The sequence below is a fragment of the Enterobacter cloacae complex sp. I3 genome, assembly GCF_014896175.1.
GTDB classification, from domain to species: Bacteria; Pseudomonadota; Gammaproteobacteria; order Enterobacterales; family Enterobacteriaceae; genus Enterobacter; species Enterobacter bugandensis.
In genome coordinates, this window is the sequence record NZ_JADBQZ010000014.1 from 57,672 (window position 1) to 142,327 (window position 84,656).

Below are 84,656 nucleotides of genomic sequence, written 5' to 3' on the forward strand. Positions count from 1 at the left end.
TCAACTATCGCGATAAAATGGTTATCGAAGGCACGATGCCGATTCCGCTTTCCTTCCCGTTCACCCCGGCGTCTGACATGGCGGGCGTGGTGGAAAGCGTAGGTGAAGGTGTCACGCGTTTCAAACCCGGCGCTCGCGTCATTTCAACCTTCTTCCCGGAGTGGATCGACGGCAAGCCGCAGGCAGACGCGCGTGATTTGCCCTACAAAACGTCCGGCGGCTATTTCCAGGGCATGCTGGCCGAATATGTGGTTGTAAATGAAAACGCGCTGGTAGCCTCTCCGGAAACTCTGAATGACGCAGAGGCCAGCACGTTACCCTGCGCAGGGCTTACCGCCTGGTTCGCGCTGGTGGAGCGGGGTCAGCTCCGCGCCGGGCAATCGGTGCTGGTACAGGGGACGGGCGGCGTGGCGATTTTCGCCCTGCAAATTGCAAAAGCGCACGGCGCAGAGGTTATTGTCACGTCCGGGAGCGATGAAAAGCTGGCGCTCGCCAAAAAACTGGGCGCCAGTCAGGGCGTCAACCGCCTGAAAAATGACTGGGCTGAAGAAGCATTGGCGCTGACTCAGGATCGCGGCATCGACCATATTATCGAAACCGTAGGAGGGGAAAACCTGAAGCATTCCCTGCGTGCCGTTGCCGTTCACGGGCGTATCTCCGTCATTGGCGTACTGGCCGGGACTGACATTTCGCTGCCTGCTGGCGAGCTGCTGCTGAAATCCCCCGTCATTCAGGGGATTGGCGTGGGACACCGCCGGGCGCTGGAGGATTTCGTCCGTGCTGTTGACGTCACGGGACTGAAGCCGGTGATTGAGCATCGCTACCGTTTTAACGAGCTTGAACAGGCCCTTGAACATCTGGATCGCGGCGCATTCGGTAAAATTGTTCTCACCCGCGAGTAAGTCGTCGTTCCCCGGGATAAGCGTAAAAGGGGTGTTTCTGTTGCGCAATGTAGCTCTATTTTTGTGTGCTTAATCGCGTTAGCATGAGGTAGCACTCATTTATCCCGGGGAACTCATGGCTATCAAACTCATTGCAATCGATATGGACGGCACGCTGCTGCTGCCAGACCACACTATCTCTCCTGCCGTTAAAAACGCGATCGCCGCCGCACGAGCGAAGGGGGTGAATGTGGTTCTGACCACGGGGCGTCCGTATGCGGGCGTACACAGCTACCTGAAAGAGCTGCACATGAATCAGCCGGGCGATTACTGCATCACCTATAACGGCGCGCTGGTGCAGAATGCCGCAGACGGCAGCACGGTTGCGCAAACTGCGCTGAGCTATGATGACTACCTGTTCCTCGAAAAACTGTCCCGTGAAGTGGGCTCCCACTTCCACGCGCTCGATCGCAATACGCTCTACACCGCCAACCGCGATATCAGCTACTACACGGTGCATGAATCCTACGTTGCGACCATTCCGCTGGTGTTCTGTGAAGCCGAGAAAATGGATCCGGCGACGCAGTTCCTGAAGGTGATGATGATCGACGAGCCGGAGATCCTGGATAAAGCCATCGCGCGCATTCCGGCAGAGGTAAAAGAGAAGTACACCGTGCTGAAAAGTGCGCCGTACTTCCTCGAAATCCTCGATAAACGCGTCAATAAGGGCACCGGCGTGAAATCACTTGCTGATGCGTTAGGGATTAAGCAGGAAGAAATCATGGCGCTCGGCGACCAGGAGAACGACATCGCGATGATTGAATTCGCGGGCGTTGGCGTGGCAATGGATAACGCCATTCCTTCGGTGAAAGAGGTGGCTGATTTCGTCACCAAATCCAACCTGGAAGACGGCGTTGCCTACGCGATCGAGAAGTTTGTGCTGCAGTAACGCTTATTTTCAATCATCAGCCCCGGTTATTAACCGGGGCTTTTTTTTGCCCTGTATTTATCGAATTGTTCTTTTTGTGATCTTGATTGTAGTACAACATTAATTGATTGTACTACATTGTCACCACGGCAAAGACGAATGGCCTCACGTTTGTACTGCAAAAGTGAGGCGAAATTCAGCGGTCGCGGTAAAGTAGTGATGGACATACAGAGCACAAGGACTCTCCATGACTCTCAATAAAACCGATCGCATCGTTATTACGCTGGGCACCCAGATTGTGGGCGGTAAATACGTTCCCGGTTCGCCGCTCCCCGCAGAGGCTGAACTGTGCGAGGAGTTTGAAACCTCGCGCAACATCATCCGGGAAGTGTTCCGCTCGCTGATGGCGAAGCGGCTGATTGAAATGAAGCGCTATCGCGGCGCGTTTGTTGCTCCGCGCAACCAGTGGAACTACCTCGATACCGACGTGCTGCAGTGGGTGCTGGAAAACGACTACGACCCGCGGCTTATCGGCGCGATGAGTGAAGTTCGAAACCTGGTGGAGCCGGCAATTGCACGCTGGGCGGCGGAACGCGCGACCTCCGGTGATTTGGCCCAGATTGAATCGGCTTTAAACGACATGATCGCCAATAACCAGAACCGGGAGGCGTTCAACGAGGCGGACATTCGCTACCACGAAGCGGTGCTGCAGTCGGTGCATAACCCGGTATTACAGCAGCTTAGCGTGGCGATCAGCTCGCTACAGCGAGCGGTATTTGAACGTACCTGGATGGGTGATGAGGCCAACATGCCAAAAACGCTCCAGGAACATAAAGCGCTGTTCGATGCGATACGGCATCAGGACGGCGATGCGGCAGAGCAGGCGGCGCTTACCATGATTGCCAGCTCGACACGAAGGTTGAAGGAAATCACATGACATCTCGCTACATCGCAATTGACTGGGGATCGACCAATCTGCGCGCCTGGCTTTATCAGGGCGAGCAGTGCCTGGAGAGCAGGCAATCAGAAGCAGGCGTGACGCGCCTGAACGGTAAATCCCCCGAGGCGGTGTTAGCAGAGGTCACACAAAACTGGCGCGACAGCGCCACGCCGGTGGTAATGGCGGGAATGGTGGGCAGTAACGTAGGCTGGAAAATTGCACCTTATCTGCCGGTTCCCACCCATTTCTCCGCTATTGGCGAGCAGTTAACGTCCGTTGGCGACAATATCTGGATTATTCCCGGTTTGAGCGTCTCTCGCGACGATAACCACAACGTGATGCGCGGCGAAGAGACGCAGCTGCTTGGCGCGCGCGCTCTCTCACCTTCTTCTGTCTACGTCATGCCCGGCACGCACTGTAAATGGGTCCAGGCTGACGCTGAGCAAATCCACGATTTTCGCACCGTAATGACCGGCGAGCTGCACCATTTGCTGCTCAACCATTCGCTGGTCGGGGCCGGTTTACCTGAGCAGGAATCCTCGTCAGAGGCGTTTGCCGCCGGGCTTGAACGTGGGATCGCCTCCCCTGATGTGTTGCCGCAGCTTTTTGAGGTTCGCGCCTCGCACGTGCTGGGACTTCTCCCGCGCGAGCAGGTCAGCGAGTTTCTCTCCGGCCTGCTGATTGGCGCAGAGGTCGCCAGCATGCGTGAGTTCATCGCGCACGAGCAGGCCATTACGATTGTCGCAGGCGCATCGCTAACGTCGCGCTACGAACAGGCATTTCGCGCCGTTGGGCGTGATGTTTCGACGGTATCCGGCGACACGGCATTTCAGGCAGGAATAAGGAGCATCGCTCATGCAGTGGCAAACTGATCTTCCCCTTATCGCGATTTTGCGCGGCATCACGCCCGATGAGGCGTTAGACCACGTCGGCGCGGTTATCGACGCCGGATTCGACGCGGTAGAAATCCCGCTCAACTCGCCCGACTGGGAAAAAAGCATTCCGGCCGTGGTGGAGGTTTTCGGCGATAAGGCGCTGATTGGCGCAGGCACCGTGTTACAGCCTGAGCAGGTCGATCGGCTGGCAACGATGGGCTGCAGGCTTATCGTCACGCCCAATATTCAGCCTGAGGTGATCCGCCGCGCGGTGGGTTACGGCATGACGGTCTGCCCGGGCTGCGCCACCGCCACGGAAGCCTTTACTGCCCTTGATGCGGGCGCGCAGTCGCTCAAAATTTTCCCGTCATCGGCTTTTGGACCGGACTACATCAAGGCGTTGAAAGCGGTATTGCCCGCCAGCGTACCGGTCTTTGCCGTGGGCGGCGTAACGCCAGAAAACCTGGGCCAGTGGATGAGCGCTGGCTGTGTGGGCGCAGGGTTGGGTAGCGATCTTTATCGTGCCGGCCAGTCCGTGGAACGTACCGCACAGCAGGCGGCAGCATTTGTGAAAGCGTATCGAGAGGCAGTGAAATGAAAATAACCAAACTCACCACGTACCGTTTACCCCCGCGCTGGATGTTCCTGAAAATCGAAACCGATGAAGGGGTTGTAGGCTGGGGCGAACCGGTGATTGAAGGGCGCGCGCGCACCGTTGAAGCGGCAGTACACGAGCTGGGCGAATACCTTATTGGTCAGGATCCGGCGCGCATTAACGACCTGTGGCAGGTGATGTACCGCGCGGGCTTCTACCGCGGTGGTCCGATCCTGATGAGCGCCATCGCCGGTATCGACCAGGCGCTGTGGGATATCAAAGGTAAAGTGCTTAACGCACCGGTCTGGCAGCTTATGGGTGGCCTGGTGCGCGACAAAATTAAAGCCTACAGCTGGGTAGGCGGCGACCGTCCTGCGGAAGTGATCGACGGCATCACGCAGTTGCGCAATATCGGCTTTGACACCTTCAAGCTCAACGGCTGCGAAGAGATGGGCGTTATCGACAATTCGCGTGCGGTAGACCGAGCGGTCAATACCGTGGCGCAAATTCGTGAAGCCTTCGGCAACGAGATTGAGTTTGGCCTGGATTTCCACGGCCGCGTCAGCGCGCCGATGGCCAAAGTGCTGATTAAAGAGCTGGAGCCGTATCGCCCGCTATTTATCGAAGAGCCGGTGCTGGCCGAGCAGGCGGAGTACTATCCGAAGCTGGCTGAACAGACCCACATTCCTATCGCGGCGGGTGAACGTATGTTCTCGCGCTTCGAGTTTAAACGCGTACTTGAAGCGGGCGGCATAGCGATCCTGCAGCCGGACCTTTCTCATGCGGGCGGCATCACCGAATGCTACAAAATTGCCGGGATGGCAGAAGCTTACGATGTGGCGCTGGCGCCGCACTGCCCGCTCGGCCCAATCGCGCTGGCGGCCTGCCTGCACGTCGACTTCGTCTCCCGCAATGCGGTGTTCCAGGAACAGAGCATGGGGATTCACTATAACAAGGGCGCGGAACTGCTCGATTTTGTGAAAAATAAAGAAGACTTCTGCATGGAAGGCGGTTTCTTTAAACCGCTTACGAAGCCGGGCCTTGGCGTGGAAATTGACGAAGCTAAAGTCATTGAGCTGAGTAAGAATGCGCCGGACTGGCGAAACCCGCTGTGGCGTCATGAGGACGGCAGCGTAGCGGAATGGTAATCGCCATCCCGTAGACCCGGTAAGCCTCCGGGCAAAAATCATACATACAAAAATATAACCCTCTGTAAATTACAGGGCATGGTGAGCGGCTTCGCTATGCCCAAAATCTGGAGACAGATTGCGATGGATATTCCAGTTACCGCTACAAAAATCGGGCGTCGCCGCTACCTGACGCTGATGATGATCTTTATTACCGTGGTCATTTGCTATGTCGACCGCGCCAACCTTGCCGTGGCATCGGCCCATATTCAGGAAGAGTTTGGCATCACCAAAGCGGAAATGGGCTACGTCTTCTCGGCGTTTGCCTGGTTGTATACCTTATGCCAGATCCCCGGCGGCTGGTTTCTTGACCGCGTGGGTTCACGTCTGACCTACTTTATCGCCATATTAGGCTGGTCCGTGGCGACCCTATTCCAGGGCTTCGCCACCGGGCTGATATCGCTGATTGGCCTGCGTGCCATCACCGGGGTTTTCGAAGCGCCCGCGTTTCCGACCAACAACCGTATGGTGACCAGCTGGTTCCCGGAACACGAGCGCGCGTCCGCCGTTGGTTTTTACACCTCTGGCCAGTTTGTCGGCCTGGCGTTTCTGACGCCGCTGCTGATCTGGATCCAGGAGCTGCTGAGCTGGCACTGGGTGTTCATCGTCACCGGCGGGATTGGCATTATCTGGTCGCTAATCTGGTTCAAGGTCTACCAGCCGCCGCGTCTGACGAAAAGTATCACCAGGGCCGAGCTGGACTACATCCGCGACGGTGGCGGTCTGGTGGACGGTGATGCCCCGGTGAAAAAAGAGGCGCGCCAGCCGCTGACCAAAGCGGACTGGAAGCTGGTCTTCCACCGTAAGCTGGTGGGCGTTTATCTGGGTCAGTTCGCGGTTACTTCTACGCTGTGGTTCTTCCTCACCTGGTTCCCGAACTACCTGACCCAGGAAAAGGGGATCGCGGCGCTAAAGGCGGGCTTTATGACCACCGTGCCGTTCCTCGCCGCATTTTTCGGCGTGCTGCTCTCCGGCTGGCTGGCCGATAAGCTGGTGAAAAAAGGGTACTCGCTGGGCGTGGCGCGTAAAACGCCGATTATCTGCGGCTTGCTGATCTCAACCTGCATCATGGGTGCCAACTACACCAACGATCCGGTGTGGATTATGGCCCTGATGGCGGTGGCGTTCTTTGGTAACGGTTTCGCCTCTATCACCTGGTCGCTGGTGTCGTCCCTTGCGCCGATGCGGCTGATTGGCCTGACCGGCGGTGTGTTCAACTTTGTCGGTGGACTGGGCGGGATCACCGTACCGCTGGTTATCGGCTACCTGGCGCAGGACTACGGCTTCGGCCCGGCGCTGGTCTACATCTCTGCCGTGGCGCTGATCGGAGCACTCTCCTACATCCTGCTGGTGGGCGATGTGAAACGAGTAGGCTAATCCCTGCGGATGTTTTACCCTGATGCACTCACCGTGCATCAGGGTATCCTCATGAAACAAATCACCTTCGCTTCCCGCAACCACCAGCTGACCAACATCAATACCTGGACGCCGGACAGCCAGTGGCTGGTCTACGACGTGCGCCCGTCCGGGGCGTCGTTCACCGGCGAAACCATTGAGCAGGTCAATGTCGCTACGGGTGAGGTGGAGGTGGTTTATCGCGCCACTGACGGGGCGCATGTCGGCGTGGTGACCGTTCATCCGGCACAGGACAAATACGTCTTTATCCACGGTCCGAAAAACCCGGATGCTGGCTGGCACTACGATTTTCATCATCGTCAGGGTGTGATTGCGCATCACGGTCAGGTGAGCAACCTGGACGCGATGGATATCACCGCGCCTTATACCGCAGGCGCGCTGCGCGGCGGCAGCCACGTGCACGTCTTCAGCCCGAATGGGCAGTTCGTCAGCTTCACCTATAACGACCATGTTTTACATGAGCGCGATCCGAAGCTCGATTTACGCAACGTCGGCGTGGCGGCACCGTTTGGCCCGGTGAACCCGCAGGGGAATCATCCACGTGAATATTCAGGCACGTTCTGGAGCGTGCTGGTCAGCCGCACAACACCCAACCCGCAGCCGGGCAGCGATGAAATCAACCGCGCCTACGAAGAGGGCTGGGTGGGCAACAACAGGCTGGCGTTTATCGGCGATACCCTCTCCGCGCAGGGCGAAAAAGTGCCTGAACTGTTTATTGTTAACCTGCCAGAAGACGAGCAGGGCTGGAAACAAGCGGGCGATGCGCCACTTCAGGGTACCCCAGACACCCTGCCAGCGCCGCCTGCCGGGGTGAAGCAGCGTCGTCTGACCTTTACCCACCAGAGGGCCTACCCGGGTCTGGTGAACGTGCCGCGTCACTGGGTGCGCAGTAACCCGCAGGGGACGCAAATCGCGTTTCTGATGCGGGATGATAACGGCATTGTGCAGCTGTGGCTGATCTCTCCTGAGGGCGGCGAGCCGCGCCAGTTGACGCGCACCGGGAGCGGTATTCAGTCTGCGTTTAACTGGCACCCTTCCGGGAACATGCTGGGATTTGTGCTTGAAAACCGAATCGCCTGCTGTGACGCGAAGACTGGAGAAGTGACGTTTTTGACGTCCGATCACGGCAATCCGCCGTCTGCTGATGCGGTCGTGTTTTCCCCGGACGGGCGCTTTATTGCGTGGATGCAAGAGACGGGCGGTTTCCGTCAGCTTTGGGTAACGGAAACCGCGAAGGACTAGCGCGGCGGCATCTCGGCGGGCGGGATAACGGCGTTTGTCGCCAGATTTTCCTGCTCGCTTTTCTCTACCCGTGAGCGCACGGAATCGTCCTTACGGAATACATCCCACGGCAGCAGAAGCGTATCCGCCACTGCTGTAAAGGGCATATCCAGGATAACCAGGGATTTGGTGCCCCAGTTCGTATCGTCATCGGAGATCATCGCCGCGCTGGCGCGCGTCCCCGGATATGTTCCTTCTTTACCGCCGGTGTGAGACATCACGCTCGAACACCCGCAAAGTAAAACCACCCCGCTGAACGTCGTCAGCTTTATCAGAACATTTTTCATCATCACTCAGTCATCGTTAATGGCACTGCATAGACCTGCAACTCAGGGTTATAGCGAGCCTTATCCGAAATGAATAGCCCGATAACCCCGCACTGTGGCAGCCATCGCAATTTAACCCTTTGTGCTGTTGTCCCAGAGTCTATGCGACAACCAGCAAAGTGCAAAAAAATCTCGCCTAAATAGTCTTGAAAAGCTCGGTTCCAGACCCATTTTAAGAATGTGACCCGATAACGAACACGCCTGATGGGTGCTCGGGGGCGCAAAGGCCTGTCCATGGTGGAAGGCTACAATTTCTCGCTGATTTCAGGAGTATTATCTATGCGTAACTTCGATCTTTCTCCGCTATACCGTTCTGCAATTGGTTTTGACCGCCTGTTTAACCATTTAGAAAATAACCAAAGCCAGAGCAACGGCTACCCTCCATACAATGTTGAGCTGGTTGACGAAAACCACTACCGCATCGCCATTGCCGTCGCCGGTTTTGCAGAAAACGAGCTGGAAATCACCGCGCAGGACAACCTGCTGGTGGTGAAAGGTTCCCATACGGCCGAGCAGAAAGAACGTACCTACCTTTACCAGGGCATCGCCGAGCGCAACTTTGAACGCAAGTTCCAGTTAGCCGAGAACATTCACGTTAAAGGCGCGAACCTGGTTAACGGCCTGCTGTTTATCGAACTGGAACGCGTGATTCCGGAAGAGAAAAAACCGCGCCGTATCGAAATTAACTAATTACGCGGGTCGCGCGAGCGGCCCACCCAGACTTGCTTGCCGTAACGGGAGCATATGCGAATCCATCAGGATTTGCAGGAACAACTTTGCACAAAATTAAACTGTGCCGAACTCGCTTCTCAGAAGGAGATTTAGTATGCGTAACTACGATTTATCCCCCCTGCTGCGTCAGTGGATTGGTTTTGACAAACTGGCTAATGCCCTGCAAAGCACCACCGAGCAACAGACATTTCCGCCGTACAACATCGAAAAAAGCGACGATAACCACTATCGCATCACCCTTGCGCTGGCCGGGTTCCGCCAGGAAGATCTGGATATCCAGCTCGAAGGCGCGCGCCTGACCGTGAAGGGTACGCCGGAAAAACAAGAGACCGAAACCCGGTGGCTGCATCAGGGTCTGGTTAATCAGCCGTTTAGCCTGAGCTTTACCCTGGCAGACCATATGGAAGTGTCCGGTGCGACGTTTACCAACGGGCTGCTGCATATCGATCTTATCCGTAACGTGCCGGAAGCCATCGCGCCGCAGCGTATCGCCATTAGCGAGCGGCCGGCGTTGAACAGCTAATCCGCTTTACTCACAGACTGCACAAAGCCCTGCCCCGGCAGGGCTTTTTTGTGCGCCATCGCCCATACAACCGCATCCGGCTCTGAGAAAATCCTTGTTATAACTAAGGTTATGCCAAGGATGTGGATCATGAGTGATATCGCGTTAACCGTAAGCGTGTTGGCCATGGCCGCGGTTGTAGGGTTATGGATTGGCAATATCAAAATCCGTGGCGTCGGGTTTGGGATTGGCGGGGTGCTGTTTGGCGGCATTTTTGTCGGGCATTTTGCTGACAAGCTCGGGCTGGTTCTCAGCGCCGATATGCTCCACTTTATTCAGGAGTTCGGCCTGATCCTCTTCGTCTACACCATCGGGATTCAGGTAGGGCCGGGCTTTTTCGCTTCCCTGCGCGTCTCCGGGCTACGGCTCAATCTGTTTGCCCTCGGCATTGTGGTGATGGGCGGGCTGGTCACCGCGATCCTGCACAAAATCTTTGCTATCCCGCTGCCCGTGGTGCTGGGCATTTTCTCCGGGGCGGTTACCAACACGCCAGCGCTCGGAGCCGGGCAGCAAATCCTGCGCGATTTGGGCATTGAACCCGGCATTGTCGACCAGATGGGGATGAGCTACGCCATGGCCTATCCGTTTGGGATTTGCGGCATTCTGCTCTCCATGTGGCTGGTCCGCGTCCTGTTTCGCGTTAACGTCGACAAAGAGGCGAAGGATCACGAAACCACGCTCACCAACGGCCACATGCCGATCAAAACCATCAACATTCGCGTCGATAACCCCAACCTGAACAATATGGCGATTCAGGACGTACCGATCCTGAACAGCGCCAATATTATCTGTTCCCGCCTTAAGCGCGACGACGTGCTGATGGTGCCTGCGCCCGGCACGATGATCCAGCAGGGTGACCTGCTGCACCTGGTCGGCCAGCCGGGGGATTTAAACAACGCGCGGCTGGTGATTGGTCAGGAAGTAGATACCTCGCTTTCGACCCGCGGCACCGATATGCGCGTGGAGCGTGTTGTGGTGACCAACGAGCACGTTCTGGGCAAGAAAATACGCGATCTGCAGGTAAAAGAGCGCTACGACGTGGTCATCTCCCGCCTCAACCGTGCGGGCGTCGAACTGGTTGCCAGCCCGGAGGCCAGCCTGCAGTTCGGGGATATCCTCAACCTGGTCGGACGCCCGTCGTCCATCGACGCCGTGGCGGACATGGTGGGCAACGCCCAGCAAAAACTGCAGCAGGTGCAGATGCTGCCGGTGTTTATCGGCATCGGGCTTGGCGTGCTGCTCGGCTCTATTCCGCTGTACGTGCCGGGCTTCCCGGTGGCGCTCAAGCTCGGCCTGGCGGGCGGGCCGCTGATTATGGCGCTGATCCTCGGGCGTATCGGCTGTATCGGGAAGCTCTACTGGTTTATGCCGCCGAGCGCTAACCTGGCGCTGCGCGAGCTGGGCATCGTGCTGTTCCTGGCGGTTGTCGGGCTGAAGTCCGGCGGGGATTTTGTCGATACCCTGGTCAAGGGCGAAGGGATGAGCTGGGTCGGCTACGGCATCTTTATCACGGCGATCCCGCTGCTGACGGTGGCAATCCTGGCGCGGATGTTCGCCAAAATGAACTACCTGACGCTGTGCGGCATGCTGGCGGGCTCCATGACCGACCCGCCAGCGCTCGCTTTTGCCAACAACCTGCACGCCACCAGCGGCGCGGCCGCGCTCTCCTATGCCACCGTCTACCCGCTGGTGATGTTCCTGCGCATCATCACCCCGCAGCTACTGGCGGTGCTGTTCTGGGGGATGGGCTAACAGCTCTTCCGGGTGGATGCGCCGCAGATGGTAGTCCACCTGGTAATCGCTGGTATTTCGGAACATCACGGAATAATTGAGGAACTCGCCGCTGTCGCTGTAGGAGAGAGAGGTAATTCGCAGCAGCGGCGTCTGTTCCGGCAGATTCAGATAACCAGCCAGCTGTTTATCTGCCAGCACCGGCGTCAGGCTCTCGTAGTTGCCGCTGATGGTGATCCCGCACTCCTTCTCAATGTAATCAAACTTAGACCCCTCAAGATGCGCCAGTGACAGGTTGCGGAACAGCTTCACCGGCATAAAGCTGTCCTCCAGCATCAGCGGCTTTCCGTCCACGTAGCGCACCCGCCGTGAAAAGTAGATCCGCTCATCCACCTGGATCCGCAGCTGGCTGGCGATGGCGGGCGGGGCGGGCATCACTTCGAACTGCAGCACCTTGCTCTGCACCTCTTTTCCCTGCTGACGCAGTACCTCCACCAGCCCGGTCAGGTTAGTGGTTTCGTGGTGAACGTCTTTGCGCGAGACAAACGTTCCGCTGCCGTGCCGGCGCTCAACCAGCCCCCAGCTCACCAGCAGATCCAGCGCCTTGCGGATGGTCATGCGCGCCACGCCAAACTCCTGCGCCAGCGCTTTTTCACCAGGCAGCGGGCTGCCGATGTTGTAGTCCGATGAATTCAGCCGCAGCCGCAACCTGTCAGCAATTGATTTGTAGATCACCAGTATACCTCTCTGCCCTTATCAGGGCGTGGAATGCGTCCTGACATGTCCATATTTAACTCAAAAAGTAGACCTGACTGGTCAAAATAAAACCATGAATGCGATCACGAATCGCAGCGGCACGCCATGTTCGCGCATCAGTAAGTTCTTATGCTCACCTCAGGCCAGCACAAAACCATAAAGGCCTCTACCCCTACAGGTTGTTACGTGAGGATTTAAAAATGCTCAGTCAAATACAACGTTTTGGCGGTGCCATGTTTACCCCGGTGTTGCTGTTTCCGTTTGCCGGGATCGTGGTGGGAATCGCCATCATGCTTCGCAACCCGCTGTTTGTCGGCGAAGCCTTAACCGCCCCCGATCATCTTTTCGCGCAGATCGTTCACATCATTGAAGAGGGTGGCTGGGCGGTGTTTCGCAATATGCCGCTGATTTTTGCCGTCGGCCTGCCGATTGGGCTGGCGAAGCAGGCGCAGGGCCGCGCCTGTCTGGCCGTGCTGATTAGCTTCCTGACCTGGAACTACTTCATTAACGCGATGGGCATGACCTGGGGCCACTTCTTTGGCGTCGACTTCTCCGCCGAACCGACGGCGGGAAGCGGGCTGGCGATGATTGCCGGGATCAAAACGCTCGATACCAGCATCATCGGCGCCATCGTGATCTCAGGCATCGTCACCGCCATTCACAACCGCTATTTCGACAAGCCGCTGCCGGTCTTTCTGGGAATTTTCCAGGGCAGCTCGTTTGTCGTTATCCTCGCGTTCTTCGTGATGATCCCCTGCGCCTGGCTGACGTTGCTGGGCTGGCCGAAAGTGCAGATGGGCATCGAATCCCTGCAGGCGTTCCTGCGCTCTGCCGGTGCGCTGGGCGTGTGGGTGTATACCTTCCTGGAACGCATTCTGATCCCAACGGGGTTGCACCACTTTGTCTACGGTCCGTTCATCTTCGGCCCGGCGGCGGTGGAGGGCGGTATTCAGGTCTACTGGGCGCAGCATCTGCAGGAATTCAGCCAGAGCACCCTGCCGCTGAAGACCCTCTTCCCGGAAGGTGGCTTCGCGCTGCACGGCAACTCAAAAGTGTTTGGCTCGGTCGGGATTGCCTTCGCTATCTGGTACACCGCGTCGCCAGAAAACCGCGTCAAGGTGGCGGGCCTGCTGGTTCCGGCCACGCTAACTGCCGTGCTGGTGGGCATTACCGAACCGCTTGAGTTCACCTTCCTGTTTATCTCGCCGCTGCTGTTCGCCGTGCACGCCGTGCTGGCGGCCACCATGGCGACGGTGATGTACGCCTTCGGCGTCGTGGGGAACATGGGCGGCGGCCTGCTGGACCAGTTCCTGCCGCAAAACTGGATCCCGATGTTCCATAACCACGCCTCGACGGTGTTCACCCAGATCGGTATTGGCGTCTGCTTCACCGGCATCTACTTCGTGATCTTCAAAACGCTGATTGAGCGTCTGAACCTGAAAACGCCGGGCCGGGAAGAGAGCGAAATCAAACTCTACAGCAAGGCCGACTATAAGGCGGCTCGCGGGCAAACCACCGCCCCGGCGGCGGCCAGCCAGCAGGTTGGGCAAGCCGCCGGATTCCTGCAGGCGCTCGGCGGTGCAGCAAATATCGAAAGCATCAATAACTGCGCCACCCGCCTGCGTATCGCGCTGGTGGATATGGCGAAAACCCAAAGCGACGACGTCTTCAAAGCCCTGGGCGCACACGGCGTAGTGCGACGCGGCAACGGCATTCAGGTGATTGTCGGCCTGCACGTTCCTCAGGTGCGTGACCAGCTGGAATCGCTGATGAAAACCCCTTTAACAAATGAACAAACCACCCTGACAGAGGCTATATCATGAAAAAATTCTCAGTTGTCATTGCAGGCGGCGGCAGCACCTTTACGCCTGGTATCGTCCTGATGCTGTTAGCCAACCGTGACCGTTTCCCGCTGCGCGCCCTGAAGTTCTATGACAACGACGGCGCGCGTCAGGAGACCATCGCCGAAGCGTGCAGAATCATCCTTAAGGAGCAGGCCCCGGAGATTGAATTCAGCTACACCACCGATCCAAAAGCGGCGTTTACCGATGTCGATTTCGTGATGGCGCACATCCGCGTGGGCAAATACCCGATGCGCGAAAAAGATGAAAAAATCCCGCTGCGCCACGGCGTGCTGGGCCAGGAAACCTGCGGACCGGGCGGTATCTCTTACGGCATGCGCTCTATCGGCGGCGTGCTGGAGCTGGTGGATTATATGGAGCAGTACTCCCCGAACGCGTGGATGCTGAACTACTCCAACCCGGCGGCGATTGTCGCAGAAGCCACGCGCCGCCTGCGTCCGAACGCTAAAATCCTCAACATCTGCGATATGCCGATTGGCATTGAAGGGCGCATGGCGCAGATTGTCGGCCTGAAGGACCGCAAAGAGATGCGCGTGCGCTACTACGGCCTGAACCACTTCGGCTGGTGGACGTCGATTGAAGACCTGAACGGCAACGATCTGATGCCGAAGCTGCGCGAATACGTGGCGAAAAACGGCTATGTTCCGCCTTCGGAAGATGTGCATACCGAAGCGAGCTGGAACGATACCTTTGCCAAAGCTAAAGACGTGCAGGCGCTGGATCCGGACACCATGCCTAACACCTACCTGAAGTATTACCTGTTCCCGGACTACGTGGTCGCGCATTCCAACCCGGAACGGACCCGCGCCAATGAAGTTATGGATCACCGTGAGAAGCATGTGTTCAGTTCCTGTCGGGCGATTATCGAAGCCGGCAACTCCGCCGCCGGTGAGCTGGAAATCGACGAACATGCGTCGTACATCGTCGATCTGGCGACTGCGATTGCCTTTAATACCCAGGAGCGGATGCTGCTGATAGTGCCAAACAACGGTGCCATCCATAACTTTGACGCCGACGCGATGGTGGAGATCCCGTGCCTGGTGGGCCATAACGGACCGGAGCCGCTTACGGTGGGCGATATTCCGCACTTCCAGAAAGGGCTGATGAGCCAGCAGGTGGCGGTGGAAAAACTGGTGGTGGATGCCTGGGAGCAGCGCTCGTACCAGAAGCTCTGGCAGGCCATTACCCTGTCGAAAACCGTGCCGAGCGCCTCCGTCGCGAAAGCGATTCTGGATGACCTGATCGAGGCCAACAAAGAGTACTGGCCAGAGCTGCATTAATCGTCCTGACCGGCATCGCCCGATGCCGGTCTCCTTGTCCTTGTCGATTTACGCTATGCTGAAGCCTGCCCGTAGCACGACAAGGAATCTCCATGAAAATTTCCCGCCTCGGCGAAGCGCCGGACTACCGCTTCTCTCTGGCTAATGAGCGCACTTTTTTAGCGTGGATCCGCACCGCACTGGGCTTTCTGGCCGCAGGTGTCGGCCTTGACCAGCTCGCCCCCGATTTTGCCACGCCGCTGATTCGTGAAGTGCTGGCGCTGCTGCTGTGCCTGTTCGCGGGTGTGCTGTCGATTTACGGCTACCTGCGATGGCTGCGCAATGAGAAGGCGATGCGACTGAAGCAGGATCTGCCCTATACGCGTGGGTTACTCATCATCAGCGTGATTCTGCTGGCGGTGGCGGGCGTGGTGATGGGGCTGGTGTTCTATGGCGGATAGCCGCAAAGCGCGACGCGAAGCGGACCCCGGCCTGCAGCCGGAGCGGACGTCGTTGGCCTGGCTGCGCACGTTGCTGGGGTATGGCGCGCTGATTGCCCTGGCGATTAAGCACAACTGGCACCGAACCGGGGTGCCATTCTGGATCTCTATTATTGTGCTGGCGCTGGTGGCCATCATTTTATGGCGCTATACCCGCAGCCGTAACCTGATGGACGTGGCGCAGAACGATTTTGTACAGCCGAAAGCGGTGCGGGATAAGTTCCTGATTGCGCTGGCTGTTCTCTCGCTGTCGCTGCTGTTTGCGGTAACCCATATTCAGCAAATTTTGAGCCTGTAAGCCCGGTGGCGGCTTAATTACTTCCCTTTAGCCAGATACTTCGCCATCTCGTCTTCCGGCACCATGCCGCCGCCGGTTGCCCACACCAGGTGGGTAACGCTGGCGTCTGAAGGCACGCGCAGCGGCCCGGCCATCCCCGCCAGTGCTGAAGGCTCAAGGCGGATCCCTTCCTCCTGCGCCATCCAGCCAAGCATGTCGTACATGCTCCGATCGGAAAGGGTATAGAACCCGTCGAGCAGGCGCTCCATCGCGCGGCCCACGAAGCCGGACGCGCGCCCAACCGCCAGACCGTCCGCCGCCGTCACGTTATCAATGCCCAGATCCTGCACTGCAATCGCATCATGCAGGCCGGTGTAAACGCCCAGCAGCATGCACGGCGAGTGCGTTGGCTCCGCGAAGAAGCAGTGCACGTTATCACCAAAGGCCAGCTTCAGGCCAAACGCCACGCCGCCAGGCCCGCCGCCTACGCCGCACGGCAGATAGACGTACAGGGGATGATCCGCATCCACCACGCGGCCCTGTTCGGTGAACTGCGCTTTCAGGCGCTCGCCCGCCACCGCATAGCCCAGGAACAGGGTGCGGGAATTCTCATCGTCAATGAAGAAGCAGTTCGGATCGCTTTCCGCCGCTTTGCGCCCTTGCTCCACCGCCACGCCGTAATCCTGCTCATATTCCACGACGATGACACCGTGGCTGCGCAGCCTGGCTTTCTTCCACTCGCGGGCGTCGGCGGACATATGGACCGTCACCTTAAAGCCGATGCGGGCGCTCATTATGCCAATGGATAACCCCAGGTTGCCGGTGGAGCCCACGGCAATGCTGTACTGGCTGAAGAAGGCCTTAAAGCGTGGCTCCAGCAGAATGCTGTAGTCGTCTTCGGTGGTCAGCAACCCGGCTTCCAGCGCCAGTTTTTCCGCGTGGGTCAGCACTTCATAGATGCCGCCGCGCGCTTTAATCGAGCCGGAAATCGGCAGGTGGCTGTCTTTTTTCAGCAGCAGCGTGCCGGGAATGGATTTGCCAGATTCTCTCTCCAGCCGCGCCTGCATTGCCGGAATGGCGACCAGTTCAGATTCAATAATCCCACCCGTTGCCGCCGTCTCCGGGAAGGCTTTCGCCAGATACGGCGCGAAGCGGTTGAGGCGCGCATGGGCATCGTCCACGTCGGCTTTGGTCAGCCCGACATAGGGCAGCCCTTCTTCAAGCGTGGTGGTGTTCGGGTTAAGCCAGGTGGTTTCTTTCAGGGCAATCAGATCCTCAACCAGAGGAAACTGTGCGGTTAAAGTGGTGATAGTTGCGTTTTCCATAATATGTCTCTTCGCGCTCAGATAATGAAAGAAAGCAGGAATGTGCCGCCAAGTGCAAGCACCGAGGCGATAAACGTCGCCGTCGTATAGTATTTGAAGGTCTCATTCAGGGTCGCGCCGCAGTATTGCTTCACCAGCCAGAAGAGAGAATCGGTCACGATCGTGCAGCCAATGGCGCCGGAACCGATGGCAATGGTGATGATCTCCGGGCTGACGTTCGGGTAGAGCGGCAGCATCGGCGCGACGATGGCCGTGGCGCCCATCATCGCGACCGTGGCGGAGCCTACGGCGGCATGCAGCACCAGCGCCACCAGCCAGGCGAGCAGGATAGGGTGCATGTGCAGGTTCGAGAGAATTTGCGCCAGCGAGTCCGCCAGTCCGCTGGTTTTCAGGATGGCGTTGAACGCGCCGCCCGCGCCGATAATCAGCAAAATGTTGGCGATAGAGCCAAAGCCGTGCTCGGTGTGCGTCAGCATCGCGCCCATGCCCATGTGCTGGCGGATGCCCAGCAGGTAGTAGGCGACAAACACGGCGATAAACATGGCGGTGATCGGGTTGCCGATAAACTCCAGCAGCGTATACAGCGTGCCGTCTTTTGCCATATTCAGTTCAGCGATGGTCTTCACCAGCATCAGGGCAATCGGCAGCAGCACCGTAAACAGCGTGGCGCCCAGCGACGGCAGGGTATGCTCCTCCCGCACCTTCAGGTCTGAAAATTCCGCCGGAACCGGTTTAAACGGCAGACGATTGCCGAGCAGCTTCAGGAACAGCGGGCCGCCGACCAGAGAGGCCATCAGGCCGACCATCAAACCGTAGACAATGACCGTTCCAACGTCCGCCCCTAATTTATTGGTCACAAACAGCGCGGCCGGATGCGGCGGCACCACGCAGTGCACCGCCATCAGCGCGGTACAGAGCGGAATGGCCAGCTTGAGCAGCGACGTGTGGGTCTTTTTGGCGATGGAAAACGCCAGCGGTATCAGCAGGACCACGCCCACTTCCACGAACAGCGTAATGCCGCAGATCAGGCCCACCAGCACCATAATCACGTCTGCTGACAGCCAGCGGCAGCGCTGCAACGTAATCCCGATGCGCTCTGCCGCGCCGGAAACCTCCATCATCTTGCCGAGAATGGTCCCAAGACCAATCACGGCCGCCAGGAAGCCCAGCGTGCCGCCAATCCCACTCTCAATGGCGTGTACCATATCCAGCGGGCTCATTCCCATCATTGCGCCGACGAAAAAGCTCGCCAGCAGCAGCGCGAGGAACGGGTGAAACTTTAGCTTAACGATGGTTAAAACAATCAACACAATGCTGACCAGCAGCGTTGCCACAACCCAGACCTGAGATCCCATATCTCACCTCACCCTTATGTCATCTGGGGGTATTGGACGAAAAAGCGGCGTGGGCTGACAAACGATATAAATTGGCGTTCAGGTGAGCCAGATTGAATCAACTGAGTGACTGCGCTCTAAAAAACGCACTTAAACCGCATTAGGTTCACATATATTCACCCTTAAACAGTATGCTGAGCGCAGAAACCACGCGTGAGAATTGTGATGACCGATGCAAATGAAGCCAGAAACCGGCTGCTCAACGGCTGGCAGCTGTCGAAAATGTACACCTTTGAAGTGGCGGCTCGACATGAATCCTTCGCGCTGGCGGCGGAGGAGCTGTCGCTCAGCCCCAGCGCGGTGAGCCACCGCATCAACCTGCTCGAAGAAGAGCTCGGTATTCAGCTGTTTGTCCGTTCGCACCGTAAAGTCGAGCTGACGCAGGAGGGAAAGCGCGTTTACTGGACGCTAAAATCGTCCCTCGACACCCTGAATCAGGAGATCCTGGACATCAAAAACCAGGCGCTGTCCGGCACGCTGACGGTCTACTCCCGGCCGTCGATCGCTCAGTGCTGGCTGGTACCCATGCTGGGCGACTTTACCCGCCGCTATCCGTCGATTTCGCTCACCGTCCTGACCGGCAATGATTACATCAATATGCAGCGAACGGGGGTCGATCTGGCGCTCTATTTCGACGATACGCCGCCAAACCATCTGTCTCATCACTTCCTGATGGACGAAGAGATTTTGCCCGTCTGCTCGCCGCAGTATGCCCGCGAGCATGAGCTGTTGAAAAACCCCGATAACCTTAGCCACTGCACGCTGCTGCACGACCGTCAGGCCTGGAGCAATGATTCCGGTACGGATGAGTGGCTGAGCTGGGCGCAGCACTTTGCGGTGAATATGCCGCCATCGTCGGGTATTGGTTTCGATCGTTCCGACTTAGCGATTATTGCGGCCATCAACCACGTCGGCGTCGCGATGGGGAGAAAGCGGCTGGTGCAAAAACGGCTTGAACGGGGCGAACTGATCGCCCCGTTTGGTGACAAGACCCTGAAATGCCATCAGCACTACTATGTTTCGACGCTTTCGGGCCGACAGTGGCCGAAAATAGACGCCTTTATCGGCTGGCTGAGAGAACTGGCAGGTTGAAGAATTATTACGCTTTCGCGCTACACCAAATGTGAAAAAGCGTGCTAAATACAGGTAATGCTTTCGATTTATCCAGGGTAAACCGTGCTAAAGCCTCTCATTGCTACCGCGTTACTGATCTCTTCCGGCTGGGCCATTGCCGCCGAGCCGCCGCTGACGGCTGCCCGTTATGCGCAGCAGCTTGGCGTCGGGATGGATGTGGACTGGGCGCGCACCGAGCGCGGCATACGCGAGTTCGACCCGCTGGTGGTTCGCGATTTTCGCGCAAAAGGCATTACCCACGTGCGCATTCGCGTCGCCGATGAGCCGACGGAAGCGCGGCTGATCCACCTGCGCAAGCTGGTGGAAGCCTGCGAGCAATATGGCGTGATCCCGATTATCGCTTATCAGGCCGATGAATATAAAAACGACCCCAAAGCCGATAACGAGAAAGAGACGATCAACTGGTGGATTGCCGTGGCGCACTATTTCGGCCAGAGCTATCCGCTGCTGGGTTTTGATCTCATTTATGAGCCAGCCGACAAGCTTAACCACAACCTCGCGTCGTTAAACCGCGTGTATGAAAAAACCATTAAAGCGATCCACGACATCGACCCGCAGCGCATGATTTTCATTGCGCCGCGCCTGCGCGCTGCGCCGGAGGATTTATCCGGCCTGAAGCTGCCTGCGCACAGTCAAAACTACCTGCTGGCGGAGTGGCATATTTTCCCGTGGGGGCCGCTGAAAAATAGCGGTAAATACCCGTGGACGTCCGGCACGGTGGCGGAGAAGGCGGCTATCCGTAACCGCATCAGCACCGCGCTGCGCTGGCAGCAAAAAACCGGGCACGTCAGCTGGGTTGGGGGCTGGGGCGTGGGGGAGTCAAACCACCTCACGCCAACCGCTTCGCAAATGGCCTTCGCCACCTTTATGGCCTGCGAGCTGCAAAAGGCGAAAATCCCATATGCGCTTAACGCGGATTTCCAGTTTTACGACGGGGAAGAGGGGGCCTGGCGGCCTGCGCCGGAGCCGTTATTGCAGGCGATGATTGCGCCCGTCTGTGAAAAGCCCGGCGAGAAGCCGGGCCATCATGCGGTTAAACCGGCTGCTCGTGATGCGGAACGCGCGACGACAGCGGCAGCCAGCACAGTAAAATCAGCAGCCCCATTAGCGTCATCAGCAGGCCCAAACTAGCCTGCCCGGTCTGCGGCATCATGGCGGAGAGCCAGGCCAGCGCGCCGGAACCGATGTTCTGCAAACCGCCCACCAGCGCGCCCGCCGTGCCGGCGAGGAACGGGAACGGCTCCATCGCGCCGCTAGTGGCGAGCGGGAACAGCATTCCCGCGCCGAAGAAGAACAGCGCCGCCGGAATCAGCAGCGTCCAGACGGTCATCACGCCAAACAGCCCCGGGATCCACATCATCAGACCCGCCAGAAGGCAGCTGATCACGGCCTGCCACATCAGGGTTGAAAAGCGCTTGTTCTGACGCCCGGCAAACCAGGCGCCAAAGAACGCCGCCGGGATTGGCAGAATAAACAGAATGCTCACCACCATGCTGCTCAGGCCAAGACCCGCGCCCAGCAGCACGCCGGAGCAGGCTTCGAACACTGCAATACCCGCCAGGCCGCCGATCAGCATCAGCAGGTAGCAGGTAAACGCGCCGTTGCCGAACAGCGTCTTATAGCTTGTGAGAAGCTTCGTGCGCGGCGCGTCTTTTGGACGGGTTTCCGGCATCCAGCGCGCCATGCTGAAGGTGACAATTATGCAGAGCACCAGCAGAAAGGCGTAACAGGCGCGCCAGGACCACATTGTGTCCAGCAGGCCGCCAATCAGCGGAGCGAGAAGCGGGCTGACCAGAATGCCCATATTTAACAGGCTGTTGGCGTGGCGGAGCTGGGTGCCCTGATACATATCGCGCGGTAAGGTCCGCGCCATCACCCCGCCGACACCCGTCCCAACGCCCTGCAGGGCGCTGGCGGCAATCAGTACGGTCAGGCTGTGGGTGGTAATGGCAATCACCGTCGCTACCATGAAAATGCTCATGCCCACCAGGATCACCGGGCGACGCCCGACGCGGTCGGAGAGCGGGCCGTAGAAGAGCTGTGAAACGCCATAGGTCAGCAGGTAGGCTGCCATCACGCTCTGCACCGCGCCTTCGCGGACGTTCAGTTCCTTTGCCATGTCGGCAATCGCCGGAATGTAGATGGTTTGCGCCATCTGACCGACGGCCACCAGTAACACCAGCATCAACAATAAGTTAACGTTCCTTTGCTTTTTCATGTCGCTGAATACTTTTGCAAAAAGAGAGAAATGAAGAATAAGTGACTACGAATTACCATAAATGCGCGAGGAATCTACCACAGACAGATGACAATTTAAGCATTGTTGCGGTGAATGAAAAAACCGGGAAAGGCAGGATTTGTAAACAAGAACGGCAACTAATGTTGCCAGCGATTTACGCCAGACGCAGCAGAATTGCGCCGACAGCAATACCCAGCGCTGCCGCGATGCGCAGGCCCGCAACCTTCTCTTTTAAAAGGACAAAGGCGATCAGCGCCCCGAAAAGAATCGAGGTTTCACGCAGCGCGGCGACCACCGCCAGCGGCGCCTGCGTCATCGCCCAGAGGGCCAGACCGTAAGAGCCCATGGTCCCCACGCCGCCGAGCAGCCCTTTTTTCCAGTGCAGGCGCAGGTAGCTGGACGCCTCGCGCCGACGCGCCACCATCGCCCAGCCCAGCAGGCAGAAGCCGTTCATAAAGAAGGTCCAGAGCGTGTAGCCCAGCGCGGTGTTCGACAGCCGCACGCCGGTGCCGTCCACCAGCGTATACCCGGCGATAAAACAGGCATTCAGCAGCGCCAGCCAGATCCCCCTGCGTGACTGCATGCGGCCATTCATCGCCATCGCCAGAATCGACAGGCAAATGACTCCGATACCGGACCAGGCGAGCCAGGAGAGATGGTCGCCGAGCGCCAGCACGCTGATCAGCGCCACCAGCAGCGGGGCGGTGCCGCGCATCAGCGGATAGGTCTGGCTCATGTCCGAGACCTGATAGGTCTTCGCCACCAGCACGGTGTAGACCACCTGTAAGGCGCAGGAGACGATCAAAAACGGCCAGCTTGCCGCAGAAGGCTGTGGTGAGAAGGGCAGTAAAATCAGGGCAATAATCGCGGCTGAGCCGCTAACGCCGATCGCAGAGTAGAGTTTATCCGTTCCGGCTTTAACGATAGCGTTCCAGCTGGCATGCAGCAGTGCGGCGAAAAGCAAAATGCAGAAAACGGTGATGGTCATGGCGTATTGGGTGATGAATTGTCACTCAACTGTAACATTCACATCCTGATGCCGCCAGCCGGTTACACCGCACAAAAAAGGCGGTGCGTCACCCGTGGTTCGTCTGAGACCAGCGTAAAACCGGCTCGATTGTAAAATCCGTACGCGCTGTCCGGCGCGTGAGTATTCAGAAAATCAAACCAGATGCTGGCATCCGCCATCACTACGGTTAAAAGCTGTTTTCCAATGCCCAGCCCGCGGCACTTCTCGCTGACGTAGAGATGGCGAATGCGTCCGGCACGCGGCTGCTGGCTGAACGGATCGCGGTTGAGGCCACACACGCCCACCAGCTTGCCGTTAAGAAACGCACCCAGCAGCTTTTCACCCGGCGCGTTAAAGCGGTTCTCACCCCGCAGCCAGTTCTCTTCCAGCCTGCGCAGCATGTTGAAATTCAGCGCGATACTTTCCGCCTTCAGGGCGATATACCCCGGCTCATCCGGTGTGACAGGCTCAATTAACAGACGCGACATAGCATTCCCTCGTTATTAAAGAGGGGCGGTTGCCCGCCCCTCTCAGGTGCGACTTGAACCTGAATTACCGAACGTATTTCAGGACAGCATCAAGCAGTTGCAGTACTGCAACAATGAGTTTGAGGATAAGTATCACCATATCCACTACGCTCATACGCGTCTCCTTTTGGTTAAAAGGAGCACGATGCTGGCGTACCTTTCCGCCGCCTGTTGCCAGCACCTGGATTGACGTAACACAGTGTGCTCACTTCAGGGGTTAAGGCACTGACGGCACCACCCGTTTCAGCCAGGACTTCGTTGCGCCGGTAAACTGCGGCCCCCTCGCTCACTGCGAACACCCTCAGTATAGATAAATACTGTATGCATGAACAGTATTTTTGGACAAAATTCGGAAGGTGATCCATACTCAAAAACGTCAAAATCCGTGCCGGAATTGCGCGTTCGAGTTCGATCGCGTATACTTTTTCCGTTGACGTAACACAGTGTGTTCTGCGGCGACCAACCGCAAAACCCTGATAAAAACCTCGCTCCGGCGGGGTTTTTTGTTTTCTGGTCTGCCCACAAAAAAATACCGGGATAAGCGGTGGCCTGGTCAGGCTTCTTAAGAAATCAATTTTATGCAGGGGAACCAGGATAGTTTTACGAGATGCAGCACCAAATAAGTCATTTAATATAAAAAACAGACTCGCCAGGATATTAAAACCGCATCGTATATAGCCGTAAAAAATAATATTCAATCGAATTATTTTTCTCGTGAATGTATTTTTGAGGAAATTCACCAGTTTGAATTACCCTGCTTTTCATTGTATATTTTTATAGCCACAATCATGATATGGATATCTTATGCAAGCATCGGATTATTTGAAGATGAAGTTCCAGGGCGACAGACAGTTGGCTATTTATGGACAGCAAGGCGTTGCCGGGACATGGAAAGCATTAAAGGGAATCGGCTCTGATATCTATTCAGGAATGGAGCGTGTAAGCTGGTACTCATCATGCTTAATCCCCAGCTATCACGATGTATGTGATGAGCTTCTCTCAGAAGAAAAGAGAATGTACCTCTCAATTGTGTCTCTTTACCGTTATCGCGATGTAATAGCACAGATGCTCTATCTTTATTTTAAAAGTGTTCTAAATGACTCTGAAAATGGAAATGAACAAAATCGCGCCCGCAAGACGGGTTCACAAGTAACCGGATTTGTTAAAAATATCCCGACAAGCAAAGCAGCGCGTTTAGCAATAGCATGGGGGTTGGCAATATATCTTTCCAAATCTGGCCTGCTCTCAGAAATCGTCGTCGAACGGCTTGCACGTCGCGTTCCGAACGTTGTCATGGCATTTCAATTGATTGGCACGGACCAGAAGTGCGCGCTTGCTGCTCGTCGCCTGAAAACGTTGGACCCAAAGTATTACGCCACCCTCTATGCCGCACAACTGGAAATGCTCTATTACTTTATTGAACCATTCCTGTCTGAACTGATTAAGAAGGTTCAAATGGGTTTCTACAGGGATTTTGAAGCGATTTATGACGACTTAAGGGACAAGTAGCGTGTTTAAGAGTCTGTTATCAATTCTCTTTACGGATATTTTATTTCCCGTTTATGTTTTTGTATGCGCCTCTTTTTTTCTATGGTTGGTACCTGACCACTGGGTATTACTCACATTTATTGCTATCGGTGTATTTATCATTGTTCATCCAATAATTTTTGGTCGTTTTGATAAGTACAATTGATTTTTTAAAAAAAGTATTCTTTATGTCAAGTCCGGCTTATTTATTTCTTTCAGATGAAAATGGTTCCCCCATGGTTGGCCCCTGCCTTGTGACAGGGCGTGAAGGTGCAATTGAACTCAAATCATTCACTCATAATGTCAACATTCCAGTCGACGGGAATACCGGGAAATTGACGGGCACGCGCATACACATGCCCATCATGTTCCAGAAAGAATTTGATCGTGTAACCCCGCTTCTCTTTCGCGCGCTGAGTACGGGAAGAACACTTCAGTCAGCCACCATTAAGATGTATCAGATTAATGAAATGAGGCGGGTTTAGAACAGGAATATTTTAATATCCTCCTGGAGAATGTGAAAATAACCTCAATCACCCCTGACCTGTATTCCGGCGCAAACACGGGAACACACCTTGAAACGGTTCTCATACGCTATGAGAAAATCACCTGGAAGCATTGCGACGGCAATGTCATCTTTAGTGACTCCTGGAATGAGCGAGCAACGTACTGAAACGTGATCCCTGGCGCATTTTTGCGCAGATGAAAATATTTCCATTGTCACGCCCGAAAACCTGTGTTTGTATAAATTCAATCAATGATTCCAAACACAGGTCCCCAATGACTTCATCCATCTTCACTTCGACCCTACTAAAAACTGCGCAACCTGCCGCAGTGGTCGTCGTGCGTGTGGTGGTGGTCGTCGGCAATGCGCCGTAGGGACTGGATCAACACACGAATCCAAAACCCCGCCGGCGCAAACCGGGCGGGGTTTTTCGTTTAGGACCCTCCCCGGAAAGTCGGCCCAGAAGAAAAGGACTGGAGCATGGCAAGTTCGGGCACAACATCCACAAAGACGCGTTTTACAGGCGCGCAGCTGATTGTTCATTTACTGGAACGACAGGGCATCACCACGGTTGCGGGTATCCCGGGTGGAACCGTGCTGCCGCTGTACGATGCGTTAAGCCAAAGCACGCAGATCCGCCACGTGCTGGCGCGCCACGAGCAGGGGGCGGGGTTCATCGCTCAGGGCATGGCGCGTACGCAGGGCAAACCGGCGGTCTGTATGGCCTGCAGCGGCCCCGGCGCAACCAACCTGGTGACAGCCATCGCCGACGCGCGCCTCGACTCCATTCCGCTGATCTGCATTACCGGCCAGGTGCCGTCCTCGATGATCGGCACCGATGCGTTCCAGGAAGTGGACACCTACGGCATCTCTATCCCCATCACCAAACATAACTATTTAGTTCGCGATATCAGCGAGCTGCCTCAGGTTATCAGCGATGCGTTCCGCATTGCGCAGTCTGGCCGCCCGGGCCCGGTGTGGATAGACATTCCTAAGGATGTCCAGACCGCAGAGATCGAGATCGACGTGTTGCCGGAGCCGGGCGAGCGCGCCCCCGCGCCGGAATTCAGCGCTGAAAGCGTGCGCGACGCCGCCGTCATGATTAACGCCGCCAAACGCCCGGTGCTCTATCTGGGCGGCGGGGCGATTAACGCTGCGGATGAAATCCGCCAGTTTGCGGAAAAGGCCAACCTGCCGACCACCATGACCCTGATGGCGCTGGGTATGCTGCCTAAAGCGCATCCGTTGTCATTAGGCATGCTGGGCATGCACGGTGCGCGCAGCACCAACTACATCCTGCAAGAGGCGGATTTGCTGATCGTTATGGGCGCACGTTTTGATGACCGGGCGATTGGCAAAACCGAGGAGTTCTGCCCGAACGCCAAAATCATTCACGTGGATATCGACCGCGCCGAGCTGGGTAAAATCAAACAGCCGCACGTGGCGATTCAGGGCGACGTGGCCGAAGTGCTGGCGCAGCTGATCCCGCAGACGGACGCAACTGACCGGGCCGACTGGCGTCAGCTGGTGGCGGATCTGCAGCGCGAGTTCCCGGGCGCCATCCCAACTGAGGGCGACCCGCTGAGCCACTACGGGCTGATCAACGCCGTGGCCGCCTGCGTGGACGACAGCGCGATTATCACCACCGACGTGGGCCAGCATCAGATGTGGACCGCGCAGGCGTATCCGCTGAACCGTCCGCGCCAGTGGCTGACCTCCGGCGGCCTCGGCACCATGGGCTTCGGCCTGCCGGCGGCAGTAGGCGCGGCGCTCGCCAACCCGGACCGCAAGGTTATCTGCTTCTCCGGCGACGGCAGCCTGATGATGAACATTCAGGAGATGGCGACTGCGGCCGAAAACCAGTTAGACGTGAAAATCATCCTGATGAACAACGAGGCGCTGGGTCTGGTGCACCAGCAGCAGAGCCTGTTCTACAAGCAGGGCGTGTTTGCGGCGACCTATCCGGGGATGATTAACTTTATGCAGATTGCCGCCGGCTTTGGCCTGCACACCTGCGATCTGAACGCGGAAGAAGACGCCCACGCGGCGCTGCAGGCGGCGATTTCTCGCCCCGGCCCGGCGCTGATCCACGTCCGTATCGACCCTGAACAAAAAGTGTATCCGATGGTGCCGCCGGGTGCGGCAAATACTGAGATGGTGGGGGAATAAACCATGCAGAAACAACATGATAACGTCATTCTGGAACTCACCGTCCGCAACCACCCTGGCGTTATGACCCACGTCTGCGGGCTGTTTGCCCGCCGGGCGTTTAACGTGGAAGGCATTCTCTGCCTGCCGATTCAGGGCAGCGAGCACAGCCGTATCTGGCTACTGGTCAACGACGATCAGCGTCTGGAGCAGATGATGGCGCAGATCGACAAGCTGGAAGACGTCACCAAAGTGGCGCGCAACCAGTCCGATCCCACCATGTTTAATAAAATTGCGGTGTTTTTCGAGTAAATCGCTTAAGGTAATCGTCTTTCGCTCTTGTAGGCCGGATAAGCGCAGCGTCATCCGGCTTTTTCAGATCGCAGGAACACACATGACCACCATCGCTCTCATCGACGACCACCTTATCGTCCGCTCCGGTTTTGCCCAGCTTCTTAACCTCGAACCGGATTTCCAGGTCGTGGCCGAGTTTGGCTCCGGTCACGAGGCGCTGGCGGGCCTGCCGGGGCGCGGGGTGCAGGTCTGTATCTGCGACATCTCGATGCCGGATCTCTCTGGGCTGGAGCTGTTGAGCCAGCTGCCGAAAGGGATGGCGACGATCATGCTCTCGGTCCACGACAGCCCGGCGCTGGTCGAGCAGGCGCTCAACGCGGGCGCACGCGGCTTCCTCTCCAAACGCTGTAGCCCGGACGAGCTGATCGCCGCCGTGCGCACCGTCTCCACCGGCGGCTGCTACCTGACGCCGGATATCGCCATCAAGCTGGCGGCCGGACGTCAGGATCCGCTCACCAGACGCGAGCGCCAGGTGGCGGAGAAGCTTGCCCAGGGCATGTCGGTGAAAGAGATTGCCGCCGAGCTGGATCTGTCGCCGAAAACCGTGCACGTCCACCGCGCCAACCTGATGGAAAAACTCAACGTCAGCAATGACGTCGAGCTGGCGCGCCGCATGTTCGACAGCTGGCAATGAGTCCCGTGTTTTCGCGGCTGATCGCCGTCGTTGCCAGCTTTTTTATCTTCTCCGCCGCATGGTTTTGCCTGTGGAGCATCAGCCTGCACCTGGTGGAGCGTCCGGAGCTGGCGGTGCTGCTGTTTCCCTTCGGCCTGCGTCTGGGGCTAATGCTCCAGTGCCCGCGCGGCTACTGGCCCGTTTTGCTCGGCGCGGAGTGGCTGATGCTGGTCTGGCTGGCGCAGGAGGTGGCCCTCGCGCATCTTCCCTTATTGATGACCGGAAGCCTGCTTACGCTTCTCCCCGTTGCCCTGATTTCCCGCTACCGCTACCAGCGCGACTGGCGCACGCTGCTGCGTCAGGGGGCGGCGCTGATTGCCGCCGCGCTGTTACAGTCACTGCCGTGGTTAGGCGAGAAGGAGATGCTTAACGCCCTGCTTCTGACCCTGACCGGTGGTCTGACCCTCGCGCCGACCTGTCTGGTTTTCTGGCACTACCTCACAAGCACCGTCTGGCAGCCGCTCGGTCCCGCGCTGGTCTCCCAACCGGTGAACTGGCGCGCCCGACACCTCATCTGGTATTTGCTGCTGTTTATGGTGAGCCTGTGGCTGCAGCTTGGTCTGCCCGCCGAGCTTTCGCGCTTCACGCCGTTTTGCCTGGCGCTGCCGATCATCGCTCTGGCCTGGCACTACGGCTGGCAGGGGGCGCTGATCGCCACGCTGATGAACGCCATCGCGCTGATCGCCAGCCAGACCTGGCACGATCATCCGGTGGATCTGCTGCTCTCGCTGCTGGCCCAGAGCCTGACCGGGCTGCTGCTCGGGGCGGGCATTCAGCGTCTGCGCGAGCTGAACCAGTCCCTGCAAGCCGAGCTGGCGCGCAACCGTCGTCTGGCGGAGCGTCTGCTGGAGACCGAGGAGAGCGTGCGGCAGGAGGTGGCCCGCGAACTGCACGATGATATCGGCCAGACCATAACCGCCATCCGCACGCAGGCGGGCATCGTCCAGCGTCTGGCGGCGGATAACGCGGGCGTGAAGCAGGGCGGGGCGCATATCGAACAGCTTTCGCTGGGTGTCTATGACGCCGTTCGCCGTTTGCTGGGACGGCTGCGTCCGCGCCAGCTTGATGATCTGTCGCTGGAGCAGGCGATACGCTCCCTGATGCGCGAGATGGAGCTGGAAAGCCGCGGCATTGTCAGCCATCTCGACTGGCGCATTGATGAATCATTGCTCAGCGAAGGCCAGCGCGTGACGCTGTTCCGCGTCTGTCAGGAGGGGCTGAACAATATCGTTAAACATGCCAATGCAAGCGCGGTGACGATCCAGGGCTGGCAGCAGGACGAGCGCCTGATGCTGGTGATTGAAGACGACGGCTGCGGCCTGCCGCCGGGCTCCGGCCAGCAGGGCTTTGGCCTGGCGGGCATGCGCGAGCGCGTCAAGGCGCTGGGCGGCACGCTGACCCTCTCCTGCACCCACGGGACGCGCGTCAGCGTCAGTTTGCCGTTAAGGACGTACCATGTTTAAAACCCCAACCAGCGCGGCTCCATTGCGCGACAAGGCGGAAATCGACGCCCGCTACCGCTACTGGCGTCGCCATATCCTGATCACCATCTGGCTCGGCTACGCGCTGTTCTACTTCACCCGTAAAAGCTTCAACGCCGCCGCGCCGGAAATCCTCGCCAGCGGCGTGATGACGCGCACCGATATCGGCCTGCTGGCGACGCTGTTTTACATCAGCTACGGGCTGTCGAAGTTCTTCTCCGGCATCGTCAGCGACCGCTCCAACGCGCGCTATTTTATGGGCGTTGGGCTGATCGCCACCGGCGTGGTGAACATCCTGTTTGGCTTCTCCACCTCGCTGTGGGCCTTTGCCCTGCTGTGGGCGCTGAACGCCTTTTTCCAGGGCTGGGGTGCGCCGGTCTGCGCCCGCCTGCTCACCGCCTGGTACTCGCGCAACGAGCGCGGCGGATGGTGGGCAATCTGGAACACCGCGCATAACGTTGGCGGGGCATTGATCCCGATGGTGGTGGGGGCTGCCGCGCTGCACTACGGCTGGCGCACGGGGATGATGATTGCCGGTGGCCTCGCGATTATCGCCGGGCTGTTCCTCTGCTGGCGCCTGCGCGACAGGCCGCAAACCGTCGGCTTGCCGGCGGTGGGCGACTGGCGGCACGACGAGATGGAGATCGCCCAGCAGCAGGAGGGCGCCGGGTTGTCCCGCCAGGAAATCCTCACCAAATACGTGCTGAAAAATCCGTACATCTGGCTGCTGTCCCTCTGCTACGTGCTGGTCTACGTGGTGCGCGCGGCGATCAACGACTGGGGCAACCTGTACATGTCCGAGACGCTCGGCGTGGACCTGGTGACCGCTAACTCTGCGGTCACAATGTTTGAGCTGGGTGGGTTTATCGGCGCGCTGGTGGCGGGCTGGGGCTCGGACAAGCTGTTCAACGGCAACCGCGGCCCGATGAACCTGATTTTTGCCGCCGGGATTTTGCTCTCCGTCGGCTCGCTGTGGCTGATGCCGTTCGCCAGCTACGTGATGCAGGCGGCGTGCTTCTTCACCATCGGCTTTTTTGTCTTTGGCCCGCAGATGCTGATCGGCATGGCGGCGGCGGAGTGCTCGCACAAGGAGGCGGCCGGTGCGGCGACGGGCTTTGTCGGGCTGTTTGCCTACCTCGGCGCGTCGCTCTCCGGCTGGCCGCTGGCACGGGTCATCGACGTCTGGCACTGGAGCGGGTTCTTCGCGGCGATCGCCATCGCGGCGGGCATTTCCGCCTTGTTGCTGCTGCCGTTTTTGCACGCCCAGGCGCCGCGCGAAGCGTGACGTGCCTCACCTTTTGTTGCCGAGTGGCGCAAAACTAAGAAATTTTCCCGGTTTCACCTGGACGCTGTCTCAGGCATCTCTCCCGGCTGATTTTTACAATGCTGCAAAAATCAGCTCAGGAGTAAACCAACCATGCTGGCCTTCTTAAACCAGGTGCGCAAGCCGACCCTGGATCTGCCGCTCGACGTGCGGCGCAAGATGTGGTTCAAACCGTTCATGCAGTCTTATCTGGTGGTCTTCATCGGCTACCTGACCATGTACCTGATCCGCAAAAACTTTAACATCGCGCAGAACGACATGATCTCCACCTACGGGCTGAGCATGACGCAGCTGGGGATGATTGGCCTGGGCTTCTCCATCACCTACGGGGTGGGGAAAACGGTTGTGTCCTACTACGCGGACGGTAAAAACACCAAGCAGTTCCTGCCGTTTATGCTGATCCTCTCCGCCATCTGTATGCTCGGCTTCAGCGCCAGCATGGGCGCGGGCTCCGTCAGCCTGTTCCTGATGATCGCCTTCTACGCCCTGAGCGGTTTCTTCCAGAGCACCGGCGGGTCGTGCAGCTACTCCACCATCACCAAATGGACGCCGCGCCGCAAGCGGGGTTCGTACCTCGGCATGTGGAACATCTCCCACAACCTCGGCGGGGCGGGTGCGGCAGGCGTAGCGCTGTTTGGCGCGAACTATCTGTTCGACGGCCACGTGATCGGCATGTTTATCTTCCCGTCGATTATCGCCCTGATCGTCGGCTTTATCGGCCTGCGTTTCGGCAGCGACTCCCCGGAATCCTACGGCCTCGGCAAAGCCGAAGAGCTGTTCGGGGAGGAGATCAGCGAAGAGGACAAAGAGACCGAAGAGAACGAGATGTCCAAATGGCAGATCTTTGTTGAGTACGTGCTGAAAAACAAAGTGATCTGGCTGCTGTGCTTCTCAAACATCTTCCTGTACGTGGTGCGCATCGGCATCGACCAGTGGTCAACGGTGTACGCCTTCCAGGAGTTGAAGCTCTCGAAAGAGGTGGCTATTCAGGGCTTCACCCTGTTCGAAGTGGGCGCGCTGGTTGGCACGCTGCTGTGGGGCTGGCTCTCCGACCTCGCCAACGGCCGTCGCGCGCTGGTGGCCTGCGTCGCGCTGGCGCTGATTATCGCCACGCTCGGCATCTACCAGCACGCCAGCAACCAGTACGTTTACCTGGCGTCCCTGTTCGCGCTCGGCTTCCTGGTGTTTGGCCCTCAGCTGCTGATTGGCGTGGCGGCCGTAGGGTTCGTGCCGAAAAAAGCGATCGGCGCCGCCGATGGGATTAAAGGCACCTTCGCCTACCTGATCGGCGACAGCTTCGCCAAGCTTGGCCTGGGGATGATCGCCGACGGTACGCCGATTTTCGGCCTTACCGGCTGGGCGGGCACCTTCGCGGCGCTGGATGCGGCAGCGATTGGCTGTATCGTCCTGATGGCGATGGTCGCGGTGCTGGAAGAACGTAAAATTCGCCGCGAGAACCGCGCGCAGAAATTAAAAGCGGCCTGAGTGTGCAGGTAACTTCTTTGCCCGGCTGACCGCCGGGCTTTTTTTATTTGCTCGTCCTACCTTTACCCCGCTTTACACACCCACTCCTCTCCATGCTCTACAGTGTTTTTTGCTGCCGCCTTTCGTGCAGCCTTAGCCCCTTTTGCTAACGGAGAGCTTGCATGTTAACCCGACGATTGTCCTGCCTGGCGCTGCTGATGGCGCTGGCATCCCCCGCAATGGCCGCGGATGCCCCCACCTACGGCGAGAAGCTGGAAGGTTTCGACTACGGCTGGCCGGTAAAACACTTTACCTTTACCTCGCAAAACCAGTCTCTGGATATGGCTTACCTGGACGTGAAGCCGGAAAAACCCAACGGACGTACCGTGGTGCTGATGCACGGCAAAAACTTTTGTGCGGGCACCTGGGACGGCACGATCCGCGCGCTGTCGGCCAGCGGCTATCGCGTGATCGCACCTGACCAGATTGGTTTCTGTAAATCCACCAAGCCGGCGCATTATCAGTACACCTTCCAGCAGCTGGCGGACAACACCCACGCGCTGCTCACATCGCTTGGCGTCGATCGCGCGACGGTTATCGGCCACTCGACCGGCGGCATGCTGGCAACCCGCTACGCGCTAATGTGGCCGCAGCAGGTAGAGCAACTGGTGATGGTGAACCCGATAGGGCTTGAAGACTGGAAAGCGCGCGGCGTGCCGCACATTACGGTTGACCAGTGGTACCAGCGCGAGCTGAAGGTCAGCGCCGACGGCATTCGCCAGTACGAGAAAAACACCTACTACGCCGGGGAGTGGAAGCCGGAATACGAACGCTGGGTGACCATGCTTGCCGGGCTGAACAACGGGCCGGGTAAAGCGCGCGTGGCGTGGAACTCGGCGCTGCTCTACGACATGATCTACACCCAGCCGGTCATCTATGAATTTAGCGACCTGAAGATGCCGGTATTATTGATGATCGGCACGAAGGACAACACCGCCATCGGGAAAGACCTCGCCCCGCCGGAGGTCCGCAAGACGCTCGGCAACTATGCGGTGCTGGGCAAAGAGACGGCGAAGCGCATCCCGCACGCGACGCTGGTGGAGTTTAACGACATGGGCCACGCGCCGCAGATGCAGGATCCCGCACGCTTTCACGAGGCGCTGTTGAAGAGGCTTCAGGCGCGCTGACGGGTCTCCAGCAACAGCCCGCGCAGCCACGCCTGCGCGGGATTGCTTACATCGCATTTATCCAGCTTTTTTCGGTTCACTATTCTGGCCGTAGCCGCTGTCGACACGCTGCGTTTCCCGCTATGATGAGCGGCTAGTCTAAGGAGAACGCATGGTCTGGATAATGCTGGCAACGCTTGCCGTGGTGTTTGTGGTGGGATTTCGTGTCCTGACCTCAGATTCCCGCCGCGCCATCAAACGTTTAAGCGAACGGCTGGGGATTACCCCGATGCCGATCGAGTCGATGATTGACCAGTTCGGTAAAACACCGGGCAATGAATTTATCCGCTACCTTGAGCGGCCTGACGAGGCGCATCTGCAAAACGCCGCGCAGGTGCTGCTCATCTGGCAGGTCTGTATTGTCGACGGTAGCGAAGAGAATCTGCATGCCTGGCACCGTATGCTGCGTAAAGCCCGCCTTGCCGCACCCATTACCGATGCGCAAATTCGTCTGGCACTTGGCTTTATGCGCGAAATGGAGCCCGATCCGCAGGAGCTGAACGTCTTCCAGCTGCGCTATAACCAGCTATTTCTGCCGAAAGAAGGTGTGTTTTATCTGCATTAAGCCTTTTTGCCGCACAAGATATTCTGAGCGTTCAGGATCTCCTCTCTGTTTTCATTGAGGCGGGTTGCGGCATAGATATCAATATTTAATCTCTTTGCCTCATCGTCCGTTAGCTCGCGGTAGCATAGCCCCTCCTGATTGAAGGTGCATTTTGACTGAGGCAGCAGCGCAAACCCTTTCCCTCTTGCGATACGGCTTAGCATCACGAGGGAATCATCCGGCTCTTTAATACGCTTCAGCGGCGTTTTCAGCGTGTCAAAGTAGCTTTCGCATTTATCATAGAATGACGGATTAGCGCTTCTCGAAAACCAAAAAAGTGGAAGATCGCTAATGTCTTCCAGCGAGACTTTCTCTTTCAGACTGGCAGGATGTAAAGAAGGCATTGCGATGAGCAACGGTTCCTGGCAGACCCAGCGGTATTGAACAATGTCTTCATGACCCGTTCCTTTTTCCCCGGTCAGCACCAGATCCAGCATATTTTTAGACAAGCTTTGCAGCAGCTGTGCTGACGTCAGGTCGGGCGTTTCAACGTCATCTCCGGCGTTCATTTTTTGAAGCTGGGTATTTACAGGTTCAATATATTCAAAATTAAGCGTGCGCGTGAGACCGATGCGCAGACTCGTTTCTGAAGAGTGAGGATCTTCTTTTAAGCTGCTGATGTCTTTGAGTATTTTTTCTGCCTGAACGACCAGCGCTCGGCCTGCTTCAGTGAGGCTAACGTCATGCGTACTGCGACTGAACAACTGACGTTTCAACACCGCTTCAAGGCATTTTATCTGACGCGTCAGAGGCGGTTGAGTCATGCGCAGACGTTCGGCAGCCTTACGAAAGTTCAGTTCATGTGCAACAGCGAGAAAGCATTGTAATTGTTTGATACTGGGCAGGTTATTGCTGATTAAATGTTCTGCTGTAGCCATACGTGGGTCCTAAATGCGAAAAGGTATTTCGTCTTTTTTCCATTTCGATATTACACGCTAAATGCTGGCAGCAAAACCCGTTTTAACAGTAATACAAAAAATATATTACAAATTTAACAATTCCAATAGTTTCCTGTATTGATAAATTTCTATCCGAATCCTCACTTAATCAATACTCGGAGTAATTATGTCGTCTAAATATGTACTGGTATCACGCTTCCCATTAAAAAACACTTTTTCTGAAAAAGAATTTACTTCCTTAAAAAGCAATGAAAACGTTCGCTACTATACCTGTGAAGAAAACGGCGTTAATGAATTGCTGGAATTACGCGCATTCAACGATATTAAAGAAATTGCATGGGTTGAAAGTGAAATGGAATCCATGTTCCATCGTTTCTCTGAAGTTCTTTCTGCCGATATCCGTCGCGAACTGCTTAAGTTTGTTGAATCCCCAATTGATAATAAAAATAGCTTGCCACAATCAAATTATATTCAACTCCGACACGTCGAAGTGCCTGCGCATAACTATCAGCAGTACCGTCAGTGGCGCGATGAAACCATTTTTAATGTTGTAAGAGATAACAAAGATAAGATTGAAAGTTTCGAAGCATTTCATTCACTGATCAGCGGCGTTCCGGGTGTAATGTTTATCTCCTCATTCAACGGCGATAAAGCAGCATATAAAGAAGCATTTACCAATGCGCGTTATCAGGAAATCATTCAACAGGCCGGCGATAACTTTATTACTGGCGGTAATGACGGCCTTTATACACGTATCTATCGTGCTTGCTGTTGTTGAGGGACAATGAATGAACTGTAAAAAGTTGGTAGTTGTTGGCGATAAATTTAATGAATTTGCCAATGGTAAAGATGTACTGACTATATCTCAGCTAGAATTATTGACTCAAATACCTGCGAATATCATTGATAAAGAACATGAAATTATTGTTGGGCAGGGCGTGCGCAAGGATTTTGCCGGAAAGGTAATTTCAAACCAGGCAAGAAATGCGATTCATGGTAATAAGTTAAAAATGTGCTCTCTGGAAAAACTGGTTAGCGACAAAAAAAATGCTTATTGCCATAAAAGACTGGAACAGAATGTACTTATAGGACCTGCGGAACAAGCTGAGCATAACCACGATCTTTATGCGATGCCGCTGTTAATCGATGAGCGTTGCGAATTGATGGCGGATCATCAGACGGGGCAGCATATTCAGGGAATGCTCCTGGTTGAAGCCAGCCGACAGGCCTTTATCGGCGTCACCGAAGAATTTATTTACCAGCAGGAAAGTGGACGCTATTACGTCATTAATAGCATGGCAATCAATTTCGCCAGTTTCCTGTTCCCTTTACCGGCGCTGGTCCACTTTGAATTTCTTGAAAAAGATATTAACGACCGCCGGGGGCGTTTCAAGGCTCAGGTTCGCGTCACTCAGCACCAAACGCTTTGCGCGACAATGGATGTCTCGTTCACCGTCTATCCTTCCGCCCTGATTACAGAGAAAGAGAAATCTCTGGCTGAGGTTGCCATGCAGGCGACCATTGTTGAGCAGCAAGGGGTGACTCAGGGGGTAACGCATGCCTGAATTACGTAGCCAGAAATACCGTCTGGCTGCGACCACGCAGGGGCCGCTTTACCCCCCTGCGGAGGTCATGGACGGGAAGGGTAATTTTGTCGTGGTTGGCATGGTGCCAGGGGATAACGGACTGCAGTGGCGAAGCGTCATTGTCTGTCCGGACAGCCCGCTTCCGGCATTTGGGGAAGTCGCACCCTATAACATTCTGTGCGATCTGGAAAAGATGCCTCAGGACGCGTTGAAGGACATCATTCTTCATACTCTTCCTTTACCCATTCCGATGAACAACTATCGGATGATTTTCGCACCAGAACAGCGGCCACAGGCCAATAATGAAATAAGGCCAGGCCTGCCACTTCATGAAGGTTATATCGCGGATTATCGCAGCAGCGATGGAAAGCGAGAGATCGAGCCAGTGACCCTCGCTGCCTGGCTCGAGGCAGAGGGCAACTTAGAGGTCACATTGTCCGAAGATAAGAAACGAGCCCGGTTCACGTTTTCGTTCCGGAGCCTTGTTCCGGATAGCGTTTACACCGTGATGAGTCTCAGGGAAAACGATCTAGCCTCGGAGGATCCGAGCAGGCCAGGTCCGCTGGGAATACCCAACGTATTTATAACCGATAGCGAAGGTAATGCCGAATATTGGGCAGAGTTAACCGATCCTTTCCCGGCTCCGGCGAGGAAAGGAAACAGAATTATTAACGTAGTCGTACTTTATATGAGCTCGCGTCAGAGCTACGGCGGTGCAATTGGCTTGTATGGTCTTGGAGGCGATATCCATGCCCATTTAAAACTCAAAGGCCGTTCCTTCGATGAATTTACAACTATAGAGTGAGAAAAATATGCCATTTGTTCATGTTATGACCTGGCCTGCGAAAGATGAAAATCAAATCATCAGACTCCAGGAAGATATTACATTTGCCGTTCACAAAAACACGGGTGCGCCGCTGGATAAAATTTCCGTGGTGGTTTCTGAAATTGCGCCTTCTCGCTGGGCGGATGCAGGCGTGTCTGGTACGGATAGAGATTTTCCGGTTAAGAGTCGAAGAAAAAACTACGAGGAATAAAGTTTGCGTAAACATGCCGCTTTTTTTGATGTTGATGAAACGCTTATAAATATTAAAAGCATGTTTGATTTCTATGATTTCTGGTGCAGGGAAAATAATCAAAACGATCGTCTTCAACGCTATATGTCTCGTTTTCGCACCGACGTGAAAAACGGCGTGCCAAGGGAAGCCCTGAACAGAGATTATTATCGTCAGTTTAAAGGTGTGTCTTGTCGTTATCTGGAAGAAATGGGTGAGAAGTGGTTCAGGCGTAAGCTGGAAAGCGATTTTTTTATTGAGAGTGCTGTTTCAGCCCTTAAAAAGCATCAGAACCAGAACATGTATACCGTATTTATATCGGGCTCTATGCTTCCGATTCTTTCACCCATTGCAAAATATCTTGGAGTAACGGAAGTACTCTGTGCGCCGGTGATAATAAATGACGAAGGTGAGTTGACGGGTGAAATCGGCCTGCCTCAAACAATTGGAACAGGTAAAAAAGACGCGCTTATCGCCTTTTGCGATGATAAAGAGATTAACCCCGTGGATTGTTATGCCTACGGCGACGATCTTTCGGATATTCCAATGCTGGAAGCCACTGGCCATCCCGTCTGTGTGGGAGAGCATTCCGCGCTTACCAGATATGCAACTGAAAAAAATTGGCACATTATTTAAATCCTTATTGAGGTAAGTAGTATGACTTCAGAACTCACTCCGCAGAATATGACGTTAAGGTCATGGCTAGCTTTATTCATTCTGGCTATTTCAACCTTTACTATTGTCACCACCGAACTGGCGCCAGTCGGATTATTAACGCCAATCGCAGAAGGGCTACAGTCTTCGGAATCTGCGGTGGGCATGACCGTGTCGCTTTATGCCTGGGTGGGGGCGTTGAGTGCGCTGTTTGCCTCCGTCTTTTTAGGGAATGTGGCCAAGAAGCGGCTTTTACTTGTGCTCACCGTGGTACTTCTGATCTCTAACGTTATGGCTGCGACGGTAAACGTCTATAGCATGCTGCTTAGCGCCCGCGTACTGGGAGCGCTCGCTCACGGCGCATTCTGGGCGATGATCGGCGCAACGGCGGTGGCTATGGTCCCTGCCAGATATATAGGGGCGGCGACGTCAATCGTATTTGGTGGTGTTTCCGCAGCAAGCGTTTTTGGCGTACCGGTATCCAACTATATTGGTATTCACTTCGGCTGGCGGCAGGCATTTTGGCTGATGGCCGCGCTGAGCGTAATTGCCTTTGTGGGTATTAGCGTTCTTGTTCCCAGGATTACCAGCAAAAGTGCGCTCGGGCTGGATGCGCTTAAAGGCGTGCTGAAATCGTCAACATTATGGAAAATTTACTCAGCAACCTTGCTGGCTGTGACGGCTCACTTTGCTGCCTTTACGTACATTGAACCCTGGCTACACACGCAGAGTTTACTGTCCACCACCATTATTCCTGCTGTGCTTTTTGTTTACGGCATCGCGGGTCTGGCAGGTAATTTCCTGACCGGCGTGTTGATTGATAAGTATCTCAAGCTGACGGTCTCTTTGTCTGTACTGCTGATCTGTGCAGTGCTGCTGTTCCTGGGCCTGTCTGGTTCCTCGCTCTCTGCTGCGTTGATATTTACCAGTATGGTTGTCTGGGGTGTCGCCGTATCAGGAATATTTGTCGGTTTCCAGACGTGGGTTTTACGTATGGCAGAGGATAAAGCCTTCCCGGCCTCCGCAATCTACGTTTCATTTTTCAATACCGCCATTGGTATCGGTGCGTCAGTCGGTGCCTGGATGGTTTCATCATTTTCAATGCCGCTCCTGTATATCGTCGCCGGTACGGCCATCGGTCTGTCCGTTCTGCTTGTCGCGGTTATTCCGGCAACGTTGACCGCAAAACAATCCCGTATGGAGAAATCTTATGAGTCAAATTAATGACCGCACGCGCTATGGCAGAGAGATTATGGACCGTCTTGAAGCGGGGCTCGCGGATAAAGTCACCCGCCGCCTGAGCGAGCTGGACCCGGGGCTGCCCGCCCTGATTACCGACTATGCGTTCGGGGATGTGGTGGGTCGTCCGGGACTGGATCTCAAAACGCGCGAAATGTTGACCGTCGCCTCGCTTGTGACGCTGGGTAATGCCATGCCGCAGCTAGAACTGCATATGCGAGGCGCGCTGAATACCGGCGTGACGCCGGAAGAGCTGCTTGAAATTGTGATACAGATGGCGGTATATGCTGGCGTTCCCGCCTGCATGAATGGTCTTACTGCATACCGCGCGGCAATGGCCGCGACGGGCCATACTTTGCCAGGACTGAAGGGAAGTGACGCATGAGCGAGATTGTTATTATTGCAGCCCGCCGCACGGCGACGGGCGCATTTCAGGGCGCGCTTGCGGAGCATTCAGCCTCTGATCTGGGAAGCCGCGTCATTCAGGCGCTCCTGAAAGAATCTGGCGTAGAAGCCAGTGATATCTCTCAGGTCATTATGGGACAGGTTCTTACTGCGGGGTGCGGCCAGAACCCGGCCCGACAGTCGGCACTGAATGCTGGATTGCCCGTAGATACGCAATGTCTGACGGTAAACAAAGTGTGCGGGTCCGGGCTTAAGGCGGTCCATCTTGGCATGCAGGCGCTGCAGACGGGGGAGGCTGAGTTTGTTATCGCCGGTGGTCAGGAGAGTATGTCCAACGCGCCGCATATCGCCACGACGTCGCGTAGCGGAACGCGGCTGGGTAATATTACTCTCAAAGATAGCCTGGTTTCTGACGGGCTCTGGGATGCCTTCAACGATTATCACATGGGTATCACTGCAGAGAATGTTGCGACGGAGTTTGGTGTCAGCCGCGAAATGCAGGATGAATATGCCCTTGTCTCTCACCACAAAGCGCTTGAAGCGCAGGCGCGTGGCATTTTTGAGCGTGAAATTGTCCCGGTTGAATGGCAGACGCGAAAAGGTGAAACGATAAGCGTGGAGAGGGATGAAGGACCCCGTGCAACCAGTATCGAAAAATTGACGAAACTGAAGCCTGTCTTCCGAAAAGAGGGTACGGTGACGGCGGGAAATGCTTCATCGTTGAATGACGGTGCCGCGGCGGTCCTGCTTTGTACGCGTGAGACTGCCGAAGCACGTGGTTTGCCAGTTCTGGCATCGCTGGGCGTATTTTCCAATTCCGGTATCCAGCCGGCATTAATGGGTGCAGCCCCGATTCAGGCCATTGCCGACTGTCTTTCCCGCTCGGGATGGAAGCCTGAGGATGTGGATCATCTCGAATCCAACGAAGCGTTTGCCGCCCAGGCGCTGGCCGTGATTCAGCGGGCCGGGATTTCCCCGGATCGTATCAATCCATACGGCGGGGCAATCGCGCTTGGGCATGCGGTAGGTGCATCCGGCTGCCGAATTTTGGTGACGCTGGTTCATTCCCTGATCCGTAATGATGCCAGGCGTGGCGTTGCCGCACTGTGCGTTGGCGGCGGGGAAGGCGTCGCGTTGAGCGTTTATCGCTAACGGCGTTTCCGTAGAAATAAAAAAACCGGGGAAACCCGGTTTTTTTATTTCCAAGATGCCGTATCAGGCATTCACGCCCTTCATACCCTCGGCAGAATAACGATCGCCTTTAATCGCTACCCGGCGATGAAGGTTGTTCAACGATTCGATATCGCTCTTCTCAAGCACAATATCGGCAGCGCGCGCGTTCTCGGCCAGATAGCTGACGTGCTTAGTACCCGGAATGGGAACCAGCCGATCGTATTGTGCTAACAGCCAGGCAAGCGCAATCTGACCTGCGGTACAGCCGTATTTTGTCGCCAGCGGGGTAATGATATCGAGCAACTGGCGATTATGATCGAGGCTGGACTGAACAAATCGTTCGTTATTCTTGCGGAAATCACCTTCTGCAAAAACGTTGTTGTTCAGGTATTTTCCCGTCAGGAAGCCTCTGCCAAGAGGTGAGTAGGGCACCAGGCCGATACCTAGCGCTTTCACGACCGGCAAAATGTTTTCCTCAATGTCTCGTGTCCACAGAGAATATTCTGTTTGCAATGCGGTGACCGGATGCACCGCATGCGCCCGTTGCAGCGTTGAAGCCGACACTTCGCAAAGGCCGATGTGGTTGATCTTGCCCTCTTTAACAAGGGTGCGCAGACAATCCATACTCTCTTCGATCGGGGTTGCGTTACTCACTCTGTGAAGATAAAAGAGGTCGATTCGCTCCACGCCAAGCCGCTTAAGGGATTCGTTACAGCAGCGGATGATATAGTCCGGCGTATTGTTGATGGTGCGGGCGTAGGACTCGTCAGGAGAGCGATCGATGCCGCACTTCGTGGCGATTTTGAACTGGTCGCGAGTGTTTTTATCCAGCCCGGCAAGAAAGTGACCGATTAGCCTTTCATTATGGCCACGGCCATATAAATTTGCGGTATCAATAAACGTCACGTTCAGATCGATGAGGTTATGCAATACCTGCAGTGAGCCTTTGTCATTAGTCTGGCCATAAAATTCACTCAGACCCATGGCACCGTAGCCGACGGCACTGACGGTAAGATTTTGAGATAAAGTACGTGTTTTCATAGTTTCTCCTTTTCAGACGCTATGATTGTTTCACCTCAATTGTGGTTACTGAATTTTCATTTTCGTTATGCTGAAAAGGTATCAGTCACCGCCGATCTGTCTTCCGAATCATTAAAAACGACAAAAGTTGTCTAAACGTTAAATTCGTCACACTTTTGATGATAAACTGCGCGACTTTTCTGCACGTTTTTATCTTCAGGTGACGCCATGACAGAACATATCCAGCCCTCGACCAGACCGCAGACCAGCGAGGTTTCACGCCCCAACTGGTCGGCGGTTTTCTCCGTGGCGTTCTGCGTCGCCTGCCTGATTACCGTTGAGTTTCTACCGGTGAGCCTGCTGACGCCGATGGCGCAGGATCTGGGCATTTCCGAAGGCGTGGCGGGGCAGTCCGTTACCGTCACCGCCTTTGTGGCGATGTTCGCCAGCCTGTTTATCACGCAGGTGATTGGCGCGATTGATCGCCGCAAAGTGGTCATTCTGTTCAGCGTGCTGCTGACGCTCTCCTGCCTGCTGGTCTCTTTCGCGGAAAGCTTCACCCTGCTGCTGCTCGGTCGCGCCTGTTTGGGGCTGGGATTAGGCGGCTTCTGGGCGATGTCGGCCTCGCTGACCATGCGCCTGGTGCCCGCGCGCACCGTGCCAAAAGCGCTGTCCGTTATCTTCGGCGCGGTCTCTATTGCGCTGGTGATTGCCGCGCCGCTGGGCAGCTTCCTTGGTGGGATTATCGGCTGGCGTAACGTCTTTAACGCGGCGGCAGTGATGGGTGTGCTCTGCATTATCTGGGTGTGGAAGGCGCTGCCGTCCCTGCCGGGCGAAGCGGCGCACCACAAACAGAACATGTTCGCGCTGCTCAAGCGTCCGGGCGTGCTGGCGGGGATGACCGCCATCTTTATGGCCTTTGCCGGGCAGTTTGCCTTTTTCACCTACATCCGTCCGGTGTTTATGACCATGGCGGGCTTTGACGTGGACGGCCTGACGCTGGTGCTGCTGAGCTTCGGTATCGCCAGCTTTATCGGCACGTCGCTGTCGTCCCAGTTCCTGAAGCGCTCCCTGAAGGTGGCGCTGGCGGGTGCGCCGTTGCTGCTGGCGGTGAGTGCCACGGTGCTGATTCTGTGGGGTAGCGACAAATGGGTTGCCTCGGCGATTGCGATTATCTGGGGCTTTGCCTTTGCGCTGGTACCGGTGGGCTGGTCGACGTGGATCACCCGAACGCTTGCCGATCAGGCGGAAAAAGCCGGGTCGATTCAGGTGGCGGTGATCCAGCTGGCGAACACCTGCGGTGCGGCCATTGGCGGCGTGGCGCTCGACCATCTGGGGCTGACGTCGCCGCTGGTGATTTCCGGCACGCTGATGCTGCTGACCGCGCTGCTGGTGGCGGGAAAGGTTAAGGCGAAGTAGTGTTTTTCTCCCTCTCCCGTGGGAGAGGGTTGGGGTGAGGGCATCAGGCTACGCCGATGCCTTAACCCTTCTACGCGAATCCATCGAAATCAGCACCACCGACGACACAATCAGCAGCGTCCCCAGCCAGTCCGGCAGCGTAAACGCCACGCCAAGCAACACCACCGACAGCAACGCGCTGCTCAGCGGCTCGGCGCAGCTCAGAATGCTCGCCTTCGGCCCGCCGATCATCTGCGCGCCCTTCAGGTACAGGCTGAACGTCAGCGCCGTGCCGATCACCACCAGGTAGAAAAACGCCAGCAGCAGGCCGCCGTCAATCACGAAAGTGGTGCCGCGCCCGGCGTAGAACGGCGTCAGCATTAACCCGGCAATCAACATGCTCCAGCCGACAATCGGCAGCGTGCCGTAGCGGGCAATCAGCGCTGACGGATAGGTTGTGTAAAACGCGGCGGCAAACGCCGAGGCGATGCCGAAGAACAGCGCGGCAGGGGAGATGGAGAGCGAGGTTGGGTCGCCGTGTGTCACCAGCAGGAAGGTGCCGATCAACGACGTAAAAATCGCTGACAGGACAAACACGCCGGGACGCGTTTTCCGCGCCAGGGCGAACCACGCCACAATGATGGTCGGCGACAGAAACTGGAGCACGGTCGCCGTAGCGGCGTTGGATTTTTCAATCGTCAGCAGGAAGGTGAGCTGCACGGTGAGCGCGCCGACCAGCGAGAAAAACAGCAGACTGAGCGCGTCTTTACGATGCTTGATGATCGAGAAAATCTTGTCGCCGTGAACGAAGGAGAGCGTCAGCAGGATCACGCCGGTAAACAGCAGGCGAACCATGGTCAGGTAAGGCGAAGAAATGTGGCTTTTCTCCATGATGTACTGCGCGCAAACTCCGGAACTGCCCCATAAAACGGCGGCGATCAGGACGTTCAGCATCCCTTTGCGTGTGGAACCCATTTTCTCCCCTGCTATGTTGTCGTTAATTGGCCAACAGCATAGCATGGTTGTGTGCGGCCTGATGCCCTCACCTCGGCCCTCTCCCACGGGGAGAGGGGGAAAACCGTAGGCCGGGTAAGCGTAGCGCCACCCGGCATGTTGTTGACCTTAGAACCACGCCTCCCACATCGCGCCGACGTTGAAGTCGTCGAGCGTCTCGTCTTTGGTATTGTTCACGCGCGCGGTGCGTTCATTATCCACCTTGCCGCCGGTGACGTAGAAGCGCAGCATCGGACGGAACTCCGGCCCCATGGAGATAGACATGTTCTGCGACAGGGTCAGCTTCCAGCCCTTGTTGTCGCCGCCGTTATCGTAGTCAACGTGCTGCCAGCCTGCTTCCAGCCAGGTGGAGTGAACGTCGTTCCACCAGTGCATCGGGCGCACGATGGCGTTGTAGTTCTTGCGGTTGTCGGTCTTATCGCGGCTGTTGTCGTAGTCGTGGAAGGCGAGGATGTACTCCACCTGCGTGGCCTGAGTGAATTTATACAGCCCTTCGAAGCTGGCGTAGACCGTGGTCAGATCTTCGGTTTTGTTGAATACGCTGTTATCCGCGTTATCGGAGTAGCGGGCGATCACCTTGTTCACGCCGCTGTCGTTGGTGTGGCTCAGCACCACGCCGCCCTGCCAGGCGTTCAGGCGTTCGTCGCTTTCAACCGCTTTCGAATCAAAGCCATAGTTGGCGTACAGCTCCATGTCGATCGGGCCGAGCTTCATGCCGTGGATTTTGGAGGTCGCGGCGTAGTTGCCCTTGTCGCCCGTGCCGGAACCGCCGGTACAGGTGATGCGCGACGGGTTCGCTTCATCTTCCATCACTTCCGGGCTACAGGATTCGACTGCCGCCACGGCAGCCACGTCAAACTGCACGCCGCCGATGTCGAAGTTCTTCACCCCGGCGCCCTGGCCGTCGTGGTTCATCCAGAAGTAATCGTTGATGCCCTGCTGCGGACGCTGGTGGAAGTCACGACCGGCCCAGAAGTAGGCATTTGGGTTGGAGGCCATAATGTTGGTCACCCCCGCGTAGGCTTTTTTCAGGTTAACCTCGTCGCCCCAGTGGTCGATCATCACGTTGATGTCCCAGATGGCGCCGTTGTCCCCTTTGAAGGCCTTGGAGAGCTGGAATTCCCCACCGTTACCTTCGTTACCCAGACGACCAATCGCGGACGCGCCGTTGTAGGAGCCGTCCACCGCCACGTATTTCTGATCGGCGGCCTGGAAGTGCGCGCCGTAGCGGGCGTAGCCGGTAAATTTAATCCCGAATGGGATCGCCATATCCGGGGATTGCGCCGCGCTTTGCGGCTCGGTTACCACGTCCGCTTTTTTCGCAACCGCCGCATCCATTTTGGCCTGACGCTCGGCCAGAGCTTTATCTACCGCTTTCGCCACAATGGCGTCGATTTGCTCTTGGGTAAATTCTTGTGCGAGTACGGAAATTGGGCAAAGCGCGGCGATAACCGCCATGGTTAATGGAAGTTTTTTAATCGTATTCATGGTTATCTCAATATAGTTTAATTTTATTCAGACAATAACCATCCCGCTCCGATCTGACAGAGTATGTCGCTATCATCAGAACAAGTGGATCTCTATTTAGGGTACAGAGGTATTACATTAACTTTATTTCGCCATAGACTATCTCTGATATAAATGAATAATTTCTTCAGACAGTTCACGCGCTAATAAGGAATTCATTAAATGATCCTGCGCGTGCACCATGATTAACGTCATCGGCTGGCGGCCTTCGCCCGCATCCTGCTCGATCAGTTTGGTCTGCATCTTGTGCGCCAGGCGCGCGTAGCCGTCGGCTTCGCGCAGCAGGCTTTTGGCTTCGTCGATGTTGCCCTGACGCGCCGCGTGCAGCGCTTCAAAGCACAGGCTGCGGGACTGTCCGGCGTTGACGATAATTTCCATTACGGCTTCTTCTAGTGCGATCATCATTATTACTCTTTTTCAAAACTATTATTTAAGGCGGTGGCGGCAAACCACTCTCCGCTTTTCTTAATGGTGCGCTGCTGCGTTTTTAAATCGAGCTGGATAAATCCGTAGCGGTTTTTATAGGCATTACACCACGACCAGTTATCAATAAACGTCCACATGTGGTAGCCAAGACAATTGCACCCTTCGCTAATCCCTTTATGCAGCCACGATAAATGCTCAGAAATAAAATCGATGCGGTATTGATCGTTAATCTGGCTGTTTTCAATAAAGCGCTGCTCGTTTTCGACGCCCATGCCGTTTTCAGAAATAAAGCAGCGAGGGTTGCCGTAATTGTCGCGCAGGTTGACCAGAATATCGTAAATTCCCGGCTCGTAAATTTCCCAGCCGCGGTACGGGTTCATCTTACGGCCCGGCATCTCGTAGCTATCAAAGAACCACTCCGGCATAAACGGCGCCTGCGGGTTCACCGCGCTGTCGCGACACTTCACGCGACGCGGCTGATAGTAGTTCACGCCGAGCAGGTCGATTTTTCCTTCCGCAATCAGGAAGCCGTCTTCCGGCTTGCAGGCGGGCAGCTGGTCGTAAGATTTCAACAGCGCCACCAGATCCGCCGGGTATTCGCCGCGCAGGACCGGGTCAAGGAAGCTGCGGTTAAACATCAGGTCCGCGATGTGCGCCGCCTTCACGTCCGCTGGGTTCTGCGAACGCGGGTACGACGGCGTCAGGTTCAGCACGATGCCGATCTCCCCCGCGTAATGCCCGGCGCGGTAAGCCTGAACGGCCTTCGCGTGGGCCAACACGGTGTGATACGCCACGGTGGCCGCCCGGCGGAAATCCACCACGTTCGGATAGTGGAAGTCGTACAGATAACCGCCTTCCACCGGCACGATCGGCTCGTTGAAGGTAAACCAGTGCAGTACGCGGTCGCCAAACAGCTCGAAGCAGATCTGCGCATAGCGGGCGTAAGCGTCCACCACGTCACGGTTTTCCCAGCCGCCGATTTCCTGCATCGCCATCGGCATGTCGAAATGGAACAGGGTGATAAACGGCGTGATGCCCTGTTCATTCAGCTCATCAATGACCTGATTGTAAAAATCGACCGCTTCCGGGTTCACTTCACCGATACCGTCGGGGATCAGGCGTGCCCAGCTAATCGAGGTACGAAAGCTGTTGTGGTTCAGCTGCTTTAACAGCTGAATGTCCGTTTTCCAGTTTTGATAAAACGTGGAGGTCTGCTGCGGCCCCACGCCGTTGTGAAAACGGTTCGGCTCGCGGGCAAACCAGTAGTCCCAGGTGGTTTCGCCCTCTCTTGCCCCTTCGGTCTGGAGAGCGGAGCTTGCGCTGCCCCACCAGAAGTTATCGGGAAATGCGTATTTCATGTCCTTTCCTCTTTGACTTAATTGCTTGCGGCTTCAGCGGTACCGACGGTTGCCTGGGCCTTCTGCTCTTCGTTTTTCATCAGCGTACGCTCATAGGCGCGCAGGAACGGCAGGTACATCAGCGCGGACATCACCATACAGACCAGGCACATTATCACCGGACTGAGCGCCCAGTTTGCCGCCCATGAGGCACCAATCGGCGCGGGGGTGGTCCACGGGGTTAATGACACCACCTGAGCCAGCCAGCCGAGCTTCGTTGCGCCGTACGCCAGGCAGGCATTGACCAGCGGAACAAACACGAACGGGATAAACAGCATCGGGTTCATGATGATCGGCGCGCCGAACAGAATCGGCTCATTGATGTTAAAGAAGCTCGGCACAATGCCCATTTTGCCGATGGTGCGCAGGTGCGTGGCGCGGCTGCGCAGCAGCAGGAACGCCAGCGGCAGCGTGGAGCCTACGCCACCAATCAGCAGGTAGTGATCCCAGAAGCCCTGCAGGTAAACGTGCGGCAGCGCCGCGCCTGCGGCGAGCGCCGCCTGGTTTGCGGAGAGGTTCGCCATCCAGAATGGGTTCATGATGCCGGTGACAATCAGCGAGCCGTGAATACCGGCAAACCAGAAGATCTGGCACAGCAGCACGGAGAGCAGTATCGCGGGCAGGGAGTCGGATGCGGATACCAGCGGCTCCAGCAGGTGCATGATCGCCTGCGGGATGATCATTCCGGTCTGCGCTTCAATGAACAGGTTCAGCGGGTGCAGCGTACCGATCACCACCATCACCGGGATCAGGATCTCAAACGAACGCGCCACGCCGGTGGGCACTTCCTTCGGCAGGCGGATGGTCACGTTGTTCTGCTTCAGCCACGCATAGACGCGGGTGGCGTAAATCGCGGTGATAAGCGCGGTAAAGATGCCCTGACCGGAGAGATACTGGGTCGAGATTTTACCGTCGGCATACGGCGCGGCGACCAGCAGGAAGGCCATAAAGGCCAGCAGGCCGGACATCACCGGGTCGAGGTTAAACTGACGCCCCAGGCTTGCGCCAATCCCCACCGAAATGAAGAAGGTCATCACGCCCATGCTGAGGTTAAACGGCAGCATCAGCTGCTCGCGGTAGGTCTGGGAGAAATCCAGCCAGCCGCGGGCAAAGCTGTTGGTGGTATCCGCCGAGAACGGCGGGAAGATGAACACCAGCATAAACGAGCCGATGATCATGAACGGCAGCGCGGCGGTAAAGCCGTCGCGAATGGCAATCACATACTTTTGCTGGCCGAGCTTCGCGGCCAGCGGGGTAATTGACTGCTCAATCACCGCGACCATGGATTGATATAACGAACTCATGTGAACACCTTTTAGTGTGCCGCTTCGATGAGCGACAGAGCATAGTCCAGTACTTTATCGCCACGCTGCATGCCGTAGTCCATCATGTCGATGGGCTGCACCGGAATGCCTTTCGTAGCCGCCTTGTCTGAGAGTGTCTGTAACATGTATTTCACTTGCGGTCCGAGAAGTACCACCTGGTATTGCGGAAACTGCGTATCAAATTCGGAAACACCGTACGCATCGATCTTCACCGGCAAACCACGTTCTTTCGCGACATCGACCATTTTGCTGACCAGCAGGCTGGTGGACATCCCGGCAGAGCAACACAGCATAATCTTGAACATCGACAACCATCCTCTAAATGTAAATAGTTATTGCGAGAATGATTGGACATGATACGGAAACCGGTTTCCATTTATAAAAAACAGAACTGTGATAACCATCAAGATCCAATGCTTATGAGGCTAATTAACCGGATGTTGGTCACATAATTTGGCTGTTTTAACATCATTTTGAGTGGAAACGGAAAATCGGTTTCCATGAAAAACGGAAACGGATATACTCCGTTCTGGCTATAATGTGAGCCGTAGCGGTTATGGAATTTGCAGGCGCGAGGTTAGCCTGCCAGGGGAAAGAGATGTCGACAATCAATGATGTATCACGTCTGGCCGGGGTGTCTAAAGCCACGGTATCGCGAGTGTTGAGTGGGTCACGTGGCGTTAAGGAAGCCAGCCGTCAGGCCGTGCTGAAGGCGGTGGATGAGCTGAACTACCGGCCTAACGTGATTGCCCAGTCGCTGCTGAGCCAGTCGACGGGCTGCATTGGGGTGATTTGCGCGCAGGAAAACATTAACCAGACCACCGGTTATCTTTACGCGCTGGAAAAACAGCTCAGCCAGCATCAAAAACACCTGCTGCTGCGCTTCGCCCATAGCAAAGCGGAAGTGATGAATGCTCTTGAAGAACTCTCCTGTGGCCTGTGTGACGACATTCTGGTGATTGGCGCCCGTTTCCCGCTGGACGTGGATATGGAAAACGTCATTCTGGTGGACTGCATGGAGGCTGATAACTCCAACAGCATTCAGTTCGATCACGCCTTTGCCGCCGAAACCGCCTGTAACTATCTGACCAGCCAGGGGCGTCGCCAGATTGCGCTGATCCACCCGCACGGCAGCGGGTTTGCCGACCAGGTGCTGCTTGGCTATAAGCACGCGCTGGAGAAAAATTTCCTGCCCTTTAATCGCAACCTCGTCTTTATGGACGCGACCTCCTCGTCCGTTGCGCTTCAGGAATTACTCAACAACGCGTCCACGCTGAACTTCAACGCGTTACTGGTGGCGGACGAGCAGGAAGCCCAGCGGGTGATCCCGCAGCTGCAGGCGTTTAATAAATCCGTACCGGACGACATTATGGTCTTTAGCCTGGCCGGATCGCTGCACCTGCCGGGTATTCCGGTGATCCCGGCGATTGAATATTCAATGGATGCCATGGCGGCGCGTATCGTAAGCTGGCTGACGGAGAAAACGCAGATGCTCGGGTCCTATGTTCTGCGCGGGGATCTCATCATTCCGGACGTGCGGAAGCGTTAAAACATTTTCCAGGCCGGGTAAGCGCAGCGCCACCCGGCGAGAACTCAATAATCTTCCAGACAATCCACCTGACCAACCGCAGCCCAGTAGGCGTCCAGGTTGTCGCGCTTCACGGCGGTGATGGCGTTTTTGATCAGCAGCTGATTGGCCTCGGACGACAAAATCATCTCCTGCCAGGCCTTATCGCTCTGCTTTTTCTGTGGCGTACAGGTTTTCTTAATATCTTTCAGGACCTGCTGCTTTATTTGCGCCTCTTTCGCCGGATCGTCCTTTTCCTGAGCATGGACAAACGCGGCGAAGAGCAGACAAACCAGCAGGCAGACCAGGTGCGCAGCTTTCATCAACAACCCCCTTTAGACGTCACAGGCTTCCCATGAAATATATCGTTACATTCAGTGTAGCGATTCCAGTCGAAAGTATGATTTTCTCTTTTCTGCGCATGAGAATCGCCCACCGATAAGGTTACTGGATCCCCCCGCCCAGCGACTGCCACAGCGTGATGCGGTTCTCCAGGTCGGTTTGCTGCAGCGCAATCAGCGATTCCTGCGCCGACCACAGCGACCGCTGCGCGGTCAGTACCGTCAGATAATCCCCCGCGCCCGCCTTATAGCTGCGCGTTGCCACATCCAGCGTTTTTTGCTCGGCCGCCACGTATTCTCGCTGGGCATCAAGCTGCTCGCTGAGCGTTTCACGGCGCGCCAGCGCGTCGGCCACGTCTTTAAACGCGCTCTGGATGGCTTTTTCGTAGGTCGCAATTAACCCTTTTTTCTCGGCTTCTGCATAACGCAGCTGCGCCAGATTGTTGCCGCCGCTGAACAGCGGCAGGCTGATGGACGGCGCGAATGACCAGACCTTCATCCCGTGGCTGAACAGGGAGGAGAGCGAGTCGCTGCCGACGCCCGCGCTGGCGGTCAGTGAAATGGTCGGGAAGAAGTTGGCGCGCGCCGCGCCGATATTGGCGTTGGCGCTCAGCAGGTTATGTTCCGCTTCCTGAATGTCCGGGCGGCGCAGCAGCGCGCTGGAGCTGACGCCCGCCGGGATCAGCGTGATGGCGTTGTTGCTCAGGCTCTCCAGCGTACCGGGCAGCAGGTTCTCCGGCACCGTATCGCCCGCCAGCAGATTGAGGGCATTTTTATCCTGCATCACCAGCGTCCGGTAGCTCGCCACGCTGGCGCGCGCCTGCTGGTAAACCGCCATCGCTTCACTGACGTCCGTAGCCGCCGCGACGCCCACTTCCTGCTGGCGCTTCACAATCTTTAGCGAGTTTGCCGCGCTCTCCATTGTGGATTTCGCCAGCGCCAGGTTGCTGTTATCCGCCGCCAGCGTCACCCAGGCCGTGGTCAGCTCGCTAACCATCGTCAGGCGCGTGTTCTGCGCGGTGAACTCGCTGGCAAGCCAGGTTTCACGCGCGGCGCGGGAGAGGCTCTGGTTGCGGCCAAACAGATCCAGCTCGAAGCTGGAGACCGCGCCGTTGGCTTCGTCGCTTGTCGCAACACCGCTTGCCAGCGTGCGGCTGCGGGTGTGGCTCAGCTCGGCGTCCACCGTCGGAAACAGGGACGAGCGCGTTTCACCGTACTGTGCGCGGGCGGCGTCGATATCCGCGATCGCTTTTTGCACGTCGCGGTTGCTGTTCAGCGCCATCGTCACCACGCTTTTCAGCCTCGCGTCGTTCATCACCTGCTGCCACTGGCTCACCACGGCGGTGGCTTCGCCGTGCGCGCCGGGCAAGGTCGCCGGGACGGGAGCGTCCGGGCGTTGATAGGTAGGGTCTAACGACACACACCCTGCGCTCAGCAGGACTAACGCTAAAACAGTGACACGAAACATTATGACCTCCGGTTCGCGTGTTTACCGGAGAACAGACGTTTCACCAGTACAAGGAATAAAGGGACGAAGAAGATCGCCAGCAGCGTCGCGGCCAGCGTTCCGCCGATAATGCCGGTACCAATTGCCACGCGGCTGTTGGCACCTGCACCGGTTGCAACGGCCAGCGGCGTCACCCCTGCGATAAACGCCAGCGACGTCATGATGATGGGACGCAGACGCGTCTGGGCGGCACGCAGGGCGGCGCGCGTCAGGGAGTAACCTTCTGCGACTTTGGCTTCGGCAAACTCGACAATCAGGATGGCGTTCTTCGACGACAGGCCGATAGTGGTGAGTAGCGCCACCTGGAAGTAGACGTCATTACTCAGGCCGCGCAGGGAGGCGGCAAGCGCCGCACCCAGCACCCCAAGCGGGATCACAAGGATGACCGAAATCGGCACCGACCAGCTCTCATACAACGCCGCCAGGCACAGGAACACCACGAGGATGGAAAGGGCATAGAGGCTCATCGCCTGACCGCTTGCCAGTTTTTCCTGCAAAGACAAACCGCTCCACGCCCAGGTGCTGCCGGACGGCAGGCTGTTTGCCAGCTGCTCCATTTTGCTCATCGCCGTGCCGGAGCTCGCGCCGCTGGCGTTTTCGCCCTGTATCTCATACGCCGCCGAGCCGTTGTAGCGCACCAGGCTTTCCGGGCCATACTCCCAGCGGGTGGTGGCGAAGGCGGAGAACGGGGTCATGGTGCTGTCGCTGCCGCGCACATACCATTTGTTGAGATCGGACGGCACGGCGCGATAGTCGCTGTCGCCCTGGATGTAGACCTTTTTCACGCGGCCGCGATCGATAAAGTCGTTCACGTAGGTCCCGCCCCAGGCGCTGGAGAGGGTGTTGGTGACGTCGCTCAGGGACAGCCCCAGCGACACGGCCTTGTTGTTGTCGATATCCACCTGAAGCTGCGGCATCTGCGGCAGATCGTTGGCGCGCACGGCGTGCAGCGAGCTGTCCTGGTTGGCTTCGCCAATCAGCTGGTTACGCAGTTTCAGCAGCGCATCGCGGTCGGTGCCGCCGCTGGCCATCAGCTCAAAGGTAAAACCGTTGCTCTGGCCCAGGCCGTCCACCGCAGGCGGCGTCATCGCAAAGATGGTCGCATCGCGGATGGTGCTCAGTTCCTGCGTGGCACGCAGGGCGATGGCCTGAGCCGTGTTTGCATCGCCTTTACGCTCTGACCAGTTCTTTAGGGAGACAAACGCCATCCCGGCGTTCTGGCCGCTGCCGCTGAAGCTGAAGCCTTCAATGGTGAAGATCACGTTGGTGTTGGCTTTCTCTTTGGTGAGGAACCACTCGCGCACCTGGCGGCTGACTTCGGCGGTACGTACCGTCGTCGCGCCGGCTGGCAGGGTGTACTGCACCATGATTTCGCCCTGGTCTTCCGTCGGCAGGAAGCTGCCCGGCAGCTTAAGCATGGCGAAGCCCATCGCGCCGCAGAGCAGGGCGTAGATGACCAGCATGCCGCCGGAACGGCGCAGAGCGCGCAGCACCTTGTTCTGATAACCGCGCTCGGTCCTGCTATAGAAGCGGTTAAACGCGCCGAAGAAGCCCTTTTTGTGCGGCGTCGTGTGGCTCAGAATCGAGCCGCAGAGCGCGGGCGTCAGGGTCAGCGCCACCACCACGGAGAGGAACATCGCCGAAATAATGGTGACCGAAAACTGACGGTAAATCACCCCGGTGGAACCGCCGAAGAAGGCCATCGGCAGGAATACCGCAGAGAGCACCAGCGCAATGGCGACCAGCGCGCCGGAGATTTCGCCCATCGATTTCTCGGTGGCTTCCCGGGCGGGCAGCCCCTCGTCGCGCATAATACGCTCGACGTTTTCCACCACCACGATGGCGTCATCCACCAAAAGCCCAATCGCCAGCACCATCGCAAACAGCGTCAGGGTATTGATGGAGTAGCCGAACAGCGCCAGCACGCCGAAGGTACCCAGCAGAACGACAGGTACCGCCAACGCGGGGATCAGCGTCGCGCGGACGTTTTGCAGGAACAGGTACATCACCACCACCACGAGGACAATGGCTTCGAACAGGGTCTGAATCACGTCCTCAACGGAGATCTTGATGAACTCGGTGCTGTCCTTCGGGTAGGCCACGTCGTAGCCTTCCGGCATCGACTTTTTGAACTCGGCAATCTTATCTTTCACCGCCGTCGCAGTGTTGAGCGCGTTCGCACCCGGTGAAAGCATGACTGCCATACCCGCCGCCGGGTGGCCGTTGAGCTTCGCGGTGGCGGTATAATCTTCGCTGCCCATCTCCACGCGGGCGACATCGCTGATGCGCACCACCGCGCCGTTGGATTGGCTCTTCACAATGATGTTTTTAAACTGATCCACCGTCTGCAGGCGCGACTGGGCGCGGACGGTGGCGGTCAGCTGCTGGGCGTTCGACGAGGGTAGCGCGCCGATTTTACCGGCGGAGACCTGCACGTTCTGCGCTTCAATCGCGCTCTGCACGTCGGACGGCATCAGCGAGTAGGACGCCAGCTTCGCCGGATCGAGCCAGATGCGCATCGCGTATTCCGCCCCGAACACCTGCAGGCTCCCGACGCCTTCCACGCGCGCCAGCGGATCCTGCATATTACTCACCAGCCAGTCGGCAATATCCGAGCTGCTGGCGGTGTCGGTTTTATCGTACACGCCCATGATCAGCAGGAAGTTGCTCTGGGATTTTTCGACGGTGATCCCGGACTGCTGCACCTCGGTGGGCAGGCGCGATTCCGCCTGCTGGACTTTGTTCTGCACCTGCACCTGAGCGGTGTCCGGGTCAGTGCCCTGCTCGAAGGTGACGGTAATGCTCACCGATCCGTCCGAGCTGCTGGTGGAGGTGAAGTAGAGCAGGTTATCCAGCCCGGTCAGCTGCTGCTCGATCACCTGCGTCACGCTGTTTTCCAGCGTCTGCGCGGAGGCACCGGTATAGGTGGCGGAGATTTTGATCGACGGCGGCGCAACGTCCGGGTACTGCGCGACCGGCAGCGTGCGGATGGCCAGCATCCCAGCGAGCATGATAAGAATAGCGATAACCCAGGCAAAGACCGGGCGACGCACGAAGAAACGGGAAAACATCAGGCGTTTCCTCCGTTGGCTTTCATCTCTTCGGCCTTCACTTCCTGCCCTGCGGTGACTTTGTCAGTACCTTCCACAATCAGCCTGTCGCCTGCCTTCAGCCCGCTCAGCACCAGCCATTTGTCGCCGTAGGTGTCACCCGTTTCCAGCTGACGCTGCTCGACCTTATTGCTGGCATTGACCACCAGAGCGGTGGCGGTGCCTTTGGCGTCACGGGTGATGCCCTGCTGCGGCGCGAGGATCGCGTCGCTCATGACGCCTTCATCCACCCTGGCGCGGACAAACATGCCCGGCAGGAGCTGATGCTGCGGGTTCGGGAAGACGGCGCGCAGCGTGACCGAGCCGGTTGATTCATCCACCGCCACTTCGGTTAACGCCAGGCGGCCTTTCTCGCTGTAGGTGCTGCCGTCTTCGAGGATTAACGACACGCTTAGCGTATCGCTATTGGTGGCAAGGGTTTGCTTGCGCAATCGTAGCAGATCGGCGCTGGAACGGGTTAAGTCGACGTACATGCTGTCCAGCCCGCGAATGGTGGCGAGCGCGGTATCCTGCTGGGCGGTGACCAGCGCGCCGGGGGTGACGGAGGAGATGCCGATGCGTCCGGCAATCGGCGCGGTGACGGTGGTCCAGTTGAGGTTAATGCGCGCGCTCTCCTGCGCGGCCTTCTTTGATTCAACGCTGGCCTTGTCCTGCGCGCAGGTGGACTTCGCGTCTTCTGCGTCCTGACGCGACACGCCGTCGTCTTTCACCAGCTGCGCATAGCGCTGGGCTTTCTGGCAGTCGGCCTGCACCAGCGCCTGGGCCTGTTTCAGCGCCGCGGCGGCTTCATCAAACGCCGCGCGGTAGCTGGAAGGGTCAATTTGATACAGCGCCTGTCCTGCCTTCACGGTATCGCCTTCGGTGAACAACCTCTTCTGAATAATGCCGCCCACCTGCGGGCGCACTTCGGCGCTCATGGCGGCGGTGGTGCGGCCCGTGAGCTCGCTGACGACGGAGACCGGCTGGCTCATGAGGGTGACAATCCCCACATCCGGAAGAGGATGCTGGGGAGCAGATGTTTGCGCATTATCGCACCCGGTCAGGAGGAGTAATGCCGCGATGGAGGTTGTTATGGTTTTCATAATCTTTTTCCAGGGTGAACGATGCCTGCCCTGTTAAAGGATCAACAGGGAGGGGGGCTATTTAAAGGCACAGCGATACCGCATCTCCGGCATGGCCGGAAATGTTAAGTTGGGAAATTACTTATTCCCGCTAATTATTCACATGCGATTACTTCGCAGAGAAAAGCATATTTAAAATATTCTGATAGATAGGCTCTAATTGTTCTGACGGTACTTTTAAAGGCGCGAGTCGACGGTAAATCGTGCCTTCGATCATCACCGCGGTAATTTCCACGCAGCAGCGAATATGTTCATCGCTCAGATGGGGGAATTGTTTTTTCAGGTGCGCACAGGCGTTGGTAAACATCCGGGCATCGGCTGCGATCAGCATGGCCGCCACCTGCGGGTTACGGGTCGCCTCGGCAGACATTTCGAGCATCAACGCATCGTCGTCTTCGTTGAGCGTCTGACGCCAGGCGAGCGCCTGCGGCATCCCTTCCACCACCGTTTTATCCTGCATCCCTTCGATGCGTGAGTCGATAATGCGGCGGATCATCTCTTCAATAATCGCGTCTTTGTTACTGAAATAACGGTAAATTTGCCCGACGCTAAGCTTCGCCTCACTGGCAATTTGCGACATGCTGGCGGCGTGAAATCCGCTGGCGCGAAAGCAGCGACGCGCGGCGGTGATGATTTCGTCCTGACGTTGTTTTTGTCGTTCTTCCAGCTTTGTGCTCATCGTCGTATACCGTGCAAAAGTGAGAATGATCGTTCTCAGTATACGTTTTGGATGCGTATTGGAAAGGCTTTTTTTATTTAGTTATTGAGTGAATGTTTCTGTATTAAAAAAAAGGAGGAAATTAGGAGTTTTTATGAAGGTTAAGCTGTGAGATATTCAAATTGCGCGGAAAATAAGGAGAGGAATATGCACCTGAGCATAACAGATAATGTAACACCCGCAGAAAAAGAAGAGCTATTTGTGGGGTTAAGAGCCTATAACGGACAGTTTATCGATCTGACAAACTTTAGCGGCGACATTGGCGTTTATGTACGAGACGATAAAGGCGTCATGCTCGGCGGGCTCATTGGGGTGCGTAAAGGCGACTGGCTGAATATCGACTTTCTCTGGGTCAGCGACACCGTGCGGGGTACCGGCGTGGGCAGCCAGCTTATCAAAACGGCGGAAGAGGAAGCCAGACGCAAAGGCTGCAAGCACGCGCTGGTGGATACCGTCAGCTTCCAGGCGCGCCCGTTCTATGAAAAACAGGGGTACCAGTTGCAGATGTCTTTGCAGGATTATCCGTACCCGGGCATGCAGCGACATTACCTGGCGAAAGTCCTTTAAGCTCTGAATCCGTAGGCCGGGTAAGCGCAGCATCACCCGGCCATACCCGCATATAACTTATCCTTCTTATTGATTCTTTTTCGTTTTTTATTTCACCGCCTCGTTGTCGATATAGTCACTAAAACATTCAGCAAAAGGAACTTTCTCGTGAAACGTCGATTGGGTGCTCTGGTTCTCGCTGGCCTGCTGCTGGCAGGGTGCGATCAAAGTGGCAGCGATGCCAAACACATAAAAGTGGGCGTCATCAACGGCGCTGAACAGGACGTGGCGGAAGTCGCCAAAAAGGTGGCAAAAGAGAAATATGGCCTGGACGTGGAGCTGGTCGGATTCAGCGGCTCGCTATTGCCCAACGATGCCACTAACCAGGGAGAGCTGGATGCCAACGTCTTCCAGCATCGTCCGTTCCTTGCAGAAGATAACAAGGCGCATGGCTACAAGCTGGTGGCCGTGGCGAACACCTTTGTTTTCCCGATGGCAGGCTATTCCCGCAAAATCAAATCCGTCTCTGACCTGAAGGACGGGGCGACTATCGCCATTCCAAACGATCCGACCAACCTTGGCCGCGCGCTGCTGCTGCTGCAAAAAGAGAAGCTCATCACCCTGAAGCCGGACACCGGGCTGCTGCCGACGGCGCTGGATATTATCGCCAACCCTAAGCAGCTGAAAATCATGGAACTGGAAGGGGCACAGCTGCCGCGCGTGCTGGACGACCCGAAAGTGGATGTCGCCATCATCAGCACTACCTATATTCAGCAAACCGGGCTATCGCCGGTGCATGACAGCGTCTTTATTGAAGACAAAAACTCGCCGTACGTGAACATCGTGGTGACGCGCGAAGACAACAAAGACGCGGAGAACGTGAAGGCGTTTATCCAGTCGTATCAGTCACCGGAAGTGGCGAAAGCGGCAGAAACGATCTTTAACGGCGGGGCGGTGCCGGGCTGGTAAAGGTGCCGGCAGAAAACGCGGTGATGAAAATGGCCCGATTCCATCGGTAATCGCCCTTTAGCCCACAGCACCAATTGTGACGGCTGGTTATCCTCCTTATCACACCAACCGGAGGATAGCCCATGAACATTACCCAAATTCGCAATGCCACCCTGCTGATTACCTACGCCGGAAAACGTCTTTTAATCGACCCGATGCTGGCCCCGAAAGGCGCTTATCCGGGCTTTCCCGGTACGGCGCATGCCGAACGCCGTAACCCGACGGTCGAACTCCCCGTTGACGTCAATACGCTGCTGGACGCTGACGCGGTGATCGTCACCCATACCCATGACGATCACTGGGATCGCACCGCGGCAGAGCTGATCGCCAAAGACAAACCGATCTACGTGCAAAACGATCGTGACGCCGCGCTGCTGCGCAGCCAGGGGTTTAGCAACCTGACGGTCATGACCGACGCGACCTTCTTCGGCGATATTCAGATTACGAAAACCCACGGCGGCCAGCACGGGACCGACCGCGCATACGCCGTGCCGGAGCTTGCGGAGCGGCTGGGCGAGGCCTGTGGCGTGGTGCTGCGTCATCCTGGTGAGAAGACGCTCTATCTTGCCGGGGATACCATCTGGCGTGAAGAGGTGGCAGCCGATCTGCAAAAATACCAGCCGGATGTGGTGGTACTGAACGCCGGTTATGCCCACGTCATCGGCTTTGGGCCCATTATTATGGGACAGGAAGATGTGCTTAACGTCCATTTCCTGCTGCCGCAGGCTAAAATCGTCGCGAGCCACATGGAGGCGATTAACCACTGTCTGTTGACCCGCAGCGCGCTGCGTGAGTACGTCGAAGCCAACCAGGTGAGCGATGCGGTGAGCATTCCCCAGGATGGCGAAACCGTTATATTCTGAGTGCGTTAACGGGAAAGGAGAGACAGATGTCGCTAATCAACGTTGCGATTGTCGCGGTAGACGGGTTCAGCCCGTTCCACTACTCCGTTCCCTGCATTCTGTTTGGTGATTCGGTCTCCGGCGAAAAGCGCTTTAACGTGACGATCTGCGCCGAAACGCCGGGGTTTCTTACCTCAAAAGACGGGTTCGCCCTCAACGCCACGCAGGATTACACCGCCATCGGGCAGGCCGACATTGTTGTCGTTCCCTACTGGCAGCACGTCCTTGAACGGCCGCCTCAGGCGCTGCTCGACAGCCTGGTGTTGGCGAGAGACAACGGCGCGGAAATTGTCGGCCTGTGTCTGGGGTCGTTTGTGCTGGCCTGGGCGGGGATCCTCGACGGTAAACGGGCCGCCACCCACTGGGAGTTTGAACATCACTTCCAGTCGCTCTTTCCGAACGTCCAGCTGGATATCAATGCCCTCTACGTGGATGACGGCAATATCATCACCTCTGCCGGTACCGCGGCTGCGCTGGACTGCTGCCTGTACATCATTCGCCAGCGTTTTGGCAGCGTCGTCGCCAACCAGATTGCACGTCGGATGATTGTACCGCCCCATCGCGAGGGCGGGCAGGCGCAGTTCATCGCCCAGCCGGTTCCGAAAGATACCCGTGACGCACGTATTAACTGCCTCATCGACTACCTGCAGCAGCACATCACCGAACCGCATAGCCTGGACTCGCTGGCGGAGGTGGTTTCGATGAGCCGCCGCACGCTGACCCGCCATTTTATTAAAGCCACGGGGATGAGCGTCGCCGACTGGCTTACCGCCGAACGCCTGCGGCGCAGCCAGATTTTGCTTGAAGTCGGAAATATGCCAGTTGAGAGCGTGGCGGAGCTGGTGGGATTTAATTCCGCCGTCACCTGGCGACAGCAGTTTAAGGCGCGCTTTGGGGTGAGCCCTGCTGAATGGCGAAAAACGTTTCGCCGGCATATTTAATTTATTACGGCTAACTCTTCATTGAAGGGTAAGTTAAATATTTCTCTTATTTTCTTAATCGAGCTCGCAATTTTCTGAAATAATATTCTTTTTAATGTGCCATAACGCAAATCACATATACTCGCATTAAGAATGCTCTTATATTGCGACTATAATAATTGCGAAATAACCTTGTGGCATGGATGAATAGCTCAGAAATAAAAATTAGAATAATTTCATTTGTAAATTATGCCGTTGCTATCTTATTGGCTGCGCTTTTTTCAGCGAGCGCTCACGCTGCGCCGCTGTCGCCAGCCGATCGCGATGCCATTCAACAGCAACAGCAGCAGCTTTTACTCCAGAACCAGCAGCAGCGTGAAGAGCTGGAGCGCAGTATTCCCCTTCCCGAATCCGCCAGACCACGGCCTGTTACCGGCTCCGGGCCTTGTTTCACCATTAATAACATTACGCTTTCCGGCGCGACCTTAATCTCCCCAAAAACCCAGCATAGACTTGTTGCGCCGTGGCAGGGCCAGTGTCTGAATATGGCGAAAATAACGGAGCTTCTGGCCCATATTTCCGACTGGTATATCAGCCGGGGATATATCACCAGCCGCGCCTTTCTTACCGAGCAGGATCTCTCCGGCGGTCAGCTGAATATTGTTGTGCTGGAAGGCCGGCTGGAAGCGATTCGCCTGGAAGGTGAAACGCCGCGGATGCTGAAAATGGCGTTTCCGGGACGGGTGGGGCGCATCCTTAATTTACGCGACATCGAACAGGGCATGGAGCAAATAAACCGTTTGCGCGCCGAGCCGGTTCAGATTGAAATTCTGCCGGGAACGCAGGCCGGATATTCGATTGTTAATCTCACGGCAAAACCGGAATTTCCCTTAAGCGCATCCGTAAGCCTGGATAATAGCGGGCAGAAGAGCACCGGTGAAAACCAGCTTAACGGCGTGCTCACCGCCAACAATATGCTGGGGCTGGCGGATAAATGGTTTGTCAGCGGCGGGCGCAGCAGTGATTTTGCCAGCGCGTACGATGCGCAGAATTTCCAGGCGGGCGTCAGCGTGCCGTTTGGCTATGGCTTGCTGGACTACAGCTACGCCTGGAGCAACTACCGAACCACCATCAATAACCAGGGGTTCAACTGGCTCTCCACGGGCGATACCAAAACCCACCGCGTCAACGCGTCGTGGGTGGTTTTCCGCAACGGGGATGTGAAAACCGGTATCGCGGCAGGCGTGGTTCAGCGTTCAAGCCGTAACTGGCTTAACGACGCGCCGCTTCAGAGCAGCACGCGCAATCTCTCCAGCCTGATCCTCGGGGTTACCCACACGCAAAAAATGCTGGGCGGTGTGGCGACCTTCAACCCGACCTGGAGCCACGGCATGCCGTGGTTCAATGCCGAAACCGACGAAGGTAAATCCGGCGATATGCCGCGGGCAGAATTCCGCAAATGGAGCCTGAACGCCAGCTTCCAGCGTCCCGTCGCCCGTAACGCCTGGTGGCTGACCAGCGCCTACGGCCAGTGGTCGCCCGACCGGCTCTACGGCTCCGAGCGCCTTACGCTCGGCGGGGAAAGCTCCGTGCGCGGTTTTAAAGAGCAGTATCTGTCCGGGGATAACGGCGGCTACTGGCGTAACGAGCTGGGGTATTCCCTCTTCACCCTCCCGGTGATTGGCGCGGTGAGCGCAACGATCGCCGTTGACGGCGGCTGGCTGGAAAAAGACCGTCAGGACCGCTTTGCCTCCGGCACGTTATGGGGGGCCTCTGTGGGGCTGAGCAGCGCAGGGCGCTGGTACAGCAGCCAGGTTTCAGTCGGCACGCCGCTGCACTACCCCGACTGGCTTGGCCCGGATCATGTGAGCGTTAACTGGCGCATTGCCTTCATGCTTTAAGAGACTCTACGACTATGGATACCCGTCACCCACCCGTTCGTTTCTCACAGCGTCTGATCAGCTGGATTGTCTGCGGCTTAATGGTCTGGCAACCGATGGCACCTGCCGTCGCGGCGGCGCTTACGCCGACCGGGCAGACCACGGTGGATCGGGCGGGGAACGGGGTTCCGGTCATCAATATCGCCACGCCGAATGGGGCGGGCATTTCGCATAACCAGTTCCAGGATTACAACGTCGGCAAAGAGGGGCTTATCCTCAACAACGGTACCGATCGTTTAACCCAGACCCAGCTGGGCGGGCTTATCCAGAACAACCCCAACCTGCAGGCCGGGCGGGAAGCGAAAGGCATCATCAACGAAGTCACGGGAGCCAGCCGCTCCCAGCTGCAGGGCTACACGGAAGTTGCCGGTAAGGCGGCAAACGTCATGGTGGCTAACCCGTACGGGATCACCTGTAACGGATGCGGGTTTATCAACACCCCCAACGCCACGCTGACCACGGGTAAACCGCAGTTTGACGCTAACGGTAACCTGCTGGCGCTGGATGTAACGAAAGGGGCCATCACGGTTGAAGGCCAGGGGCTGGACGCCAGCAAGAGCGACGCGCTGTCGATTATTGCGCGCGCAACGGAGGTGAACGCCGCGATTCACGCGAACGACCTGAAGGTGACGGCAGGTGCGAACCGCGTTGGCGCAGATGGAAGAGTTAAGCCGATTGCCGGTGAGGGGGCTGCACCCGTAGTGGCTGTGGATACCGGCGCGCTCGGCGGGATGTATGCCAACCGTATCCGCCTGGTCTCCAGCGAGAAGGGTGTAGGAGTAAACCTCGGCAACCTCACTGCGCGCCAGGGGGACATTCAGCTTGATGCGGGCGGGAAACTGACGGTCACGAACAGCGTGGCCAGCGGATCGATCGCCGCGAATGGCGCGGGGGTGACCCTCAACGGCAGCCATCAGGCCGCGGGGGCGCTGAATGTAACCAGCTCGCAGGATGTGGAACTCAATAACAGCACCCTCGCCAGCCAGGGGGATATGCGCCTTTCCGGTGAGGGGAAAGTGCAGATAACGGGCGGCAGCATCAGCAGCAAAGGCGCGCTCAGCGTGGCGGCCGGAAAGGATATCGTACTCACCAATACCCGCAGCGGAAGCGATACCCTTACCACGCTGACCAGCGGCGGCACGCTGTCAGCCACGGGTAGTGCGATCTCGGCAGGAGAGAACCTGGCGCTGAGCGGTGGACAGCTGGTGCTGGACAACCAGAGCCGGGCCGATGCCACGGGCGATATCCGCCTGACGGGCGGCACCGTCAGTAATCTGGGACAGGTGAACGCGGGGCGCGACGCTGCGCTCTCCGGCGACAGGGTGTCAAACGGCGGCCAGCTGGCGGCGAAAGGCCATCTGGATGTGAACGCCCGAGACCTGACGAACGGCGGCACGGTTCAGGGTAACGACATTACTTTACTGGGGCAGACGGTCACCAATAACGGCACTTTGCAGAGCGCGGGAACGCTGGCGTTAAACGCCGATACCCTGGAGCAGCAGGGCACGCTGAGCGCGAAAGGCGATGCGAACGTCACGGCGCAGCAAACCCTGCGTAACGGCGGCAGCCTGCTGGCTGACGGCGCGATGAACGTGACCGCAGGCTCTCTTGAACAAAATGGCATCCTGTCCGGCGCGACGGCGCTGACGGCGCAGGCCGATACCCTGACCAGCGGTCAGGCATCCCGTACCACCAGCCAGGGCAACGTCCAGCTTACCGCGACCCGCAGCGCCAGCCTGAACGGGCAGACGGACGCGGCGGGAGCATTAACCGTTTCCACCAGCGATCTGATCACCGATCGGGATGCCCGCCTGCAGAGCGGGCAGGCGCTTACCCTTCAGGCGCAGAATGCGACGCTGAACGGCACCCTGGCGGCGAAAGGGGCACTGTCGGTGACCGCGGGCACGCTGGTGCACGCCGGGAAATCCACCGGTAACACCCTGAATTTTAATGCGACCAACGACCTGACCAGCAGCGGGGAGCTTGCCGCCGGTACGATCGGCCTCAGCGGACAGAACATCCTCCACTCCGGCGTCGCAAAAGCGGACCGCATGACCCTGACGGCAGCCGACCGCATCACCACCCGCGGTTCGCTGGTGGCCGATAGCCTGTCGCTGGACGGTGCGTCGGTGGAGAACGGCGGCCTGCTGCAGGGAACCACCCTGCTCAATCTGAAGACCGGATCGCTCGCGAACCTGACCGGAGGCTCGCTCTACAGTTCGCAGGATTTAACGCTGAATATCCCGATGCTGAATAACAGCGGGCTTATCACCACCGACGGCACGCTGCGCATTAAAGGCGACACGCTGACAAACCAGGGTGAAATCAACGGCGTCAGTCTGAGCAGCGATTATCTCAACCTGAGCAACAGCGGACGCCTGCTGGCGGACGAGCGGATCACGCTGAACGGCACCACGCTGGTCAACGCGGGCAATATTGCGGCCAGCGACCTGCACATGACGGCGAACAGCCTGCAAAACCAGGGCACCGTTCAGGGGGAAGATACCCTGACGCTTGGCGTGGCAGACATTACTAACCGTGGTGCGCTGCGCAGCAGCGGAACGCTGACGCTTAACGGCGACACGCTTGCCAACAGCGGCGAACTCAGCGCCACCGCGCTGCTGCTGAACCTGACCCGCCAGGCCGCCAACGATGCCGACGGCCGGGTGATTGCCCGTGACGGCCTGACCCTGAATGCCGCCAGCCTGACGAACAGCGGGTTGATGGCGGGCACTGACGCCCGGTTCAACAGCGCGGCAATCACCAACGGCGGCACGCTGCAGGGAACCCATTCTCTGACGGCGACGGGGGCGCAGCTCAGCAACCAGCAGTCGGGCATGCTGCTCTCCGGTGGCGCGCTCGAACTGCACCACACCACGTTAAACAACGCCGGGCTTCTACAGGGTAATACCCTGAACCTGGCCACCGGCGAGTGGATCAATACCGGTAATGCGCTGGGGGAAACGGGCGTGACGGCGGCAGTGACCGGCGCGCTGACTAACAGCGGCAAGGTGCTCAGCCAGCAGGCGGTGGATGTGCAGGCCGGCAGCACCGATAACCGGGGCCAGCTGCTGGCGAAAGTGCTGACCCTGCGTGGCGACCTGCAGAACAGCGGCCTGCTTCAGGGCAGCGGCACGCTGGCCTGGTCCGGCGATACCTTCGTGAACCAGACTCAGGGGCAGGTGACGGGCGGCGAGACCCTGACCCTGAGCGGAAAAACTCTCAGCAATGCGGGCAGCCTGCAAGGGCGCAGCGCGACGCTTGGCGCAGAAAACCTGAGCAACCAGGGCAGCGTTCAGACGCTGGATGCCCTGACGCTTGCCGCGACCGGCAGGCTGGACAACAAAGGGGCTCTGCTCAGCCAGAACCTGTTTACGCTGACGGCGGCGCAGCTGTTTAACGACGGCCAGCTGGCCGGGAAAGCGCTGGCGGTGAACGCCGCGCAGCTGACCAACTCCGGCATTCTGCAGGGTAACGACGCGCTGTCGCTGACCACCCGCGCGCTGAGCAACAGGAATACCGGACAGCTGGTGAGCGGCAGCGACCTGGATTTAAACCTCGCCACGCTTGATAACGCCGGTCTGCTGCTGGTGGACGGCGGGTTCACCCTTCGGGGAAGTGACCTGACGAACCAGGGTGATATTCAGGCGCAGAGCCTGGATCTTGGCATGAGCAACACCCTGACAAATACGGGGAACCTCGTTGCCACTGACGATGTCACCCTTAACGCAACGACGCTGACCAACAGCGGCACGGCGGCGGGCAAAACGCTGACCGCAGGCGCAGCGGAGCTGCGCAACAGCGGCCTGATGCAGGGCAGCAACGCCGTTAACGCCACCGCCGATAGCTTTATCAACGAGCTGAACGGCAAATGGCTCTCCGGCGGCGGCTTCACGCTGAAGGGCGGACAGCTGATGAACGCCGGTACGCTACAGGGCGGTACGCTGGGCATGACGGGTAGCACCCTGAGCAACAGCGGCACGGTGAACGGGCTGATGGGGCTCAGCGGCACGCTCAGCGGGACGTTAACGAATACCGGGCTGCTGCAGAGCGGCGGCGCAACGACCTTCAACGCGGATACCCTGGCGAACCCGGGGCGCATCATGGGCGGCACGCTGTCCCTCAACGCTCGCGATCTCAACAACGGCGGGCTGATGCAGGGAATGAACGGCCTGGCGCTCACCGGCACCACGCTGACCACCGGGGCAAACTCGCGCACGCTTTCCGGCGGCATGCTGACGCTGGACGCAGACCAGCTGACCACCCAGGGCACGCTGCAGGGGAACGGCGCAGACATACGCGCTACCGACTGGTCGCACAGCGGGTCGCTGCTCAGCCAGGGAACGCTGACGGCAAACGCAGGCGGTACGCTGACCTCAACCGGCTCGCTGATGAGCCAGGGCGGGGCGGACATCACCGCCCGGACGCTGGATAACCGCGGGCAGCTTCTCAGCGAGGATAACGTCACGCTCGGCGGCAGCACGCTCAAAAACAGCGGCACCGTGCAGGGGAATAGCCTCACGCTGGGTCAGAGCAGCATTAACAACCAGGGCACTTTAACCGGCCTGCAGAGCCTGACCCTGCAGGGGCAGCAGCGGCTGATGGCGCGCATGGCGATGGCCGCGCCCCAGCAGGAACTTATTAACGGCGCAGGCGGCAAGCTGCTCACCCAGGGCACCCTGACGATAACGTCCGGTGCGGTAACCAACGCCGGAAGCTGGCAGGCACAAAACATTCTGCTTAACGGCCAGTCGCTCACCAACAGCGGCGCGGTGCAGAGCGCCGACGCGCTGCAGATGACGCTGGCCGACACGCTCACCGGGACCGCAGGCAGCAAGATTACCGCGCTGGGCAGCGCGACGCTGCAGGCTGCCACGCTGGTGAACCAGGGGCAATGGGCGGCGAAAAACCTGACGCTGAAAAGCGGCACGCTTAGCAACAGCGGCGCCATCAGCGGCGTGAATGGTCTGACCCTCAGCCAGACCGGCGCGGTGAGCCAACAGTCATCCGGAACCCTGCTCTCCGGTGGGGCGCTGAACGTCACGGCGGCGTCCGTTACCAGTGACGGGAAGATTCAGGGGGGCACGCTCGGTATCACCACCGGGGCGCTCACCAACGGCGGACGTCTGCAGGGCGATAACGGCGCGACGCTGGCTCTCAGCGGGACGCTGACCAACAACGGCGGGGGCGAAATCGTCAGCCGCGATGGCCTGACGCTGACCACACCCACATTATTTAACTACGGCCTGATCCAGGGCGGCGGCGAGACGCGCGTGACCGCCTCCTCGCAGGCGCGTAATGATGGCAGGCTGCTTTCCGGCGCTCGCCTGACGCTCGGCACGCCGCAGTTCACCGGCACCGGCTGGCTGCAGGCCACCGACCTTATTCTTAATGCGGCAAGCGCCACCAACGGCGGTACGTGGGTGGCCGATCGCGCCACGCTGACCGGCACCACGCTTGCCAGCCAGGGCACCACCCAGGCGGGAGAGCTGACGGTTAACTACGGTCAGCTGAACAACAGCGGCACGCTGCTCGGCAACGCGCAGCTAAACATTAATGCCGACCAGGTGACCCAGAGCGCGGGCGGCAAGCTGCTGAGCGGCGGCAACCTGTGGCTGCAGAGCAAGGGGCTGGACGTCGTTGGTCAGCTGGTCTCTCTGGGTGATTTAACGCTGCAGCTGACGAACGCGTTTACCAGCAAAACCGCCGTGGCGGCGGGCAGAACCCTGACCATCAACAGCGGTAGCGACATCGATAACCGCAGCGTGCTGCAGGGGCATGCTGTCAACCTCAATGCGGGCGGGCAGCTTAGCAATAACGGACAAATTACTACCGGCGCTGGTGCCAGCACCCTCTCCGGCAGCAGCGTGGCGCTGAACGCTGCGGGCTCGGTGCAGGGCGGGGGCGACATTACCGTTGCCAGCCGGAGCAATATTACCGTCGACGGCTTCACCGGCACGCGCGGCTCGCTGACCCTCAGCGCGCCGGGCTCCATCGTCAATACCGCGCTGCTGTACGCGGCGCATAACCTGGCGCTGTTTGCCGACAGCATCACCAACCAGCGCGGCGACATTATGGCGGGGAACAACCTGTGGATGCAGCGGGATGCGGCGGGGAATGCCAACAGCCAGGTGGTAAACACGTCGGGGAATATTGAGACGCAGAATGGTGATATTACTGTTAAAACCGCTAATTTGCTCAATCAACGTGCCGGATTAGCAACATCCACAACCACCAGTTCGTCGCCTGCTTATGACTGGGTAGGTCAGGCAACTGTAGACATACCCGTGTCGGTTCTCGGAATCGATACGCTTGTTCAGGATAGCTACAGCACTTATACCCATGATGGTTCAGGTACATGCGGGGGAGTTCCCTGTTTCATGTATGAGGACACGCATTACTACTACAGACCGATTACAGGTTATGAAACGCGTAAATATGCGTTGAATCAGACAGCACAGGTTGTAAATGCTGAAGGTGGAAGCGCTCGTATTTCTTCAGGGCGTAACCTGACTATCACTGCCGCAGAGTTGAACAATCAGGCGAGTGCAATCCTGGCGAATAGCAATATTACGCTTGCAGGAAACACGCTGAATAATCAGAGCTATCAGAGCGGAACTTATACAGAATATGCTGTATATAAATATGTCAGCCCCTCATATGGCGGGGGTTCTCCTGGCTCCTACTCTCCAACCCATCGCAATACTTACTACGACAATGACGTAACCTATGTATTAGATGGGCATGTCACAGAAAGTGAAAATGGTGAAACATTCCGCGCCGTCATCCAGGCGGGCGGCAACGTCACCGCAAACTTCACCAGTAACATCAGCAACACCAATACCACCGCTAACGCGGGCGGCGTCAGCAACGTTATCTCCACACCGTCCCTGAACACCCTCAGTAACCAGACTATCGGCAGCGGAGTGCAAAAACAGGGGCTAAGCAATACCGGCACCGTGGCGGTGAATTCGCCGCAGTGGAACGATCAGCTCCAGGGTGCGCTACAGCAGCTTAACGGCGGCGGGGCGCTGGAAAACAGCGGCACGTCCGGCACGTCTCTCAGCAACATTGCCACCACGCAGAAAGGCAACGCCAACCTCGGCCAACTGGGTGCACTGGCGAACGCCGGGGCCACCACCGCCGATCTCAAAACCGCTCAGGGCGGGGCTGTCGGGCATTATCAGGGCCAGCGCGTCGATACCAGCGCTTACCCGCTGCCGTCGGGCAACAACGGCTATTTTGTCTTCTCTGACAACCCAAAAAGCCCGTACCTGATCAACATCAACCCGAAACTGAACGGCCTGGGGCAGCTCGATCCCGCCCTGTTTGCCGATCTGAACGCCATGCTCGGGGTCAAGCCGTCGTCCAGTGCGCCGCAGGAGACGCGGCTGGCATTTACCGACGAGAAGCAGTTCCTCGGCTCGTCTTACATGCTCGGCCGCCTCAACCTGAACCCGGACTACGATTACCGCTTCCTGGGCGATGCGGCGTTCGATACCCGCTATGTTTCCAACGTGGTGCTCAACCAGACCGGCAACCGCTACCTGAACGGCATCGGCTCCGATCTGGATCAGATGCGCTATCTGATGGACAACGCCGCGGCGGCGCAGCAGTCGCTGGGCCTGCAGTTTGGCGTCTCGCTGACCGCCGATCAGATTGCCGCGCTAGACCACAGCCTGCTGTGGTGGGAGAAAGCCACCGTCAACGGCGAAACGGTGATGGTGCCGAAACTCTACCTGTCGCCGAAGGACGTCACCGTCAATAACGGCAGCGTGATCGCGGGCAACAACGTCACCCTGAAGGGCGGCAGCATCACCAATAGCGGCAGCTCGCTGCTGGCGAATAACAGCCTGACGCTCGACAGCCAGAACAGCATCAGCAACCTCAACAGCGGCCTGATGAAAGCGGGCGGCGACCTGAACCTGAGCGCCATCGGCGATATCAATAACATCAGCTCCACCATCAGCGGTAAAACGGTCGCGCTGGAGAGCCTGGACGGCAGCATCAACAACCTGACCCAGGTTGAACAGATTGATATCAACGCCAAAGGGAAATACAGCAACATTGGCCTGAAAGACACGCTTCTGGGCAACACGGCGTCCATTACCGCGCAGGATGGCCTGTCGCTTGAGGCGGGGAAAAACATCACCGTGACCGGGGCGAACCTCGCCTCCGGCGGCGACATGCTGCTGAACGCGTGGGGCGATATTGCCGTCAACGCGAATCAGATCAACGACGCGTACAGTTCCAGCCGGGAGAAAACCAGCCGCTCATCCGTCACGTATCAGGGCAGTAACGTCACCGCAGGCGGCAACCTGCTGGTGAATGCCGGACACAACCTTGACGTGACCGCCAGCGACCTGAAGGCGGGCGGCAGCGCGGGGCTGAGCGCGGGCAACGATCTCAACCTGAACGCGGCACAGACCAGCGAAAGCAGCCGTAAAGGGAAAAGTGAGTCCCACAGCACCGGGCTTGACCGTACCACGATTTCCGCAGGCGATAACCTGGTACTGAAGGCCGGGCAGGATATCAATGCCCAGGCCGCCGCGCTGGCGGCGGAGAAAAACGTCGGGCTGCAGGCGGGTCGCGACGTGAATCTGGCTGCGGAAGAATCCACGCAGGGCGACAGTTATAGATCTGGGAAGAAAACCGTTATTAACGAGTCGGTACGTCAGCAGGGAACCGAGATCGCCAGCGGGGCGAATACGCAGATCCTCGCCGGGCGCGATGTCACCACCGAAGCCGCGCAGGTGACGGCGAAGGGCGATATCGGCGTGGCGGCAGGCCGCGACGTCAGTCTCGATACCGCAACCGAAAGCGATTATCACTACAAAGAGGAGACCAAAACCAAGAAAGGTTTCCTGAGCAAGAAAACCACTCACACCATCGAGGAGAACAGCGCGACGCGTGAATCCGGCTCATTGCTGAGCGGCGACAGCGTGCAGGTGGTGGCGGGCAATAACCTGCTGGTGAACGGTTCCGCCGTGGCGGGCGATGGAGATGTGCAGCTTAAGGCGGGCAACAACGTCGATATCGTGGCGGCCACCAACAGCGACACCTCCTGGCGCTTTAAGGAAGAGAAAAAATCCGGCCTGATGGGCACGGGCGGGATTGGCTTCACCATCGGCAGCAGCAAAAGCACGCACGATCTCCGTGAGAAGGGCACCACCCAGAGCCAGAGCTTCAGTACGGTGGGGTCGACGGGCGGTAACGTCGCGATTTCTGCCGGAAACCAGGCCCACATTGGCGGCGCGGATCTTATCGCCGGGAAGGATTTAAGCCTCAGCGGCGACAGCGTCATCATCGAACCGGGGCATGACAAGCGCACCCGGGATGAAACCTTTGAGCAGAAGAAAAGCGGGCTAACCGTGGCGCTCTCCGGCACCGTCGGTAGCGCTATTAACAATGCCGTGAGCGCGGCGCAGGAGACCAAAGAGCAGAGTGACGGCCGCCTGAAAGCCCTTCAGGCCACCAAAACGGTGCTGTCCGGCGTGCAGGCCGGGCAGGCAGCGGATATGGCGGCAACCACCGGCGACCCGAACGCAATGGGTGTGAGCCTCTCGCTGACGACCCAGAAGTCGAAATCACAGCAGCACGCTGAGAGTGATGCGGTGGCAGGCAGCACGCTGAACGCAGGCAACAATCTCTCCATCACCGCGAACGGTAAAAACAACGGCGTGAACAGCGGCGATATTGTGATTGCGGGCAGCCAGCTGAAAGCCGGGGGCGACACCATGCTGGATGCACAGAACGACATTCTGCTGTCCGGCGCGGCGAATACCCAAAAAACCAGCGGCAAGAACAGCAGCAGCGGTGGCGGTATCGGTGTAAGCATCGGTGCCGGAGGTAGCGGCGCGGGTATCAGCGTATTTGCCAACGTCAACGCCGCGCACGGCAAGGATAAAGGCAACGGGACCGACTGGACCGAAACCACCATCGACAGCGGCAAAACCGTCACCCTTAAAAGCGGGCACGACACCGTGCTCAACGGGGCCCAGGTTAACGGCGATAAAATCGTGGCAGATGTCGGTCACGACCTGCTGATGCGCAGTCAGCAGAACAACAGCGACTACGACAGCAAGCAGACCAGCGTTGCGGCGGGGGGCAGTTTCACCTTCGGCACCATGTCCGGTTCAGGCTATATCAACGCCAGCCAGGACAAGATGAAGAGCCGCTTTGATTCGGTGGCCGAACAGACCGGGCTGTATGCCGGGGACGGCGGATTCGACATCACCGTGGGACATCACACCCAGCTTGATGGCGCGGTTATCGCCTCTACCGCCACGCCTGATAAAAACAGCCTCGACACCGGAACGCTGGGCTTCAGCGATATCCACAACGAGGCGGACTTTAAAACCTCGCACTCCGGTATCAGCCTGAGCGGCGGCGGCAGCTTCGGGGATAAATTCCAGGGCAACCTGCCGGGCGGCATGATCTCCGCTGCGGGTAATAAAGGCCATAAGGAAGGCACCACGCAGGCCGCTGTGGCGGAGGGCTCCCTCACCATCCGCGACAAGGCAAACCAGAAGCAGGACGTGGCCGATCTGAGCCGCGACACCGAGCATGCCAACGACAGCATCAGCCCGATCTTCGACAAGGAGAAAGAGCAGAACCGCCTGAGCACAATCGGGATGATCGGCGATATTGGCAGCCAGGTGGCGGATATTGCCAAAACCCAGGGTGATCTTAACGGGCTGAAGGCGGCACAGAAAGCATCCGGTGAGACGCTTCCCGCAAATGCGACAGAGGAACAGCGCCAGAACTATCTTGCGAAGCTGCGTAATACCCAGGCATACAAAGAAGAGATGGTGAAGTACGGAACCGGCAGCGATCTGCAGCGTGGTATCCAGGCGGCCACGGCAGCGCTTCAGGGACTGGCGGGCGGCAATATTGCCGGTGCGCTGGCGGGGGCATCGGCACCGGAGCTGGCGCATATGCTCAAATCTACCGAAGGCGATCCGACCGTCAATACCGTTGCGCACGCTATTCTGGGCGGGGCTGTGGCGGCTCTCCAGGGGAACAGCGCGGCAGCGGGAGCTGCGGGGGCCGCGTCAGGGGAGCTGGCTGCGCATGCTATAGCCAGCGTGCTCTATCCGGAAGTGAAGGACCTGTCGAAACTGAGTGAAGATCAAAAGCAGACGGTCATTACGCTGGCTTCAGTATCGGCGGGGATGGCGGGTGGATTGGCGGGAGGGAGTACGGCTTCGGCAACTGCTGGAGCGCAAGGGGGAAAGAACGCGGCTGAGAATAATGCAACCTCCATTCCGCTCCCCTCCGGCCTTGATAACTACATGAACGCCGTGGGGTCATGGAATCAGTATGCTGAAAGCCAGGGCTTATCCCTGGAAGAAAAACAGGCCGGTCTGGATAAACTGGCGAAAGGCGACTTACCTGAAGGCGCTAACATCACAAAAGTGATTGTCGAAGGTTACCAGGATGGGGTAATGATCGGAGCTGCCTGGTATTTAGGGCCTGCGGCATCCGTGGGTAAAGTTGTTGGCGGGGGAGTGATTGCGGAAATCGCCAACGGAGGGTACCAGTGGTTTAGTCTGAGTCAGCCTGGCAATGAAAATAAATCATGGGATTATAAAAGCAGCATTAGTGCTGGCGTAGGAGGAATGCTTGCTCCGGGAAGGAATACCTGGCAAAACGTCGGCATAGCTATGGGAGGGGCATTCTTTACTGATGGCCCAGATACGGGATCGCTTATTGGTTCAGCATTAGGTTCATGGGCTGGCGGTAAATTCGGTGAGCTGGCACCTTTCCCTGGGGAAGTTAATGACCTGATTGGTGGTTTGGGAGGGGAGTTAATCGGCGATAAAGTTAAGGATAAAGTTAATGGCAAATAAAAAGACGTTTCACCGGGCTACGTTTTTGGTTTTTCTGCTTAGTACCCTTTATTACGGCGTATGTTTTTTTGCACTTATTTTTATTGTAAACAATGTGCTGATCGAGTTTATAAGCTCTGGAAAGATTGATTTTTCATCAAAATCATTAAGTTATTTGTCTGTGGTGAGCGCTATTGTTGGCGTCGCCGCAGGCGCCAGAGTATGGCTCTTTGCAAAGATAGATGAACGCAAAGCGAAAAGATCATCCTCAGTAGATCGCCACTAATTGACAGGCCCATCCGGGTTGTATGGACATTTGATATGCCTGGGAAATATTCTTTCCAGGCATAACTTCGCTACAAACGAGACCTTCCTGACGATTTTTTTCTTACCGACTACCCCAGCCTCTCCACCCTCGTCTCCCCCTCCGCCATCGACAGCTGATACAGCGAAAACGATCTGTGCTTCTCAATCAACGTCGCCAGCTCCGGCGAGTGGCTGGTGAGCCAGATCTGCGAGTAGCGGCTGGCCTCGGCGATTAAGCTCGCCAGCGCGGGCAGCATCTGCGGGTGCAGGCTGTTTTCCGGTTCGTTTAACGCGATAAACGCCGGCGGGCGCGGACTTAACAGCGCCACCGCCAGGCACAGAAAGCGCAGGGTGCCGTCAGAGAACTCCGCCGGTTCCAGCGGCCTGCTCAGCCCTTCGCGCTGCATCATCATGCGAAAACGTCCGCCGCTGTTGTCGCTGTAAAACACGCAGCCGGGGAAGGCCTGGTCGAGGATGCGCATCAGCAGCAGCTCGTCGCCAATCTCCACGATGGTCTGAAACGCCGCTGCCAGGTTGGCGCCGTCGCTGGCCAGCACCGGGGAGCGGAAACCGACCTGCGGAGCGCGCATCGCCGAGCCGATTGATACAGAAAACTCATGATAAAAGCGCCAGTTACGCAGGGACTCGCGCATCTGCGACACTTCCGGGTAAAGGTGCGGCTCCCCGAGCTGCCCGAATACCGATTCGTTCTCGTACAGCGTGCCGCTGTGGGTCACTTTCTCGTGATGCACGTTGTTCAGAAATACGGCCTGATTCCTGCGCTTCATCAGCTGTGACGAAGGACGACGGTGCTGGCCGCTCAGCCAGATGGACTCCTCTTTGATCACCGGGTCGAGCTGAAACTGTGAGGGATACGGCAGCTTCTCCACAAAACCGACCTGCAGCTCGTATTCGTAGGTCTCAGTTTCTACCGCCAGATTCATCCGCCGCAGCTGGTCGCTGCGGGTTTTGCCTGCCCAGAACACCTTCAGAATGCCGCCCTCGTTCGCCAGCGCCTGGGAAAACTGCCCTTGCGCGGCGCTGTGCATCAGGTGTATCGCCTTGTAAATATTGGATTTCCCGGTACCGTTCGGCCCGAAGACGATATTGAGCTGCTCCAGCTCCAGCGACATCTCGCGGATGGAGCGGTAGTTTTGAATGTGCAGGGTGTGGATCACAGGCAGGCCCCTTTTGCAGAATAAGCCTGTATATAATCACAGTCTTTAAGATGAAATGCAAAAAAGAGACGACAGTGAGGATGTCGTCTAAACGGGGTACTGCTTTGGGCCTCTATGGGTCAATGGGGCCTTCGCATTTTTTTCATCACTTGACTGCCAGACGCAGACCCAAATCATCAGGATAGGGATCAAAGTAGTTTTGCGTCATCAGATACCGGTCGGGGTATTCGGCCAGGTAGTGCTTCAGCAGCGTGATCGGCGCGAGGATAGGCAACTGTCCGTTGCGATAATGCAGGATCACATCGCGCAGCTCGCCGCGCTGGCGGGTGTTGAGTTGGTTACGGAAATAGCCCTGAATATGCATCAGCACGTTGGTGTGATTCTTCCGCGAGGCGGGTTTTTTCAGGATGGTCATCAGCTTTTCCCGGTACGCCACGAAGAAAGCGTCCAGGTCTTCCCACTCGTGCAGCGAGGCAACGAACGGGCCGATTTCGCGGTAACCCGCCTGATGGTGCGCCAGCAGCTGAAGCTTATAGCGGCTGTGGAAGTCCAGCAGCGCGCGGCGCGTGAGGCCATTTTTACGTAGCGTGTTGAGTTCGTGCAGCGCAAAAACACGTTCGACGAAGTTTTCCCGCAGCACCGGGTCGTGCAGGCGTCCGTCTTCTTCCACGGGCAGCCACGGCCAGGTTTCAAGGAGAGCGGCGGTGAACAGCCCGACCCCCTCCTTGCGGCCCCGGTTGCCGTTTTCATCGTACAGCCGCACGCGTTCCATGCCGCAGCTTGGGGATTTTGAACAGACAACAAAGCCTGCGAGATCGCCGATTTTCGGCAAATAATCTGCCGCAAAGTCGGCCATTTTCCGCGTTACATCTTCGTGAGGCGCGTGGCTGAAGCGCATCTGCGTTTCTCCGTCTGTCGTGACGATCAGACGCAGCGCCGGGCGAGGCGTCGGCAGGCCGATGGCCATCTCCGGGCAGACGGGCCTGAAATTCACCCACTGGGCCAGCTCATCCATGACGAAACCCATACGCTTGTGTCCGCCGTCAAAGCGAACGGCGGATCCGGTCAAACATCCGCTAATACCGAGCACAGGTTTCGTTGTCATGGTGTAGTCCTCCCGTTCATATAACTAAAACTTACACAACATGACTAATTTGTCCAAGTATTCGCGGAACTATTTTTTATAATCCTTTAAAATCAATGCCTCTTAACTGCCCTTGTAGGTCGAGTAGCCGTACTGGCTAAGCAGAAGTGGAATGTGTAGCTTCTCGTTGGTGCGGGTCACGGTAAACAGCACCGGGATCTCCGGGAAGAAGGTATCCAGCTTTTTGCCGTGGAAATACTCTGCGGTTTTGAAGGTCACTTTGTAGACGCCAGGCTGCATGTCCTGATCCTGCGGATAGAGCGATTTGATACGGCCATCGTGGTCGGTTTTGCCGCTGGCAATCGGGGTCCATTTGTCCTGCTGCTGCTTCTCCAGCGTAACGGTAACGTCTGATGGCGGCATTCCGGTTTGCTGGTCAAGAATATGGACGCTTAGCGTGCCGGCAGGGGCGCTAAAGGCGGCAGGGGCAAAGGCCATCGAGGCCAGGATCAGCAGAGGGGCAGTTTTTTTCATGGTGTTTTCCTGTTGAGTTATTCGTCACAGGAAAACGTTAGCATCTGCGGCGCGGGAAAATATTCAACTTTTCGTGAAGATTCCCGCAGGAGAAAATTATCAGAGGATAATCACTTCAAGCGATACCTGCTGCTGCCACTGCTCCACCTGCTTTTTCCGCCCGGCGGTGAGCTTGCCGCTGGTGACCAGCAGCCATTTCCGCTCCGGGAAAATCTCCGGTGCCAGCGCGTCAGGGGGAACCGGCAGGATGTCGATGCGGTGGCCCTGCCCGGTGCGCGTTAGGGCTTCGAGCCAGATCTCGCATGGGTCGTTCAGGTGCCAGCCGCTGAGCAGAATATTGTCGCCCGGCGCTTTTTTATCGCCTTCGAGGCAAAACGAGGTGTAGGCGATGATGATGCCGTCGAGGATCGCGCGCAGGGTCATGGCGGCGGCAACGTTGGCCGAGACCTGGCTGCGCAGCGGACGCAGTACGTTCGCGACCAGTTCCGGCCTTGGGTACTCGCGTCCGGCGTCGTATATCATCTGGCGCAGGGACTCGACTTTGCCGTCCTGCAGGCGTTGCAGCATGCTCTGCTGCAGCGTTTGCCAGTTGTTGGTCCGCCCCGGCGTCGGGCGCTCCAGCAGCGGCTTGACCTGGCCAATCGGGACGCCTTTTTTTACCCAGTCGAGGATTTTGAGCGCCTGCTGGACGTCCTCATCGCTGTACTGGCGGTGTCCACCTTCCGTGCGCTGGGGCTTGAGTAAACCGTAGCGACGCTGCCACGCCCGCAGGGTGGTGGCGGTGATGCCGCTGAGTCTGGCGAATTCGCCGATGGAGTAAGCCATGTCCGTGTCCAGGGTGAAGGAATACTCTCAATATACTACGAATTTTCCCGAACGGGATGAAGCGCCAAAACGGTGCACTACACTTAACATCCAACCGTGCAAATGAAAGGAATTCTCATGAAGCTATGGCCTGTTGTGACCGGTGTTGCGATTGCCCTGACGCTGGTCGCCTGTAAATCCCCCACGCCGCCGAAAGGCGTGCAGCCTATTACCCACTTTGACGCCAGCCGCTATCTCGGCAAATGGTACGAAGTCGCCCGTCTGGAAAACCGCTTTGAACGCGGTCTGGAGCAGGTCACCGCCACCTACGGCAAGCGCAGCGACGGCGGCATCAGCGTGCTTAACCGGGGTTACGACCCGGTGAAGAACAAGTGGAACGAGAGCGAAGGGAAAGCGTACTTCACCGGCGAGCCGACCACCGCCGCGCTGAAGGTCTCCTTCTTCGGCCCGTTCTACGGCGGCTATAACGTCATTAAGCTGGACGATAAGTACCAGTACGCGCTGGTCAGTGGCCCGAACCGCGACTACCTGTGGATCCTGTCGCGCACGCCGACCATTCCGGATGCGGTGAAGCAGGATTACCTCAACACCGCGCGCGGCCTGGGGTTCCGGGTTGACCAGCTGGTGTGGGTGAAACAATAAAAATCGTGCTTTCTTCCTGGGGCGTTACTGGCTCGCCTGGATAGACTTCGGTTAAAAGCCTAACGGGGGGAAGACGACATGAACTGGCAGCCTTTTCGCGGCGATGCGCCGGAAAATATGACGATTTTCAGCGCGTCATTTCCCGGCGTCAGCGACCAGTGGCCGATGAGAGACGATGCTGCCCGTGAGATCGCTTCCCTCGACCGTGCGCTGAAAGCCGAGCCAGCGCTCCGGCCGCCGCGTGTGGAATACGACGAGAGCGGGCAGGCCGTGCTTGTCACGCAGAATCGCTATTCGGAACAGGCCTTCCGTAACCGTCCGGCGCTCACCGCGTGGCGCACCCGGCTGGTCCCCTCCGCGCTGGCGCTGTTCGTGGTGCAAAACCCGCTGGAAGAGCGCCTGCCTGACGGAACAAAAATGGACAGCGACAGCCGCCAGTGGTTTATCCACGCGAACGATGCGGTTGGCGTCCGTTCCCGCGCCCGGGTGCTGGCCGCGCTGGTGGATAAATACATTCGCAATGCGAGCGAGAACAACTGGGTCAGCCTCGCGAGCGGCGCCGCCATTCCGGTGCTGGAGGCGCTGCGCGAAGCAAAGCTTGACGGCCAGCAGGTCTATCTCACGCTGGTGGACAAAGACCCCGTGGCCCTCAGCTGGGCCGAAACCATGGCGGCGCAGGAAGGCATTGTGGTGGGCGAACAGCTGACGCTGCTCAGGCGGAACCTGCTCCATACGCTGGTGCGTAACGAGGACCTGCTGCTGGAGCTGGGCGAGCATCAGGCCGAACTGGTCGACGCGCTGGGGATTTTCGAATACTTCAACGATACCGATGCGGTGATTTTCCTTCAGCGCGCGCTGCGTCTGGTCAAGCCCGGCGGCGCGGTGATTGTGTCGAACATGCTCACCAGCAGCCCGCACATTGACTTTGTGCTGCGCGGTATCGGCTGGGAAGATATTCACCCGAGGACGCTGCAGCAGCTGCAGGATATTCACCTCGCGGCGGGCGTGCCGGTGGAGAACGTCACCGTGGTCGTGCCGAAGGACGGGGTGTACGCGGTGATGGAGATTAGGGTTTAGCGCGAACGGTGTGGGGTGACAAACCGCACAATCGGTTCCCTCTCCCTGTGGGAGAGGGTTAGGGTGAGGGGGGGAACAGGCCGCAACAATATTCACCGTTCCTCAGTTGTTCGGTTAAACCGAATAACTGCCATGAAAGATTGACTCGTTTCCGTGTCCTCATTCCCTAGTGATGATTCTTGCTTGTCATGATCTATCTTCTGCCCAGTTTCCTGAATCAACTTCCGGGCCATTTCCCTGATACGCTCTCGGCTTTCAGGTGTACGAGAGTTTATAACTGCATTTAAGGTCTTCAGTTTATTGCCTCCATGCTTCTGGACACTTGATTTAATCGCCACGCTCTATAATGATCCCCCCATGAAAATAGAAACCGCACTCCCCTCACACTTCGAACGTCTGGTCGCTATCTGGGAATCCTCCGTCCGCGCCACTCATCACTTTTTACAGGAAAGCGATATTGCGGCGCTGCGCCCGTTATTGCTTAACGCCTATCTGCCAAACCTCAAGGTCGTGATGGCCCGCGGTGATGCAGGCGTTATTCACGGCTTTTTAGGCGTGGATCAAAACCGCATTGAAATGTTGTTTGTTGACGATGCGAGCCGCGGGAAGGGCGTCGGGAAATTGCTGCTGCAATACGCTATTGCAGAGTTCGGCGCGAACGAAGTGGACGTGAATGAGCAGAACCCGCAGGGCGTCGCGTTTTATCGCCATATGGGGTTTGAGCAGGTCGGACGCTCGGAACTGGACGGGCAGGGGAATCCGTTTCCGTTGCTGCTTATGCGGTTGGGCGGGCAGGTTTAACGCCCTCTCCCTCTGGAGAGGGCGTCTGCAAGCTAGTTACTGGTAATTTGCCCGATGATTACGCCACGCACTTTTTCGCCATCGAAGTAATACGAGACCGTATTACTTTGAATGAATCCGTTCTGTACTGGCGTCTCTTGGTAAAAAAGCATCGCTTTCTTTTTGGCGATCTCTTTCTTGCCGAACAATTCGACTAAATTCCCATGCGTCGCATTTAATAATGGAACATTAGCGACTGAGACTCTGACAGGTTCCGTTGTTTTAGCACACTCGTTATGGATGCCATCTTTGGCTATAACTAGCGCAGTTAACAATCCTGCACCCATTTCGTTATCCGAGATGAACCAGTAATTTGTGCCATCGTTGTCATGAAGGCAGACCCAACGAGCGGAACTGTCTTTATTGACTGGTGTGCTGGTGATATCTGACAGGTGAGTAACCTCCATTTGCACGGTTTTCTTACCGATGGTGATGATTGGAGTAAGGGGCATCGTTGTTGAAATTTCCGTCAGCGAGCCGTCTTCATCGTAATATCGGGTCGCGAAGCCGGTCATTTCCGTTGCTGAGACGTGCGAACTGACTGCAACGAGTAATGGCAATAAACAAAATAAATGCTTCATTTGACAATCAATACCGTATCGTTGCTTTTCCAGATACTCCTTCTGGCACTCAGGGGAGCAATGATGCAGCCCTCAGAAGAGTCGTCGGGGTGCAAACTGCTTTTACCATGTATTTTAAATGAGTCCCTACCACACATATCATTTGTCGAGTAGGGCGTGAGGCTGAGAGTATATTTCCCAGTATGGGCTGAATTATGAGGGGACCCAATAGTGTAGGTACCTCGTGGCAGCGGTCCGCTGTTTTTTACACATTCTTGTGACGGATCGTTTTTGTAACCACTTGCTCCTGCGTAATCTGCATCAAATTGGTAGACACCGTCCAGATAAAATTTATGCTCTTTTACATCATATTCCCAAGACATATTTTCTCCTTAAGCGCGTTCTTTCCAGGTATCAGAGTGAATGATGTTTCCATCAATGTAATGCCATGTGATTTTTTCATATGTCAGATCTACATATTCATGGTGTGTATAGTGTTCGTTTTGCGGATGTTTAATATCAAACATGACAGGTTCAATTTGAACAACTCTTGCGTTTTCTAAAGTTGTCTTAAAGTAAGCCTCTTCAAGTCCGTTATAGTTGATCCTGTAAAATATAAACTCTGCTTTTTTTAGTGTTTGTCCAGTGCACAAGGCTTTGAATAGATAAGAGGATGATGAATCAATCTCTTTCATGAATGCATAGGTACTACAAATGCGTTTTGCTGTGATTTTCCCGGAGGATTTATCTACAGGTTGTTCTATTGAATGCATAAATTCAATCACTTCTATTGAGCCTTCGCGATCTTTTATATCGACAGATCCATTAATCCTCCGGCCTGAATCATCCTCAAGCCATAAGTAAACAGGTATAGCCATCTCAATCTCCTTTTATAGACTGAGGGAAGCTACTCTTCATTATGGATTTAAATTGTGACTTTCATTTCAAAATAGAAAATAAAATATGGAAGTGGGACTTAAAATTGCTCTTTACGACGTATAAGTTTCTCAGATGGGTTTTTAAAGATTATAACGTTGAATTATGATTTCGTTGCCATCGTAAGATAAATGCTAACTTAAAATAGCATCAGGTATTGAAATGATGAATGTCATCAAATATTGAACTTGTAAGTTAGCATTACATGTTGGGTTCGATTGCTTTTTGGAGGTTATGGAAGAAATCTGGCATTCCATATTGTTTTTTATGTTGGCTGCATACTCAGCAGCCAACGGGATAACAGCAGGAACAATTATGATAATTGCAGGCTCGCCAGTGTGCTCTCGATCTGGCATAACTTTGCTTTAGTGCGTTTGTAATCGTCCAGAATCCTTTGCTCCTGTTCGTTATACGCCACCAGAACGATGCACCCTTTCATCACCTTTACCGTGACCTGCTGTCCGGTGTCAAAACCTGCTGCGCGCAGCCACTTGCCGGAAAGAATGATTTTCGGCGTGGATTTGTCGAAAACATTCGGGCGGTATCCCACAATTAACGAACGCTCGGTTCCGGATTGGTCGGTGTCTGGGGTAGAATGCGAATCAGCCATAATCAACTCCTTGATAGTTGGTGAGGTTAGACGCCCACTAGTGCTCCAACACTTCTGGGCGTTGTCAGAATTCAAAATCCATGTGGTAGGTACCACGTGTAGATAAATTAACTGAAGTGGTACCTACCATGCAAGAGAAAAAGAAACCAAATTTTGACCGTACCAAAAGCACTATGAAGAACATCCGGTTCGAGGACGAGCTTTTGGAACAGATTGAGAAGGCGGCAGGGAAAGGGAATTTTAGTAAGTGGGTGAAGGAGGCTTGTAAATTAAGGCTCAACAAGCAATAGAGCATACATCTATAACTGGTATGAATAAGTCTTTCAGTGAAGTGCTGTTTATATAAACAGCATTGTTACTCATCTCTAATCGTTGTAGATTAATCAATTAAAA

The 84,656-nt window shown here is 56.9% G+C and carries 78 protein-coding genes, 2 pseudogenes and 1 other annotated feature (1 of these 81 only partly in view); of the genes and pseudogenes, 50 read left to right on the plus strand and 30 right to left on the minus strand.

The genetic code is table 11. The annotated features are described in order from the left end of the window. The 8 genes from IM271_RS12615 to IM271_RS12650 form a co-directional block, all read left to right on the plus strand. A protein-coding gene (locus tag IM271_RS12615) for an NAD(P)-dependent alcohol dehydrogenase (RefSeq protein WP_193052670.1) crosses the window boundary here: on the plus strand, positions 1 to 902 show its 3' portion. Its footprint begins 124 nt before the window's first position; only the last 902 of its 1,026 coding nucleotides appear in the window; its start codon lies beyond the left edge, outside the window; its stop codon occupies positions 900 to 902. A gap of 115 nt (positions 903 to 1,017) precedes the next feature. After that, positions 1,018 to 1,830, plus strand: coding sequence for a sugar-phosphatase (gene yidA / locus IM271_RS12620; RefSeq protein WP_059357495.1), 813 nt, complete (start codon positions 1,018 to 1,020; stop codon positions 1,828 to 1,830). A gap of 226 nt (positions 1,831 to 2,056) precedes the next feature. Beyond that, the gene (gene dgoR, locus IM271_RS12625; protein WP_003861109.1) at positions 2,057 to 2,746 is read left to right on the plus strand and encodes a D-galactonate utilization transcriptional regulator DgoR; all 690 of its coding nucleotides are present in this window, start codon (positions 2,057 to 2,059) and stop codon (positions 2,744 to 2,746) included. After that, positions 2,743 to 3,621: a 2-dehydro-3-deoxygalactonokinase gene (locus tag IM271_RS12630; protein ID WP_193052671.1), complete on the plus strand. Its 879-nt coding sequence runs from the start codon at positions 2,743 to 2,745 to the stop codon at positions 3,619 to 3,621. Before dgoR ends, IM271_RS12630 begins: the two co-directional genes overlap by 4 nt. Further along, a complete protein-coding gene (locus IM271_RS12635; RefSeq protein WP_028014939.1) occupies positions 3,605 to 4,222 on the plus strand; it encodes a 2-dehydro-3-deoxy-6-phosphogalactonate aldolase in 618 nt (205 codons plus the stop codon). The genes IM271_RS12630 and IM271_RS12635 overlap by 17 nt, the downstream gene beginning before the upstream one ends. Beyond that, entirely contained in the window at positions 4,219 to 5,367 is a 1,149-nt protein-coding gene (dgoD, locus tag IM271_RS12640; RefSeq protein ID WP_028014940.1) for a galactonate dehydratase, read from the plus strand. Before IM271_RS12635 ends, dgoD begins: the two co-directional genes overlap by 4 nt. A gap of 78 nt (positions 5,368 to 5,445) precedes the next feature. After that, positions 5,446 to 6,783 carry an MFS transporter gene (locus tag IM271_RS12645; protein ID WP_080351061.1) on the plus strand — a complete coding sequence of 446 codons (1,338 nt, stop codon included), beginning with the start codon at positions 5,446 to 5,448 and terminating at the stop codon, positions 6,781 to 6,783. A 51-nt stretch (positions 6,784 to 6,834) separates the two neighbouring features. Next, positions 6,835 to 8,064, plus strand: coding sequence for a DUF3748 domain-containing protein (locus IM271_RS12650; RefSeq protein ID WP_193052672.1), 1,230 nt, complete (start codon positions 6,835 to 6,837; stop codon positions 8,062 to 8,064). Here IM271_RS12650 and IM271_RS12655 read toward each other — a convergent pair. Then, positions 8,061 to 8,393, minus strand: coding sequence for a YceK/YidQ family lipoprotein (locus IM271_RS12655; protein WP_014881914.1), 333 nt, complete (start codon positions 8,391 to 8,393; stop codon positions 8,061 to 8,063). The two genes, IM271_RS12650 and IM271_RS12655, sit on opposite strands and share 4 nt — an antisense overlap. Before the next feature lie 250 nt (positions 8,394 to 8,643). Next, positions 8,644 to 8,715, plus strand: a sequence feature (ROSE (Repression Of Heat Shock gene Expression) occurs in the 5'-region of heat shock genes and acts as an RNA thermometer to modulate expression.). Here IM271_RS12655 and ibpA point away from each other — a divergent pair. The 3 genes from ibpA (at position 8,709) to IM271_RS12670 (ending at position 11,475) form a co-directional block, all read left to right on the plus strand. Next, complete coding sequence (gene ibpA / locus IM271_RS12660) at positions 8,709 to 9,119, plus strand: small heat shock chaperone IbpA (protein WP_008500162.1); 411 nt, start codon at positions 8,709 to 8,711, stop codon at positions 9,117 to 9,119. Its footprint overlaps the feature before it by 7 nt. 136 nt (positions 9,120 to 9,255) lie before the next feature. Then, positions 9,256 to 9,684 carry a small heat shock chaperone IbpB gene (gene ibpB, locus IM271_RS12665; RefSeq protein WP_028014943.1) on the plus strand — a complete coding sequence of 143 codons (429 nt, stop codon included), beginning with the start codon at positions 9,256 to 9,258 and terminating at the stop codon, positions 9,682 to 9,684. A gap of 129 nt (positions 9,685 to 9,813) precedes the next feature. Next, positions 9,814 to 11,475 carry a putative transporter gene (locus IM271_RS12670; RefSeq protein WP_193052673.1) on the plus strand — a complete coding sequence of 554 codons (1,662 nt, stop codon included), beginning with the start codon at positions 9,814 to 9,816 and terminating at the stop codon, positions 11,473 to 11,475. Here the strand turns inward: IM271_RS12670 and IM271_RS12675 are convergent. Next, positions 11,443 to 12,189 (minus strand): GntR family transcriptional regulator, encoded by a 747-nt coding sequence (locus IM271_RS12675; RefSeq protein WP_059357501.1) that lies wholly within the window; start codon positions 12,187 to 12,189, stop codon positions 11,443 to 11,445. The genes IM271_RS12670 and IM271_RS12675 overlap by 33 nt on opposite strands. A 221-nt stretch (positions 12,190 to 12,410) precedes the next feature. Between IM271_RS12675 and IM271_RS12680 the strand changes: the two genes are divergently transcribed. From IM271_RS12680 to IM271_RS12695, 4 genes are all read left to right on the plus strand, one after another. Then, a complete protein-coding gene (locus IM271_RS12680; protein ID WP_028014946.1) occupies positions 12,411 to 14,033 on the plus strand; it encodes an alpha-glucoside-specific PTS transporter subunit IIBC in 1,623 nt (540 codons plus the stop codon). After that, entirely contained in the window at positions 14,030 to 15,352 is a 1,323-nt protein-coding gene (locus IM271_RS12685) for a 6-phospho-alpha-glucosidase (protein ID WP_193052674.1), read from the plus strand. The genes IM271_RS12680 and IM271_RS12685 overlap by 4 nt, the downstream gene beginning before the upstream one ends. A gap of 92 nt (positions 15,353 to 15,444) precedes the next feature. Then, the gene (locus IM271_RS12690) at positions 15,445 to 15,792 is read left to right on the plus strand and encodes a YidH family protein (protein WP_063155237.1); all 348 of its coding nucleotides are present in this window, start codon (positions 15,445 to 15,447) and stop codon (positions 15,790 to 15,792) included. Continuing rightward, positions 15,782 to 16,129 carry a DUF202 domain-containing protein gene (locus IM271_RS12695; protein WP_023309822.1) on the plus strand — a complete coding sequence of 116 codons (348 nt, stop codon included), beginning with the start codon at positions 15,782 to 15,784 and terminating at the stop codon, positions 16,127 to 16,129. The genes IM271_RS12690 and IM271_RS12695 overlap by 11 nt, the downstream gene beginning before the upstream one ends. Positions 16,130 to 16,146: 17 nt before the next feature. Here the strand turns inward: IM271_RS12695 and dsdA are convergent, their stop codons facing one another. Then, a complete protein-coding gene (dsdA, locus tag IM271_RS12700; protein ID WP_193052675.1) occupies positions 16,147 to 17,433 on the minus strand; it encodes a D-serine ammonia-lyase in 1,287 nt (428 codons plus the stop codon). A gap of 17 nt (positions 17,434 to 17,450) precedes the next feature. After that, on the minus strand, positions 17,451 to 18,788 hold the full coding sequence (gene dsdX, locus IM271_RS12705) for a D-serine transporter DsdX (RefSeq protein WP_193052676.1): 1,338 nt from the start codon (positions 18,786 to 18,788) through the stop codon (positions 17,451 to 17,453). Positions 18,789 to 18,992: 204 nt separating this feature from the next. Between dsdX and dsdC the strand changes: the two genes are divergently transcribed. Next, positions 18,993 to 19,919, plus strand: coding sequence for a DNA-binding transcriptional regulator DsdC (dsdC, locus tag IM271_RS12710; RefSeq protein ID WP_039024536.1), 927 nt, complete (start codon positions 18,993 to 18,995; stop codon positions 19,917 to 19,919). A gap of 84 nt (positions 19,920 to 20,003) precedes the next feature. Continuing rightward, positions 20,004 to 21,092, plus strand: coding sequence for a cellulase family glycosylhydrolase (locus IM271_RS12715; RefSeq protein WP_193052677.1), 1,089 nt, complete (start codon positions 20,004 to 20,006; stop codon positions 21,090 to 21,092). Here the strand turns inward: IM271_RS12715 and emrD are convergent. The 5 genes from emrD to IM271_RS12740 all read right to left on the minus strand — a co-directional run bounded on the left by emrD (position 20,995) and on the right by IM271_RS12740 (position 24,476). Next, a complete protein-coding gene (gene emrD / locus IM271_RS12720) occupies positions 20,995 to 22,179 on the minus strand; it encodes a multidrug efflux MFS transporter EmrD (protein ID WP_193052678.1) in 1,185 nt (394 codons plus the stop codon). The two genes, IM271_RS12715 and emrD, sit on opposite strands and share 98 nt — an antisense overlap. Before the next feature lie 175 nt (positions 22,180 to 22,354). Next, on the minus strand, positions 22,355 to 23,188 hold the full coding sequence (locus tag IM271_RS12725) for an EamA family transporter (RefSeq protein WP_063437530.1): 834 nt from the start codon (positions 23,186 to 23,188) through the stop codon (positions 22,355 to 22,357). A gap of 62 nt (positions 23,189 to 23,250) precedes the next feature. Beyond that, positions 23,251 to 23,697, minus strand: a complete 447-nt coding sequence (locus tag IM271_RS12730) for a GNAT family N-acetyltransferase (RefSeq protein WP_028014956.1) — start codon at positions 23,695 to 23,697, stop codon at positions 23,251 to 23,253. Positions 23,698 to 23,761: 64 nt separating this feature from the next. Further along, complete coding sequence (tisB, locus tag IM271_RS12735) at positions 23,762 to 23,851, minus strand: type I toxin-antitoxin system toxin TisB (protein ID WP_045260836.1); 90 nt, start codon at positions 23,849 to 23,851, stop codon at positions 23,762 to 23,764. A 16-nt stretch (positions 23,852 to 23,867) separates the two neighbouring features. Then, positions 23,868 to 24,476 (minus strand): hypothetical protein, encoded by a 609-nt coding sequence (locus IM271_RS12740; RefSeq protein WP_193052701.1) that lies wholly within the window; start codon positions 24,474 to 24,476, stop codon positions 23,868 to 23,870. A 64-nt stretch (positions 24,477 to 24,540) separates the two neighbouring features. Between IM271_RS12740 and IM271_RS12745 the strand changes: the two genes are divergently transcribed. From IM271_RS12745 to IM271_RS12795, 11 genes and pseudogenes are all read left to right on the plus strand, one after another. Continuing rightward, positions 24,541 to 25,245 (plus strand): hypothetical protein, encoded by a 705-nt coding sequence (locus tag IM271_RS12745; RefSeq protein ID WP_063943322.1) that lies wholly within the window; start codon positions 24,541 to 24,543, stop codon positions 25,243 to 25,245. 206 nt (positions 25,246 to 25,451) lie between these two features. After that, positions 25,452 to 25,936 (plus strand): annotated as a pseudogene (locus IM271_RS12750) (Hcp family type VI secretion system effector). A gap of 107 nt (positions 25,937 to 26,043) precedes the next feature. Continuing rightward, on the plus strand, positions 26,044 to 26,142 hold the full coding sequence (gene ivbL / locus IM271_RS12755) for an ilvB operon leader peptide IvbL (protein WP_057979964.1): 99 nt from the start codon (positions 26,044 to 26,046) through the stop codon (positions 26,140 to 26,142). A gap of 106 nt (positions 26,143 to 26,248) precedes the next feature. Beyond that, positions 26,249 to 27,937, plus strand: a complete 1,689-nt coding sequence (gene ilvB / locus IM271_RS12760; RefSeq protein WP_193052679.1) for an acetolactate synthase large subunit — start codon at positions 26,249 to 26,251, stop codon at positions 27,935 to 27,937. A gap of 3 nt (positions 27,938 to 27,940) precedes the next feature. Then, a complete protein-coding gene (gene ilvN / locus IM271_RS12765; protein WP_010426528.1) occupies positions 27,941 to 28,228 on the plus strand; it encodes an acetolactate synthase small subunit in 288 nt (95 codons plus the stop codon). An 82-nt stretch (positions 28,229 to 28,310) separates the two neighbouring features. Then, positions 28,311 to 28,904 (plus strand): transcriptional regulator UhpA, encoded by a 594-nt coding sequence (uhpA, locus tag IM271_RS12770; protein WP_041911714.1) that lies wholly within the window; start codon positions 28,311 to 28,313, stop codon positions 28,902 to 28,904. After that, the gene (uhpB, locus tag IM271_RS12775) at positions 28,901 to 30,406 is read left to right on the plus strand and encodes a signal transduction histidine-protein kinase/phosphatase UhpB (protein WP_193052680.1); all 1,506 of its coding nucleotides are present in this window, start codon (positions 28,901 to 28,903) and stop codon (positions 30,404 to 30,406) included. The genes uhpA and uhpB overlap by 4 nt, the downstream gene beginning before the upstream one ends. Continuing rightward, positions 30,399 to 31,709: an MFS transporter gene (locus IM271_RS12780; protein ID WP_048999160.1), complete on the plus strand. Its 1,311-nt coding sequence runs from the start codon at positions 30,399 to 30,401 to the stop codon at positions 31,707 to 31,709. The genes uhpB and IM271_RS12780 overlap by 8 nt, the downstream gene beginning before the upstream one ends. A gap of 132 nt (positions 31,710 to 31,841) precedes the next feature. After that, positions 31,842 to 33,233, plus strand: coding sequence for a hexose-6-phosphate:phosphate antiporter (gene uhpT / locus IM271_RS12785; RefSeq protein ID WP_028014963.1), 1,392 nt, complete (start codon positions 31,842 to 31,844; stop codon positions 33,231 to 33,233). Positions 33,234 to 33,394: 161 nt separating this feature from the next. After that, positions 33,395 to 34,399 carry an alpha/beta fold hydrolase gene (locus IM271_RS12790; protein ID WP_193052681.1) on the plus strand — a complete coding sequence of 335 codons (1,005 nt, stop codon included), beginning with the start codon at positions 33,395 to 33,397 and terminating at the stop codon, positions 34,397 to 34,399. 151 nt (positions 34,400 to 34,550) lie between these two features. After that, positions 34,551 to 35,003, plus strand: coding sequence for a DUF1198 domain-containing protein (locus IM271_RS12795; protein WP_193052682.1), 453 nt, complete (start codon positions 34,551 to 34,553; stop codon positions 35,001 to 35,003). Here the strand turns inward: IM271_RS12795 and IM271_RS12800 are convergent. After that, a complete protein-coding gene (locus IM271_RS12800; RefSeq protein ID WP_059357169.1) occupies positions 35,000 to 35,920 on the minus strand; it encodes a LysR family transcriptional regulator in 921 nt (306 codons plus the stop codon). The genes IM271_RS12795 and IM271_RS12800 overlap by 4 nt on opposite strands. Positions 35,921 to 36,107: 187 nt before the next feature. Between IM271_RS12800 and IM271_RS12805 the strand changes: the two genes are divergently transcribed. The 8 genes from IM271_RS12805 to IM271_RS12840 are packed head-to-tail and all read left to right on the plus strand — an operon-like array spanning position 36,108 to position 42,032. After that, positions 36,108 to 36,719 (plus strand): hypothetical protein, encoded by a 612-nt coding sequence (locus IM271_RS12805; protein ID WP_045260828.1) that lies wholly within the window; start codon positions 36,108 to 36,110, stop codon positions 36,717 to 36,719. A gap of 10 nt (positions 36,720 to 36,729) precedes the next feature. Continuing rightward, the gene (locus IM271_RS12810) at positions 36,730 to 37,506 is read left to right on the plus strand and encodes an AfsA-related hotdog domain-containing protein (protein ID WP_028014968.1); all 777 of its coding nucleotides are present in this window, start codon (positions 36,730 to 36,732) and stop codon (positions 37,504 to 37,506) included. Then, positions 37,499 to 38,332, plus strand: coding sequence for a hypothetical protein (locus IM271_RS12815; RefSeq protein ID WP_193052683.1), 834 nt, complete (start codon positions 37,499 to 37,501; stop codon positions 38,330 to 38,332). The genes IM271_RS12810 and IM271_RS12815 overlap by 8 nt, the downstream gene beginning before the upstream one ends. Before the next feature lie 7 nt (positions 38,333 to 38,339). Next, a complete protein-coding gene (locus tag IM271_RS12820) occupies positions 38,340 to 38,564 on the plus strand; it encodes a 2-hydroxymuconate tautomerase (RefSeq protein ID WP_041911708.1) in 225 nt (74 codons plus the stop codon). A 3-nt stretch (positions 38,565 to 38,567) separates the two neighbouring features. Continuing rightward, positions 38,568 to 39,218 (plus strand): HAD family phosphatase, encoded by a 651-nt coding sequence (locus IM271_RS12825; protein WP_028014971.1) that lies wholly within the window; start codon positions 38,568 to 38,570, stop codon positions 39,216 to 39,218. A gap of 21 nt (positions 39,219 to 39,239) precedes the next feature. Further along, a complete protein-coding gene (locus tag IM271_RS12830) occupies positions 39,240 to 40,460 on the plus strand; it encodes an MFS transporter (RefSeq protein WP_028014972.1) in 1,221 nt (406 codons plus the stop codon). Further along, positions 40,447 to 40,860, plus strand: coding sequence for a carboxymuconolactone decarboxylase family protein (locus IM271_RS12835; RefSeq protein ID WP_028014973.1), 414 nt, complete (start codon positions 40,447 to 40,449; stop codon positions 40,858 to 40,860). The genes IM271_RS12830 and IM271_RS12835 overlap by 14 nt, the downstream gene beginning before the upstream one ends. Beyond that, a complete protein-coding gene (locus IM271_RS12840; RefSeq protein ID WP_193052684.1) occupies positions 40,857 to 42,032 on the plus strand; it encodes an acetyl-CoA C-acetyltransferase in 1,176 nt (391 codons plus the stop codon). Before IM271_RS12835 ends, IM271_RS12840 begins: the two co-directional genes overlap by 4 nt. Before the next feature lie 63 nt (positions 42,033 to 42,095). On the opposite strand, the gene IM271_RS12845 is transcribed toward IM271_RS12840, so the two are convergent. Beyond that, complete coding sequence (locus tag IM271_RS12845) at positions 42,096 to 43,094, minus strand: aldo/keto reductase (RefSeq protein WP_193052685.1); 999 nt, start codon at positions 43,092 to 43,094, stop codon at positions 42,096 to 42,098. A 207-nt stretch (positions 43,095 to 43,301) separates the two neighbouring features. On the opposite strand from IM271_RS12845, the gene nepI reads away from it, so the two are divergent. Next, a complete protein-coding gene (gene nepI, locus IM271_RS12850; RefSeq protein WP_063437537.1) occupies positions 43,302 to 44,492 on the plus strand; it encodes a purine ribonucleoside efflux pump NepI in 1,191 nt (396 codons plus the stop codon). 48 nt (positions 44,493 to 44,540) lie between these two features. On the opposite strand, the gene IM271_RS12855 is transcribed toward nepI, so the two are convergent. The 6 genes from IM271_RS12855 to IM271_RS12880 all read right to left on the minus strand — a co-directional run bounded on the left by IM271_RS12855 (position 44,541) and on the right by IM271_RS12880 (position 50,465). Further along, complete coding sequence (locus IM271_RS12855) at positions 44,541 to 45,446, minus strand: EamA family transporter (protein ID WP_028014977.1); 906 nt, start codon at positions 45,444 to 45,446, stop codon at positions 44,541 to 44,543. Positions 45,447 to 45,593: 147 nt separating this feature from the next. Continuing rightward, on the minus strand, positions 45,594 to 46,973 hold the full coding sequence (locus IM271_RS12860; protein ID WP_193052686.1) for a carbohydrate porin: 1,380 nt from the start codon (positions 46,971 to 46,973) through the stop codon (positions 45,594 to 45,596). Between the two features lie 138 nt (positions 46,974 to 47,111). After that, entirely contained in the window at positions 47,112 to 47,414 is a 303-nt protein-coding gene (locus tag IM271_RS12865; protein WP_193052700.1) for a PTS lactose/cellobiose transporter subunit IIA, read from the minus strand. Between the two features lie 5 nt (positions 47,415 to 47,419). Continuing rightward, a complete protein-coding gene (locus tag IM271_RS12870) occupies positions 47,420 to 48,796 on the minus strand; it encodes a glycoside hydrolase family 1 protein (RefSeq protein WP_193052687.1) in 1,377 nt (458 codons plus the stop codon). 17 nt (positions 48,797 to 48,813) lie between these two features. Further along, positions 48,814 to 50,139: a PTS sugar transporter subunit IIC gene (locus tag IM271_RS12875; RefSeq protein WP_028014981.1), complete on the minus strand. Its 1,326-nt coding sequence runs from the start codon at positions 50,137 to 50,139 to the stop codon at positions 48,814 to 48,816. An 11-nt stretch (positions 50,140 to 50,150) separates the two neighbouring features. Further along, a complete protein-coding gene (locus IM271_RS12880; protein ID WP_014830072.1) occupies positions 50,151 to 50,465 on the minus strand; it encodes a PTS sugar transporter subunit IIB in 315 nt (104 codons plus the stop codon). A 293-nt stretch (positions 50,466 to 50,758) separates the two neighbouring features. Here IM271_RS12880 and IM271_RS12885 point away from each other — a divergent pair, with 293 nt between their 5' ends. Further along, entirely contained in the window at positions 50,759 to 51,709 is a 951-nt protein-coding gene (locus IM271_RS12885; protein WP_028014982.1) for a LacI family DNA-binding transcriptional regulator, read from the plus strand. Between the two features lie 44 nt (positions 51,710 to 51,753). Here IM271_RS12885 and IM271_RS12890 read toward each other — a convergent pair whose 3' ends face one another. The 5 genes from IM271_RS12890 to IM271_RS12910 form a co-directional block, all read right to left on the minus strand. Beyond that, on the minus strand, positions 51,754 to 52,050 hold the full coding sequence (locus IM271_RS12890) for a YicS family protein (RefSeq protein ID WP_028014983.1): 297 nt from the start codon (positions 52,048 to 52,050) through the stop codon (positions 51,754 to 51,756). A gap of 121 nt (positions 52,051 to 52,171) precedes the next feature. Beyond that, positions 52,172 to 53,536 carry an efflux transporter outer membrane subunit gene (locus IM271_RS12895; RefSeq protein ID WP_049137119.1) on the minus strand — a complete coding sequence of 455 codons (1,365 nt, stop codon included), beginning with the start codon at positions 53,534 to 53,536 and terminating at the stop codon, positions 52,172 to 52,174. Further along, on the minus strand, positions 53,536 to 56,646 hold the full coding sequence (locus IM271_RS12900) for an efflux RND transporter permease subunit (protein WP_193052688.1): 3,111 nt from the start codon (positions 56,644 to 56,646) through the stop codon (positions 53,536 to 53,538). Before IM271_RS12900 ends, IM271_RS12895 begins: the two co-directional genes overlap by 1 nt. Beyond that, positions 56,646 to 57,767, minus strand: coding sequence for an efflux RND transporter periplasmic adaptor subunit (locus tag IM271_RS12905; protein ID WP_045260816.1), 1,122 nt, complete (start codon positions 57,765 to 57,767; stop codon positions 56,646 to 56,648). Before IM271_RS12905 ends, IM271_RS12900 begins: the two co-directional genes overlap by 1 nt. A gap of 148 nt (positions 57,768 to 57,915) precedes the next feature. Then, positions 57,916 to 58,485 (minus strand): TetR/AcrR family transcriptional regulator, encoded by a 570-nt coding sequence (locus IM271_RS12910; protein ID WP_028014987.1) that lies wholly within the window; start codon positions 58,483 to 58,485, stop codon positions 57,916 to 57,918. Between the two features lie 186 nt (positions 58,486 to 58,671). Here IM271_RS12910 and IM271_RS12915 point away from each other — a divergent pair, with 186 nt between their 5' ends. From IM271_RS12915 to IM271_RS12945, 8 genes and pseudogenes are all read left to right on the plus strand, one after another. Further along, the gene (locus IM271_RS12915; protein ID WP_193052689.1) at positions 58,672 to 59,091 is read left to right on the plus strand and encodes a GNAT family N-acetyltransferase; all 420 of its coding nucleotides are present in this window, start codon (positions 58,672 to 58,674) and stop codon (positions 59,089 to 59,091) included. Between the two features lie 147 nt (positions 59,092 to 59,238). Next, the gene (gene nlpA, locus IM271_RS12920; RefSeq protein ID WP_063155221.1) at positions 59,239 to 60,039 is read left to right on the plus strand and encodes a lipoprotein NlpA; all 801 of its coding nucleotides are present in this window, start codon (positions 59,239 to 59,241) and stop codon (positions 60,037 to 60,039) included. A gap of 122 nt (positions 60,040 to 60,161) precedes the next feature. Next, a complete protein-coding gene (locus IM271_RS12925) occupies positions 60,162 to 60,941 on the plus strand; it encodes an MBL fold metallo-hydrolase (protein WP_193052690.1) in 780 nt (259 codons plus the stop codon). A gap of 26 nt (positions 60,942 to 60,967) precedes the next feature. Next, the gene (locus tag IM271_RS12930; RefSeq protein WP_193052691.1) at positions 60,968 to 61,921 is read left to right on the plus strand and encodes a GlxA family transcriptional regulator; all 954 of its coding nucleotides are present in this window, start codon (positions 60,968 to 60,970) and stop codon (positions 61,919 to 61,921) included. Between the two features lie 182 nt (positions 61,922 to 62,103). Then, positions 62,104 to 63,801 (plus strand): ShlB/FhaC/HecB family hemolysin secretion/activation protein, encoded by a 1,698-nt coding sequence (locus IM271_RS12935; protein ID WP_193052692.1) that lies wholly within the window; start codon positions 62,104 to 62,106, stop codon positions 63,799 to 63,801. 95 nt (positions 63,802 to 63,896) lie between these two features. Then, positions 63,897 to 64,625 (plus strand): annotated as a pseudogene (locus IM271_RS20345) (filamentous hemagglutinin N-terminal domain-containing protein); the annotation flags it as partial. Positions 64,626 to 65,426: 801 nt separating this feature from the next. Further along, a complete protein-coding gene (locus tag IM271_RS12940; protein ID WP_370532091.1) occupies positions 65,427 to 75,692 on the plus strand; it encodes a hemagglutinin repeat-containing protein in 10,266 nt (3,421 codons plus the stop codon). Beyond that, positions 75,682 to 75,957 carry a hypothetical protein gene (locus tag IM271_RS12945; RefSeq protein WP_193052694.1) on the plus strand — a complete coding sequence of 92 codons (276 nt, stop codon included), beginning with the start codon at positions 75,682 to 75,684 and terminating at the stop codon, positions 75,955 to 75,957. Before IM271_RS12940 ends, IM271_RS12945 begins: the two co-directional genes overlap by 11 nt. A gap of 109 nt (positions 75,958 to 76,066) precedes the next feature. Here IM271_RS12945 and IM271_RS12950 read toward each other — a convergent pair whose 3' ends face one another. The 4 genes from IM271_RS12950 to IM271_RS12965 all read right to left on the minus strand — a co-directional run bounded on the left by IM271_RS12950 (position 76,067) and on the right by IM271_RS12965 (position 79,598). Further along, positions 76,067 to 77,155, minus strand: a complete 1,089-nt coding sequence (locus tag IM271_RS12950) for an AAA family ATPase (RefSeq protein ID WP_193052695.1) — start codon at positions 77,153 to 77,155, stop codon at positions 76,067 to 76,069. 145 nt (positions 77,156 to 77,300) lie between these two features. Continuing rightward, positions 77,301 to 78,260, minus strand: a complete 960-nt coding sequence (locus IM271_RS12955) for a DUF523 and DUF1722 domain-containing protein (protein ID WP_193052696.1) — start codon at positions 78,258 to 78,260, stop codon at positions 77,301 to 77,303. A gap of 102 nt (positions 78,261 to 78,362) precedes the next feature. Beyond that, the gene (gene uraH / locus IM271_RS12960; RefSeq protein ID WP_069733374.1) at positions 78,363 to 78,773 is read right to left on the minus strand and encodes a hydroxyisourate hydrolase; all 411 of its coding nucleotides are present in this window, start codon (positions 78,771 to 78,773) and stop codon (positions 78,363 to 78,365) included. Positions 78,774 to 78,872: 99 nt separating this feature from the next. Then, positions 78,873 to 79,598 carry a MerR family transcriptional regulator gene (locus IM271_RS12965; RefSeq protein WP_028014996.1) on the minus strand — a complete coding sequence of 242 codons (726 nt, stop codon included), beginning with the start codon at positions 79,596 to 79,598 and terminating at the stop codon, positions 78,873 to 78,875. A 117-nt stretch (positions 79,599 to 79,715) separates the two neighbouring features. On the opposite strand from IM271_RS12965, the gene IM271_RS12970 reads away from it, so the two are divergent. The 3 genes from IM271_RS12970 (at position 79,716) to IM271_RS12980 (ending at position 82,118) form a co-directional block, all read left to right on the plus strand. Next, positions 79,716 to 80,240 (plus strand): lipocalin family protein, encoded by a 525-nt coding sequence (locus tag IM271_RS12970; protein ID WP_193052697.1) that lies wholly within the window; start codon positions 79,716 to 79,718, stop codon positions 80,238 to 80,240. 78 nt (positions 80,241 to 80,318) lie between these two features. Continuing rightward, a complete protein-coding gene (locus IM271_RS12975) occupies positions 80,319 to 81,317 on the plus strand; it encodes a class I SAM-dependent methyltransferase (protein WP_193052698.1) in 999 nt (332 codons plus the stop codon). Positions 81,318 to 81,674: 357 nt separating this feature from the next. Beyond that, positions 81,675 to 82,118, plus strand: coding sequence for a GNAT family N-acetyltransferase (locus IM271_RS12980; protein ID WP_192979465.1), 444 nt, complete (start codon positions 81,675 to 81,677; stop codon positions 82,116 to 82,118). Positions 82,119 to 82,150: 32 nt separating this feature from the next. Here the strand turns inward: IM271_RS12980 and IM271_RS12985 are convergent, their stop codons facing one another. The 4 genes from IM271_RS12985 to IM271_RS13000 form a co-directional block, all read right to left on the minus strand. Next, positions 82,151 to 82,738, minus strand: a complete 588-nt coding sequence (locus IM271_RS12985; protein WP_226858982.1) for a hypothetical protein — start codon at positions 82,736 to 82,738, stop codon at positions 82,151 to 82,153. Continuing rightward, a complete protein-coding gene (locus tag IM271_RS12990) occupies positions 82,735 to 83,100 on the minus strand; it encodes a tlde1 domain-containing protein (RefSeq protein ID WP_072051083.1) in 366 nt (121 codons plus the stop codon). Before IM271_RS12990 ends, IM271_RS12985 begins: the two co-directional genes overlap by 4 nt. 9 nt (positions 83,101 to 83,109) lie before the next feature. Beyond that, positions 83,110 to 83,595, minus strand: coding sequence for a type VI secretion system tube protein TssD (locus tag IM271_RS12995; RefSeq protein ID WP_069733370.1), 486 nt, complete (start codon positions 83,593 to 83,595; stop codon positions 83,110 to 83,112). Positions 83,596 to 83,966: 371 nt separating this feature from the next. Further along, positions 83,967 to 84,263 (minus strand): SymE family type I addiction module toxin, encoded by a 297-nt coding sequence (locus IM271_RS13000; RefSeq protein ID WP_069733369.1) that lies wholly within the window; start codon positions 84,261 to 84,263, stop codon positions 83,967 to 83,969. Between the two features lie 128 nt (positions 84,264 to 84,391). Here IM271_RS13000 and IM271_RS13005 point away from each other — a divergent pair, with 128 nt between their 5' ends. Next, complete coding sequence (locus IM271_RS13005) at positions 84,392 to 84,553, plus strand: YlcI/YnfO family protein (RefSeq protein WP_065419814.1); 162 nt, start codon at positions 84,392 to 84,394, stop codon at positions 84,551 to 84,553. Positions 84,554 to 84,656: the final 103 nt, after the last annotated feature.

Bases quoted from the DNA above. Each gene is read 5' to 3' on its own strand.
- yidA (WP_059357495.1), top strand. From the start codon at position 1,018: ATGGCTATCAAACTCATTGCAATCGATATGGACGGCACGCTGCTGCTG.
- dgoR (WP_003861109.1), top strand. From the start codon at position 2,057: ATGACTCTCAATAAAACCGATCGCATCGTTATTACGCTGGGCACCCAG.
- IM271_RS12630 (WP_193052671.1), top strand. From the start codon at position 2,743: ATGACATCTCGCTACATCGCAATTGACTGGGGATCGACCAATCTGCGC.
- IM271_RS12635 (WP_028014939.1), top strand. From the start codon at position 3,605: ATGCAGTGGCAAACTGATCTTCCCCTTATCGCGATTTTGCGCGGCATC.
- dgoD (WP_028014940.1), top strand. From the start codon at position 4,219: ATGAAAATAACCAAACTCACCACGTACCGTTTACCCCCGCGCTGGATG.
- IM271_RS12645 (WP_080351061.1), top strand. From the start codon at position 5,446: ATGGTGAGCGGCTTCGCTATGCCCAAAATCTGGAGACAGATTGCGATG.
- IM271_RS12650 (WP_193052672.1), top strand. From the start codon at position 6,835: ATGAAACAAATCACCTTCGCTTCCCGCAACCACCAGCTGACCAACATC.
- IM271_RS12655 (WP_014881914.1), bottom strand. From the start codon at position 8,393: ATGATGAAAAATGTTCTGATAAAGCTGACGACGTTCAGCGGGGTGGTT.
- ibpA (WP_008500162.1), top strand. From the start codon at position 8,709: ATGCGTAACTTCGATCTTTCTCCGCTATACCGTTCTGCAATTGGTTTT.
- ibpB (WP_028014943.1), top strand. From the start codon at position 9,256: ATGCGTAACTACGATTTATCCCCCCTGCTGCGTCAGTGGATTGGTTTT.
- IM271_RS12670 (WP_193052673.1), top strand. From the start codon at position 9,814: ATGAGTGATATCGCGTTAACCGTAAGCGTGTTGGCCATGGCCGCGGTT.
- IM271_RS12680 (WP_028014946.1), top strand. From the start codon at position 12,411: ATGCTCAGTCAAATACAACGTTTTGGCGGTGCCATGTTTACCCCGGTG.
- IM271_RS12685 (WP_193052674.1), top strand. From the start codon at position 14,030: ATGAAAAAATTCTCAGTTGTCATTGCAGGCGGCGGCAGCACCTTTACG.
- IM271_RS12690 (WP_063155237.1), top strand. From the start codon at position 15,445: ATGAAAATTTCCCGCCTCGGCGAAGCGCCGGACTACCGCTTCTCTCTG.
- IM271_RS12695 (WP_023309822.1), top strand. From the start codon at position 15,782: ATGGCGGATAGCCGCAAAGCGCGACGCGAAGCGGACCCCGGCCTGCAG.
- dsdA (WP_193052675.1), bottom strand. From the start codon at position 17,433: ATGGAAAACGCAACTATCACCACTTTAACCGCACAGTTTCCTCTGGTT.
- dsdX (WP_193052676.1), bottom strand. From the start codon at position 18,788: ATGGGATCTCAGGTCTGGGTTGTGGCAACGCTGCTGGTCAGCATTGTG.
- dsdC (WP_039024536.1), top strand. From the start codon at position 18,993: ATGACCGATGCAAATGAAGCCAGAAACCGGCTGCTCAACGGCTGGCAG.
- emrD (WP_193052678.1), bottom strand. From the start codon at position 22,179: ATGAAAAAGCAAAGGAACGTTAACTTATTGTTGATGCTGGTGTTACTG.
- IM271_RS12725 (WP_063437530.1), bottom strand. From the start codon at position 23,188: ATGACCATCACCGTTTTCTGCATTTTGCTTTTCGCCGCACTGCTGCAT.
- IM271_RS12730 (WP_028014956.1), bottom strand. From the start codon at position 23,697: ATGTCGCGTCTGTTAATTGAGCCTGTCACACCGGATGAGCCGGGGTAT.
- tisB (WP_045260836.1), bottom strand. From the start codon at position 23,851: ATGAGCGTAGTGGATATGGTGATACTTATCCTCAAACTCATTGTTGCA.
- IM271_RS12745 (WP_063943322.1), top strand. From the start codon at position 24,541: ATGCAAGCATCGGATTATTTGAAGATGAAGTTCCAGGGCGACAGACAG.
- ivbL (WP_057979964.1), top strand. From the start codon at position 26,044: ATGACTTCATCCATCTTCACTTCGACCCTACTAAAAACTGCGCAACCT.
- ilvB (WP_193052679.1), top strand. From the start codon at position 26,249: ATGGCAAGTTCGGGCACAACATCCACAAAGACGCGTTTTACAGGCGCG.
- ilvN (WP_010426528.1), top strand. From the start codon at position 27,941: ATGCAGAAACAACATGATAACGTCATTCTGGAACTCACCGTCCGCAAC.
- uhpA (WP_041911714.1), top strand. From the start codon at position 28,311: ATGACCACCATCGCTCTCATCGACGACCACCTTATCGTCCGCTCCGGT.
- uhpB (WP_193052680.1), top strand. From the start codon at position 28,901: ATGAGTCCCGTGTTTTCGCGGCTGATCGCCGTCGTTGCCAGCTTTTTT.
- IM271_RS12780 (WP_048999160.1), top strand. From the start codon at position 30,399: ATGTTTAAAACCCCAACCAGCGCGGCTCCATTGCGCGACAAGGCGGAA.
- uhpT (WP_028014963.1), top strand. From the start codon at position 31,842: ATGCTGGCCTTCTTAAACCAGGTGCGCAAGCCGACCCTGGATCTGCCG.
- IM271_RS12790 (WP_193052681.1), top strand. From the start codon at position 33,395: ATGTTAACCCGACGATTGTCCTGCCTGGCGCTGCTGATGGCGCTGGCA.
- IM271_RS12795 (WP_193052682.1), top strand. From the start codon at position 34,551: ATGGTCTGGATAATGCTGGCAACGCTTGCCGTGGTGTTTGTGGTGGGA.
- IM271_RS12800 (WP_059357169.1), bottom strand. From the start codon at position 35,920: ATGGCTACAGCAGAACATTTAATCAGCAATAACCTGCCCAGTATCAAA.
- IM271_RS12805 (WP_045260828.1), top strand. From the start codon at position 36,108: ATGTCGTCTAAATATGTACTGGTATCACGCTTCCCATTAAAAAACACT.
- IM271_RS12810 (WP_028014968.1), top strand. From the start codon at position 36,730: ATGAACTGTAAAAAGTTGGTAGTTGTTGGCGATAAATTTAATGAATTT.
- IM271_RS12815 (WP_193052683.1), top strand. From the start codon at position 37,499: ATGCCTGAATTACGTAGCCAGAAATACCGTCTGGCTGCGACCACGCAG.
- IM271_RS12820 (WP_041911708.1), top strand. From the start codon at position 38,340: ATGCCATTTGTTCATGTTATGACCTGGCCTGCGAAAGATGAAAATCAA.
- IM271_RS12830 (WP_028014972.1), top strand. From the start codon at position 39,240: ATGACTTCAGAACTCACTCCGCAGAATATGACGTTAAGGTCATGGCTA.
- IM271_RS12835 (WP_028014973.1), top strand. From the start codon at position 40,447: ATGAGTCAAATTAATGACCGCACGCGCTATGGCAGAGAGATTATGGAC.
- IM271_RS12840 (WP_193052684.1), top strand. From the start codon at position 40,857: ATGAGCGAGATTGTTATTATTGCAGCCCGCCGCACGGCGACGGGCGCA.
- IM271_RS12845 (WP_193052685.1), bottom strand. From the start codon at position 43,094: ATGAAAACACGTACTTTATCTCAAAATCTTACCGTCAGTGCCGTCGGC.
- nepI (WP_063437537.1), top strand. From the start codon at position 43,302: ATGACAGAACATATCCAGCCCTCGACCAGACCGCAGACCAGCGAGGTT.
- IM271_RS12855 (WP_028014977.1), bottom strand. From the start codon at position 45,446: ATGGGTTCCACACGCAAAGGGATGCTGAACGTCCTGATCGCCGCCGTT.
- IM271_RS12860 (WP_193052686.1), bottom strand. From the start codon at position 46,973: ATGAATACGATTAAAAAACTTCCATTAACCATGGCGGTTATCGCCGCG.
- IM271_RS12865 (WP_193052700.1), bottom strand. From the start codon at position 47,414: ATGATCGCACTAGAAGAAGCCGTAATGGAAATTATCGTCAACGCCGGA.
- IM271_RS12870 (WP_193052687.1), bottom strand. From the start codon at position 48,796: ATGAAATACGCATTTCCCGATAACTTCTGGTGGGGCAGCGCAAGCTCC.
- IM271_RS12875 (WP_028014981.1), bottom strand. From the start codon at position 50,139: ATGAGTTCGTTATATCAATCCATGGTCGCGGTGATTGAGCAGTCAATT.
- IM271_RS12880 (WP_014830072.1), bottom strand. From the start codon at position 50,465: ATGTTCAAGATTATGCTGTGTTGCTCTGCCGGGATGTCCACCAGCCTG.
- IM271_RS12885 (WP_028014982.1), top strand. From the start codon at position 50,759: ATGTCGACAATCAATGATGTATCACGTCTGGCCGGGGTGTCTAAAGCC.
- IM271_RS12890 (WP_028014983.1), bottom strand. From the start codon at position 52,050: ATGAAAGCTGCGCACCTGGTCTGCCTGCTGGTTTGTCTGCTCTTCGCC.
- IM271_RS12895 (WP_049137119.1), bottom strand. From the start codon at position 53,536: ATGTTTCGTGTCACTGTTTTAGCGTTAGTCCTGCTGAGCGCAGGGTGT.
- IM271_RS12900 (WP_193052688.1), bottom strand. From the start codon at position 56,646: ATGTTTTCCCGTTTCTTCGTGCGTCGCCCGGTCTTTGCCTGGGTTATC.
- IM271_RS12905 (WP_045260816.1), bottom strand. From the start codon at position 57,767: ATGAAAACCATAACAACCTCCATCGCGGCATTACTCCTCCTGACCGGG.
- IM271_RS12910 (WP_028014987.1), bottom strand. From the start codon at position 58,485: ATGAGCACAAAGCTGGAAGAACGACAAAAACAACGTCAGGACGAAATC.
- IM271_RS12915 (WP_193052689.1), top strand. From the start codon at position 58,672: ATGCACCTGAGCATAACAGATAATGTAACACCCGCAGAAAAAGAAGAG.
- IM271_RS12925 (WP_193052690.1), top strand. From the start codon at position 60,162: ATGAACATTACCCAAATTCGCAATGCCACCCTGCTGATTACCTACGCC.
- IM271_RS12930 (WP_193052691.1), top strand. From the start codon at position 60,968: ATGTCGCTAATCAACGTTGCGATTGTCGCGGTAGACGGGTTCAGCCCG.
- IM271_RS12935 (WP_193052692.1), top strand. From the start codon at position 62,104: ATGAATAGCTCAGAAATAAAAATTAGAATAATTTCATTTGTAAATTAT.
- IM271_RS12940 (WP_370532091.1), top strand. From the start codon at position 65,427: ATGAACGTGACCGCAGGCTCTCTTGAACAAAATGGCATCCTGTCCGGC.
- IM271_RS12945 (WP_193052694.1), top strand. From the start codon at position 75,682: ATGGCAAATAAAAAGACGTTTCACCGGGCTACGTTTTTGGTTTTTCTG.
- IM271_RS12955 (WP_193052696.1), bottom strand. From the start codon at position 78,260: ATGACAACGAAACCTGTGCTCGGTATTAGCGGATGTTTGACCGGATCC.
- uraH (WP_069733374.1), bottom strand. From the start codon at position 78,773: ATGAAAAAAACTGCCCCTCTGCTGATCCTGGCCTCGATGGCCTTTGCC.
- IM271_RS12965 (WP_028014996.1), bottom strand. From the start codon at position 79,598: ATGGCTTACTCCATCGGCGAATTCGCCAGACTCAGCGGCATCACCGCC.
- IM271_RS12970 (WP_193052697.1), top strand. From the start codon at position 79,716: ATGAAGCTATGGCCTGTTGTGACCGGTGTTGCGATTGCCCTGACGCTG.
- IM271_RS12975 (WP_193052698.1), top strand. From the start codon at position 80,319: ATGAACTGGCAGCCTTTTCGCGGCGATGCGCCGGAAAATATGACGATT.
- IM271_RS12980 (WP_192979465.1), top strand. From the start codon at position 81,675: ATGAAAATAGAAACCGCACTCCCCTCACACTTCGAACGTCTGGTCGCT.
- IM271_RS12985 (WP_226858982.1), bottom strand. From the start codon at position 82,738: ATGAAGCATTTATTTTGTTTATTGCCATTACTCGTTGCAGTCAGTTCG.
- IM271_RS12990 (WP_072051083.1), bottom strand. From the start codon at position 83,100: ATGTCTTGGGAATATGATGTAAAAGAGCATAAATTTTATCTGGACGGT.
- IM271_RS12995 (WP_069733370.1), bottom strand. From the start codon at position 83,595: ATGGCTATACCTGTTTACTTATGGCTTGAGGATGATTCAGGCCGGAGG.
- IM271_RS13000 (WP_069733369.1), bottom strand. From the start codon at position 84,263: ATGGCTGATTCGCATTCTACCCCAGACACCGACCAATCCGGAACCGAG.
- IM271_RS13005 (WP_065419814.1), top strand. From the start codon at position 84,392: ATGCAAGAGAAAAAGAAACCAAATTTTGACCGTACCAAAAGCACTATG.